Here is a 96,465-nt window from a genome sequence, read left to right as displayed (position 1 = left end):
CAAGATTTAGGCGTAGTCAAAGCCCTACGAAAACCAGTCTTCAAGCTGGATCTATCCCCTTTTCCTGCACCCTCTTGACAAATGTGCAATTACTTTAACCTCTCACGGATGACCATAAGGCATTGCGCCACCAATTAGCTCAATGAGCAATAGCACAGATCACATTTTCCACTATCTGTTGCAATCAGCCAGAGAGCGTACCCTCCAGCTTTCCTATTGCGTACATATAAAAGAACCAAGAATTTTCAACCTTCAACCCAATCGGGGTCAACAGAAATCCTGCTTACTACTGGGCATAATCGTACTTCATCAGGACTGCCTGTTGCTGGTAATCTTGCGGAACCTAGCAGCTTGAAGATATCCACTCAGTAGAGTTACCGAATTTTGCTGTGTTTGGTTACTTTCGCCACACTTTTTTCTTTTTGAGCATCTAATATTGGATGTATAAGTTCAATCCATAAGATGCTCTTTTAAGGAATTTTTTTATGAGTATTAGGGAAATTGAAATCCGTCAGCTAGAGTCAATAAAGGGGGGGATGGTTGAATTCTTTACTCCTCAAACAAGTCACGAAACTATGCTGGTGCAAATCGCGCCAAATACAATAGATGATTTGTTTGTTCATAAATCACAAACTGACCAATTATTGGTAGTTAAAGGGCAGGTTGTACTTGTGACTTTAATTAACAAGCAATACAAGTATATACCCTTAAGTGAAAACCATCCTATGGTAGTGACGATTCCTCCTGGGGTACTGCACGGTGCAATTAATTTAAGTTCGCAACCATGTTTAGTGGTGAATGCTGTATTGCGTCATCGACCTCCTCAAGAAAGGGACTATATTACTTGTTGTAGACCTTTTCCTTACGATTTGGATGCTGCAACTCTCGCCTTGAAGCAGTTGGAAGCGACAAAGAAAATAGAGGTTCTAGGTGCGACACCTACACAGGTTGTTTAGAAAATTCATCTTGTCACCATCCATTGGGGTCAACGATGAGCAAAGCTGAATCGTTGACTGTTGGCTAGGAACTTATACCTTTTCTTGAAAATGCACTTTATTCTTTACTGTAGAGACGTTGAATGCAACGTCTCTACATCATTTATTGGAGGCAACTTCAGAGAAAATTGGTAATAGCACTCTTTCACTCCTAATCAAGTAGAGTACTTACCGTTAATTTCCACATAACCTTCTGTCAAGTCGCAACCCCATACAGTAGCCACATCTGTACCGATATTCAAACTAACGTGAATATTGACTTTTTCTTTTGACATAATTTCTTTCAATTTCTCCAAATTTTCCGCTTGGAAGGTATTAGGATAAACTTGCACTTGATCAAATCTAATTACTACTTGATCTGGATTAATATCTCGTTCATCTTCACATTTACCTATTGCCATTGCTACTCTTCCCCAATTAGGATCTGCACCATATACAGCAGTCTTAACTAGTGGTGAATTAACAATGGCTTTAGCTACTCGTTTAGCTTGAGCATAGTTAGCGGCTAAATCTACAGTCACCTCAATTACCTTAGTTGCGCCTTCACCATCACGGGCAATCTTTAACACTAAATCATGGGCAATTTCTTGCAATGCAATAGCAAATTCTGTTTCGGAAACTTCACCCGCTAAACCATTCGCCAAAATTACAGCACTATCACTAGTAGAAGTATCTGTATCTATGCTTAAACAATTAAATGTTTTATCGATGGTAGAGCGAAAAATTTGACGCAGTGTATTGGCAGAAATTGCTGCATCAGTAAAAAAGAACGCTAACATCGTCGCCATATTCGGCTCAATCATCCCGACACCTTTAGCAATACCCACCAATTTGGCATTACCAACTTGTCGTGCAGCGATTTTAGATACGGTATCGGTGGTCATAATACCGCGCGCAGCTAAGTCAAAATCAGCCGATGTCAGTTTTTGACCCATTCCTACCAAGCCAGCGCGAATTTTTTCTATGGGGTAACGTCTACCAATTACCCCAGTGGATGCGATCGCCAAATTTCCGGCAGCAATCCCAGTTTCCTGCGCCACGAGTTGTATAATCTCCTGAGCATCAGCAATTCCCACTGCACCATTCGCAACGTTGGCATTTTTGGAAATGACAATAATCCCTTGTGCTTGCCCATCTTGTAAATTTTGACGACTAATAGTCACACTAGGCCCGGCGAAAAGGCTTTGAGTAAATACGCCATCAGCTACACATGGCACATCTGATCGGATAAATACAAAATCTTCCGTGGTATCACGTATGCCCAAATTGGTAATAAAGGTACTAAATCCTTGAGGTGTGGAAGATGCAGTTAGTGACATTTTGATCTGTGGGGAGTAAAGAATATGGGAAATTTTAGCGGTAGCGAGGCGTTAAGCAACTTGCTTGGTAAATAATACCAGTCCTAGCCTTCTCTGCGGGAGGCTAGGATTTGAACAAGGATATAAATCTTTCAAATCCCCACACCCCTAAACCCCTAAACCCTTACCCCCCTCAAATCAAAGGTTCATGCTTCCGGACAGCAGCTACTCCACAGTAAACATTTCCAAAACAAGCTGATGTCTAAAATTGCTGCTGTTTTATTTAGAAAGTTGCTGAATAAGTTAATGACTCTTCTGCCAGGGAGAGGGGTTATAAAATCATAAAACCTCTTGTTAGAGTGAAATAGCTAGCAGCTGATTTTACACACAGAGCTACAGAGGAACGCAATGCTGATTTTTGAAGAGCATTTTCAAGACAATCGCTGTAGCTGGGTAACACGAGATAGTGAAGAGTGTAGCCTTTGCATGGACGTGAGTCATTATGTATTTGACCATAAACGTGCAGGTGATACATATTGGCTATCGTGGAACTCAGCCGAGTTCTTTTATGAGAGAACGAATTTTCATATTCATATAGTTCTAGAAAAAGCTGCTGGTGTAGATGATCATGGTTATGGTTTTGTTTGGGGATTGTCAGACGTTAGCAATTTCTTTGAGTTCGTGATTTCGGGCAATGGTCACTATCGTATCACTGAGATCAAAGATGGTAACTTTATTAATTACACAGATTGGAAAGGGTGCGATCGCATTCACCGTGGTGACTCGGTTAATCTGTTGGAAATTGCCCGTGTGGGTAATATGGTAGAGTTCTATATCAACAGTACTTTAGTAGATAAATTTCCCGCCCATAAGTTAGTTGATGTCTCAGGGGAAAATTTTGGTTTTGTGATTCATGACAAAATCAAGATGAAAGTCCATAGTTTAATTGTCAGCGCTCCCGATACGGAAAAAGAGTCGGTTGATAGTCATAGTGATACTCGTGATTCTAAACAAGAGACAAAAGCCTCCTTTGTTGAGCATGACCCCCCAGAAAAGGATACTGTGGAGGCAGTGTTTGCAGACTTAAAGGCATTAATTGGACATGAGCAAACTAAGCGTCAACTTTTCTCCTTAGCCAACTACTTGAAAGTACAAACGGAACGGAAAAAACGAGGGCTAAAAATAGTAGACACTTCTCTACACCTGATGCTTTACGGCCCCCCAGGGACAGGTAAAACGACCATCGCCCGTTTAGTGGGGCGTTTATATAAACAAATGGGATTTTTTCCACGGGGACACGTCGTCGAAACCGATCGCGCCGGCATCATTGGCGGTTATATTGGACAAACTGCCTTACGAGTGGAAAGTGCTGTACATCAAGCCATTGGTGGTGTTTTGTTCATTGACGAAGCCCACGCCTTAGCGGCTGAAGATACCCCTAGCGATTTTGGCAAGGAAGCATTGCAGATATTAATTAAGCGTATGGAAGACTACCGCGATCGCATGGCTGTAGTTGTCGCCGGCTACACTGATGAGATGGATCGCTTATTAGAGTTAAACCCCGGTTTTAAATCACGGTTGAATCGGTTATTTTATCTTGATCACTACACTCCCAATCAGTTGCTATTGATTTTTAAGAAATTTTGTGACGACAACGGCTATATTTTAGACTCCTCAGCTATTATCGTGCTGCAAGCCACCTTTGAGATCGCCTACGCTAAACGTGACAAAAGCTTTGGTAATGGACGCTTTGCACGGGCGCTATTTGAACGCAGTGTTGAACAGCAAGCTAACCGCATTGTTACACATTTACAAGAATTAGATGATTACGAAATTAACCTGATTATTGCTGAAGATTTGTCTTTTATGTAATGAATTACACAAGTTTAGCGATCGCCACATTTCAAGGCGCGATCGCTAAAATTAAAAAATATCCTCATAGATATCTGTCATCGTGAGCGATAAATTGACCGAATTTAAGACTAATTTATCCTCAATGTCCAAAATCTCCTTTGTCCAATTCCCAGGTAAATCTTGACGATAAACTTCTACTTTCATCTCATCTTGGGAAACTAAAACATACTCCTGTAAACTACCAATGGTCTGATAATTTACCAATTTCTCGCGGCGATCGCTTACCTCGGTACTTGGTGATAAAACTTCAACAATTACACAAGGATAATTCACAAAATAGTTATCTTGATCTTGAGAGTTACAAGTAACCACCACATCAGGGTAATAAAATATCGTCTTATTTTGATTAGCAGCTTGTAACTTCACCTTCATATCCGACATAAAAACATTGCAAGCCCCACCCCGCAATTGAGAACGTAAGCGACTGGCAATATTTAAGGTAATGATATTGTGCGCCTTACTCCCCCCTGTCATCGCAAAAATTTGACCCCCCAAATACTCGTGGCGGAGTTCGCTTTTACTTTCTGCTGCTAAATATTCAGCAACAGAGAAAACGGGAATGGGCGATCGCATAACTTTAAAGCTGGTTTCTGGCTATCTCCTTTATTATACTTGCCCTTAATTTTTGGCATTCTTGACGTGATTTTATCCCCCTACTCCTTCATCCCAAAAATAACTTATAGGCTGGGTTCTGGCTTTCGTCCCAATACTGGTAGCCGAGGGAATCAAGAAATGCTTGCCATTCTTCCATTTCCTGCGGTGGAACCTGCATTCCTACCACGATGCGCCCGTAGTCTGAGCCATTGTTGCGGTAGTGGAACATACTGATATTCCAGTTGGGACTCATGGAAGCAACGAATTTCATCAACGCACCGGGACGTTCCGGAAACTCAAAACGGTAGAGTAATTCATTATGGGCTAGGGGAGAGTGTCCACCCACCATGTGGCGCAAGTGCAGTTTTGTTAGTTCATCATCTGTTAAATCGAGGATTTCAAAACCACATTCTGCAAAAGTCTCCACTATATGAACTTTATCAGCACGGTTTTGAATCTGCATTCCAATAAAAATATGAGCAATTTTTTCATCAGCAATGCGATAGTTAAACTCTGTCAAATTGCGTCTACCAATACATTCGCAGAACTTCCGTAAACTACCCGGTGTTTCCGGAATTGTCACTGCAAAGATAGCTTCTCGGCGTTCACCAAATTCCGCCCGTTCCGCAACAAAGCGCAGACGGTCAAAATTCATATTTGCACCGCAGGCGACAGCAACTAAAGTTTGCCCTTGGATTTGTTCCCGTTCTACATAAGCTTTAGCGCCAGCGATCGCCAATGCCCCCGCAGGTTCTAAAATAGATCGGGTATCTTCAAATACATCCTTAATGGCTGCACAAGTGTCATCTGTATCCACCAAAATAATCTCGTCCACATATTCCTGACACAGGCGGAAGGTCTCTTCCCCCACTTCCCGCACTGCTACCCCATCCGCAAATAAACCTACCTGTGACAATCGTACTCGTTTACCAGCTTGCAACGATTGGTGCATAGCATCAGCATCAACAGGTTCAACTCCAATAATCTTAATTTCTGGACGTAACCGTTTCACATAAGCCGCAATCCCCGAAATCAAACCGCCGCCGCCAATAGCCACAAAAATCGCCTGAATAGGTTGCTGATATTGGCGGAGAATTTCCATCCCAATAGTTCCCTGTCCCGCAATTACATGAGGATCATCAAAGGGATGAATGAATGTTAAACCTTTCTCTGCCTCCAATTGCCGCGCGTAGGCATAGGCATCATCATAAGCATCTCCGTGCAGTACCACCTCTCCGCCTCTTGCCCTCACTGCATCTACCTTCACCTGGGGAGTAGTGACCGGCATGACAATAATAGCTCTAGTCCCTAGTTGTTTTGCACCTAGCGCCACACCTTGGGCATGATTCCCCGCAGAAGCCGCAATTACACCCTGTGCCAGTAAATCAGGGGGTAGATTCACCATTTTGTTGTAAGCACCCCGCAGCTTAAAGGAAAACACAGACTGCATATCTTCACGCTTTAGCAGGAGTTTATTATTCAGTCTGGCTGAAAGATTGGGGGCATACTCCAGAGGAGATTCCTGGGCAACATCATACACACGGGCAGTCAGAATTTGTACCAGGTAGTCGCAAAGCATGGGGTAGATGGAGTGAGGAAGGGCTAGATAAAGATTAATTTTACGTCAAGTTTGTCCCGATACTTTGGCGATTATTAGCGATCGCTACAAATCAGCTTCAGATGACTAGAGTATACTTTTTCCAGTGATGGCGATCGCTGGCTTTAACGTTTTGCATGGGCGCTTGTGCGAGCAAGTCTATCTATCTTCGTAGCGTTAGGGTAACGTAAAATCTCTCCATAACATCCATAGGCACAAGTAATGTTGAAATCAATTATTATTTTTATCATTATTGGGCTGGTTATTGGTTTGATTTTCCTCAGTCCCATACTGAGAAACAAACGCAGATATCGTATTAAACAACGTCCATTTCCTCCACTTTGGAATGCCATTATTGAAAATAATCTGCCTATTTACCTGCGACTTTCTCCTGAAGAACGGCGACGGCTACAAGGACATATTCAAGTATTTTTAGCAGAGAAACAATTTATTGGCTGTAGAGGCTTGCAGGTGACCGAAGAAATGAAATTAACAATCGCGGCTGTAGCCTGTTTACTCCTACTTAATGAGCGAGGAGAATATTTTCCAAAACTGCGCTCAATTTTAATCTATCCCAGCACTTATTTTGTCACCCAAACCGTTGCCGTTGATAATTACATTGTCGAAGAAAGACGGGATGCCAGATTAGGAGAATCATGGACTCAAGACCAAGTAATATTATCTTGGGAGCAGATACAATATGATATTCACAACTGGCAAGATGGACATAATGTTGTCTTACATGAATTTGCCCATCAGTTAGATCAAGAAGATGGTAAAGCTGATGGTGTACCTATTCTGCCAAAAAAATCAGATTATCCGATTTGGTCTAAAGTGATGACCGCAGAATATCAACAACTCTGCAATGATGTTCAGGAAGAAAGAGAGATTATCATAAATACTTACGGCGCGACTAATCCCGCCGAGTTTTTTGCTGTGGCAACTGAAACATTTTTTGAAAAACCACAGCAATTATTGGAAAAGCACTCAGTACTTTATAAGTTACTGCAAAGTTATTATCAAATATATTTGAAAAAAATTCATTAAATATAAGAGCAATAATATCGCTTTTTCAAAAAATCAGTGCATCTCAAAATACAATTGCTTGGAAAAACAAGCTATCTGAAGAAAAATAAAAAGTCTAAAACTATCCTTTCCACCACTTCCTCCTTTAAAATATTTATATCTATCGTCATGAGTTTCTCCATTTGTTACTATTTATAGTGTAAGTTCTTAATAAGGTATAGCTGTAATTCTGTTCTCTCCGCTTAATTCCTCAGGATATTGACGAATAGAAACCGCAATATCAGGTTCTGGTTCTGAGTTACTATCAGGTAAGGTAATGGGTTTAGCTTGGCGGACTTTCGCCTTATTTCCTAACAGGTAAATTAAATATTCCCCCGCCTTATCACTACAATAAGCATTGGGTTCTCCCTCTGGGGCCATCTCTACAATCTCTCCATTGAGCAATTCAACCTGTCGCCCTGTCAATTATTTTGTTGCGTTTTACGCCTTAAAAGAAAGATAAAAACAACAGAAAGCACTCCTGTTGAGCAGATACAACTACCAGCTAAAGGAGATTTCCAAATAGCTATAATTGCACCAGATATCATTGATACCACACCAAGAGAAAAGGCGAAAATTTGTTCTAAACGTCTTTCATACCTTTCTTGTCTAATATCAGAGATTTGCACATCTATAAGCTTCTCCCTCATTTTGTGCCTGTGTTCTTGCTCTCTCTCAGCCATAGAAAGAATTCGGTCAGATGTATTGGGCAGAATACTGTTGTATTGTTGAAGAACTATTGGGGGCGGAAGTGTCTCCATGAAATCTCTTAGTTCGGCATTTATTTGTTGCAACTGACCGTTATCATCTTCAGCCTCAATGTTACTGTGTTTATTTTTTTCATCAAAATTTGATTCATTCATTTTTAGATAAATATGTTTATTTAGAGACTGAAAAAATTAAATTTGAGTCATATGAAAATAATTGCTATTACCTGGCAGTAAGGACTTGATTAATTATTACAGCACACTCCTACTCATCCTACCCATTCTTTGCTTGCGTAGCAGGGTTTCTTTGGAATACACAAATGTACTACAAATTGTAACTCCAAAATTCCAGCAATCAGCCATGCTCCAGTATAAGCATTTATACTTGTAAATGCTTTGATTTTTATCTTACGTAAATTTTATTAATCTCTAAGTAAAATCACGTCATTATTTTTTTGTAAACAAGCCCATATCAAAATATTTACAAAAACTATAAATAAAATTCTATATATTCGATAGTTATTTGGGGCAGCATAATAAATAACCTCTAATTGGTTTGTTTCTACTGGCTGGTGAATCAGGATAACAAGAATATCTGAGTAGCAATTTGCCAACTTTCAAACCCCACATTAGGATCTATGCAGTTAAATCAGAAGCTCTACTTATACTCAACTCTAGATAATTTTCGATTGCTCAAAAAAAATTACACCGCCAAAATTATGTTGGTGGCGTTTTTAGGAACTCACATTCCGCTTTTAACTTTACTCTTCAGTTTCGTCATTTCTAATTCTTATTCTTGGGAAATGACAATTAGAGTTTTGGTTATTGCTTTATTCGCTACGTTAATTGGCACGGTTGTTACTCTTTATGCACTTCACCATCTGCTGATTCCCGTCAATTTGACATCCGCCACCCTGCGAGACTACCTCAATAACAAAACTTTACCTAGTCTACCTACAGAATTTGCGGATGAAGCGGGTACTCTCATGGCAGATACATCACAAACTCTCTACAAATTAGACGAGTTAATTGACTATATCAGCAATTATGACAAACTCACAGGCTTGCCTAATCGGGAGCTATTGCGGGAACGTGTCCATCAGGCTATATCCCAGCAATACAGCCAAAAAATGGTAGCTGTAATGGTGTTGGGAATTGATGATTTTACTGGAATGAGTCATACCCTAGAACATGAGCTATCAAATTTACTATTAAGAGCGGTAGCCCAGCGCTTGACAAGTTGTTTAGCTCAGAAGGATACTTTAGCTTATTTGAGTGGCGATGAATTTGCGATCGTTCGCTTAGACATTCACTCAATTGAAAGTATCATCAAGCTTTCACAGCTCTTGCTGACTGCCTTAAGCAAACCTTTCTTCATTCAAGGCAATCATATTCATATCACGGCTAGCATCGGTATCACAATTAATCAACCGGATAATCTTTATGATGTAGACCAGTTGTTGCAGCAGGCTCATGTAGCTTTGTATCAAGCCAAGCAACAAGGACGTAGCCAACACCAGTTCTATTCGCCAGAGATTAACGCCCAACTGCAAGAACGATTAGCCTTAGAGAATGAACTATATGGAGCATTACAGCGAAATGAAATAGTCGTTTATTACCAACCCATTATCGATTTACAGACTAAGCAAATCACAGCAGTTGAAGCATTGGTACGCTGGCAACATCCTACACGAGGTTTAGTATCTCCTGCCAAGTTTATTCCTATTGCAGAAGCCAACGGCTTGATTGTGGAAATTGGCGAATGGGTACTACGAACTGCTTGCACACAAAACCGTGTTTGGCAACTTGCAGGATTTACCCCGATGCGAATGTCAGTAAATCTATCAGCCCGACAGTTTGAAGAATCAAATTTAGTAGACCTTGTCGGTGAAATCATACAGGGGAGTGGTTTGCATCCATCGTATCTGGAACTGGAAGTTACGGAAAGTTCTTTAATGACAGACATTCAGCGCTCAGTCACAATACTTAAACAATTGCGAGAATTGGGCATATGGCTAGCTTTAGATGACTTCGGTACTGGTTATTCTTCTCTTAACTATCTGAAGCGCTTTCCTGTAAATATGCTGAAAATTGATCGGTCATTTGTGCAGGATGTATGTTCTAATCCTGATAGTGCTGCCGTGACTAACGCTATTATTGCCCTAGCAAAAAGCTTACAATTGAAGATCACAGCTGAAGGAATAGAAACCCAACAACAGCTTAGTTATTTACAAAAACGTGGGTGTCAAGAAGGCCAGGGATATTACTTCGGTATCCCTGCACCTGCGGACGAAATCACGGAAATATTGCAGCAGAAAAAGGCTATGGTCTACGACAGACAAGAGGTAGCCGCAGTCTAATGTTTTGCCTCTATATTACATATATCTTCAGACTTTTTGCTAAACAGTTCTAATAAACCAACTGTACCCACAAAAAATGTATAGATGCCATATTGAATTGGCATCTTTTTTTTGCTAGGAGCATAAAAAGCCGCGATGATTCCTTCCAAAAAATGGCAGCTTACAGCAAAGCGCTCAACCCAGAAAATAGGATTTAAAATGCCGGGAATATTTATATTAGCGGCTACGGCATAAAGATTCCATAATTCCAAACCAATAGCAGTGCTGATGAGAATTGTGGAGATAACTTTAATAATAGATGTTAGTGTTTGCTTTATATTCATTACATTTGTAGAATTTTGCATATATTATCTCACAATCTATATTGGCGATCGCTCAAACACTACTCTTTAAAAGAGGGCATAAAAATGTATTTTCTCTACACCCCTATACACCTAAACTCTTTTGAAGACTTGAAATCAGCTTCTATCCCAACCACTCAGGATTTTTGGCTGTGCTATCAAATTGACTAGTGGTTTTAAATAGTTCATACTCACCTTTTAGCGCAGCTTGGCGAGTCCGATTCAGCAGCGCTCTAACTTGTTCCTGGCTCATGGGTGTAAAAGTGCGTACTGCTTGGAAAGCCTGCTCTAAAATAGGCATACTTTCAATGCCTGTAATCACCGTTGAAGTTGGCAGATTCATGGCGTAATGCAGACATTCAATTGGTTTAACCACATTACTTTTCAGAATGTTTTGGTCGCCCATTGATTTCATTCCCAGTACAGCAATCTTATCTTGCACCAGTCTAGGTAAAACTTGCCTCTCAAAACTGCGGAAATGGGCATCCATCACATTTAACGGCATCTGTACCGCATCAAAACGGAAGTTATTTTGATCTGCAACTTCCAACATTCTCAGGTGTACTAAAGGGTCTTTGTGTCCAGTAAAACCGATGTAGCGAATCTTGCCAGCCTTTTGTGCTTCCACAACTGCTTTCATCGCACCACCAGGAGCAAAAATCCGGTCTGGGTCTTGCATTTCATTAAGAAACGGTATCACAATAAAGGTTTTAACAAACTAGATATTCTCACAGCTAACTTAAACCAAAAAGATTTTTTCTCATAATCAGAAAAATTTACAGCCACAGCAGCCGCCAAATCAGCTTGTAACATTTCCTCCACACTTTTAACAAATTGAGAATCGGCAACAAAACCCATAACTTCAAAGTTGAGAAAGAATGAGCGATTATCGAGATTAACTGTTCCCACACCTGCTATTTCTTCATCGATGAGTATCACCTTTTGGTGCATAAATCCATGTTTATATCGATACAACTTAATATTCATTGCTTTCATCTCTGTGTAATAAGAGAAAGAACACAAATACACCAGTAAATGATCTGGTCGATTTGGTAAAATAATTCGCACATCTACACCACGCAATGCTGCCAATTTCAAAGCTGTTAAGGTGGAATCATCCGGTACAAAATAGGGAGTAGCAATCCAAAGACGAGTTTGTGCTTGATTGATAGTGTTGACGAAAAACAGTTTACAAGCTTTCAACTTATCTGCGGGGCCAGTAGGAAATACCAATGCTGTGTAGTCGCTTTCCAAATTGGGTTGCACTCGCCAGTTTACATCAATGACTTGACGAGTCGCCCAATACCAATCTTGTAAAAAACATCCTTGCAGACTTTGGACAGTGGGGCCTTGTAACATCATGTGGGTATCACGCCAAGGACTCAGGCGGGGATTTTTACCCAGATATTCATCACTAATATTCAATCCCCCAATAAACGCCGTTCTCCCATCAACTACTAAAATTTTGCGATGGTTGCGGAAATTTAGTTGAAAACGATTACCTCTGCCTTTGGTAGTATGAAATGCACTCACCTGAATACCAGATTTTTGCAGAGATTTAATATAAAGGCGAGAGATTTTATTAGAACCAATTTCATCGTAAATTAAGTAAACTCTTACTCCTTGCTTTGCCTTGGCAATTAGAGCATCTTTAAACTCATTCCCAGCTTTGTCATCAACAATAATGTAGGATTGCAGCAAAATATAACTATTGGCAGATGCGATCGCACTCAACATGGCTGCATAAGTTTGCTGACCATTAATTAGTAGTTTGGCATTATTACCAGATGTAAAAGGAAGACCAATACAGGCTTTAGCTAGTAGTTGTAATGGTTCCAATTTTGCCGGAACTGCCACATGAAATTTTGTAATTTCAACGTAAGTTTGACGAACAAATTGATAATGTTGGGTGTAAACCGAGCGGATAGCTTCAGAATATCCATGAAACTTAGTTCTGCCTAAAATCCAATATAAAGGAATAGCCAGCCAGGGAAAAGTTATTAACGAAATACTCCAAGCGATCGCCCCACGAGAAGAACGAACATTCATCACAGCATGGGCCGCATGGGCAATCCCCAAACCATGAACAACAACTGTAGCTGCACTAAAAAAAGCAAGGATGCTACTGTCTATCAGCATCTGAATTTCTTACGTATCTACATAAGTAAATTCTGCCAGTAAAGGTTTGTGATCGGATGAACAAATTTCATCTAAAACCTTAGCACTAGCTGGTTGTTCACTCAAACCACGATAAAAAATATAGTCTAGGGGGGGTGACAAAAGAAACCTTTTAATCTTCTTGTTTTCTTCAGGTGCAAAATGTGCTTCTCTTAAACCCAATCTAATTACGGTTTTCTCTAAAATTACTGCTCGTTTACGACTCCAGATATTGAAATCCCCAGCAAATATAATCGGGCCACTATGGGTGGATATAGCTAACTCTAATTCATGTAATTGAGCTTTAAATTTCTCCAAATCCACAAAATTAATCAGATGGCTATTAATAGTTAAAAGTGTCTGTTCTTGATGAGATAGAGAATATTCAGTGATCAGTGAAACCTTAGGAGTTTTAAATACAGGCTCATGGTGTTTTGTAATGATAACTTTTTTAGCGATCGCACTAATTTTAGCCGCAGTCAAAATACCTGAATAAGTTTGATGATGAGCATCGATAAAGTTAGGTGCATAAGCCCAATTCATGTTTGTAAAGCCCATAATCTGTTCCACATTCACACCCATCCGGACTTCTTGTAGAAATATGAGGTCTGGTTGGTACAGCCTGAGAATTTTAAAAAAGTCTTGAAACCAAAATTTCTCAAAGTTATTTTTAGCAATATTCCAATTTAAAACTTTAATAGAATTACTGTTTAGTTCTGTTTGTAATCCCTGATCACTATCAATAGTTGATTCTTGTGTACGCCTAAATCTGTAATAAGGCAGAAATTGTCTGGCAAGAATAACTGCGTGTTCTTTGATGTCAGGCATGACTAGTATTCAAGAAAATTTATCTAGCTTAACTTTATTACATACTATCCAGTAGCGCAGTAACTTTTACTCACAAGTGTTGATGACTTATCTGTATTACTCTGTTATTATCTGCACTTGGTTTATAAATGCTGTAAGAATACTCTCTATAAACAGATGTTTTTCATTTAAAAATGCCACATCATAACTATAGTCATCTCTGGATTTGATAATTAATAAGTGAGCCAGAACTCTTACCCATTACCCACATCTACTAATAAATCAATCAATTACATAGGAGTCTTATATGTCCGTTACCCAAGAAACTTGGAAACATGAATACATGATTACCAATGGGGTAAAACTACACTACGTTACCCAAGGAACAGGGACATTGATGCTGATGTTACATGGCTTCCCTGAGTGTTGGTATTCCTGGCGACATCAAATCCCAGAATTTGCCCAACATTATCAAGTTGTTGCGGTGGACTTACGTGGCTACAACGATAGTGATAAGCCACAAGAGCAATCAGCCTATGTTATGGATGAGCTTATCAAAGATGTGGCAGGACTGATTAAAGAATTAGGGCATGAGAAGTGTATCCTAGTAGGTCATGATTGGGGTGGTGCGATCGCTTGGTCATTTGCATACGCCTACCCCGATATGCTGGAGAAATTAATCATTCTCAACTTACCGCACCCAGCCAAATTTATTCAAGGTCTATACACTCCTCAACAGTTATTACGTAGTTGGTACATCTTCTTTTTTCAAATCCCTGCATTACCTGAATTACTACTCCAATCTACAGATTATCAAGCAATTCCCAACACTATTCAAACCACAGCAGTTAATAAAAATGCTTTTACTCCAGATGACCTCAATACTTATAGAAATGCAGCTGCAAAACCAGATGCGCTCACGGCTATGTTGAATTATTACCGTAACATTTTTTCTCACTCCTTTTTTAATAAAAGCTGGGGTGTTTTGAATGTGCCGACACTATTGATTTGGGGAGAGAATGATACTGCTCTTGGTAAAGAACTCACCTATGACACCTCAACCTATGTCAAAGACCTGCAAGTTAAGTATATTCCCGCTTGTGGACACTGGGTACAACAAGAAAAGCCAGAATTAGTTAATCAGTATATGCGGAATTTTCTGATGATATAAAGTACCAAACATTATTACTACTGTGTACCATTTAGTAATATTCACACACTGAAAAGTTTTAATAAGATAACTATACTAATTGGTACATTAACTTAAAAATATTTAACAGTAAATTAATCCAAGTATTTGTGCTTATTCCTTTAGATATAAATCTCTGAAAACCAGAGCCAATCTAATATCCAAGATCCCATCAAACATCTCTTACATTACAAACAAGTTGTGCTTTAAATCAACATTCTCCTGAATTTTAGTGAGATAATAGAAATGTGAGGTAAAGAACGGACGCAACCTACATAGAAAGGGGGATAATTATGAAACTTAAGCTATTCGCGGCGCTTGCCTTAGCAACTCCCCTATTTTTGGCTAACTCAGTAACAGCTGGGAATCCGCAAGACCTACAAAGGTTATTATCAACAGGGGAATGTAACGGGTGTAATCTAACAGGCATGAACCTCAGTGGCGCTCATTTAATTGGTGCTGACTTACGAGGAGCAAATTTGGCAGGTGCTAACCTCTCTGGCGCTAACCTCGAAGGTGCTGACTTAACTAACGCCAACTTAAAAAAAGCTAACTTAACTTCAGCCTACCTAACCAACGTCAATTTCAAAAAAGCTAACCTGAATGGGGCAAACTTGACTCGCGCCCATGTGATCGACTCTAATGTGTACGGTGCATCAATGGATAATCTCACCATCACCGATGCGGAAATTTATAATACTGCGATCGGTATTGGTGGTGAAGAAGCTCAAAATATTCCTGATTGGGATTAGGGTTGAACTAAGTAAGCTAGCTTTAAAAAACACAAAATGGGGTGGGTAGCTTTTGATTTGGGTGTTATCACCCACCCTTAAAAGAGAGTCGAGGCGAAAATTAATACGCACTTGCGTTTAAAAATATTTTTTGACAAAGCATACATAGCTGAAGGCGAGACGTAGTGATATTGTCACTGCGTCTTTGTTTTGAGCGTCCATTATTAATGACCAATTATTGATTAGGACTCACCCATGAAAACTTACCTACTCTCAAGACATTGAGATATCAAAAAATGTAAAGTAATATTTACAACCAATGTGAAACCTGACGGAAAAAAGTGGCATCTCAAAAATCCTTAATCTGGGGCAAAAAGTTTAAAACCTCACAACTGCAAATCCTGTTAGCTGATAGTCTGACTATCTTTTGGGGAGATTGGTTAGATTTACGGGTACGCATAGCCCAAGTAGCTGCATCTGGATTAATCTCGCCACTAATATATATTTTGGCTTTTGGTTTAGGGCTGGGTAGCTCAATTAGTCCAGGTTCCGCCATCAGTGGCAATTACAATAACTACTTAGAATTCATCTTGCCCGGTATGGTAGCCCTATCTTCCATGACCATCAGCTTTGGTGGGACAACATTCTCAATTTGTGGAGATAGATTATTTACCAAAACCTTTGAAGAACTATTACTTACACCCATACATCCCTTAGCACTGCAACTAGGTAAAATGCTGGCTGGAGTTGTGCGGGGTTTGATGACTTCTGGTTCAGTGCTATTGGTAGCCATAATCATCACTAGGAATTGGAATTTTCTTCATCCCCTGTTTTTGCTGTTGTTGATATTAAATTGTGCAGTATTTGCAGGTTTGGGTGTAATTGTGGGACTATCTGTGCGATCGCTCGAATCGGTAGGACTATACAACAACTTTGTTATTATCCCCATGTCCTTCTTGGGTGCAACCTTCTTCGACCCCAGTACCTTACCAACAGCATTCCAATTCGTCGTTTATCTATTCCCTTTAACTTATGCCAGTACGGGGTTACGTGCAGCCGCCAACTTGCCCTTATCTCAGTTCCCTTGGTACAGCATACCTGTCTTACTAGTCATAGCGATCGCCCTTTCTCTTTGGGGTGCTGCTAAATTTGCCCACCAACAAGACTAAATAAAACTCTTTCCCAAACAAAGTTTTTCAAAGTTTCTCTATTTACTAACCAACAAAACGCTAATCTTACTGGGTAACGGGATAAAAAGTAACCATGACCCAACCTTCCAACATTCGCAAGTTGTTGACCGATACCAAACTAGGACTACTACCTTATCTAAATCAACGCTTAAATGACATCGAAAAGACTCTGAAGCAACAGGAAAATCTGCAATTACAGCCTTACGATATCCAACTGGGAGATTGTAAAACTTTAGCCGCTAACGAACCCAGACCCGCAATTACTCAGTCAATCTCCCTCAAATTTGTCCTGACTGGCAACACAAAAGATAAATTAGAACTATTTTTGTTAGCCTCCGAATTGCAAAACGATTTAGACGCAGCAATTTATGAGTGGAGTAACCGCGAGTGGCATCAATTTGAGAAACCTCTGAAACGACCAGTCACCCAAATTACAGGTGGCTTAGATTATGAAGTTTTAACAGACTCAGATAACTCCTCTCAGATCACCCTTTACCGTGAATTTGACCTCATCTACCCAGTCAGTTTTTGAAAAGAGTCTGGAGTTTATCATCCGGTTAACATCCATTATCCTATCTTCTAGTACGCTGCAACGTAAATAAACCACCCATTAGCAATGTCTAGAACCCTCCGAAAAGCATAATGAGGAATGCACCTGTTCTTAGCCCGTAGACAATCTTAGAACCTATGCTGATTCGCCCTGCAACTCCAGCTGATGTCCCTGCTGTTTTACCAATGGTCGCCAATATCTGTGCTTTACATGAATCTTGGGATACTGACAAGTATGGTTTTTTACCACAGCCTGAAAAGCGTTATCAAAGATGGTTGACCAGATTAGCGAATCAAGAAGGCAGTGTATTTCTGGTAGCTGAAAACCAAGGACAACTAGTAGCTTTTGTTGCAGCGACAGTCGAGCAAGAAATACCCATTTATCGGACAAAAGAATTTGGATTTATTCACGATATTTGGGTTGAACCAGAATATCGCCAACAAGGCATCGCCAAGCAAATAGTAGAGCTAACCATTGAACGCTTTCGGCAAATGGGAGTAGAGCAAATTCGCCTAGATACCGCAGCCATAAACGAAGCAGCCAGAAAATTGTTTACATCCTGTGGTTTTCGTCTCAGTACAATGGAAATGCTGATAACTTTGTGAGTGCTGAGTACTGAGTCGTGAGGAAAAAACTATTCCTTATCCCCAGTCCTCAGCCCTCAGTCACCTAAACAGCTTGATAACTAGCAGAGAATGTATCTTTCAGCGCCTTCCAACGGAAAGAGCGATCGCCTCCTCTCTCAACAACTACCTTCACTCTTGGTTCCAGCTTTGGCAAATCGGTTAAAAATTCCACTTCTTGATCAGATAGAATATGCCCTTCAATGATCCACAACACCAAACCCTTAGACTTGGGTGGCAGGTGTTCTAGCTGAGAACCAACAATTGGTGGCAGATAATATACATTCCCTACTGCTGCACCATTACCAGAGCTTTTTTTGCCCAGATGGGGAGGTCTTACCCCGTGAACTCCTGTGAGATAGGCTGCTACGTCACCCAATCCCCTAGCAGTAAATTGCAGAGTTGTATAGCCAGCAGCACGCAACCGCCGCCGATATCGACCTTCAAAACCTCCTTCTAGAGGTACGTAAACACCTACAGATCCAAATTTCTCTAGATCCCGAATTAAACCGTTACCAGTGGTAATTAGTGCCATAGATTTTTTGAGGTTTTGTCATATCCCACTTCCATATCTCTATTATTTACTGTGAAGTGAGAGATTCAGTTAGATCAGGAAGCTTATACTTTAAATAAGCTATACTCAATCCTGCTCACTTGACTGTACATCCCAGCCAAAAAAATAATCTGTAAATTTCCTAGACAATTATTATTAAATAGTTTATATTATTAGATTGTGACCAATCTGAACTATCAGGGTATCACTTTGCGATCGCCCTTGGCTAGTGTTAGCCTCAAAAGCTAATTAAGTCTATTCTCAAAAAGAATAAACTAGCCGTAATGGATCAAAGACTGATAAACTAGAAAAGCTTTTAGGTCAAACCAAGAGTTGATGGCTAAATACTAAATTCCATCATCCCTAGACTACATTCACTCGTGTAGTCAAAGAACAAGCAAAACCTTAAGCTAAGGTTGAATTTGTTTAGTGAAGTAGAAACTGAGCAGTGATGTTGGCTTCATAGCATTACACAGTTTTCAGTTAAAGGATACTGAGCGGTAAAAACTGCTTAAGTCCACTACGACACGGCAGATGCCTCAAACTGGGAGATACCCTTCAGGTGCTGCCGCCAGAAAGTGCCTATGCAAACGCTTGGACGAAAGCGCTGCTGCACAAAGCGCAAAGCTGTAAGAGCTTGCCCTAATACCAGAAGCTATCCCTTCCTTAGAGAAGTCGCTTGTGGCTGTTCTGGTAATTAAATGAGTGTAACTAAATAGATTCAGCAAACAAAGACACCGCCTGATTGTGTCCGGCAGAATTTGCAGTGGCATCAACCCCATACAAGTTCACAATTTCGTCCGTTCATCACCGGAAACCACACAGTGTGTCTAGAAAACCCGATTTCGTAGAAAGGAGAGCCAGTTACTGTGTCAGTAGGGATTCTCGGCACCAAGCTGGGCATGACCCAAATATTTGACGAAGCAGGAGTCGCAATTCCTGTCACAGTCGTACAGGTGGGGCCATGCGTTGTTACCCAAGTTAAAAGTAAACAAACCGACGGTTACGCTGCCATCCAAGTTGGTTATGGTGAGGTCAAACCCAAGGCGTTGAATAGACCCTTACTAGGGCATTTAGCTAAATCATCTGCCCCAGCATTACGGCATTTGAAAGAGTATCACACAGATAGCTCTAGTGATTATGCTTTAGGTCAAGAAATTAAAGCAGATATTTTTAGTGCAGGTGAACTTGTAGACGTAATCGGTACAAGTATCGGTCGCGGCTTTGCAGGTAACCAAAAGCGGAATAACTTTGGACGCGGGCCAATGTCTCACGGTTCCAAAAACCATAGAGCGCCCGGTTCCATCGGTGCAGGTACAACCCCAGGACGCGTCTATCCAGGTAAGCGGATGGCCGGTCGTTTAGGTGGTACTCGTGTCACCATTCGCAAACTGACTGTGATCCGCGTTGATGCGGAACGCAATTTACTGCTAATTAAAGGAGCTGTTCCTGGTAAACCAGGCGCTTTACTAAGTATTGTACCTGCTAAAAAAGTTGGGAAGTAGTCACAAGTCAATATCCAAATGTTACTGACAACTGACAACTAAGCAACTGATAAAGGACAGAAAAATGGTAGAGAGTGTAGTAAAAAATTGGCAGGGAGAGCAAGTCGGACAGAAAACGTTCGAGTTGCGGGTTGCCAAAGAAACAACGGCGGCGCACATCGTACACCGCGCCCTAGTTAGACAACAAACCAACGCTCGTCAAGGAACAGCCAGCACCAAAACCCGTGCTGAAGTCCGAGGCGGTGGTCGTAAACCCTGGCGGCAAAAAGGCACAGGTCGCGCTCGTGCAGGTTCCATCCGTTCACCGTTATGGCGCGGTGGTGGCGTTATCTTTGGCCCCAAACCCAGAGATTTCGATTTAAAAATGAACCGTAAAGAGCGGCGTTTAGCACTGCGGACAGCACTTGTCAGCCGTATAGACGATTTGATTTTAGTAGAAGAATTTAGTAACGAGCTATCCCGCCCCAAAACCAAAGATTTGGTGGCAGCGTTCACTCGTTGGGGTGCAGAACCGGAAAGCAAAATATTGTTAATTTTGTCAGAATTCCCTGAAAACGTGTATTTGTCTGCTCGTAACATTGAGAACCTAAAACTCATTGCGGCTGACCAACTCAACGTTTATGACTTGCTGCACGCTGACAAAATTGTTGTCACCACATCAGCATTAGAAAAAATTCAGGAGGTCTACAATGGCTAAGTTTGACCCCCGCAACCTGCCAGATTTAGTGCGTCGCCCCATCTTGACAGAAAAAGCGACCATCATGATGGAGCAGGATAAATACACCTTTGAAGTGACTCCTAAGGCTAGCAAGCCACAAATCAGAGCGGCAATTGAAGACCTATTTCAGGTCAAAGTTGTCAAAGTCAATACTGCATTGCCACCACGGAGAAAGAAACGTGTAGGTAAATTTATTGGCTTTAAGCCCCAATATAAGAAAGCGATCGTCACTATCGCCCCTGGGGATGTAGAGAAAATCAGACAAGTTCTATTCCCAGAGGTATAAACTATCATGGGTACTCGTTCTTACCGCCCTTATACCCCCAGTACTCGCCAGGTTACAATTTCTGACTTCGCGGAAATTACCAAAACCGAGCCAGAAAAGTCACTAACGGTATATAAACACAGGGCAAAAGGCCGCAACAACCAAGGTCGGATTACTAGCCGTCGCCGTGGTGGTGGACACAAAAGACTGTATCGGATCATCGACTTTAAACGGGACAAACGTAGTATTCCTGCCACAGTCATAGCTATTGAATACGATCCCAACCGCAACGCTCGGATTGCCCTAGTTTCCTATGAAGATGGGGAAAAACGGTACATCCTGCATCCAAACAACTTAAAAGTTGGGACAGTAATTATTGCTGGGCCAGAATCTCCCATTGAAGATGGTAATGCTTTACCCTTGGCGAACATCCCCTTAGGTACAAGCGTTCACAACGTAGAGTTAAAAGCAGGCAAAGGCGGTCAAATTGTCCGCTCTGCTGGTGCTACAGCTCAAGTCGTAGCGAAAGAAGGCAATTACGTTACCCTCAAGCTACCTTCTGGAGAAGTCCGCTTGATTCGTCGGGAATGCTACGCCACCATTGGCCAAGTAGGTAACACCGACGCGAGAAACTTAAGCGCTGGTAAAGCTGGAAGAAATCGCTGGAAAGGTCGCCGTCCCAAAGTTAGAGGTAGCGTCATGAACCCAGTGGATCACCCACACGGTGGTGGTGAGGGTAGAGCGCCTATCGGTAGATCCGGCCCTGTAACTCCTTGGGGTAAACCTACCTTGGGTGCTAAAACACGCAAACCCAAGAAAGCCAGCAGCAAGTTGATTATACGCCGTCGTCGTAAATCTTCTAAACGCGGTCGTGGTGGTCGTGAGTCTTAATTAGTGCTGAAGCGCGGTAGCGGGGCGTTCAGCCAAAATTCCAAGTTAAAAACTCACAACATAAACTCAAAACTTTCGCAATTATGGGTCGTTCTCTTAAAAAAGGTCCTTTCATCGCCGATCATTTACTCAGCAAAATTGAAAAGCTCAATGACAGAAATGAAAAACAAGTCATTAAGACCTGGTCAAGAGCTTCCACAATTTTGCCCTTAATGGTAGGTCACACTATAGCCGTCCACAACGGTCGTCAACACGTTCCAGTTTTTATCAGCGAGCAGATGGTGGGACATAAGTTGGGAGAATTCGCTCCTACTCGTACCTACAGAGGCCATGGTAAATCTGACAAAAAAGCAGGTAGGTAAGTTGTCAATAGTCAGTAGTCGGCTGTCAGTAAATGAAAACAACTGACAACGCACAACTGACAACTGACAAAATTGGAGAAAATTATGGCTACTGATACTACTGAAGTAAAAGCGATCGCCCGCTTTATCAGAATGTCTCCCTACAAAGTACGTCGGGTACTTGACCAAATTCGGGGGCTTTCTTACCGGGAAGCGCTAATTATCCTAGAATTTATGCCCTATCGAGCCACTGAGCCAGTGTTAACACTGCTACGTAGTGCTGCTGCTAACGCTGAACATAATGCAGGGTTAGACCGCGCCGAGTTAGTGATTACCCAGGCTTACGCCGACCAAGGCCCAGTCCTGAAACGTTTCCAACCCAGAGCGCAAGGTAGAGCCTACCAAATTCGCAAGCCGACGTGTCATATCACCTTGGCTGTGGCTGCTAACGCCGGTGCTAAATAAGTCCTAGACACAAAAAATTGCGTTAAAGTCAGAAATTTTAGAGGAAGCATTTGTGGGACAAAAAATTCATCCAGTTGGCTTTCGCCTGGGAATTACCCAAGAACACCAATCGCGTTGGTTTGCCGAACCTAGCCGCTATCCAGAACTTCTACAAGAAGACCACAAACTACGTCAATATATAGAACAAAAACTGGGTAGACTCGCACAAAATAACGCAGGTATTTCCGAAGTGCGGATTGAGCGGAAAGCCGATCAAATCGATCTAGAAGTGCGTACAGCTCGCCCAGGCGTAGTTGTAGGTCGTGGTGGGCAAGGTATTGAAGCATTGCGTACCGGACTACAAACACTTTTGGGTGGTAATCGCCAAATTCGCATCAACGTAGTAGAAGTACAACGAGTTGATGCCGATGCTTACCTGATTGCCGAATTTATTGCTCAACAGTTGGAACGTCGTGTTTCCTTCCGTCGGGTAGTGCGTCAAGCAATTCAACGCGCTCAAAAAGCTGGCATTCAAGGTATCAAAGTTCAAGTTAGCGGTCGCCTCAACGGTGCAGAAATTGCCCGGACAGAGTGGACACGGGAAGGTAGAGTACCTCTACACACCTTAAGAGCTGATATTGACTACTCTTACTGCACAGCCAAAACCGTTTACGGCATTCTTGGCATCAAAGTTTGGGTATTCAAAGGCGAAATCATCCCCGGACAAGAAGTAGCAGCACCACCGCCTTCAACCCGTGACCGCGACCGTGACCGTGGCGATCGCGATCGTGAACCCCGCCGTCGTCAACAACAACGCCGCCGCCAGCAGTTTGAAGACCGCTCCAACGAAGGATAGTCAAAAGTCCACAGTCCATAGTCCAAATTGTTTGACTATTGACTATTGACTATTGACTATTGACCAATGACTATTGACTTTTGACAAACAATGTTAAGTCCAAGAAGAACTAAATTCCGCAAACAACAACGCGGGCGGATGGGAGGGTTAGCCCACCGGGGTAGCACCCTCAACTTTGGAGATTTCGCACTCCAAGCCCAAGAACCAGCTTGGATCACCTCTCGCCAAATCGAGGCTTCCCGTCGGGCAATGACTCGTTACATCCGCCGGGGTGGCAAAATCTGGATTCGCATCTTCCCAGATAAGCCAGTTACCATGCGTCCAGCAGAAACCCGGATGGGTTCCGGTAAAGGTAATCCAGAGTTTTGGGTAGCTGTAGTTAAGCCAGGTCGGATTTTATTTGAAATCGCTGGTGTTACAGAAGAAATTGCTCGTGAAGCGATGCGCCTAGCAGCTTATAAGCTACCGATTAAAACTAAGTTTATTGTGCGTTCTCAAGTTGTAGAGGAACAGGAGTAGGTTATGCCGCTTCCCAAAATTTCAGAAGCTAGAGAACTAAGTGACGAGAGACTGGTTGAGGAAATTACTGCTGTCAAAAAACAACTGTTTCAGTTGCGCTTGCAAAAAGCCACCAGACAACTAGACAAACCTCACCAATTCCGCCATGCCCGCCACCGTCTAGCCCAATTGTTAACGGTAGAAGGAGAGCGGAAACGGGCAGCCGCAACTCAATCGCCTCAAGAATAAAAGTAGGAGATTATGGCAATCAAAGAACGCGTTGGCTTAGTAGTAAGCGACAAAATGCAGAAAACTGTAGTAGTCGCCATCGAAAACCGCGCTCCCCACCCCAAGTACGGCAAAATTGTAGTCAAAACTCGCCGTTACAAAGCTCACGACGAAGAAAATAAATGTAAAGTGGGCGATCGCGTGCGGATTCAGGAAACCAGACCCTTGAGTAAAACCAAGCGCTGGCAAGTTGCAGAAATTCTCAACACCAAAGCTTAGTTGTTATAAAAATAACAACTTTATAAGGGAGACCAATTGTGATTCAACCCCAAACCTATCTTAATGTCGCAGACAATAGCGGCGCTCGTAAATTGATGTGTATCCGTGTCTTAGGTGCGGGTAACAGTCGTTACGGTTTCATTGGCGACAAGATTATTGCTGTGGTCAAAGATGCCACACCCAACATGGCTGTAAAAAAATCCGATGTTGTGGAAGCAGTAATCGTCCGTACACGCCATCACATCCGTCGTGATAGCGGTATGACCATTCGCTTTGACGATAACGCCGCCGTCATCATCAACAAAGATGGTAACCCTAGAGGCACACGGGTATTTGGCCCTGTAGCACGGGAACTGCGCGACAAAAACTTTACCAAAATAGTTTCTCTGGCTCCGGAGGTGCTGTAATGCCAAGTAAAAAGGACACAACACCCAAATTTCATAAACTGCACGTCAAGACTGGCGACACCGTGCAAGTAATTGCAGGTAAAGACAAAGGCAAAGTTGGTGAAGTAATTAAAGCACTGCCCCAACTGAGTAAAGTCATCGTCAAAGGCGTCAACATCAAAACTAAGCACGTCAAGCCCCAACAAGAAGGGGAATCGGGACGGATTGTCACTCAAGAAGCACCGATTCACAGTTCCAACGTCATGCTTTACTCCACCAAGCAAAACGTCGCTAGTCGTGTCTGCTACACTTTCACCGCCGAAGGTAAGAAAGTCAGGAAGCTCAAGAAAACTGGTGAAATTCTCGATAATTAGGGAATTAGCCGACTTGAGATTTTAGATATGGAATTAAATTTACAATCTAAAATCGGAAAATAAAATTTCCCTGACAAAGCCCAGGGAGAATCAGGACAAAAAACTATGGCGACAACAAGACTCAAAAGCTTATATCAAGAGACAATCGTCCCCAAATTAACCCAACAGTTCCAATACACTAATGTTCATCAAGTACCAAAATTGGTGAAAATTACTGTGAACCGGGGTTTGGGGGAAGCAGCTCAAAATGCTAAATCCCTAGAAGCATCATTAACCGAAATTGCTACTATTACTGGTCAAAAGCCAGTAGTCACACGGGCGAAAAAGGCGATCGCTGGCTTTAAAATTCGTCAGGGTATGCCTGTTGGCATCATGGTGACACTAAGAGGCGAACGGATGTATGCTTTCTTCGACAGACTGATTAGCCTATCACTACCTAGAATTAGAGACTTCCGTGGTATTAGCCCCAAAAGCTTCGACGGTCGTGGTAACTATACTCTAGGCGTACGAGAACAGTTAATCTTTCCAGAAATCGAATACGACAGCATCGATCAAATCCGTGGTCTGGATATTTCTATCATCACCACAGCGAAAAACGACGAAGAGGGCCGCGCCTTACTCAAAGAATTTGGAATGCCCTTTCGCGATCAATAAGTTCATCTAAAGAGGGAACGATGGCGGCTAACGACACAATTGCAGATATGCTGACGCGCATCCGCAATGCTAACATGGCAAGGCATCAAACTACACTAGTGCCAGCTACAAAAATGACTCGTAGCATTGCTAAAGTGCTACAGGAAGAAGGCTTTATTGCTGAAATTTCCGAAGAAGGAGACGAAGTAAAACGTAACTTGGTGATTGCCCTGAAATACAAGGGGAAAAATCGTCAACCACTAATTACCGCCCTTAAGCGTGTAAGTAAGCCTGGGTTACGTGTTTATTCCAACCGTAAAGAATTACCAAGAGTACTAGGTGGCATTGGTATTGCCATTATTTCCACATCCAGTGGGATCATGACCGACCGCGAAGCACGGCGGCAAAATTTGGGTGGTGAAGTACTCTGCTACGTCTGGTAGTCATTAGTCATCAGTCATTAGTCATTTATTACAAAACAACTGACAACTGACAACTGACACAAGGATAAAAAAATCATGTCTCGTATTGGTAAACGTCCAATTACTGTACCAGCCAAAGTGCAAGTCACTATTAATGGCACCAAGGTTGTGGTTAAAGGCCCTAAAGGCGAACTGTCAAGAGATCTACCTGTAAACGTTAGTGTTTCTCAGGAAGGAGAAACCTTACAAGTAACTCGACGGGATGAAACTCGGACTTCTAGACAACTACACGGTTTAAGCCGGACTTTAGTTGCCAACATGGTAGAAGGGGTTTCTCAAGGTTTCCAACGCCGTTTAGAAATTCAAGGCGTGGGTTATCGCGCTCAAGTTCAAGGGCGCAACCTGATTTTAAACATGGGTTATAGCCATCAAGTCCAAATTGAACCACCGGATGGGATTCAATTTGCTGTCGAAAATAATACCAATGTTATAGTCAGTGGCTATGACAAAGAAATTGTAGGTAACACAGCAGCGAAAATCCGTGCCGTTCGTCCACCAGAACCTTATAAAGGTAAAGGTATCCGCTACGCCGGTGAAGTGGTCAGACGTAAAGCTGGTAAGACTGGTAAGGGTGGTAAGAAGTAAACATGAAACTTACTCGTAGAGAATCAAAACAGCGTCGCCATAGACGCGTTCGTGGTAAAGTTCAAGGTTCTCCAGAACGTCCACGTCTGGCCGTCTTTCGCTCTAATGAGCATATTTATGCTCAAGTAATTGATGATACACAACATCACACACTGGTATCTGCATCAACTGTAGAGCCAGAAGTGAAATCTAATTTGGCTTCAGGTGCAAACTGCCAAGCATCGGCACAAATTGGCAAATTGATCGCAGTGCGATCGCTCGAAAAAGGTATTACTAAAGTCGTATTTGATCGCGGTGGAAACTTATACCACGGACGCATCAAAGCACTAGCCGAAGCAGCACGCGAAGCTGGTTTAGATTTCTAATTTGTCAGTAGTCAATGGTCAATAGTCAGTAGTAACTGACAACTGACAACTGACAACTGACAACTGACAACTGACAAAAAGAGAGCAAGATTATGGCAACAGGTCGTCGTAAAGCGAACCGCACAAAAAAAGAAGAAACCAACTGGCAAGAGCGCGTAATTCAGATCCGGCGGGTGAGCAAAGTTGTTAAAGGTGGTAAAAAACTCAGCTTCCGAGCGATCGTTGTTGTAGGTAACGAACGCGGTCAAGTTGGAGTTGGAGTAGGTAAAGCCTCGGACGTTATAGGCGCTGTGAAAAAAGGTGTAGCCGATGGCAAAAAACACCTGATTGATATCCCCATCACCAAATCTAACTCCATTCCCCATCCTATTGATGGTGTAGGTGGTGGTGCTAAAGTTATGATGCGCCCAGCCGCTCCTGGTACAGGTGTAATTGCTGGTGGCGCTGTCCGGACTGTATTGGAATTGGCAGGAGTTCGTAACGTTTTAGCCAAGCAACTCGGCTCTAACAATCCACTCAACAACGCCAGAGCAGCCGTTAACGCCTTATCCACACTACGCACTTTAGCTGAAGTCGCTGAAGACAGAGGCATTGCGATTGAAAAACTCTACATCTAAGTAGTCATTGTCCGTAGTTCCCAAGCAACTGACAACTGACAACTGACAACTGACAAACACAGAGTAAGATTATGAGACTCAACGATGTTAAGCCCCAAAAAGGCTCAAAAAAACGCCGTCGCCGTGTAGGTAGAGGTATCTCTGCTGGTCAGGGTGCTAGTGCGGGTTTAGGTATGAGAGGTCAAAAATCTCGTTCTGGTAGTAGTACCAGACCTGGTTTTGAAGGTGGTCAACAGCCATTGTACCGTCGGATACCCAAGCTGAAGGGTTTTCCTTTAGTTAATCGGAAAATTTACACTACGATTAATGTAGAGAAGCTAGCTGATCTCCCTGCAAATACAGAAGTAACTTTGGAATCTTTGAGAGCATCCGGTATTTTAACTGCTGTCAAAGGCCCATTGAAAGTTTTGGGTAATGGAGATTTAGGCGTAGCTCTCAACGTTAAGGCAGCAGCTTTCACAGGTCAAGCTCGTAGCAAAATTGAGGCTGCTGGAGGAAGTTGTGAAGTTTTAGGGTGATGCCCAACAGCGCACTTGAAAGCTAGCCAATTTGCTTCCAGCGCCTGGTTCACGATAAAGGTAGCACTCTATGATCAGTCGAGATAAAGCCCCAACGGCTCAAGAAACTTTTATGCAGATGGCACAAGCAGCTGGGCTGAGAGGCAGGCTGCTTGTAACTGTCGGTATTTTAATCCTGGTTCGCCTGGGTATCTTTTTACCTGTGCCAGGAATTGATAGAACTCGTTTTGCCGAAGCAATTTCGAGCAATAATGCCATATTCGGTTTATTGGATATATTTTCAGGGCGGGGACTTTCAACTTTGGGAGTCTTTGCTTTAGGGATTTTGCCTTTTATTAATGCGTCAATTATCATCCAATTACTGACTGCGGCAATACCATCTTTAGAAAATTTACAGAAAAATGAGGGTGAAGCGGGTCGGCGGAAAATTTCCCAAATCACCCGCTATGTGACTGTCGGTTGGGCAATTTTTCAGAGTCTGGCTTTCTCTGCTTTATTTCTCCAGCAGTTTGCTTTGCAACCAGGCCCAGTATTTGTAGCAGAAACAGCGATCGCCTTGACTGCTGGTTCTATGTTCGTTATGTGGGCATCGGAACTGATCACAGAACGTGGTATTGGTAATGGCGCATCTTTGTTGATTTTTGTCAATATTGTTGCATCATTGCCAAAATCCTTAGGTGACACCATTGACTTAGTGCAAGTTGGTGGTAGAGAAATTGTTGGTCGCGTGATTGTGCTAGTGTTAGTATTCCTGGCAACAATCGTTGGCATCGTATTTGTACAAGAGGGCATCCGGCGCATCCCGATCATCTCGGCTCGTCGCCAAGTTGGTCGTCGGGTACTCGCAGAACAGCGTAGCTACTTGCCCTTGCGTCTCATCTCTGGTGGTGTCATGCCAATCATTTTTGCAGCAGCCATCTTGAGCTTGCCACTTCTGATTGCTAATTTCACCAAGAATCCAGAATTGGCTAATATCGTCAATACTTATTTGAGTCCAGGGGGTTCTGGATCTTGGGTATACGCTCTGGTGTACTTGATTTCCATTGTTTTCTTTAGCTACTTCTACTCTTCTTTGATTGTTAACCCTGTTGACGTAGCTCAGAACCTCAAGAAAATGGGTTCTAGTATTCCGGGTATTCGTCCTGGCAAGGCAACTAGTGAATACATCGAACGGGTAATTAACAGACTAACTTTTTTGGGTGCAATCTTTTTGGGTTTAGTGGCAATTATCCCCACTGCTGTAGAGAGAGCTTTAGGTGTACCAACCTTTAGGGGATTAGGTGCAACCTCATTGCTAATTTTGGTTGGTGTGGCAATTGAGACAGCTAAACAAGTCCAAACTTACGTTATTTCTCAGCGTTATGAAGGAATGGTGAAACAATAGTGACGCGACTAATCTTCTTGGGGCCGCCGGGAGCAGGTAAAGGAACACAAGCTCAAATTTTGGCTGAACATTTACATATTCCGCATATTTCTACTGGGGATATATTGCGGCAAGCCATGAAAGAGCAAACTCCCTTAGGAATCAAAGCTCAAAGCTATGTGGATAGTGGCGAGTTAGTTCCTGATCAGTTAGTGCAAGACTTGGTAGAGGAGCGTCTTGAGCAAGCAGATGCTAAGTCTGGTTGGATATTGGATGGTTTTCCTCGCAAAGTCACTCAGGCGGCTTTTCTGGAAGAATTGCTGCAAAAAACTGGTCAAGGTGGCGAGAAAGTAGTCAACTTAGACGCGGCAGATGATGTTGTGGTAGCACGGTTGTTATCCAGAGGTAGGAAAGACGACACCGAAGAGGTAATTCGTCGCCGCCTGGAAATTTACCGCAACGATACTGCACCCTTGATTGATTATTACAGCGATCGCCAGAAACTTCTGACCATCAATGGCGACCAGTCCCAAGAAGAAGTCACTCACGAATTGAAAGAAACTTTAGGTTAGTAACTAGCCCAAATATTCTAGGGGATAGAGTTTAGGGACTATACTTAGTCCCCACTACCCAATCCCCTGTCAATGAAGATGTTGTCAAATTTAGCTAAGATATATTAATAAACGGTTGATATATTTGTTGAAATGTGTTCTCTTGCAGATGAGTGCTGCAAACGAACAAAAAGTTGTTGAATTGAGGGAAAAACTTGTCTAAACAAGATTTGATTGAAATGGAAGGTACTGTTACTGAGTCCTTGCCTAATGCCATGTTTCGCGTTGACCTAGATAACGGCTTCAACGTGCTGGCACACATCTCAGGTAAGATTCGCCGTAACTACATCAAGATTTTGCCTGGCGATCGCGTCAAGGTGGAACTAACTCCCTACGACCTCACCAAAGGTAGAATCACCTACCGATTACGTAAGAAGTAGATATATGTAAGGAAGTCTACCATAAAACAAATTATTTGGGTGTTACCCATTTACTTAATTGCATAAAGTTTCCTGAAAATGCTATAATTTAATATTTGGAGTCAATTTTTAAAGGCATGAAAGTCAGAGCCTCAGTCAAGAAAATTTGTGAAAAGTGTAACGTGATCCGCCGTCGTGGGCGCGTTATGGTGATCTGTATAAATCCTAAGCACAAGCAACGTCAAGGATAACATTCTGTGGGCGTTGGTACTTGACGCTTACTAACATCATCATTAGCAACTCAGACGCGTCATAACCGCGTCTTTCCATCAGCAACTGCGAAAAAATAGGGAGATATTCATCGTGGCACGTATTGCCGGAGTAGACCTTCCACGCGACAAACGCGTTGAAATCGGTCTGACCTATATCTACGGAATTGGACTATCAAGGTCGCAAGAAATTCTAGCGGCTACAGGGGTTAACCCAGATACCCGCGTTAAAGACCTCAGTGATGCCGATGTAACAGCCCTGCGAGGCGAAGTCGAAAGCAACTATCAAGTTGAAGGTGACTTGCGGCGCTTGGAAGCAATGAACATCAAGCGTTTAGTTGATATTGGTACATACAGAGGCCGCCGTCATCGGATGGGCTTACCAGTCAGAGGACAAAGAACTCGCACCAATGCTAGAACTCGTCGTGGGAGAAGGCAGACAGTGGCCGGTAAGAAGAAGGCTCCTGGTAAGTAATATTTCTCTGCTTGCTATCAATAGCAAGTTTTACCTTAGGTTAACTGAAATAATATGGCAAGACAACCAACAAAAAAATCCGGGAGTAAGAAGCAGAAACGGAACGTTCCCAACGGAATGGCTTATATCCAATCTACCTTCAACAATAGCATTGTCACCATCACTGATCAAAATGGAGATGTAATCTCCTGGGCTAGTGCGGGTTCTAGCGGTTTCAAAGGTGCTAAAAAAGGAACCCCCTTTGCAGCGCAAACCGCAGCAGAAAGTGCAGCCAGACGAGCCATCGACCAAGGAATGCGCCAAATTGAAGTGATGGTTAGTGGACCAGGAGCAGGTAGAGAAACTGCAATTCGGGCGCTTCAAGGAGCAGGGCTAGAAATTACCCTGATTCGAGACATAACCCCCATTCCTCATAATGGTTGCCGTCCGCCAAAGCGCCGTCGCGTGTAGGTCAAGACTTTTGTTCTCACCTGCAATTGCTTGACAATTGGGGTGAGTGTTCAAGAACTTCCGACGGCTGGGACGACGACAAGCGTGTCAGCTCTTCCACCAGGGAGGGCTGCTATACTCCCAATCAAGCAAAATATAGTGAATGCCTGCAAGCTTAATCAGTAGATCAAATTGTACCGCCACCAGATGTTGGCAGTTTGATACACCTAAGTTAGCCCAGGGCAATAAAGTAAATTCGAGAGGCAAAAAATTTGCCTGCTAGCAGCACCTTAATTAAGGGAGGCTACTCCGTGGCGCAGTTTCAAATTGAATGTGTAGAGTCTAATACAGAGGAAAGTCGGAATCATTACAGTAAATTTATTCTAGAACCTCTAGAACGTGGTCAGGGAACAACAGTCGGCAATGCGTTGCGGCGGGTTTTACTATCCAATCTAGAGGGAACAGCAGTCACAGCAGTGAGAATTGCAGGTGTTTCTCACGAATTTGCCACAGTTCCAGGTGTGCGAGAGGATGTCTTGGAAATCATCATGCGGATGAAGGAAGTTATCCTCAAAAGCTATTCTTCGCAAGCCCAGATTGGCAGATTACTAGTTAACGGCCCAACAACAATCACTGCATCACATTTTGACTTGCCCAGTGAGGTGGAAGTTATTGATCCTACCCAATATGTCGCCACTATTGCTGAGGGCGGCAAACTGGAAATGGAATTCCGCATCGAAAGAGGCAAAGGATATCGCACAGTAGAAAGAGGGCGTGAAGAAGCCACATCTCTAGACTTTCTGCAAATTGACTCCATCTTTATGCCGGTGCGGAAAGTTAACTACAGCGTTGAGGAAGTGCGTGCAGATGGCTCCATTCCTAAGGACAGGCTTCTGTTAGAAGTTTGGACAAATGGTAGCATTTCTCCGCAAGAAGCCTTATCTTCAGCAGCTGGAATTCTAGTTGATTTGTTCAATCCGTTGAAAGATATTTCCCTAGAACCAACGGATACAAACTCCGACATTCCAGACGACCCCACTGCCCAAATTCCTATCGAAGAATTGCAACTCTCTGTACGAGCTTACAACTGTCTCAAGCGGGCGCAAGTCAACTCTGTGGCTGACTTGTTGGATTACACCCAAGAAGACTTGTTAGAGATCAAAAACTTCGGTCAGAAGTCAGCAGAAGAAGTCGTGGAAGCTTTACAGCGACGCTTGGGCATTACCTTACCCCAAGAAAGAAGCTCTAAACACAGCTAGTCTTACAATCGTTCAAAGTTCACTGTAGTATTGTTATGCGTCACCGGAATCGGGTCAAAAAACTTGGTAAACCAGCTGATCAGCGCCGCGCCCTGTTACGAGCGTTGACTACTGAACTCATCCGTCATGGTCGGATTACTACTACTTTGGTGCGTGCAAAAGTGGTACGCAGTGAAGTAGACAAAATCATCACCCTAGCAAAAGATGGCTCATTAGCAGCACGTCGTCGAGCTTTGGGTTATATCTACGATAAACAGCTAGTTCATGCGCTGTTTGAGCAAGTTTCCTCTCGGTATGGTAATCGTCAAGGGGGATATACCCGTATTCTGCATACCGTACCTCGTCGGGGAGACAATGCTGAAATGGCGATTATTGAATTGGTGTAGAGAAGGCGGGAGGTAGAGGCTGGAGGCAGAAGGGTAAATCCTTTACTGAACACCTTGTACTTCAGTCTTCATGAAAAGACCCTATGTTAGATAGTCACCAGCCGAAACAAACACAAAGAGTAGCCTTGGTAGTGCAGTACCTTGGTACAGATTTTCACGGCTGGCAACGACAAAAACAACATCGGACAGTTCAGGAAGAAATCGAAACAGCGATCGCTAAAATTCTCGGACATCATGTAACACTGCATGGTGCTGGGCGTACTGATAGCGGAGTCCACGCTGCTGCTCAAGTAGCCCATTTTGATGCTACGGGGTTAATTCCTGCACACAAGTGGGCATCAGTTCTCAATAGTTACCTGCCCAAGGATATATTGATAAAGGCTTCAGCAGCTGTAGGCGATCGTTGGCACGCTCGTTTTAGCGCCGCATACAGGCGGTATCGTTACACGATTTATACTGAAGATCGACCGAACTTGTTCGTCACACCTTTCAGTTGGCATTATTATTATGCACCTCTAGATGAATCTCTGATGCAGGCTGCCCTTCAACCCCTGATGGGAAAGCATCACTTGGCAGCATTTCACCGTGCAGGCTCCAAGCGATCGCATTCTTGGGTAGAGGTACAAGCAGTAGAGTGTCATCGTAGTGGGCCGTTTATCCATATTGAAATTCAGGCTGATGGATTTTTATATGGCATGGTGCGACTGTTGGTAGGGATGTTAGTACAGGTAGGTTCCGGGCAACGAACTCTGGCTAACTTCACCGAACTCTGGAAAGAACAACGGCGGGAAGAAGTAAAACACGCCGCACCGTCACAGGGCTTATGCTTGTTACGAGTCGGCTATCCAGATTTTCCCTTTACCCCTGACGTTTGGTATGACACCATGCCAAAGTTAGTTATTAGTCAAGAGTCATTAGTCAAGAGTCATTAGTCAAAAGTTTTTGCTATGGACTATGGACTACTGACTATCAGACTCTGAAAAAAATGACAAAGGACAAATAAAAATGAGTAAAACCTATCTTCCTCCTCAAGAATCCCTTGAGCGTGATTGGTACGTAGTAGATGCTACGGACAAGCGCCTGGGTCGCCTTGCCAGTGAAATTGCCATGATTTTAAGAGGCAAAAATAAAGCACACTATACACCACACCTAGATACAGGTGACTTCGTAATTGTTGTAAATGCTGAAAAAGTAGCAGTTACAGGCAAGAAACGTACTCAGAAGCTTTACCGTCGTCACTCTGGTCGTCCTGGTGGGATGAAGACAGAAACCTTTGCTAAACTGCAACAGCGCTTACCAGAAAGAATTGTGGAACACGCTGTCAAAGGTATGCTACCTAAAAATAGCCTGGGTAAGCAGTTGTTTACCAAACTGAAAGTTTACGCTGGGCCGACTCATCCCCATGATGCCCAAAAACCTAAAGAACTCAACATTAATACAATCCCTGGAGCAGAAAATTAATGGTGGTAGCAGAAGCAAATAGCGGTCGCGCCGTGTACTGGGGTACTGGTCGCCGTAAGTCCGCAGTAGCACGGGTACGCCTGGTTCCCGGTACTGGTCAATTAATTGTGAATGGCAAGCCTGGAGACTTGTATTTTCAATTCAACGCCAATTATTTGGGCGTTATCAAAGCTCCTTTAGAAACCCTGGGATTAGAAAACGAATACGACATTTTGGTAAAGGCAGAAGGCGGTGGCTTAACTGGACAAGCTGACTCAGTGCGTTTAGGAGTTGCTCGTGCTTTATGCCAATTAGATCCTGAAAATCGTCCTCCTTTAAAAACCGAAGGTTACTTAACTCGTGATCCCAGGGCTAAAGAACGGAAAAAGTATGGTTTGCACAAAGCCCGGAAAGCTCCTCAGTACTCCAAACGATAAACTGGGGATTGGGTACTGGGGACTGGGGATTGGGTATCAAGTTGCTCATCTCTAGCCTCTAGCCCCTGAAAAGTTATAATTTATATAGATTCACCACAAAAGGAACAATGGCTAAATCTGATATTCATCCCAAGTGGTATCCAGAAGCAAAAGTCTACTGCAATGGTCAAGTTGTGATGACCGTTGGTTCTACCAAGCCCGAATTACACGTAGATGTTTGGTCTGGCAACCACCCATTTTATACTGGTACTCAGAAAATTATTGATACTGAAGGTCGCGTAGAACGCTTCCTGCGAAAGTATGGTATGAGCAGCACTCAAACTTCTGGCGAACAAAAGAAAAAGTAGCGGTTTGGCTCTGCTGTTAACGACGACCCTGCGTTTGCTGGGTCGATTGTCATTTTTTGCCGAGCCAAGTGGTTATTTTTTAAAGGAGCGATCGCACTCGTTATGGCTGAATCATACCTGCTGGAGAAACTAAAATCCGTTGAACAAACCTTCAATGAATTGACTCGTCGCCTGGGAGATCCTGACACGGCTAAAAACCCCGATGAGTATCAAAAGATTGCTAAGTCCCGTTCTTCTTTAGAAGAAGTTGTAGAGACTTATGATAATTGGAAAATCGCCCAAGAAGAATTAATTGGGGCGCGTCAGGTACTTAAAGAGGCAAACAGTGATCCAGATATGCACGAAATGGCAGCTCTGGAAGTAAAAGAATTAGAAGAAAAAATAGACTATTTAGAAACTCGTTTGAAGGTTTTGCTGCTACCCCGTGACCCCAACGATGATAAAAACATCATGTTGGAAATTCGCGCTGGTACTGGTGGCGATGAAGCGAGTATTTGGGCTGGTGATTTACTGCGGATGTATTCTCGCTATGCTGATACTCAAGGCTGGCGGGTGAAGTTGGTGAGTGAGTCCCTGGGTGAAATGGGTGGCTTCAAAGAAGTTATCCTGGAAATTCAAGGTGAGAGCGTTTACAGTAAGCTGAAATTTGAAGCAGGCGTTCATCGTGTGCAGCGTGTACCAGCAACCGAAGCTGGGGGAAGGGTGCATACTTCTACTGCAACCGTGGCAATTATGCCAGAAGTGGATGAGGTAGAAATCCATATTGACCCGAAAGATATTGAAATGACTACGGCTCGTTCTGGTGGTGCAGGTGGACAAAACGTCAACAAGGTGGAAACTGCTGTTGACTTGATGCACAAACCGACGGGAATACGAATTTTCTGTACAGAAGAACGTAGCCAGTTGCAAAATAAAGAACGGGCGATGCAGATTTTGCGGGCGAAGTTGTATGAGATTAAGCTGCGCGAACAACAAGAAGAAGTGACTTCCATGCGGCGATCGCAAGTTGGAACAGGATCGCGATCGGAGAAAATTCGCACTTATAATTATAAAGATAGCCGTGCGACTGACCACCGCTTAGGTCAAAACTTTTCGTTGAACCCTGTTTTGGAAGGCGATTTAGAGACGGTCATCCAATCTTGTATTTCTCAAGACCAGCAAGAACGGTTGGCGGAGTTAGCAACTTCCAGCTCTGCTGGTTAATCTCACAATTATCAATTTAGAACTAGGAAACGCCTATGTTTTGCAAATAACAAAACATAGGCGTTTCTTTCAAAATTAATTTTATGCAGAGGGAGAGTTTTCATGATTAATCAAGCTCTGAATAAAAATGGTAAATTCTTCTGAAGTAAAGTTTTTTTCTAATTCCTCTGGTTGACGAGCAGGATTAGGATTTTTTGTACTGGGTAACCTTGTAAAAATATAACTACACACTACATTTTCCAACCGAGTTAAATTTGTAATTTTTGAGTTTTGTAGGTAAGCACCTGTTAAAAAAGCGCCCGTCAAATCTGCTTGGTCTAAAATAGTATCAATTAACTTGGTTCGGGAAAGATCTGCGTTTCGCAAATTAGCTGCACGTAAATTTGTACCAATAAAGCTAGCATCAGCTAAATTTGCTCCATCTAGATTAATCCCTTGTAAGTCCAGATAATCAAATTTTTGATTATTTCCTATCTTATTAATAACTAATTGTCGGACTTGAGGATTTACTAAATAAGTTCCTTCTGTGGAGGCATAATCAAGTCTTTTAGTATGTACCCAGCAAGTTTGAGAAATATTTGCTCCTCTAAAATCTACACTTCTAACAATTGCTTGGGTAAAATCGGCATTTGCTAAGTCAGCGCCGTGAAAGCTAGTACCTGCTGTAGTTGGGAGTAGACTCACAAACTTGCCAATAGCAGTAAATCGAGTATTGCTATCAAGACTAAGTTGAACGATAATCATTGCTAGAACTGCAATGACGATGATTGTGATTATAATCATTGGTACATCTTCGATGACTTTGAATGGTGGATAAATCCGTAGACCACCTAAAATTAGAATCGAAGATAAAATCAAAATTCCCAATAAAAAGGCTGCTAAAATCCAGGCTCTGGCAAATATTCGATGCTCAATTTCAGCCGTTACTAGATTAACAGCCAAGGCCAAAGTAATAACACTAGCCCATGATAAAGCCAGAGCAATAATTCCAGCTAAGACGGCTGTTATCCAAGTTATATCTAAAGAGGATAGTAAATTAATTAACCACAAACTGGTTAATAAGAAGGTTGCTGCCACAGATCCCAGGGTGGCTCCATTTCTCATCCAAGCAGCACTCTTAACTATAGCTATGGCTCCAGAGCCGGCTATCACCAAATTTACAGCCAAAGTGGCCAAAGCAATTTGAATTGTAGGATTCTGCAATAACCAAAACCAAACGCTACTAATAATTCCTAACCCAGTCCCACCTGCTAACGCTATCAAAGTTATGGGTAAGGTTCGTATTTGCCAACGATCACTCATAGCAGATGAGGCTAACCCCAAGGCTATGGGAATAGCAAAGGCGATCGCCTGTAAAATTGGATTACCAGACCGGACAACTTCCGGTAAAACTGCATATAAACTCAAAAACTCAAAGCTGGCGATCGCTGTTGTTCCCATCACAGACAAGGCGAATGCTCCTGATCTGTTGTCTATGCCGCGACGAAAAGTAACCACAAATACAACTACCAGAGCTATCAAGCTAGCAATACCAATCGCCATAGCAGATCCGCCTGCGTTGAACTCCCATCCCCAGATCCAACCCGCAAACCCGGATGCCATACCTGATAAAGCTGATAGCAAGAAGGCACACAACATCAGCCCTACAGCCCAATAGCTTTGCAATCCTGCTTGGGCATACCGGAAGTTTGCGCCTGTAAGAATGGCATTACTAAAATCTACGCTGCGAATATCACTACGACTAAAGTTGGCTCGTGCCAGATTTTGACCTCTAAAGGAACGTCCGCGCAGATTCTGTCCTCGAAAATCAAGCCCTTCTGGGGGACTGGCATCGTCCAAATTTTCTTGAATTTTTTCCGGAATTGGGATGTCTACACCAGCAACCTGAATCTTGCCGGCTTCAGCAACCGTGCCAATTTGAGCCGTAGCTCCCTCTAGATCACCATGAGCAAACCGTGCCATCCCACGAGCATAAGTTACTAGCGGTGCTAACTGGGCTTCTGCCAAAGGTTCAGCGAATGTCTCTACTAGAGATGCCATACGTACCAATTCAGTATGGTTTAGGCGATCGCTTCGTACAGACAAAATTTCCAGATGGCGAAAAGTGAGAGCTATCTGCCGGGCGACTTCTGTGGGTTTAGTATATGCTAAGGCTGTCCATTGCAGAGTTTTGGCAAAGTTTTGTGTGTCGGGATCGTCACTTAATATCTGTTGCCGTACATACTCTAATAAAAAATCCGAGAGTTGATTAATTCGCTCTATGCCAAACTTTGGTTCGGCTTTGAGTTTTCGTAACAACTCATTGCGGACTGACATATTTATTTCGTAGAGTTCATGTCCCACTTCTTCACACAAACTCGACAGCAGAAAATCTCCTACAGCAACCCAGGGAATATTTAAAGATTGCCCATGAATGTCTCTTTGAAAGTTTGCCCATAAGCGATATATTAACTCTGGCGTTAAAGCCAGAGGAAAGGCAGCATGATAAGCCAAATATAAATGTGGTTTGCCAAAGTTTTTTTCAAACAACGCAATGCGCCGATCTACAATTTCCGGTTTCATCTGAGGCAGTACCCTGCTTAGTAAAATCCATAATAGTTAGAGTTGGGTTAAAGAATGGGCTGGTTTGCCACGTAAAACATTAATGGCTTCATGGAGGCTTCGACGATTAAACTCAAACATAGGAACAAGTTTGGCAATTTCCTCAGCAGTTGTATCATGCCAGCGCGATCGCGGTATGGGATTTAGCCACACAATGTAACGTACCCGTTGTTTCAATTTCTCTAAGAATATGGTAGTCATTTCTACTCGTTCTGGAGAAATACCTCGGCGAGCTACCCCCCCATCACTAAAGATCATCACGCTAGTATATTCATGGATGGAAGCCAGTACATCATTAACCGTTTCCGCTTCTTGGTGATGTGGGTCATGGTAAAGATGTTGGTGAGGACAGTTGCGGAAGTAGTAAACGCTGGTTTTAGCTAAACGACCACCATGTAAAGCTGTTTCTGCTAACTGCCGTGATAAGAAATGAAACGGAATCATCGAACCGTCTTGATCTATGAGCAATAGCAATTCCGTACGGTTTACTCGACGAGGGACTAAAACTGGTTTGAGCAGAAAACCATGACGACTTACTTCCTTGACCGTAGCTTCTATATCTAGCTCTGTGGGCAATCCTTGGCGAACAAACTGGCGCAGATAACGCCAACTTTGTTTCATTTGCCTGCGAGTCACTGGAAAATACTCATCACCAGCAGCAAAAGGGCGTTGAGTAAGTTCTGCACTATTACGAGCCGTATGTCTTACCGCCTGAGCCACCTGTAGCTCATCATCAGTTTCATTAGAGTAATCATTAGTTACAGGAGGAGTCGAACCGTCTGGAGGACTCCCAGATTGTAAAGATTCCTGATTGCGCCGTTCTAATAACCATTTGAACAGTACATAACTTCCCGACAGCCCCATGAGTAATACACTACTCCAAAGTAACCCGGCTGCTAGTAACCCTGAGAGGTTACTTGTATTTGCCCTCCCACCTGAGTCGGTAGTCGTTGTAATGGTAAACGATTGGGTAGATTTTTCACGCTTTGCCCCTGTAACTTGTAGTACTACCTTGTGACTATGGTCATAGGAGTTAGTTATTAAATGTTGTCCATCCGGGCTGAAGGTCATTTCCCCAGCCACTTGACCTGGATGAGATAACTCTGCCAACTGCCTACCTTTGAGATTCCACACCCGCGCAGTATGGTCTACCGTACTTATCAGATACTTGCCATCTTTACTAAAGATAATAGTTTTCACCCAATCTGGATGTTTTAACTCCGCTATAGATTTTCCTTGGAGATTCCAAAGCCGAGCCACATTATCCTGTGAATTAGTAGCAATGGTCTGGCCATCAAGACTAAAAACAATGCTAGAAATTTTGCCTCGATGCTTTAAGTCTATAGATTTTTGGTCGGATAAATTCCACAGTTGAACGATTTCATCTTGTGAAATAGTGAGCAAATTTTGCTGATTGGGGCTAAATTCTAAACGCTCGATTAACCCTCTATGTTTGAGTTCCGCCACCAGATTTCCCCGCAAATCCCAAATACGTCCAACTCCGTCTGCTGTCACAGTAAGCAGATTTTTTGCATCTAAGCTAAAGCGCACGGTTTCTACAGGACGTTGATGCCAGAAAACTTTAACTAAATTTCCCTGTATATCCCACAGGCGAACTGCACCATCTCCAGATGCAGTGGCAATATGAAGCCCATCAGGACTAAAATCTTTATCATTGAACTTACCTTGATAGGATAAATCTACTGCGGGTTGATTTCCTTTCAAACTCCACAACCGGGCAATTTTCTTGGTTTCATCACTTGCCGATGCGTCATTATCGGGCAATGTAATTAAGTGTTCGCCATTGGGGCTAAATTCATACTTTTCGCGCTCTGGATTAATCCGATTCTCAAATGGCAACTTTCCTAGCTGATTACCTTGAAAATCCCACAGGTGAGCATTGCTAATAATTGCATTGGTGGTCAAATTTCGTCCGTCTTGGCTCCATTCGACCGCATTCAGCCAACCTTGGTTGCGTAAAACTGCTAATTTGTTGCCTTGAAAATCCCATATTTCTACAGCTTTATCTTTGGATACTGTTGTGAAAAACTTGTTGTCAGGGCTAAACTTAACCTCACCTTCTGACTTTATTTCCGCTATTGGATTACCCTTTATATCCCATAAATAAACAGAATAACCTTGACTAAAATAGAAATAATTAGAATATACTGCTAAACTTTTACCATCTTTACTAAATCTTACTGCACCATAATAATTATAAGGAGATGGTATGTCAGCGATTTTTTCACCTTTAATACTCCATAGATTAATAACTTTTTCATCGTAATTAATCGTGGCTAGGTTTTTTCCATTGCGGCTAAATTCAATGCGGTTAATTTTTTTGTTCGGTTGTAATGCTCCTATTTTATTTCCTTTAAAATCCCATATCTCAATAGTATTGTTTTTTAAAGTAAAAATAATATACTTTTGAACATAACTAAATTCAACATTCTTAACTATTGCCGAAGGTGATATTTTCGCTAGCTGCTTTCCTGTGAAGTCCCAAAGATAGACTATCTTATCAGTTGTTATATTGACAAAATATTTTTTCTTTGCACCGAAATAATTAAGTTGGAATTTCTCTAGTTTGTTTGTTCTTAAATCCAAAAAACTAACATTATTAGAGTAGTAACTATCATCTAATATGAGGATTTTACTATCAGGACTAAAGGTTATGTCACGATAGGCTACATCTATTTTGAATTTTGTTATTACTTTTCCGTTAATATTCCATAAACTGATAGTTCTATCTTCTGAGATAGTTGCGATTTTTTGGCTATCAGGACTAAATTCTATATTAGTGATTGACTTAGATGAATTTAATGATGCTAATTTATTCCCTCTTTTGTCCCATAAAATAACCGAGCCATCTTCTAACCTAGTAGCTATCGTCTGACTATCAGGACTAAATTCTATGTTGTTGATTAACTTAGATGAATTTAAAGACGCTAATTTATTTCCTCTGACATCCCATAAACTAACAGAGCCATCTTCTAAACGGGCAGCCATTAGTTTATTATCTGGACTAAAAATTATTTTAACGATTAATTTAGATGATTTTAATGACGCAAGTTGAGTACCTTGATAATTCCATAGGCTAACACTACCATCTTTTGAATAAGTATTTATTATTTGATTATCTTGGTAAAAAATGATATTAAAGATTGGACTTTGTGACTTTAATATGGTTATCAGTTTACCTTGATTATTATACAATCGGGCAGAGCCATCTTTGGCAATATCGACAAAATAATTGCCATCTTGCCTGTAAAAGATATTATTTGTATTGTGTAATTCTAATTTTGCTAGTTGATTACCCTTAATATCCCAAGTCTGAGTTATCCTCGATTGTGAAACTGTATTTAAGTGCCTACCAAGTTTACTGAAGCGAACATAGTCAACCCTACCCTGATGCTGTATGGTAGCGATTTGCCTTCCCAGCAAATTAAAGAGTTTGACTACATTATCATTGGCGGTAGTTGTAATATATTGTCCATCAGGACTAATTTTTGCAGAACCTTGAGAGTTTAATGTTGACAGTAATTTACCGTTTAATAAATTCCATATATGAACTATGCCACTGTTAGTTACAGTAATAATATTTTTTTTATCATTACTGAAAGTAACATCATCTATAACTTCATTTTTGGATATAATATCTTTGATATACTTATTTATAAAATTTTTATCTTGTAAGAGACTATACCGAAAATCTCTATGTTTACGTAAATATTCATTTATGTACCTGGGGTTACTATATATATAATCAATGTCATTTAAAATGTCATTTAATAACCTTATTCTAAGTAAATAATCTTTCAAATTTTCGTTTTTTAATATTTCTGCTTGGGGTTTAATTTCTAAGAAATCATCTCCGTTTTTGTTCCATAGAGCAACAGAAGTCTTTAAGGGAAGAGTAGCTATATAATCAGCATTTCTGCTCAAGATTACATCACTAAATTGTTGATTAGATTTAATATTAGTGACTGAATTACCTTTAACATCCCATAAGTTAATAATTGTATTTGGTACAGATAAACTTCCATCCCGAATTTTAGGAAATGTGGCAAAGTAATTACCATCATTACTAAAAACCAATGGATTATCAGCTAAATCCCTCTGAGATGGTAGTTCAGCTATTTGTTCACCTCTAAGATTCCACAAGCGAAGGGTGGTATTTGATAATGTAGTAGCAAAATACTGACCGTTAGGGCTAATAGCATCGTTATTACTATAATAATTTTTACTTACTGCTTTTCGTTTAGTTAATTCTTTTTTATCAATATCCCATAAACTAAACTTGTGGACATAACTTTGGTTTTCATAATTATAAGAACTAGCTATAATATAGCGGTCATTATCAATAAAGTTGATATTATCAAACGATTGTTCCGGGCTAAATTCTGATATTTTATGACCTTGAAAATCCCATAATCGAACAGTCTTTTGCCGTGAGGTGTAGTCATAAGTGGCAAGATACTGGCGTTTTGATGCAAATACAGCTTTTAGACCTGGCCATTTGGCAATTTGTCTGCCGTCAAGATCCCGTAAAACAATAGTGTCTCTGTTTTTCCCTACAATTTCAACAAAGTAATCACCATCGGGACTAAATTGAGGTTCGGCTTGTAACTTTATTTGTTTGAGTAGATTACCTTGAAAATCGAATTGTCGAAGATACTCATTATCAGATGCGATCGCCAGCCTTTGGCTATCAGCACTAAAGGTATAATATGGGACTGAGCCTTCATTTTTGAATTCTGCTAGCTGTTCACCCTTTAAATTCCATATAATGATTTTGCCCTGGTAGAAATTAGCAAAGTATTTTCCATCGGGACTAAACTTTAATTGAGAGCTATCATTACCTATTTTTAGTTTCGCTAGCTGCTTTCCTTGAAAATTCCACAGGTAACTAAACTTAGCGTCTTCTGTGGTAGGTGTACCACTAAGAGTGGCTGTTCCATTACCGTTATCTCGCAGCTTTAACCAAGATGGTAGTTTTAAAGCTGAAAACATCAGTTGAGAGTTTTGTTGAGGTTGACAAACAGTAATTTTGTAGCGGTACTCTTTGTCTATTTTTGCCTCAGCTACCGGTAGGCTAGTAAAGTACGGACACTCTTTTCTTATGCCAAAAAACCAACCTCCATAACCCAGTAAGACTAAAGCCATTCCACCCAAAACTGCATAACGGATTTTTGGAGAAATTGTGAGTATTTTTTTGGTTAGCTGACTTCTTGATGTGTCGGTGGTGGAAGTCTCTAAACTTTTTGAAACAGAAGTATCTCGAAAATTTAAACTATCAATTGCCATCACTTGATCAAAGTGATAGTCAAACAACAACTTGTCTTCTGGCGATTTTACCCAGAGTGAACGGCACAGTCTTGCTAAGGCTTCTCTGTCAGGAATGCCAAAGCCTCCTTGTAATGCCCGCAATACAGCTTGGTATTCTTCAATTCCTAGCGGCAGGCCAGCATCATGTAATCTGGTAAAAAGTTCTAGTAAAGGTAATTCTGCGTCATGCACTGCTCATAACCTAACAAATCATCATTTTTCTGTCTCAAGCTTATTTTGTAAATCCAGTATCTTCTTCAAGAGGCTTTTAACTATTGGTGCTGGTATTAGCTAAAAAACGACGATGGTCGTCCCAGCTTTTTAGTAGTACGCCAGGGTAAGGAAGTTGACCATTCAGTTTCTCTAAAATCTCATCTTGAGGATAACGGCGTAAAACTCGAAACCAATCAATTAGTTCACTGGTACTAACTCTTTTACTGGCATCTCCTTTATCTTTTTTCATTTCATCACGCAATTCCATAAAGCGCTCAAGTGCTTTATTAACTACTGGTTCTGGTGACACAGGAAAATGGTTGTTAATAATTTCTACTAATCGCTTCATGCTGGGAAACTCAACATAATGAAATAGACACCGACGCAGAAAGGCATCAGGCAGATCTTTTTCATCATTACTCGTAATAAACACTAGTGATTCTGATTTAGCCTCAACTTGCTCACCTGTTTCTTCCACAATAAAACGCCGCTCGTCTAACTCTAGTAGCAGATCATTGGGAAAATCAATGTCTGCCTTATCAATTTCATCTATCAACACCACCGTCGGCTTTTCTTGTAGAAATGCCCTTCCCAATGGCCCCCAGCGCACATAGGCAGATGGTTCGTCAATTTTCTGTACTTTTTCTGGGCTGAGTAAACCAGATGCTGCAAGTTGGGCATCTCGCAGTCTGCCAACAGCGTCATAACTATACAAACCGTCCTTAGCCCGACTAGTCGATTTGACGTACCAAGCTTCTAGATTCAAACCTAGTTCGTAAGCTACAGCATTTGCTAGTTGAGTTTTCCCACAACCTGGTTCTCCCTTAAGTAACAAAGGTCGCTTGAGGTAAATTGCCAGATTTACGACTTCAATTAATTCAGGACTCGGTAGATAGGGGTATAAAAGTTGCCCATTTGCTCCCCTTTCTCCTAGCGTGGGTTGGATTTTACCTGTATATTCAGGTATGTGATTATTGCTTATAGCTTCAGCCATTTTCTCTCTTCTTCACACCATTCACAACCAGATAAACGGCAAATTTCTTCCATTACAGGTTCTGGAATTCCATTATCGCTATTTTGCATAATTATTTGAACTATTTGTTCTACATCTTCTGCTGTCAATGCAGAAGGTAGTTCTTCTGTTTCATATCCTTGCCAGAGCCAGTTTTCTAGTTCATCTTCCGAAAACTCAGTAATTACTGGTAGCTTAACCGGAGTATCTGGTTTCCATGTAGGAAGCAGCTTGTCTACAAAGGGCATATTCCAAGAATCTACGCAGCCATCATAATCAATGAGAAACATTAGTAACTTATACTGCTGATCTTGAGTAGCCGCGTTTTTAGCTTTGACAGCTAGCGGTAGCCAAAAATCTTGGAGTAAATTTTGTAGAAAAGCTTCAGGTAGGATATGCACATTATGAAAAACTAGCAAGACATTCTGTGTTTGCCACCATTTATAAACACGTTCGGTAATTTCTGAAACAGGGCTTTGTCTACCCAAGCCAACACGAGAACTAAGTTCACGCCACAAAGCCGTTATGTCACTCTGACGAGCAATACGACTGAGGTCTACGATGACGTTCTTGCTGGGAATGTTCTGCGGTACGTGTCTTCTTGCTAACCGATTTAATAGCCAGCGTTGCCCATAATACAAAGAGCCATGTATTAAAAAAGCACCGATGGATTGGGTGTCAATAAATTTTTTAAATGATCTGATTTGATTTTGATAACCTAACTTTAACAAAGCATAGTATAAACGCTCACTCTCGGAAGTTTTATCGATACTATCAAGATGTTTTGCCACTTCATCAAGTTCTGCTTCCAGTTGCTCAATTTGCTTGACTAACTTGAAACGAACGGAAACGTCCACTTCAATGGCATAGTTGCGCCTGAGTTCCAATAACTTCTCGCTAGAAATATCGTATTGTTCTTGTAAAGCCTCTCGTTTACGCTGTAGATGTTTTTCTGGCAACATCAGTGTTTTTGTCTTATTTCTTACTTGAGAAACTATGTATTTATTTATGAGTATTTTTATACTACGATATTTTGTTTAAGAGGAATTACCAGAATTTATACTCCTTAAATAATATTTATGCACGATTTTATACCCAAGAAAGAGTAAGGATATTGTTATTGGGAATCTTTTATTAGTCGGTGAGTCAGGCAAATTTACTTAAATGAATTGCCTGAGGCTACCTCTCCACCCATTTTCAAATCAGTATAGAAATCCGATTTGATTATTTAAAAAATCTCAGTATTTTTAGAGTGAGAATTACTCACAAAAACCAGGATATCGTGGGCAATTCCCAACGCCACTTAAATGAATGCCAAGAAAACAGGTAACAGCAGTCTCCTAACGCCCAAAGCGGTAATTAAACAAGATAAATTTAACCTTTCGTTTGGTAAGAGTTTCTTAAGACAAATTATTGGTTAATTTTTGTTAATATTGGACACAGTATTGGTACTTCGTCCGCAACTAACCATAATTCCTAACTGAGAGAAACTTGATGCTGCGATTAGAACATATTAGTAAAATTTATCCTACAGGCGAAGTTCTCAAAGATATCAACTGGGAAGTGAAACCAGGCGATCGCATTGGTTTAGTCGGTGTCAACGGTGCAGGAAAATCGACTCAGCTAAAAATTATCACTGGGGAGATAGAACCGACGGCTGGGGAAATTATTCGTCCTGCTAGCTTGCACATAGCCTATCTTAACCAAGAGTTTGAGGTAGATCCTAGCCGCACCGTCAGAGAAGAATTTTGGACTGTATTTAAGGAGGCCAACCAAGTACAGTTAGCTTTAACTCAAGTACAACATGATATGCAAACAGCGACTCCAGAGGAACTGGATAAGCTAATCGACAAATTGGATCGTTTGCAGCGTCAGTTTGAAGGTTTGGATGGCTATGGTTTAGAAGCGCGCATTGGAAAGATTCTCCCAGAAATGGGATTTGAGCAAGAAGATGGCGATCGCCTCGTCAGCGCTTTCTCTGGTGGTTGGCAGATGCGGATGAGTTTGGGTAAGATCCTTCTGCAAGCACCAGATATCTTACTGCTGGACGAGCCGACTAACCACTTAGACTTGGAAACTATTGAGTGGTTAGAAAATTACCTGAAAAAGCTAACTACACCGATGGTAATAGTCTCCCACGACCGGGAGTTTCTTGACCGCCTCTGCACTCAAATTGTGGAAACTGAACGCGGTGTTTCTAGTACTTATCTGGGTAACTACACATCTTATCTAGAACAAAAAGCCGAAAGCCAGTTAGCTCAAATGAGTGCTTACGAACGTCAGCAGAAAGAAATCGAGAAACAGCAAGCTTTTGTTGATAGATTCCGCGCCAGTGCTACCCGCAGTACTCAAGCCAAAAGCCGAGAAAAGCAACTAGATAAAATCGAACGCATCGAAGCGCCTGTGGCTGGTGTCAGAACCTTGCATTTCCGCTTTCCACCTGCACCCCGCAGTGGACGGGAGGTAGTGAAAATCAAGGATTTAACCCATACCTACGATGATAAAATTTTGTTCTTGGGTGCGAACCTCTTAATTGAAAGGGGCGATCGCATTGCTTTCTTAGGCCCTAACGGTGCAGGTAAATCTACGCTGTTGCGGATCATTATGGGTTTAGAACCACCCACCGAAGGTAGTGTCGGTATAGGGGAACACGGTGTTATTCCTGGTTACTTTGAACAAAATCAAGCCGAAGCTTTGGACTTGAAAAAAACAGTTATGGAAACTATCCATGATGAAGTTCCTGACTGGAAAAATGAAGAAGTCCGCACACTTTTAGGTAAGTTTTTGTTTACAGGCGACACCGTATTTAAGCAAGTAGAAGCATTGAGTGGAGGAGAAAAGGCACGTCTAGCATTGGCGAAAATGCTTTTACGTCCTGCCAACTTAATTATTCTCGATGAGCCTACTAACCACCTGGATATTCCCGCAAAAGAAATGTTGGAAGAAGCACTACGAAATTATGATGGTACGGCGATAGTAGTTTCTCACGACCGTTATTTTATTTCTCAAGTAGCCAACAAAATTGTTGAAATTCGGGATGGCGAATTCCGAGTTTATCTAGGTGATTACCACTATTATCTGGATAAAATCGCTGAGGAAAAAGAAACGGCAAGGTTAGAGGCGATCGCTGCTGAAAAAGCTGCGAAAAAAGCCGCTAAATCAGCTAAATCTTCTGCCAAAAAGAAGTGAAGCATCTAAACTACTGGTAATAGGTAATGGGTAATAGGTAAGCTTTCTTCTCAATTACCAACTACCTATTACCCATCCCCTTTTATCACGAAATATATTCAACAGTTACTAAGGTTAAAGAAAATCTAAAAAAAATAGATTTTTGTCATCAGAAAAGTTAATAAGCAGAAATTCACTTGCAGTGACGGGTAGCAGTGGTATCATTCGGGTATTACAAAAAGTAAAGGGCAATTTTATTATGACCAAAGCACCTGTTGCTCCTGTGGTGCTAGTCATTTTAGACGGATGGGGCTACTGCGAGGAGACGCGAGGAAATGCTATTGCTGCCGCCAAGACTCCAGTAATGGAAAGTTTATGGACGGCTTACCCGCATACCCTCATCCACACATCAGGGAAAGCCGTAGGATTGCCAGAAGGTCAAATGGGTAACTCAGAAGTTGGTCATTTGAACATTGGTGCTGGGCGAGTCGTGCCACAGGAATTGGTACGAATCTCCGATGCGGTGGAGGATGGTTCTATCCTCAGCAACTCAGCTCTTGTCAAAATTTGCCAGGAAGTTCGCAATCGGAATGGCAAGCTACATTTAGTAGGGCTTTGTTCTGAGGGGGGTGTACACTCGCATATCACCCATCTATTCGGACTACTTGACTTAGCCAAAGAACAGCGAATTTCTGAAGTTTGTATTCATGCCATTACCGATGGTCGTGACACTGCACCCACCGATGGTATAAACGCAATCTCAGCCTTGGAAGACTACATCAATCATGTAGGAATTGGGCGCATTGTCACGGTTAGCGGTCGTTACTACGCGATGGATCGCGATCGCCGTTGGGATCGGGTACAACGTGCATACGATGTGATGACCCAAGATGTTGCAGGTGATGGACGCAAGGCTGTTGATGTCTTGCAAGCATCCTATGCGGAAGGTGTGAATGATGAGTTTATCGTTCCCGTGCGAATTGCTCCTGGTGCTGTCGAGCCGGGAGATGGGGTGATATTCTTTAACTTCCGTCCAGACCGTTCTAGACAACTGACTCAAGCTTTTGTCAGCCCTGAATTTACAGGCTTTGCCAGAGAGCAAATCAAACCACTGTCTTTTGTCACATTTACCCAGTACGATTCTGATTTATCAGTATCTGTAGCCTTTGAGCCACAGAACTTGACCAATATTCTGGGTGAAGTCATCGCCAATCAGGGTTTAAATCAGTTTCGTACCGCCGAAACCGAAAAATATGCCCATGTCACCTATTTCTTCAACGGTGGCTTAGAAGAACCCTTTGCTGGGGAAGACAGGGAACTTGTCAGCAGTCCAATGGTAGCGACTTACGACAAAGCCCCAGCCATGTCAGCAGCAGCAGTTACCGATACAGCGATCGCCGCAATTCAAAAAGGTATCTACTCTCTAATTGTCATTAACTATGCCAACCCAGATATGGTAGGGCATACTGGTCAAATAGAACCCACAATACAGGCTATTGAAACAGTTGATCGCTGTTTGGGTCGTTTGTTAGAAGGTGTGAGCAAAGCCGGGGGAACAACAATTATTACCGCCGATCACGGCAACGCCGAGTATATGCTAGATGAAGCAGGTAATTCTTGGACAGCTCACACAACTAACCCAGTCCCCTTAATTTTAGTGGAAGGCGAAAAAGTTAAAATCCCTGGATATGGTACAAATGTCGAACTACGTAGCGACGGCAAACTAGCCGACATTGCACCCACAATCCTCGATATTTTACAGCTACCCCAACCACCAGAAATGACAGGGCGATCGCTCCTGCAACCAGCAGAATATGAGGTGGAACTCAGTCGCACCCCTATTCCTGTAGGTCTTAATTAAGCTATGAGAGAACAGTTAACAGTTAACCGTCAACTGTTCTCTCATTAGCAAACCCTTCTTTTTTGAAACTTGTTATAAAAGAGATTGCTACCATGACAGTTACTAGTATCGTGCAAGCTATTTGGGCGCTTTCCGCAGTTGGTTTAATAGTATTAGTATTACTCCATAGCCCCAAAGGTGACGGAATTGGAGCGATCGGCGGACAAGCCCAGCTATTTAGCAGCACCAAAAGCGCCGAAAATACCTTAAACCGTGTTACCTGGGCATTGACAGTAATTTTCCTCGGTTTAACAGTAGTTTTAAGCGCAGGTTGGCTACCTAAATAACATTAAAGGGAGATAGGTAAATGGGGAATAAAATTCAATACCCAAAACCTAACACCCTCAAGAATTTTCGATCAAAGCACTTACTAGCAGCCCTCGCCTTATTTATAGGTACAGGGCTGCTCATTATTTTCACTAGTCTCCAACTTAGTAACGCCAACCCTTCATCCCCATCATCTCTAAAACCCCATCCTCTACCGTCTACCCTCGCACAATGGCAAGACAGCACCAATAGCGGTGATTACTTTTCTCAAGTTACAACTACTGATGTCGGTTATTTAGTGTGGTCACAATTTCCCGTGCGAGTTCATATCAAAAGACCACAACTAATTAACGCACAACAGGCGCAAATATGGGTTGATAGTGTTTTCACAACTGTGCAGGAATGGGCTAATTATTTGCCTTTGGTAATTGTAGAACAGTCTGAAGTTGCCGATATTACCATTGAGCGCAAAACCCCACCGTTAGAAATAGGTAAAGATAAAATCCCCCGCGCGCGTTCTGCTCTCACCCGCTACGAATTATACACAAAGAATAACGTCTTATCACATCGCTTTACTATCCTATTGAGTCCTACCCAAACAGGTAACTATCTCCTAGCCGCCGCCCGCCACGAACTCGGTCACGCCTTGGGAATTTGGGGGCATAGTTCACTACCAAGCGATGCTTTATATTTTTCCCAAGTCCGCAACCCACCACCGATTTCTCCCAGAGATGTCAATACTTTGAAGCAAATTTATCAACAGCCAACGAGTTTGGGTTGGTCTTTATCACGGCATACCTGAATCACTATTACTTAATCATCAAGTAAATTCTCTTTAGCACTTTACAGGATTCATCAAGGCATGGTAGCGTCTAAAAGCTGACAGAATACTCATCATATAAACTGATCAAGCAACTAGGCTAAAGATGGCACCGTTAAATTTTGTCAAGCTACTAGAAAATTCTCCCAATGAACCAGGCTTGGGATGGAGTCTCTGTTTTATCGGTGAAGATCAATCGAATAAATTAGCAGAACTCACACAAGAATTGAGAGGTGAATTTTCTAGGACAGGTGATGGCAAAGAAATTTTATCTGGCTTTTCCTACTGGGGTATAGCGCCAACAATAGCTTGGGATTATGCTTGCAATGATAGATTCTATCTGGTGATGAAACAGAGTATAGAATCTTTTAGACCACGATGGAATCAAATATATTCTCACAACATAAAAGATCAGAAATATCACTATGTCAGCTTAGGTGTAGGTACAGGAGAAAAAGACCAATTCATTTTGAGTTTGCTACTTAAGACTCATCCTGATATATTCTATTTTCCAGTAGATATGAGTTCGGAGATGCTCCGGTTGGGTGTACAAAAGGCAACTCAAGGTTCACAAATGAAGGGTAGTCATGTCCTACCTATTCAAATTGATTTCTCTATTGATACAAATGTTAAAGAGTTGCGGAAACTGCTCGACCACGTTTTAGATGATAACCCAGTCCTGTTTTCTTTATTAGGGAATACACTAGCTAATTTCCAACAAGATGGAGATTTGTTGAAAACTCTCTCTCAACTTTTGCGTAATGGAGATAAGCTTCTCCTGGAAGTGGCAACTACTGAAGAATTAAGCGAAGAAGCATCACAAAAAGCAGCAATTGAGTACGCAAAAACGAAATCATTTAGAGAGTTTGTCACCAGTGCGTTACTGCAAAATACTGATTTACATATTGATTTAAATAGTGTTTTCTTTGAAGGTGAGGTAGAGTCAGATAAAGCACTGCTGGTCAAGGTTTTATACCGTAATTTAACTGGTAATAATATTAATGTTATGTTGCCAGACCGCTCACTCATAAACTTTGAACCAGAAGACACGATTCGCTTACTCTTAACTCGAAAATATGTCGCTTCTGGCATCACCAAAATCATATCAGATAGTAATTTGGTGTTAGTTGATAATCTCCATACAACCTTGGAACCACGCATCAAAAATGGATTTGGTATGGATTTACTTCTACTTGCACCTCATACTTCAAGAACTACTGTAAAAGATAGCTTATGGACTCCCAAAAGTTAAAATATACCCAATTTGAATAATATATAGTGCTTTTAATATGAAAAATTTAGTGACATTTGTCACATTTTTTCCTCTAATTCTGGGGTTTATTTTAGCTATTGTCTGGTGGTCTACAGAAAAAGATTTTGAACCCCTATTGACAACTTTAGGGCTGTTAGCAACAATTACGGGTATTTTTGGTGAAAGATGGGCAACAGCAAATGAAAAGAGAACAGAATTGTTACGTGCTTTATTAAATGAGCGCAGTTCAAATGCTGAAATATTAGCTGATAGTCGATTTCAGGCTAGCTACCATAGGCTAGGCCGCCCCCTAGTCTTCCCTAGATTAATTATGTCAGTTAACGAAACGGCGATCGCCTCTGGGGTGTTTGCAGAGGGTCAGGATAGTGAATTATTTTTGTTACTACATCAATGGCGGCATACTGTAAATGAATTTAATCGGAGATTAGATATTACTGAATTACGCACTTTTACGAATTTATCGTCGCCAGAAATCCTTTCATTATATGAGGCATTACAGGAGTCAAAAGAATTTCATGATGCAGTCACGTTAAACGAACACATCACAGATGTTTTAAAGTCAAAATATCCTAAAGCAACAGTTTTGCTGAGGCCTTAAATCTAAACTATGGGATTGGACTATGCTCCCCAACTGAGTTTTACAGGTTGCTGTGCTAAAACTTCACGATAAAGTTCTTCTAAATGAGTAATATTCTTCTCTAATGTGTAGCGTTCTTCCACGCGCTTTCTAGCTTTTTGTCCCAGCACTGTTGTTAACTCTGGATGGTCTTGGAATAGTGGTAAAAGGGTGCGTAATTGCGATCGCACAGTTTTGGTATTCATGACTACACCAGCACCTTTTTCCAACACTTCGCCGTCAGCGCCCACATCGGTTGCTAAACAAGCCAGTCCACAAGCCATACCCTCTAACAGAGATAAGGATAAACCCTCAACTAGGGAAGGTAAAATGAATACATCTGCACCCTGGAGAATCTGTATGCGTCGGTCTTCGTCAGCAACAAATCCCAACCAGATAATGCCATACTCAGAACCATAAAAGGGTTCTAAAGTAGCTCTCAAAGGCCCATCTCCAACCATTAATAACTTACTATCAGCACCCATGTTAGCTTGCTTCCAAGCTCTTAACAGGGATTCTACATTTTTCTCTGGGGCGATTCTTCCTTGGTAGACAAACAATCGTTCCGCTTGAAATTCTTTTTTCACAAGAGAAGACCCAGGAGAGTATTTGCTGGTATCCACACCATTGGGGATAACTGCGATATTTTTCTCCCGCACACCCATACTTGCTAATAGTTCTCGCTGAATTTGGGAAAAGACAATGACGCGATCGTAGTTACCCAAAAAAGGCGCGTATAGTTGATAAGCTAAAAGTTGTGTTCCTGATATCAGTTTTGCGCCTTTGCCTGCAAATGGAGTGTGAAATGTGGCAATTAGGGGCAAGTTCAGTTGGTCACAAATTTCTGGTAGAAAAAAGTCTAGAGGAGATAAAGTCAGAGACGCATGGACAATATCTGGCTTGATTTCTCGCAGTGAATCAGTTAAAAGCTTTGTCGCTTTGAACGTTGGAATTGTGTAGACCTGGGACTTATAAATGAAGGGTAGAGGCACTTCTTGGAATTTCGGCCAGTTGTCAGGTTCAGTTTCTTCTTGAGCAAAGTGGAGAAAACTGACTTCATGTCCCCTGTCTAGTAAGGCATTTGTAACTTCTCTACTGTAAGTGACATTGCCACAAAAGGGTGATTTTTTTCCAATCCAAGCTATACGCATTCTTTACCGGCTATCAGAAGAGCGTGATTGATTATTTCTTGTGATTTTTTGTTGTTGATCTTGTTGTACTTGCTGGATATCTTGAAAAAGTGCAGTTAGAGGTTGCAGTTTTTGAGCCGCGTACTGAGTAAAAAGATTAATCTTTAAACTCTCTTCTCTAAATACCTTTTCCATATCTTTTTCGGTTTAAGCAGTTGATAATGACTACTAAGTGTATATCTTCACTTTTAACCAGTTTAAAAGCTTAGTTTTAGGGTGGCTAAACCAGATAATCTATAAGCTTAATTTGTCTTTTGGTTGTAGATGTGTATCACATTCACAACCAATTATACTGGCTCATCTCCAATTGATTCCCAGCAAGGTTTTAATAAATTTTCTGCACTCAGTTTAGCATGAAAGCAAAATCTATAATTAACCCCAAAATTAGGGAATTAATCACGAGAGTTATACCAAGTTAAGATACCTCCTGAAAAGACGATCGCTGCTAATGCCAAAAAGACAGCTTGTAATCCCACAAAAGTTTCTGCCACACCTGCTAATGCCAAAGGTAGGGACAGAGCAATATTAATCACATTATTTTGCAGACCGAATACTTTACCACGCATTTCCGGCAAGGTTTCTGTTTGGATGGCTGTCTGCATAGGTATACCAATTAAAGAGCCAAAAACACCCATCAATGTTACTAAAAGTAACACCAGTCCTAGTTGTGTCGTGAAAATAGAAAGACCAACTAAGGACGCTGCCATACCTAAACAACCACACAGGCTCAGTTGAGTATAGGAGAAGCGTTGACCAAACTGACCCAAAATTGTCGCACCAGCCGCAATACCAACGCCGCCAGCCGCTAGTAAAAAACCGAATTGGGAAGCTTTGATATTAGGAATAATTTCTGCCATGCGTACTGCTAAAACAGTTAAGGCGGCAAAGACAGAAAATAAAATCATCAATTGCAATAGAGCGTTACGGACACGGTAATTTTCTTTGAGGTAGCGTAATCCATCCCGTAAGTCTGAAAATACGTGGGGAAATTCTGTTTCTGGTGCGTGGGTTTTTTCGTGAGTTACCAACAACAGCAAAATTATACTGGCGATCGCATAACTACCACCAACCAAAAGTTCTTTGCCAAAGCCATTATTACCCCCTAGTTGCGACCAAATACCATCGGCAACTGCCAGTAGTGGTTCTCCCACCGCAAAACCCACTATCACCGAAGCCATCATTGTGGTTGTGTATAGTGAATTAGCCGAAAGTAAATCCTGTTCTTTCACCACCAAGGGAATTGTGGCTTGTTCTGCTGGAGCAAAAAACTGTGTCAATGTGGACACCAAAAATGTCACACCCAAAATGATGAGAAAGCCTACGGGTAAAACTCCGATGGGTTGCCAATCATGAGTTAACCACAGCAACAAAGGGATAGCTAAAACCAAAATACCGCGCCAAGCATTTGTCGCTACTAACACAGCCTTTTTTGACCACCTATCCACAAATACGCCAGCCACAGAACCAAACAACACGGCTGGTATGGTAAAAGCCATCATCAATGCTGACACCCAACCACTAATACTTTGATTACTTGCCTGGAACTGAGTATTAATTAAGGCAATCATCAATACCAAATACACCTTATCTGCCAGTTGACAGAAGACTTGTCCACCCCAGAGCGCTAAGAAATTTGGGTTTTTGAATACGGCTAAAAACCCTTTATGTTCAATATCTCCAGAGTTGACTTCCCCGCCAGAACCGGAGTCATCTGTTATTGCTTCTGGAGTAGTAACTACTGGTACACTCTGCCCATGACCATTAAACTCCAATATCTTTAATGGCTCTGAGGATTGTTTATCTGTTTCATTGGGTAAATCGGCTTGGGGATTTTGCGAAATACCACTTTTCTCATTGGTAGGAACATCTTGGTCAGATGATTCCTGGCTATCTTTGTGATTGGTTACAGGATAGGGAACAGCACTTAAGTGAGCCTGTGCTGTAGGATCTGATGCCCTATTCTGTCTTTTGGTGTGGCTGGGCGGCAATGGCAGAATTTTTCTATCCAAATCAGACGGTTGCATCATGGTTGGCAGCAAAATAAGAGTCAATCAAAGTGGCGGAGCGAATAGGGCGACCTAAATGATACTGAGCATACTGACGCAAAATCTGCTCCACAGATAACCAGCTGGCATCACTGGTAGTGTTAATTTGCATTATCTCTGGTTGTGAGAGCTGTTGGAGCATCCCAAGTTCTACAGAATTTAACCGAGCAGAAATTACTGGTATTTCTTGCCGATGTACAACTGTTTGGTAAGCAGGAGTTACAGGATGAGGAAGTAACTTTTCTTTTGATTCTTTTCTCGCTTCTTGTCGCAAGCCTTCCCAAGCTTCTAAGCAAACTATCCCCCCAGCTGCAATGCTAAAACCTACCCGCCAGTTGGGATCTGCAAAATCAGGTATTAACGAGCGTTGAGTTAGACAACAAATTTGTACTTGTGGGGTAAGTCCAGCCAACGCTAAAAGGTGAAAAACTGCATGAGCTAGGTAAGCGAGGACACCAAACGACTCTCCTTTGGGCAATTCTTCCAAGCGATGGAGATGTTCATTTAGTAATTCGTATAGTTCCTCTTGTGGTTGTTCACTTAAAGCCTGACAAAGAACTATTTCTGCTAGATATTGACTAGCAGCTAATTTACCCAAATCTTTTGCCAGACCTGGATAAGTTTTGATGGTTTGAGCTTGAGTAATTTTATCAAGCGATCGCCCCTTAGCAATCAGTAGTTCATTGACGACAAACATCCCGCTCCTACCACCAAGGCTGGAGTTATGTTTTCTTGACCCTGGAGCGATCGCGCGAATCAAACCGAATTCTTGTGTCAAAATTGTCACTATTCTGTCTGATTCTCCCATTGCTTGGGCTTTCAGATTAATACCAGTTGCTTTATAAGTTTTATTCATTAGTCATTGGTCATTAGTCGTTGGTCATTAGTCGTTGGTCATCTCTTACAAAGTTCTGTTCGGAGGAAACCTCCGCTCAACGCCACTTGCTTTCCGACGCAGAGCGACAGGAACGCAGTGGCTCGACTTTGCGCTTAGTCATTGGTCGTTAGTGAAGACAAAGGACAAATGACTTAGGACAAAAACGAATGACTATTCAACTTTTTCCGGGTTATCTCGCTGGTGGATTAAATCGATACCACGAGACGTACCTAATCTAGTCGCACCCGCTAATATTAAGTCTAAGGCTTGATTGAGGGTGCGAATTCCACCAGATGCTTTTATACCCACTCTTTCCCGTGTGATGTCTTTTAAAAGCCGCACATCTGCCACTGTAGCACCGCCATTCCAACCTGTGTTGGTTTTTAAGAAGGTGGCTCCTGCATCCATTGCTATGTCGGCTGCGATTTTTTTTTCCGCATCCGTCAGTAAGTTTGTTTCCAAAATTACTTTAACTACTTGCCCAGTCTCTTCGCAAATTTCGGCAATTTCCCGGTGTACTGCTTCCGTATTACCAGATTTCAACCAGCCCAAATTGATGACTACATCTAGCTCTGTGGCTCCATTCTCCACCGCTTCCAGTGCCTCATACAATTTGACTGAGCGAGTCGTAGCCCCAGTAGGAAAACCAATTACCGTACAAACCTTAGGTTTTTTGCCGTGGAGAATTTCTGCTGCTTGCTTTACATAAGTAGGATACAAACAAACCGACGCAAAATTATATCTGTCTGCTTGTTCACACCATTGGTCAACCTGCTCTGGAGTAGCCGTTGGCGTTAACAGGGCGTGATCGATAAATGGCGCAATATCAATATTCGGATAGCCTGCTGCCATTGTTGCCTTTTGTTAGTGATTGATGATAAAGCTTTATAAAAAATTAATACCCTTTACATAAATTAAAGCACATCTGTTGCGAGTCTAGCTGGAAAAGTAGGTGTTTTGGAATTTTGTTTACCAAATCATAGAGTGTTAATAAAGCTACGCAAGTATTTTATTTAACTTGACAATGATTGGAGTTTCAGAATCATTCTAATTGTTTTTTGATACCAGTATTTAGGAAATCAAGAATAGACTCAGCCAACGCTTTGGATGCTAAATATGGCACACCATTACCAATAGTTTTAAACATATTAGTCAGTGACATATTTTCTGGTAGGGCAAACTTTGCAGGTAAAGACTGTATAGCCAAAGCTTCTGCTACAGAAATTCGCCGTATTTTGTAAGGGTGTAAATGCACTTCATTATTGCCATAGCAAGCTGTAGGAGAATAACGCCATCTATGTAGACGTTTGAAAGATTTCTTAGAATCATCTCCTTCTGCAACACTCGCAAATTTGAGAATACCTGCCCTTGGTTGAAAATAATGTTGAGAATTAGGATGGTTTATTACATCATTTTTCCTAAACCAGTATTCAACCGTCAGTTCTTGAGGAATATTATTAGGGCAAGAAACTAGAGAATTTTCTCTAAATGGTTCAATTTGAATCCAGGGATAAGCAAACACTTTTTCTTTAGGACATAAAACTTTACTTTTCCAAGGAAAAATAAATTCAACCCTTTTTTGATTATGGCTATTTATGTCCCACAAATCATTAAAAAGACTTTTAATAAAACCCAAAAGAATTATTCTTTCTCTATTTTGTGGTACACCATATTCAATAGTATTAATTACCCGTTCTGTTAATAGATAGCCTGAAGCCGTTAACTTTCTTTTCAAAGATTCAAAAAAATGACGATGTTTTTTAGTACGCCACAAACCTTTGACATTTTCAAATAAAAAGAAATCTGGCAAGTTTTGACAAATTAATTCTATATAAGCTGAAGAAAGTCTACCATTATCACCCAAATAACCCCTATTTTTGCCCCCAATAGAAAAGTCAGGACAGGGAGGCCCGCCAATAAAGCCCACAATATTATTAGATTTACGACAATCTTGAACCAACTCTAATAGACGTTTTGCTGGGGAACCTTCAAGCAATTTAGAGACATCTGCTGCGTCCCCTTGATCATATCCATATTCTGGTAAAGGTAAATTCAATATCTCCCTCGAATAGCGATATGCTGCCATAAAAGGGGGAAAAATTTCATTCACATAAACAATATTAAACCCGCTTGTTTCAAAACCTAAATCAAGCAATCCTGAACCAGCAAAAAATGAAAATATTTGCGGTTTAACACTCATTTATGAATTGAATAATTTAATAGTATTAGGTGATTGAGTAGCTTATTAAGCTAATGCGCGCCTAAATTGCATAACTACTAAGAAGGGCTGTTGACTGTTAACTGTTAACGGTCAACAGCCTTCACGATGGATTACGCAACTTAAAAGCAGAATAGCTTACAAGCAATTAACAGAACTTGAGATTACTTAACAGCACAAAGACGCAAGATTTCTCTTAGCGCCTCTGCACCTACTCTGCGATAACCTCTAGCGGGGAATGCGCGAAATTAACTCACAACTTCAACCTGCTGTACTTCTGGTAGCAAACGCTTCACACCTTGCTTGACAAAACCTTGCAGAAAAGCCACCTGCTGACTTTGTTGGAAGACATTTTGTAAGGTTTGGCGTAACTTGTCTACGTTCAAATTACTTCCAGAATCTAACGCGATTTCCTGTTGCTCAAAATAAGCTACTAGGCTTAAAGCCGCTACTCTGGTGAGATAAGCTGCACTTACGCCTTGAACTAAACCGCCAGCCACAAAGGTAACGGCGTTACTTTTGAGAACAATACCAATGGCTTTAGTAGAAAGTTCCACTAAACCCAATTTCAGCATCAAACTTCCCATTGTTCCGGCTACAGTTTGCGCCTGTTCCAGGGAAAACTTCTGCTGATAGATATTACCCAAATCCATGACCATTTGAGCATTAATCGCCGCAGTTGCCAAAATATCTAATGCTGGAACTGGGTTAGCAAAGGCCGCAGCCGCAGCTATCCACTGATATTGTTCAATAACTGGGGTAGCGCGATCGCATCTTACCCCATTCAAGTAGTTTTTCGCCTCAGATTTCAGTAAGAATGCCTGTCTTGCAGTGGTTGTCCACACCCATTGTTGACTTTGTTGTGCCAAAAGTTCGCTTAATTCCAGGGTTAACTGTTGAATATCAGGCGCTGGTTGTTCCATCCACTCTTGCACAACACCATCAGTTTCATGTTTCCGCACTTTGATAGGTAGAGGAGAAGCGGAAACAGCAACTACATAATCTTGGACTCGCTGTTGTAGTGACAGCAAAACACTAGCACGTTCATCTGGTAAGTACTGGTCTTGTTTGTTGAAAACCAGGATTTTTGGTTGATTCAGCGCCTTTATCTGCTGTAATGCTTGGAATTCTGAATCTGTCAAATCACCGTTAGTCAAAAACAGGACAGCATCCGATTTTGCCGCTTCTGCCAGAATATTAGTATCTGCATGACTACTCAATTCCTTAAGCAGTGGCGCTGTTTCTTGGAAACGGATTGTTTGCTGCTTTTCTGGTGTGTAATTAGACTCCAGCACTTGAATTAACGTGCTTTTACCAACCCCTTGTCCACCAGTTACAGCTAGCCGAATTTCCTGTCTGTCTAACTCCGCCGACAATTGGGCAAGTTGATTCCGTAATGTGCCTAAAGCTTGATGGTTTTCGGCTTCTTGGGCTAATTGATTGATTACGGCTTCAGTTTTAGCGATCGCACTTTCTGCCGTAGCTCTGTCAAAGAGCATACCATTTAGCTGTTCTGAACTATCTTTTGGTAGTTTGTGCTTGAACAACCACAAGCCACCACCAACCGCTAAGACACTCAATAAACTTAGTTCACCCAACTGCACTATTGAATGATGCCAACTTTGTAGCATCCACAAGGAAAAGGATAATCCTAATCCTCCTACTAAAATTGGTCGTTGCAACTTCACAACCATGATTCTCCGCGCTTTTTGGAAGATCCCAACTCAAGAATAGATCAAAATAAAACAAAACCCCATAATCTTCAAAGATTGTGAGGTTTTGCTGTTTATAAGTTGGTGGCGGGAAGTGGATTTGAACCACTGACCTTCGGGTTATGAGCCCGACGAGCTACCAGGCTGCTCTATCCCGCGTCGTTTTTCTTGACTTTTCAAGTATAACCCAAACTCAAAAGTTTGGCAACTATAAAAGCGATAATTCTCCAACAACCTCTAAACGCGTGTATTTGCCTGGGTTCATAAATTTTTCTGCCAAGCTTTCGGCAATGCTGGGAGTAATCCAACCCATCTGCTGGAGGAGGTGAATAGCAACGGCATATTTTGCCCGTTTAGCGCCGTCCATGACCTTAATCGTCAATCCCATCCCTTCACCAAGTCTGCCAATGCACTGTACGCCTTCTGCACCAGACTTACTCACTAGTTCCCCAGGAGTTAAGCGCATCAGTTCCGTATCAAATTCTCCATCTCCTGCTACCATTGACGGGTGATGAGTCATGGCTCGGACAATGCGTTCCATATCTAGGTTGTTACTGGCAGCTAAAAGCGCATATAAAGAAGAAATTTGACCTAATTGCAGTAGATAAGTAGGTACGCCACAGTCATCGTGGGCGCTGATAAATTCTGCTGCTGGCATTCGCAATAACTCTGCAACCTTAGTCAGAACTAACTGCTGTACTGGGTGTTTGCGATCCATGTAGTTATTTAAAGGCCAATGGCGTTGTTGACAAATAGCCAACATTCCTGCGTGCTTACCAGAGCAATTATATTCAAGAGGGCTGCGTTTTCCTTGCGGAATTGGACACTGGAGTACAGAAGGGTCAAGGTCAGCACGCCACAGGATGTTAAATGCCTGCCTCACTTGCTCGATTGTACCCTTGTGGGAACTGGTAATAATTGCTAGGTCGCGATCGCTCAAATCGTAGCGTTCCAGTGTCCCTGTAGTAGTGACTGCAAGTGCCTGAAATGGTTTGAGTGCTGAACGGACGAATGTAGCTGTTTCCGAGTTACCGGCAACACTAAGCACTCGTCCCCGTTCATCGCAAACAACAGCTTGGACTATATGCTTCGATTCGATAATACCTTCACGCAGCAACCGGACTTCCAGTGCTGGGGCTTGAGTGCGCTTTCCCATTGTCATGGGTTAATATTTATCTCTTTTTTTGTAAGTTGCCAGTTGTGAGTCGTCAGTTGATTACTGACTACTGACTCATGACTATTTAAAACAAATGCCAAACTATAGTACCAATAAGAAAGAGTCCCGCCAAGCCAGTGAAAGTAAATTGTAACCGTTGGAGAATGGGTTTGATTTCGTAGGTGACAATCAAGCGATCGCGGGTGAGAACTTCTTGGGGCTTGATCCAAGTTTGGCCATCGTACCAGCCTGATTCTTCGTAGAAGACAGTCATACTGTAGAGGCGATCGCGCACATACAGCCAGCCCAAGTATAGTCTTACCAAGCTTAGGACTACTCCGACGCTAGCCCCGGCTGCCCCACACAACAGAAAATGAACCAGTTGTTTATTTGGGGGAAAGCTGGCTGCTGCTACTGGCCCAGCCACCAGCCAAGATAAACTCCAAATCCAAATTAATTTTGTGGCATACTCCCGCCAATTTAAGGCGCAATCACGAAACAGCCAGGAGGTTTTTAACTCTTCGTACTCATTCAGTGGTTGTTGGTCTACGGGAACCGGACAATTTGCCAGCGACGACTTCATCATGTTGGCTTACCCTCATCCTCATCAGATTTTGGTAGGGGAATGCGTTCTGCATGAACCCAGAATGCTTCTAAATTATAAAACTCCCGTTCCTTTGGCATCATGATATGCACAATGATATCGCCGTAGTCTTGTAGTACCCAACTGCCCTCCACTTTGCCTTCTGTCCGCAATGGCCGTCGTTGCCATTTGGTTTCTACTTCATGTTGAATTGCATCGGCGATCGCTCTCACTTGCACCTTAGAATAGCCAGTCAACATCACAAAGTAATCTGCTAAGTAAGAGACATCTGCTACTCTCAGCACTAGAATATCGCCTGCTTTGCGGTCTGATGCTGCTTCGGCGATGGTTAGAGCTAATTCTCCACTAGACTCAGTTTCAGCCTGTGGACTCCTAATAGCGCTCTTGGCTACCGAGACGGATTGTAATGGTAAATTTCCTTGGAAATAATCAGACATTAAACCTCAGGTGCTTTATCCTTTTTGTTACGGTTTTTGAGAATTACTTACAAACAACAATTGAGCAGTAAATCTATCTATTGGTTTCTTTGAATACTAACAAAAAAACAGGTATCTATGAGAAAGGCTGAGAAACTAGCTGACCTATTACCATATCAGCAAAGCACTGTTGCAGCTTATTCTTCTGTAGCGATAACTCCGACAGTTGCTGCATTTGATACAAATTTGCTGAATTTACGTACTAGTCATGTAACTTTATTCTTGTATCTTGACTTATGTACATTATCCACGAGAAAGTTTAGAGATATCATTGTTTCTTGACTCTAAGCTGTTCGCCTACTAAGAGTATAAAGCATAAGCAATTTAAGCTCTTCTTCCTCAAGCCTTATTTCTCTGAAATATTGAATATCTTTCTCATTAAAGACGGCAAAATTGTAAGTTTGATATAGGACTATGATTTGATTTCTGAAAAAACTCCGTACATCTGGAGTGTCTACGGCAGTCTACGCCTACTCCTTGGCTTATAGAGTCATGGAATGGATCGGCGATCGCTTTCTGTAAGAATATCTGCTAAATGGCGATCGCTTCCCACTAATAACCTTTCGTATGAGTTATGGCGATCGTAATTAAAGTATTGCTGACAAATATTATTCTATTCGCTGTACAGTAGTGTTTGTCTGCTGGCGCTGGGCAATCTCTATTAGTAATCTTAATGCTTTATTCACTGCTTCATCGTTGGGAAAAGCTTCGGCAACATCGGGATCTAAACGCACTAAGTTTGTTTGTGTACGATATCTCTCAACTTATTTACCCCTAACGCCTACCTGCATTTGAGCGAAGTCTTACTCAGGACGTAATTCATCTTCCATTTCGTTCTAAATTTCCTTCTTCATAAAACTTCCTCTATTTGCTGATAGCTTTTCGGGCGCTGATAATTCTAATTTTTCCCGCTCTATTAGTATGAGCAATAGGCTAATAATAACGTAGCGACTTTCTCCTAGTGGTCAGGATCAGGGAAAGTTACAGATAGGGGATCATTAAATACGGTTGCAAACTTTGTTAGAGCCAGAACTGCTAATCTATTATTAAATAATGGAATAGATGTGGAAGATTCATTAATTCAGTTAGAGTTGAAAAAATATGGTAGCAATAGTTGATATTGGAACCCTAATTGTGAAAACACCTCAAGTTGCTGGAGGTCGTCCTTGCATTGCTGGTACGCGGATGACGGTTCAAAATATTGTGATGGATTCTCAAGCAGACTTATCTCCTCAAGATATTGTGACAGAATATCCATATTTATCTCTAGCGCAAGTTTACGCGGCACTTGCTTATTACTATGCTAATCAGGAAGCAATGGATAGAGAAATTGCTTCATATAAAGCAGAATGTAATGCACTGGAAACGAAGTGGATGTCAGGGAATTTTGCATGAGTCAAATTTGTTTCTATTTAGATGAAGATGCTGGCAAAAAATCTTTAACTAATGGTTTACGCAATGCAGGGATTGACGTAATGACAACGGCTGAAGCAGATAGATTAGGATCATCTGATGATAGCCAATTAATCTGGGCAACGGAACAGAGACGCGTTATTTATAGTTTCAATGTTGGTGATTTTTGTCGATTGCATAAAGCTTATCTCGAACAGCAACAAGAGCATTCAGGTATTGTACTCGCTGCGAAGCAGAGCTATGCAATTGGAGAACAGTTGCGAGGCTTGTTGAAGTTAGTAGAAAGTTTAGAAGCCGAGAAGATGGCAAATCAATTAGTGTTTCTGAGAAAATACATTGATAATTTTTAACCTGCGATCGCTTTCTGTAATCATATCTGCTAAATGGCGATCGCTCCCCACTAATAACCTTTCGTATGAGTTATGGCGATCGCCATCAAACTACCTTTGAGTAACTTCACTGATGGCTTTATACTCAATAACTTGAACAGTCTTAGCTCCTACTGATGAATTTTATTCTGTTCGCTGTACAGTAATGTTTGTCTGCTGGCGCTGGGCAATCTCTATTAGTAATCTTAATGCGTTATTCACTGCTTCATCGTTGGGAAAAGCTTCGGCAACATCGGGATCTAAACGCACTAAGTTTGTTTGTGTACGATATCTCTCAACATATTTACCCCTAACCCCTTCCTGCATTTGAGTAAAGTCGTACTCAGGACGTAATTCATCTTCCATTTCGTTCTCAACTTCCTTCTTCATAAAACTTCCTCTCTTTGCGGGTCGCTTTTCGTGCGCTGATAATTCTAATTTTTCCCTCTCTATCAGTGTGAGCAATAACTAAGATTTGCCCAAAGCCAGATAGGCCAATAATAACGTAGCGACTTTCTCCTATGGAGTGGTCAGGATCAGGGAAAGTTACAGATAGCGGATCATTAAATACGGTTGCGGCTTCCTGAAAAGAAACGCCATGCTTCTCAAGGTTGAGTATCGCTTTGTCTGGATTCCATTCAAATTCCATGTACAAATCTTTCAGCTTTTCCCTCAATAGTTTAAAGGTCTGCGGAAGGATACTGATAACTAGTATTTATGTTGCAGTAACTACTAGTGGTTATGCTGTTGTAAAGGTTTTGAAGTCTCAGTAGCCTTCTCTTGAAGTAACACAATACGTGAATCTTCAGGGCGAAACATCCACTGTGAATTTCGTATAATTTGTTCACAGGCCTCTCTGATTAACTTCTTCGGTGAATCTGCAATATGAACTCCAGCAAATATAGGTGGCTCACCATTTTCAAGCTTCCAGGTCACTAACCAAGGCTCTATCGCCATCAAGCGAAAATAACCTTCAGGGCAATCGTCGGTAGTCCAGCCAAAAACGTCGAGTGTTAGTACCTGATTTAGAGTAATAATACATTGATGCAAGCAAGCACCAACTTCATGATTTTGAGCCTTATCAAAAATACTTTGAGCTTCGTAGGGCATCAACTTATCTATATGTGCTGATAATTGATCTCGAATACCTCGAATCGCACTTGTCTTATCAAGTGGAACGACTCTCGAAAACTCACTCAGCAGTTTATTTATCTCTGCTTTCTCCTTCTCATTAAATCGGCTTTTCATTTCAGTCCCAGAATTTAAGTAGTTTAAGAGATCACGTATAGCTAAACAGAGTGAGTAAAGAGAAGTAATAAGAATTTTGACACGTCTGCGATATTCGTCTTCACTACTGAGGATACTGCTCCCCTGTAGCAAGTTCTTAATATCTTGTAAAGCTTCAAAGCATCGCCAAAGGTTTTGAGCAGGAGTGTTTGATGGATGCCAATCTGTAACATCGATCTTCTTCGCAGCTAAGTCAGCAAATTTACGCTTGGTTTGATCGAGATATACCGGAATGCCTTTGCTTTCGTTCACAGGGTGTTTTGCAAATTTTTAATTTTCTGCTCTATCCTAGCTTAACAGTTTAAAAAGGACTGGAAAGAGTGCAAGAGCTTTGATATTGTAGGTATCTAAGTAACACAAGGCAAATATCAAACTAAAAAGCCCGCATATGCGGGCTTTCTAAATTAATTAAACGATAGCTTTACTTACCGTTTCGCCAATTTCTTCGACATCTTCCGTAGGCGAATTGATTGGGGTGTAACTTCCACCAACTCATCGGGGCCGATGTACTCTAACGCCCGTTCTAAACTCATGTCGATTGGTGCTTGCAACTGAACCAATTCATCACCACCGGCGGCGCGGTGGTTGGTTAACTGCTTGGTTTTGCAGACATTCAATTCTAAATCTTGAGGGCGATTGTGTTCACCGACAATCATGCCTCTGTAAACTTTAGTACCAGGAGTAATGAAGAATGAGCCTCTATCTTCTGCGTTCTTCATAGCGTAGAAGGTAGAAACGCCTTCTTCAAAGGAGATGAGAACGCCTTTGTTACGGGCTTCAATATCACCACTGAGTTGACGGTAGTCTAAGAAACTGTGGTTCATGATGCCTTCACCACGGGTCATCCGCATAAATTCACCACGGAAACCAATCAAACCACGGGCGGGAATGACGAACTCTAGCTGGGTGCGATCGCCACTTCCGGGCTGCATATCTTGCATTTCGCCTTTGCGTTGTCCCAAACGCTCAATACAGCTACCAACTGCATCAGCAGGAACGTCTAAAACCAACAATTCATAAGGTTCGCAAGGTTGACCGTTGATTTCGCGGTAAATTACTTGTGGCTGGGATACTTGAAACTCAAAACCTTCGCGGCGCATGGTTTCGATGAGGATACCCAGGTGCAGTTCTCCACGACCGGAAACTAGGAATTTGTCGGGGGAGTCGGTTTCTTCAACGCGTAAAGCAACGTTTGTTTCCAGTTCGCGGAATAGGCGATCGCGTACTTGTCTGGATGTCACCAATTTACCTTCTTGACCAGCAAAGGGTGAATCGTTTACCCAGAAGGTCATCTGTAAGGTAGGCTCATCCACTTTAATTAGTGGTAAAGCTTGGGGTTCGGTTGGATCAGTAATTGTTTCACCGATGTAAGCATCAGCAAAACCAGCCACCGCAACAATATAACCTGCGGTTGCTTCTTCCATCTCTACCCGCTTCAGCCCTTCAAATCCCATCAACTTGGTGATTTTTCCCTTGACAATAGAGCCACTTTCTGTAACCAGAGCCGCTTGCTGACCAGCGCGGATAGTACCGTTGTGGATTCTGCCAATGACAATCCGTCCCAAATATTCAGAATAATCTAGGGTTGTGACTTGCAATTGTAGGGGCTTGTTGATGTCGCCTACTGGTGGTGGAACGTGTTGCAGAATCGCATTAAACAGGGGCTGCATATCTACAGCTTCTGCTTCCATGCTTTCCTTGGCATAACCGCCCATACCGGAAGCAAACAGATAGGTAAAATCACATTGGTCTTCGTCTGCACCTAATTCTAAGAACAGATCCAACACCTTATCTACAGCTACGTGGGGGTCAGCTTTAGCGCGGTCAATCTTATTGATGACAACGATGGGGCGCAAGCCTTTTTCTAAAGCTTTTTTCAACACAAACCGTGTCTGAGGCATGGGGCCTTCGTTGGCATCAACAATCAGCAGACATCCGTCAACCATGCCGAGTACCCGTTCCACTTCACCACCAAAATCGGCGTGTCCAGGGGTATCAACAATATTGATTAGTGTTTCTTTGTAGCGAACGGCTGTATTTTTCGACAAAATGGTAATCCCCCGCTCTCGCTCCAAAGCGTTGGAGTCCATGACGCAATCCGGAACGTCTTCGCCTTCGCGGAAAATGCCGGATTGTTTGAGGAGAGCATCAACCAGGGTTGTTTTGCCGTGGTCAACGTGGGCGATAATGGCGACGTTACGAATTGGGAGCGTCATAGAGGGTTTTTAGTGAAGTCTAGGGGAAATTTTACAATTTACATTTTGGTCTAGGCTGTTTTAACAGAATTGGGGATGATCTGCGAATTCTGTAAAGAAGCTTTAATAATTCTAGCGTAATTGTCACAATTCTAGGGGTCTTTGTAAATGTGACGGCAATGGAGAAATAAGGCAGTTTATTGAACTCAGTGGATTTTGAGTTTACACAAGATATATAGTCAATCCTTCTCAGGACATTTATGTAAGAACAGTGCCAAAATTGACATCGATTTTATTGGCTTGTAAACAATGGCTTGGGTTTCAGGGCAGCAATTGCAAGGTGGTAAGTATACTATTGAACAAGAATTAGGCGAAGGTGGATTTGGTATCACTTATCGCGCTAGAGATAATTATGGGCGCTCGGTTGTTATCAAAACGCTGAATGATTCAAGTGCAACGCCTCTGGCTTTGCACCAATAGAGCAATACGAGGTACGAGCAAAACGGGGTGCTTACATAGATGTTTATGCCTTGGCAGCAACATTATATTCTTTAGTAACAGGTAAAGTTCCTACAACTACTCCACTCAGAGCTATCGGTACATCATTGGAAGAACCCAAAAATATTAGTTCTCGATTTAATTATTTAACTTTCAACCAACTAAAAATATCTGCTGCTTTTACCTGCCAATTTCCTAATACATCAAGGACAGATAAAATATCATTATCATACTTTACTTCTGGTAGTCTATTTGGTTGAAATACCATTACAGATTTATCATTAAGGTCAATAAACCAACCTAATTTAGTTCCTTGGTTGATACAAAAAATAATCTTATTAATGACTCGGTTAGGCGATTGATCAGGTGATAAAATCTCAATAATCCAATCTGGGTAACTTTCAACCCTATTGGCAATCTCTCCATCTTCATCAGTTGGGATACGTGACCACTCAAACACAGCAACATCGGGAACTAAGGAACGTCCCTCAAATGTGCAGCGTAACTCGGTTAAGGCTAAAGCTATTTTTTGTGGTTTACCAAGTTGATTAATTGTAGATGATAGCTCAGTTTGAAGAATACTATGTTTTCCTTGGGGCATTGGTTTTTGATAGATGCGTCCATCAATATATTCACTAGCTGGTTTGGTTTCTGTTAGTTGGAGAAACTCATCCAAAGACGAGTGAAAAGATACTTGAGTTGATAGCGTCATCAGCAGTAATTTCCTTACAATAATTTTGCTAAAGCCAATGTAAACCCAGGTACAACATCTTCACCACTCAAGATTGCTGTGGCTGGATATTGGGTAATTGAACCATCTTGGCGATAAACTAAAGCTTGCTGATTTTTACTATCAATTAACCACCCCAACTTAACGCCATTAGCAATATATTCTTCCATCTTGGCTTTGAGTTTTGTCAAGCTGTCATTTTTGGAGCGAATTTCAATTACAAAATCTGGTGCTAAGTTGATAAACTTGTCTTCTTGCTGATCCCAACTTTCTGGTAAGCGTCCTTTCTCAACAAAAGCAGCATCAGGCGATCGCACAGCAGAATTAGCTAATCCAAAACCAGTACTTGGCCCAAAAACTTCACCTAAATCCTGACTTTCCACCCAATTAAAAAGATAAGCCCCTGCTTTTATCTCTCGATTACCAGAAATTCCCCCTGTTGGTGGCATAGTTTCTAAAATTCCATCAGCATTACGTTCAAACCTCAGTTCTGGGTTTTGTGAACTCATCAACATTAGTTCTTCATCAGTGACAGTGTACAAAGACTGCACCGTTATTGGTTTGCTGTTCATGATGATGGTATGACAAGCGGGAGAGGTATTTCTATTGTAGGTTGAGGGCGAGAGCGCTATGATCTTTCAACTAAACTAACTGTGGCTCGATACAGCAGTCTTTCGCCTTGAACATAGCCAATGTGCGTTACTTTGACTGTTTCCCCCGGTTGTGCTGTTCCCGCTTTTAATTGGTGCAATTGAGGATCATAAGGTATTTGTGATCCTACAGGTGCGATCGCCTCTATCCCCCACACCTGCAATAATTTTTCTAAAGGTTTTTCTACTAAAGGCACGATTTTCACAGCCGCTAATTCGGGATTCTCTCGCGCTTTCTGGGCGGCTGTCGGCCATTGTAATAACAAAGGTTCCAGTAGTTGTAAACTCGACTGCTGGAACTGTTGCTGTAATATTTCTCGCTGCTGTTCTAGTTGTAGCTGCGATCGCTCGTACTCTTTTTTTAAATCTGCAATTTCTTGGGGATTGGGGACTGGGGAGTGTTCAATATCTGATTCTAGAAAAGCCGATAATAATTCACTCAAAGGTATTTGCAACGCTTTTGATAGCTTCAGTAATATATCCAAGCGCATCTGTTCTAGCTTGCCTTGGCGTAAGCGCAGCACTTGATACTCGGAAACGCCAGCCTGACGACTCAAGGCTTTGAAACTAGATATACTTGCCTGTTGCATTAAATTGTGCAACTTTTGCGTAAAATCAGACATTGGCTATTAGGGATTGGGGACTGGGGACTGGGGACTGGGGACTAGGGACTGGGAATTTCTCCCCCTGCCGCCCCCTGCCCCCCTGCTTCCCATGCTCCCTGCCCCCCTGCCTCTTATTCTTCCAGTAAACTTCTCAACATCCAAGCAGTTTTTTCATGTACCTGCATCCGTTGTGTGAGTAAATCGGCTGTGGGTTCGTCGTTGACTTCATCTACTACAGGGAAAATAGAACGTGCTGTTCTAACTACGGCTTCTTGTCCTTCCACCAGTAAACGAATCATTTCCTTCGCTTTGGGAACCCCTGGAGTTTCGGGAATCGAACTTAGTTTGGCATATTCGCTGTAAGTTCCTGGTGCTGGATAACCAAGCGCCCTGATTCTTTCTGCCACTAAATCTACCGCTAGGGCTAATTCTGTATACTGTGTCTCGAACATCAGGTGCAGTGTTTGGAACATCGGCCCTGTAACGTTCCAATGAAAATTATGTGTTTTCAAATAAAGTGTATAGGTGTCAGCCAGCAGACGAGACAGCCCTTCGGCGATTTTAGCCCGGTTGGCTTCATCAATGCCGATATTTACATTGTTAATTGTTTCTTGAGATGCCATGTGTGTCTCCAAATTGAGTAATTATTATTAATTGGGGATTGGGGACTGGGAAAAAGGGAAATTTTTCTAAGTTTCTCTTTCTTACACCCTGCTCTCCTGCCTGTTCCTATTCTCTACGCTAAGTGCATCTTCAAAACACTACGCGGAGCTTTGCGAACTCTAGCTAAAATGGTTTCTTTACCTAAACGTTGGCAGGCTTCATACCGATGGCAACCAGAAAAGCCATAATATTGTCCATCTACCTCTAAAACGTCGATGGGTTCTTGTTGTCCAATTGCGGCTATCGATTCCATTAGGGCTTGTACTTTCTGGGGATCGTTGCCACGGGGCAATGGCCGTCGAATTTGATTTAATTGAATTTCCTGTACCCTAACCATGAGGAGTAAACCCAACTAGTTCCTTTTCGTATCTCTATATAAATCATAGTCGTTATGACTTCGTTTTGCAACTTTTTCTAGAGCAAAACCGGTAAGGGTATTATTGGAGCGTTCATGCGACAAAACCACCACTTTATAAAGCAATTGCCACAAGCCGAGCGCCAAAGCACAGAGGGGAAGAATCAGATAGCGGTGAGACATCCGTTCTGGCGTTTTTCTTACACAGTAATGATGACATTTTGTTTATTGGGATTGACAGGCGCATCGGCTACTGAAGATAAAATTAAGGATTTAGAACTGAAAATTGGGATTGTGCAGCGATTTGGCGAAGAGTCCACAGCCAAGCTGCAATTAGAACCAACAACAGGCGATCGCTTAAAACTCAAGTTTGCCGAAGGGAACAAAGAGCAAGTTATCCTAACAGATAAACCTGTCAAGCTAGAAACAGTGATGCAAGCTTTACCCAAACCAGCAATTGAAGAGGTTGTGGTTTTAGGTACATATCGCACCTACGAAACGGCGGAATATAGCGCTGAGAATTGGCGTAAGCAAGGAATAGAGGTAGAAATAGCCCAGCCGGATCGTTGGCAAGTTTGGGCAAAACGGGATGTGTATAATACCCCCTTACTACGTCGCTTGTTATTCCAGAACGTAAAAGCCACGAGTAAGGATTTGGCTTATATTGACACAAAAGTTTTGCCAAAAGTACCAAAAATAAGTTGGACTGTGAACGGTACACGCTACATCCCAAACCATGTAGAAGTTAGCACAGTTAAAAACTTAATTCGGTTGAAAAAAGGCGAAAAATTAAACACTTCTCGACTTTATTCTGGGCGAATTAATTTTCAGCCAAATGCTTATGGTACTTACACCCTTGTGAACCGAGTATCATTGGAAACTTATTTGCGTGGTGTTGTACCGCATGAAATTGGCACTAATGCACCAACTGCTGCTGTTGAAGCACAAGCAATTTTGGCTCGGACTTATGCTTTGAGAAATTTACGTAGATTTGCCATTGATAATTACCAACTATGTGCCAATACTCACTGCCAAGTTTATTATGGGCTGGGTGGCACAGATGCCAGGATAGACAAAGCGATCGCCGCAACCAGAGGTATGGTGCTTACCTATAACAATGAGCTAATAGATGCTCTTTATTCTTCTACCACTGGTGGAATTACTGCCTCTTTTAGTGATGTTTGGAATGGAAAGGATCGGCCTTACTTACGGCCTGTAGTAGATGCACCTAAGAGTATTTGGGACTTTTCTAAGCAAAATTTAAAAGATGAAAGGAACTTTCAGAGATTTATTACCTTGCAACAAGGATTCAACGAAAGTAGCTGGGATGTATTTCGTTGGTATAAAGAAACACCTGTCAATGAAATAGTCAAAGACTTGCAAAAGTTTCTCCGGGCAAAAAATAGCCCTTATGCTAAATTCAAAACCATGCAGGCGATGGCTATTACCAATCGCAGTGAAAGTGGAAGGATACTGGAACTAGCAGTAAAGACAGATATCGGCATTTTTACCCTGCACAAAGATGAAGTGCGTAGTGCCTTTGCTGCGCCAAGAAGCACGCTTTTTTACATAGTACCCCTCAACAAAGGTAAAGAAGAGTTGTGGGGATACGCTTTTATTGGTGGTGGCTTAGGACACGGAGTTGGCTTAAGTCAAACCGGCGCTCAAACTTTAGCCAAACTAGGTTGGTCTAGCAGCAAAATTCTTCAATTTTATTATCCTGGTACACAACTTCAAAGCCTGAATGAAGAAATCAAGTTTTAAGAAACTTCCAGATAAAAAAAGAGAAAGGCTAGGGACTAGTTTGTAGCTGCTAGCCTCTAGCCTATATTGTCCAAGCTAACTTGACTCTTAGTACAGGTCTTCTTCTTTGTGGGTTTGGATGACTACATCAGAAGTTGGATAAGCAACACAGGTTAATACGTATCCAGCTTCGATTTGATCGTCATCCAAGAATGATTGGTCAGACTGGTCAACAGTACCAGATACTAGTTTACCGGCGCAGGTTGAGCAAGCACCAGCCCGACAGGAAAAGGGTAGGTCATAACCCTGTTCTTCGGCAGCGTCTAAAATATACTCATCATCAGGAACTTCAATTTCGTGCTTTGTTCCTTCAGCTTCGTTGATCAATGTAACTTTAAAGGTTGCCATTTCCGTAATCCTCTCTTTTGTGATCGGCAGTATAAGTTATGCTAAAGCAAAACTGTGCGGCTATTCTCAGGGGATTAGCCACAGAATTAAATTTAGTTCAATTCTGATACTACGAGAAAAATCCAAGTATATAACTTGAAATCCACCACGATTAGTAATGAAATTTAGTTAACAGATAACAATAAGTTTTTTTTATACTTTGAGTGCGTTAAACTCACAGTTATTAGAAAAATTTATGGTTTGAATCAAGAATGTGATAGAGTGATCTGCTTTTAAGTTGCACAATCCATCGTGAGGGGTGTTGACCGTTGACAGTTAACAGTTAACAGTTAACATTTAACAGCCTTTATTATTAGTTATGGAATTTAGACGCGCGTTAACTGAAAAAATTTCTGGAGCAGAGACAACCTTCAGTTAGGCGGGTGCTGCATGAACCTAGCTTTTTTCAGAAATGATAATTGATCACTGTGGTTGGTAGCAGGACTGGTGAGGATTATATTAAGAGTCGGAGGCAGCTTTGGCAGAAGCAAAAATACGTGTGGGTATAGTTGGGACTGGGTATGCAGCCAAACTACGGGCAGAAGCCTTTTTAGATGATGAGCGATCGCACCTAGTCGCCATAGCTGGTAGTACACTGGAGAGAACCCAGACTTTCGCGCAAGATTACCAAACTGAAGTGATAACTGGATGGCAACAGTTAGTAGAGCGCGAAGATATAGATTTAGTAGTCATTTGTACAATCAATCGTGATCATGGAGCGATCGCCCGTGCTGCCCTCACTGCTGGCAAACACGTAATTGTAGAATATCCCTTATCTGTAGACTTGACGGAAGCAGAAGAACTAGTAGCCTTAGCCAAAGCACAGCAAAAATTACTCCATGTCGAACATATTGAACTTTTAGGTGGCTTACATCAAGCCTTAAAGCAAAATCTAGATAAAGTAGGTCATCTTTTTTACGTACGCTACAGCACCATCAATCCTCAAAACCCTGCACCCCGCAAGTGGACTTATAACCATGAAATGTTTGGCTTTCCCTTAATTGGCGCACTTTCCCGGTTACATCGGCTGATAGATTTATTTGGTCAAGTCTTTACAGTTAACTGCCATCAACGGTATTGGGAAATAGAACCAGAATACTACCAGACCTGTTTTTGCATGACTCAACTATGCTTTACTAGTGGATTATTAGCCCAAGTGATTTACGGTAAAGGTGAAAGTTTGTGGCAATCAGAACGCAAGTTTGAAGTTCATGGTGACAATGGTGCTTTAATTTTTGACGGGGACACAGGATTTTTCATCCAATCAGGGGAAAGCACACCTGTAGAACTGGGTACTCGTCGGGGATTATTTGCCAAAGACACAAGTATGGTGTTAGACCATATCTTTGATGGCGCTCCTTTGTACGTCACCCCGGAAGAAAGCTTGTATACCCTAAGAGTTGCTGATGCTGCTCAAAGAGCCGCACAGATGGGAATAACTATATTTTTGACAGATAAGCTAAATTAAATTTCATGAAAACCGAGTTCATCGTTATCTTATCCCAAAGAGAAATAGAAAAAATGCGGCAAGCGGGACGCTTGGCGGCTAAACTTCTGCAACATCTTGAGCCATTGGTGAAGCCAGGGGTGAGTACTCTGGAACTGAATGATGAAGCTGAACGCTGGACACAAGCACATGGAGCTAAAAGCGCTCCTCTGGGTTATAAGGGTTTCCCCAAGTCAATTTGTACCAGCGTCAATGAAGTGATCTGTCACGGTATTCCCAACGCCAAGCAGATTCTTAAAGATGGTGACATCATTAACATCGATGTGACACCAATTGTTGATGGCTACCACGGCGACACATCCAAAACCTTTATTGTAGGTAATGCTGCTCCCAAAACCAAGAAACTGGTGGAAGTAACGCAAGAGTGTTTACATTTAGGGATTGCAGAAGTAAAACCAGGGGCAAAGATAGGTGATATCGGGGCGGCGATTCAAGAGTATGCTGAGGCTGAGGGCTTCTCTGTGGTGCGCGACTTTGTGGGACATGGTATTAGTAATATTTTCCACACTGCACCAGATGTACCCCACTACGGTATACGAGGAAAAGGCAAACGCTTGCGTCCAGGGATGGTATTTACCATTGAGCCAATGATTAATGAAGGGACTTACGAAGTTGAAATGCTCGGTGATGGGTGGACAGCCGTAACACGTGATCGCAAGCTATCAGCCCAGTTTGAACACACCATCGTAGTTACAGATGATGGCGTAGAAATTCTTACTTTACCTGAAAGTGAGTAAATAAAGGTTTTTTACTATGCAATCTCCAGAGAAAATAGATCCAACATGGGAAGATAGCGTCATTGATAGCTTTATTAGCTTTGTCAGATCATACGATGGCGATTTCACCTGCATTTACAAACTGGCTGATACCGTAAGTGATGAGTACAGTTTGCAAAAGATAATTGACTTTCTCTCTAGCACCCCTCAGGGAAAACAAGCTTTCCAAAAACGTCCACAATTAGGTGTAGTGGATTTACCAAAACTCCATCAATTGCCAACTGACACTTTGGGATATGTCTATGCTGACCAGATGCTGCAAAATAATTTGCAGCCTTTACAGTCCCACGAAATAGACAATGATTATCAATTTTTCAAAACGCATATTACCGAGACACACGACCTCTGGCATATAGTTACTGGAGCCGATACCAGCATTTTGGGAGAAATCTAATTAGAAGCTTTTTATGTGTCGCAATTGTACGCTAGTCGTTTTTGGTTGGCATTACTAGCAAAAAACTTGCTCAAAGCCGTAATTTACGATATAGAGCTTTCCACGCCATACATGGATGCGATCGCCACAGGCTGGGTAATGGCAAAGCAAGCCAAGCCTTTGTTTGGTCTGGAATGGAATCTATTGTGGGAAAAGCCTCTAGCAGATGTGCGTACTTCTTTAAATATTATTCTCCCTGCGAATTAACGACCTAGTAGGTTAGGAATACCTTCACAGCCACCAGGAATAGTGGCTCTAGTTTTTTCCCCACCCCAAGCACAGCAATAATAACGGTTAGCTTCTGACATCCGTTGTACATTGCTGAAGTTGGCATTTTCGATCACAGCGCCAGTATGTTCCCCTGTTCTGTAGTCTGGTGGTTCGGTGCGGCTGCGGGGTGATGCTTTTTCTACTGAGCCATAAAATAGACGAACCCCATTTAAGTCAGCACCAGTGAGGTCAGCATCATAGAGAATAGTTCGGGAAAGGTTGGCTTTGACCAAATCACAACCGCTTAGATTCGCACGGACAAGATTGGCTTCACTAAGGTCAGTCCAACGTAAATCTGTTTGAGATAGGTCAGACCCCGCCAACATCACACCTAAATCGATGACGCGCACCCCTTCTAGTCGGTCTTCAGCATAACCGCCAACACCGTTGAGAATTGCTCTACCCAAACGGCGATCGCGTTTTAGGGGTGTGAGTAACTTGGAACGGGAGAGGAAACGGAGAATTTTGGCTTTACCACTACCATCGACACTACTAAAAATAGCCGCCGTGCGCCCTTCGGCGATCGCTCTTTCTTGCGGCCAATCTTCGAGTAATCCCTCTTCATCTAGAACCAAATCGGAAACGCCTTGGAAATAGGAATCGATGGTCTGTTGTTGGGTGATGATATTTTGTTGGACGGTTAACAAGTTTTGTTGAATTGTCAAGTCCTTAGAAATGACGTATTGTCGCCACGCCACGTAAACTGCAATAATAGCGATCGCAATTTGTCCCAAAGCACCAAACCATTCCGCCAGAGTACCGGAAGCTTCCCAGTTGACCTTTCGTCCCCACTGTAGCAGGCGATCGCCTACACCACTAAACCTCAAGCAGCCAACGAACGCTACGATTAGCCCCACAAAAGCCACAAACAAATTTTTATCCTGGGATGTAAACCACTCATCAATGACATACAACACCCAAGGCAAAAGCATCGCCAACGATAGCAGCAATGTCAGTAGCGTACCCACAACACCAATAATCCAGCTATTGAGTGCAATGCCAATAATAGTAATGGTCATTCCCACTACAGTAATTAACAACGCCCTTGGTTTGACTATAACTGGAGGCTGAGGACGTGGCTGAAAACCAGAACGGGCTTGTTTCAATATGGCTGTGTTTTGCGGTGATTGTAGGGAAGAAATAGCAGCTAGAGCTTGTTGTGCTGCTAATGCTTCTGAGGTTAAGTGATTTTCACCTGCACCACCATCAAAGTCATCGGGTTGCAAGTCGTGTTCAGGTGTAGAATCTGGGGTTGGTGAATTTGAGGAATTAGATTCAATCGTCATGTTTTCTATTTTGCCCCAGTAGACTTGATTTCACAAAGGCAGACAGGGCATAAAACTCACAGCACAATCTGATAAGTATTACACCAAGTACAAGTAAAACTTGGTTTTACTGAACATGTTTTTAACTCAATTATGAGTTCAACGTCTATGGTTAAGAATTTGTTAGCGAGTGTTGTTATTGGCGCAGCCTCTCGTGGCCAACAGAAAGGTCAACCGTCAACCCTCAACAGCTATAGATGAGCGCCTGATTGTAAAACAATCCAATTTATATGAAACTGATGTAGAAGCGTTGATCGAAAGAACACCAAACAATAAATTATTCCAAATTGACAGTTAGTAGGGTGCATCAGTATGAATATTTTTTATCTGGAAGTCCCTGATCAGATAATTTACAGTCATCTTAGTTAACTTTTATTGCTGGCTTGATATGGCCAAGGCTACCAAAATTTTTGATTCAGAAGGGGATGTAAGTGATATGAGCGAATACAATTTTACAGATAATTTGCGCTGGACATCAGAAGCCAAGACAAAGTTAAAAAATATTCCCTTTTTTGCGCGCTCTCAAGCCAAAGCAAGAATTGAGCAGTTGGCACGTCAAGCACAACAGGAGATAGTCACACCAGAGTTAGTAGAACAAGCCAGATTAGAGTTTGGACAGTAAAGACAAAAAGTAGTGTGGATGTTATTTCCGCTTAGTTGCCGTTTTATGATAGCTTTCCTATCACGCATCGCCGCATAACACGGGGCATTAGGCACTAAGCGGAGATTATCTTTTGTGTGACCAATCATCTCAGAATGTGCGTCCAACACTACAAAAATTTGATTTTTGTTTTATGAATAACCTGTTGATAATTAACTATTATTAACTGCCCACATTCATCGCCGCTAACATGGCCTTCTGTCCAACTTCTTTGTACAAGGTTGCTAAATATTTCATGACTACATCGCTAGAATTTAAATTTGTTGAACTTTCTTCATCTTTTACTAGAGGAACTGCTCCCAATACATCTAACACTGTTTCACCAGTTGAGGGAGCAATCACAACTAATGATGATTCGAGTGGTTCGTTATATTGCCAGCAAGAATCTAATTTAATATTCGATTGAGTCCGAAGAATTTGCTGTTGAGGCTCAGATTCTTCTGTTATTTCAGGTTCAATTTTTGCATTACGTAATTGTCTTAAATCGCGGATAATTTTTTCTTTATTTCGTCCACGTAATTGAAACAATACAAATGGATCTTCACTGAATCTGTCTCCTAATTGATAGTAGACTGCACCAATGTGTTTACAAGGGTTGGCTTTATCAGGGCAGGAGCATTTACTATGGACATCAGACAAAGTGAAAGGAAATAATGAAAGCCCATTACTTGTAAATACTTCCTCAATATTTTGGGGCATTTCTCCAGCTAATAGCTTGGCAGCGAAAACAGCTTTTTGGGACATAGTTTCAATCACATAACCCCACTGCTCATCACTAAATGGATCAAGTGATAGGGATACTTTATACGGCTCCTCTTCACTACCCTGCACTTTAGCTAATACTTTTGCACCTTTGAACTCGATACTCAAAACATTACCTTGACGAGAATATATCCGCGCTCGTTCTAAGCGTTTTTTAAAGCGATAAGAATCTAGTAAATCAAGCCATCTTTGTGACCACCATTCGCGGCTCGCTTGTAAAGTGTAAGTCGTCATTATTAAATATATGTAGTAGCGTGGCAAAACTAAAATGTTGCAAAGTTATAAGTTGGGTTGATGTTAGTAAATTCCACTTTGGTTGTGGTGTTAGGTTTCGCAAAGCCTCAATCCAACCTACCCCTAATTCACAATTTAAGGCTTAACACGCCAATAGTTTACTTTCTATAGGGTATTACGAATTATTCTATATTTGCTTTGCACCTTAACACCTCAGCCAAGGAACTTACAGATAAGAAAATATCTACAGTGTAGGTGCGTCAGTAAGATAAAACCTAACTATACTCAAATCTTATTCATACTGAGGCACCCTACCAAACCAACAATTTCGGATAATTTATTTTTTGTTGTTCACCAAGTGCTTAGTCTCATTCACTCTCCCATTACGCAAGTACTCTAGGATGTCCGCATCTAGTGCTAATGGTCGCAACGTTGAATAGTATCCTTGTATTGCTGTGAAATGTCTCATAGAATACATAGATAAAAATCTATGTATTTTATTAATTTCTCCAACATATAAGAATTAATTAGAGTAGATATCGTTGATTTATTTTAATTGGTAATTCCTTTTTGATACAGATAACGGTAAGCTAAGAAGAATATTAAGCAAAGATAAATTTGCCTTATTTACGATAGTTGTATTAATTCGGATTTACACAAGTTAACTCCGAAATACTTTAATTTTTTGTGACAAATCTAGAGGTAAGTTCATGGCTCAGTTTCTCCTTGAGACTGTTTGGCTAGTCCCTTTGTATGCTCTAATTGGCGGCTTGTTAGCCGTACCTTGGTCGCCTGGGATCATTCGCAAAACAGGGCCAAGACCGGCTGGTTATGTAAATTTAATAATGACATTTTTGGCCTTGGTTCATAGTGCGATCGCCTTACAAGCAACTTGGAATCATCCGCCCAAAGAAGTATTTATTCCTTGGCTATCTACTGCTGGTTTAGACCTCACCATTGCCATAGAAATTTCTTCTATAAGTGTAGGCGCAATGGTAGTAATTGCGGGCTTAAATTTCCTTGCCCAAATTTTTGCTATCGGCTACATGGAGATGGATTGGGGTTGGGGACGCTTTTATTCATTGCTGGGATTATTTGAAGCAGGGCTATGTGCCTTAGCCTTATGCAACAATCTGTTTTTCAGTTATGTAATTCTGGAAATCCTCACATTAGGAACCTACCTACTAGTTGGCTTATGGTTCAGTCAACCATTAGTAGTCAGTGGCGCGAGGGATGCGTTCTTAACCAAGCGGGTAGGAGACTTGTTCTTACTGATGGGTGTATTGGGATTATGGCCGCTAGCGGGAACTTGGAATTATCCAGAACTAGCCCAATGGGCGGAGACAGCCAACGTTGACCCCACAATTATTACACTAGTGGGTTTAGCTTTAGTTGCCGGGCCAATGGGTAAGTGCGCCCAATTTCCTTTGCATTTATGGTTAGATGAAGCGATGGAGGGCCCAATTCCCAGTACGATTTTGCGGAACTCGGTGGTAGTTGCTAGTGGTGCATGGATACTGATTAAACTCCAACCAGTGTTAACTCTATCGCCTGTAGTTTCCTCATTTATTGTAGGGATTGGTGCAGTCACAGCCATTGGTGGTTCTTTAATTGCGATCGCCCAGATTGATGTTAAACGCTGCTTGTCTTATTCTGTCAGCGCTTACATGGGTTTGGTGTTTATTGCTGTAGGCGCACGCCAAGATGAAGCTGCGCTGTTATTAGTACTCACCCACGCAGTATCGGCAGCGTTATTGGTCATGAGTACCGGCGGTATTATTTGGAATAGCATTACCCAAGATGTGACTCAACTTGGTGGACTGTGGTCACGTCGCCCTATTTCTGGGTTAGCCTTCATTGTTGGGACATTGGGCTTAATTGGATTTCCCCCCTTGGGTAGCTTTTGGGCATTATTGAAATTAGCCGATGGCTTGTGGGGAACTCACCCTTGGTTAGTGGGAATTGTCATAGCTGTCAATGCTTTAACGTCCTTCAGTTTAGTCAGAGAATTTGGCTTAATTTTTGGTGGTAAACCTAAACAGATGACCGAGCGATCGCCAGAAGTTCATTGGCCGATGGTGCTACCAATGATGATTTTATTTGGCTTTGTTTTACATCTGCCTGTAATTTTGCAAAGCTTATCACTTTTACCTGATTGGGCAAATCTCAATAAAGATGTCGCCCTACTGTTAATCTGGTCAAGCATTTTTGGTTGCAGTATTAGCAGTGTCATCTATCTAAGCAACATTGTTCCTAAACCAATTCGCCTACCTTGGAAAGGTTTGCAAGACCTACTAGCGTACGATTTTTATACGCCCAATTTGTATCGGATAACCATTATTTTCAGCGTTGCCCAAGTTTCCAAATTTGCCGATATGATTGATCGCTTCGTAGTCGATGGCATTGTGAATTTGGTAGGTTTGTTTTCGTTGTTGGGTGGTGAGGGTCTGAAATATAGTACGTCTGGGCAAACTCAATTTTATGCCTTCACCGTTTTGTTAGGCGTAGGTGTTTTGGGCGCATGGGTAACTTGGCCTTTCTGGGGAGTCCAGTTTTTAGACTTAATTTTTTAAGTAATTAGTCAGTAGTTAGTTGTCAGTTGTTCAGTGGCGAAAATTGACAACTGACACAACCAAGGCAATAAAATATTCTACTTACAAAAGTATTATGCTTAGTGTACTAATTTGGATACCAATTTTAAGTGCTATAGTTATCGGATTTTGGCCTAGTAATCCCAATCAAGCTAGCCGTGTTCGCTTAGTAGCTTTAACCGTTGCAGGCATCGTATTATTCTGGAACTTGTTTATTCTGTTGAAATTTGATATCAGCAATCCAGGAATGCAGTTTCAAGAATATCTACCTTGGAATAAGACGTTAGGTTTGAGTTATCAATTAGGTGTTGATGGTTTATCAATTTTGATGTTGGTATTAAATAGCCTTCTCACCTGGATTGCTATTTACAGTAGCAGCAAACAAACAGAGCGCCCCCGTCTTTTTTACTCAATGATTCTGCTAGTCAGTGGTGGAGTTGCAGGTGCTTTCTTAGCTGAAAACTTACTACTGTTTTTCCTTTTCTACGAACTAGAATTAATCCCCTTTTATCTATTAATTTCGATTTGGGGAGGAGAAAAACGTGCTTACGCTGGGATTAAGTTTTTAATTTACACTGCCGTTTCTGGGGCTTTAATTTTAGCTACATTTTTGGGTATGGTTTGGCTCACTGGTTCTTCCAGTTTCGCCTTTGATGCTGTCTCTACCCAAAACCTCTCTGGCGGAATGCAATTGATTCTACTTATAGGCATCATCTTAGGCTTTGGTATCAAAATTCCCTTGGTTCCCTTTCATACCTGGCTACCTGATGCTTATGTAGAAGCTTCTGCACCAATTGCCATTCTTTTGGGTGGTGTGTTGGCAAAATTAGGAACATATGGACTATTGCGATTTGGACTAGGTATGTTTCCCCAAACTTGGAGTACCGTTGCGCCAACCTTGGCAATTTGGGGAGCAGTCAGTGCAATTTATGGGGCAGTAATTGCGATCGCCCAAAAAGACATCAAGCGCATGGTAGCATACAGTTCCATTGGTCACATGGGCTATGTCCTATTAGCTAGCGCTGCCAGCACTTCCTTAGCCCTAGTCGGTGCTGTATCTCAAATGTTCAGCCACGGTTTGATTCTGGCCATACTCTTCCATTTGGTGGGAGTCATAGAAGACAAAGTTGGCACAAGGGAGTTAGACAAACTCAACGGTTTAATGAGTCCAATTCGCGGTTTACCCCTTATTAGTGCCTTACTAGTTCTCAGTGGCATGGCTAGCGCCGGTATTCCCGGTTTAACAGGATTCATTGCCGAATTTATCGTTTTCCAAGGCAGTTTTACCGCCTTCCCTTTATCTACTTTGTTGTGCGTCGCATCTAGCGGTTTAACGGCAGTTTATTTCGTTATCCTCCTCAACCGCACCTGTTTTGGCAAACTCGATAACAACCAAGCCTACTACGCTAAAGTCCTTTGGTCAGAGAAAACACCAGCCTTAATTCTGGCAGCATTAATCATCTTTCTAGGAGTACAACCAACTTGGTTAGTGCGGTGGAGTGAACCCACAACTACAGCAATGGTCGCTGCGATTCCTCCTGTGGAAAAAACCGTGATATCTCAAGTTGCTTTGAAGTAGTCAACCAGAGAATTACTCACAACCCAAATCTGAACTAAGCAACCTTCTTGAAGATGAGGAAATGACAATGGTACAAACTCCAGAAAAACCCACAACAAAAATCCCTCCATCTCAGCACGAATTTGCTGACATAATTTATCGCCTAGAAGCAGGCGGTTCCATGTTGCCAGATACACCAGAGAATCTGATGCAAATCATCGGTATATATAAGGCTTATGCTGTACCGATGGATTTTTACTGGCGTGACCTACTTTATATCGCTGAACAGGTATTTTTAAACCCATTTCCCTTTTTTAAATACTTCATCTCCCAAGAATATTTAGACCTACATAATCATTACGCTGGTGATGATGCTGATTTACGCATTTGGCGCGGTGTAGCTACAGCCCATCCAGAACTTTTGGCATTTATGGAGAGGGGTGAAACCTTCAAAATGCCAAAATTATTGCATCATTTGTTACACGATCGCATTAACATGGAGTTTGCCGAAGCTTGTATGCAGGCTATGCTTTGGCACCGTAAGATGTATGCGCCAGTTAACCAATTTGACGCTTATTTAGACTCAGAAGAATATAAAGTTAATGCCGATAGGGCAATTAAAGCTTATTTTCAAGGCAATCCAGTCATGTTGGGGCTTTATAAGCTGTTCCCTGATATGTTCTTAGAACAGTGCCGCCAGATGTCCTACTACTCTAACTTGGGCTTATTCTGGGAAGTCATGGCCCCGGTATTCTTTGAAATGTCGGATATCTATGATGAAGGTGGCTTCAAGGGTGTCCCAGATGCGATGAACTTTTTGGTAAATGGCATATTTGCGATCGCAGGTCGTCCAATTTACCATCATGTATATGTTCGTGGTGAATGCTACGAAATAATTCCTAAATCCAAAGGTTTTACCTGGCTATACGAAGCTGCATTGCCCTATGTAGAAGCCGTTTTCTATCGCACAGCCCCATTCCGTGGAACTAAATCCTACAATGCCCAAGCCGGTCAAGTACCTGCTGACCAAAAAGACTTCCACTACGGTATTCTCTACGCTGACGTATTTCCTGTAGGAACTGCGGGTATTCCTCCCACATTACTCATGCAAGATATGTTGCACTTCTTGCCACAATATCTTGTTGATTACTACAAAAAATATTGTCGTGGGGAAGAAGATATGTTAATTCAGTTAGGAATTACTTTCCAACGTTCAATGTACAACGTTACCTCTGCCGTAATTCAAGCATTAAGAACTGCACTTTTATATCCTTTAGACGACCCCAATCCCAAACACTTGCAAGCCAACCGTGATTTTTTTGAAGCACAGCTAAATCGTTTTACTCGCTCAGAATATGGTATGCGTGACGCTGCTCGTCTGCGGAGTATTCAAGATCAAGATTATCGATAGAATATTAACCCAGCAACTACAATTTAATCATCCAAATCCCTGGCTTTTCTATGTTGTAGAGACGTTGTATACAACGTCTCTACAGTATTTATGGAGTGCAGATCATAACTCTACATCTGCAATTTCCCTTAGATAATTTTTTGTCTATTTGAATGCTAAGTTCAGAAAAAAATAAATAGTAGATTTAATTATAATTATGCTGCCAAAATACATATTCTTTTTGATGTTCACACAGTCTTGAACTTATGGTAACTAAATCATTGTTATTAAGAGAAGACTTGCAATAAAATGGGTGCTTTGGTTGTCTAGTGGTGTAGTCAAAAAATATTGACAATCTATCAGAGGCTAGCGGTAACTTTCCTCTATGAAAAATATTAGCAGTATCAGCAAAAATCACTGTTCCAGAGTTCCCTGTGCAGGGCTGCCAATAAGATGAAGATACAACCTGCTCCATAGTCTCATCCTTTATATAAGTATCATCATATTTCAAAGACTTAGAAATATGTGAAGTCAAAAACTTGGGGATATATTCAAAAGGCCCACCATCTTCATTTACATCATTAAGATAAATAATAATTTTTAGCATCTTCCTATCTTCTTTATCTAGATGCCATAATCTAGATTTTTTTTGTACTTGATTATTAATATCTCGGCGAAAATAAGCACCATGATAAGCTACTGATAAACCAAGATAGTTTTCTACAATATTAAGCAATCTCTCCTGAATTCCCCAGAGGAAAATACTAGAATGCTCCCTAATTTGCTCAGAGGTAGCATGAACAGTAAATTCATTTTGATTCCCAGCAATATTTCTCGGTATTTTTGCCCCCAAAAGTTTTGCAGATTGGAGCATTTCCATCGTAGAGGGAATTGATAATTGCTTTAATGAAGTTATCGCAATCCCTTTTTCTTGAATATTTTCAACCAAAGATAAATCATTTTCCGCAAGATATGGTAGATGATCAATATGTTTAGTAATCGCCATCTGATAAGCAATATCAGCCGTATTACTGAGCAATGGTATTCGATATATTTTTCTAATTATTTCGTTGCGAAGTTTTTTAACGATTGTTATCATAATGGCTCTGATACTATTTATTATTTTCAAATGAAATCTGTAGCGATTCTCATACCAAGGAGTTAGAGGGAGAAAAAATAACTACAGATGAATGCAGATAAATTTTTAATCCAGTATTTCTGGAAAGTTTACGAATATTGTTTGAGTTGTGATATTCCCGCAAATACTAATTAATAATATCGCCTTCCATGTTTTGCAATAAGCCATCTTGGCATTAATTTCACTAAAATAAAAACATACTCAAATACGGCAAAATTATTTTTAATAAAAAATAAAAATCCCTGATGTTTTAATCAAGGATTCTTGGTAATTTTACAAAATGATTGTATTTAGTTAATGGTAGCAATGGATTTTGTATGTCACCCAATCAATATTAATCTGCTAGTAAGCACCGCTATTTCTATTAAACAGAATGGTAACAGTTTTGAAAATTAGTTTCAAATCATACATCAAGCTCCAGTTTTTTTGATATAGCAAATCTAGACGGATTACATCTTCAAAACTACGAACTTTAGACCTACCATTCACTTGCCATTCCCCAGTCATACCGGGTTTAACATCCAAACGTTGCCATTCTGGTACTTCATAGCGTTCTACTTCATCAGGTGTAGGTGGTCTAGTCCCTACTAAACTCATATCCCCTTTCAAAACATTCCAAAATTGGGGAAATTCATCCAGACTAGTACGCCGTAAAAATCTGCCAACTCTTGTAATCCTGGGATCGTTTTCATTCTTGAAAAAAGCACCCTGTACTTGGTTTTCGACTTGGGATTTTTTCGCTTCCGCATCCACACACATGGAGCGAAATTTCCAAATTTTGAAGCGTTTACCCATCCAACCGCAACGGATTTGTCCAAAGAAAATGGGGCCTGGGTCATCGATTTGAATTGCAATCACAATGGGAATACACAAAATTCCCGTGATTACCAAACCCACTAAAGCACCAAAAATATCCAGAAATCGTTTAGTCCAGGATGCAACAGAGGGATGAGTGGTAGGTAGTTGCTCTATTTTACGAGTAGAAGCTTTCTGATTATCTAAAGCATTCTCAGCTTCTGTCGGGGAGATATTGCTACTGGGTTCAATAGAAAAAACTTTATCTAGTCCGGTGAGGTTTAATACTGCCATGACCTGGGGAGTGACATTCCGCAGTATCATAACAATTCCTTTTTCTTTAGTAGTTTTAAAGTTACTAACTAATGCTCCCAAGCCACTACTATCCATAAAGGTGGTTTGTTGAAAATCGATAATGATTTCCTGGGGATGGGAGTTTCCTTTGGTTAATTCTTGGCAGGTTTGCTTAAAGCCTACTGCTTCCAGCACGCTTAATCGGACAGGAACCTGCACTATTACTGTTTCATTTAGGGTGGTAACTAGAAAATTTACCTCTGTGGGTTGGCTAGTCATGAAGCTCTGCACTTTGGTTGCCATGTACATTTAATCTGCCACACATTATTTTGTTCTAGAAAATTACCTAACCTTATGTTAATCAGTAGGAATAATGACTCATAGTTAGTTACTCAGGATCAGATTAGAGATTGCCTACAAAGATTCACAATAGAACAAGAAGCTAAAAAACATACTTGTTGTTGCATCGACGTAGTGCGATCGCATATTACACCCATGACTGCTAAAACTACAGCCGAACCTACTGCACGCCTGGTTGAGGTCTTTTCTGCTATTCAAGGGGAAGGACTGAATGTCGGGACACGTCAAATTTTTATTCGCTTTGCTTTTTGTGACTTGCGCTGTCACTTTTGCGATAGCGCCCACACATGGAATGCACCTGCTAGTTGTAGGATAGAACGATCGCCAGGACTGCGAGATTTTGAAAGTCACCCAAATCCTGTCCCTCTAACCACTCTTATCGAATGGGTTGAAAGGCAAAATTTACCTTGTCTACACGATAGCATTAGCTTGACCGGTGGAGAACCGCTTCTTCATGCTCCTTTTTTACAGGAATTTTTGCCCAAAGTGCGTTCGCTCACCGATTTACCAATATACTTAGAGACTGGCGGACATCGCCCAGAACAATTGGCTACGATCTTACCCTATCTAGACTTTGTGGGTATGGATTTGAAACTCCCTAGTGTCAGTGGTGAATCTCATTGGCAAGCACATTCCCAATTCCTTCAACTTTGTCATCCACAATCAGAGACTTTTGTCAAGATAATTATCTCTCATCGTACCGACTTAGCTGAGTTGGAACGCGCGGCTTTACTTGTGGCAGATGTCAGTCCGGAAATCCCTGTATTTTTGCAGCCTGTCACGCCCTTGGCCGAGTCTGAGCAATTCAGCCAAACACCTGCGCTTGCTCCTGCTCCAGAAGATGTTTTGACCTGGCAAGCTTCGATGAAACGGTTTTTAAAATACGTTCGCGTTGTGCCGCAGACTCATAAAATGTTAAATCAGTTATGAAGCAGAGACCAACAAATTTCTGTAAATTTCTCTGATGAAATTAAAAACTTTGTAAGGGTGAGACTATATAGCGTTTTTTCGTTGTATACAATACACTCTGCAAACTCTGAGCTTATAGGCTTTTACATTTGTGCCTCTGCGGTTCAAAATCTTTCAACCACAGAGGCACAAAAATAGAGAGATTTAGGCGGTTATTACCCACTTCATGTATTTTTTCTTAATCCTCATCAGTGGCTTTAGATTTAGCTTTTGCCTTGTTGGCGCTGCGTTTGAGTGCCGATAGTCTGGCTTCATAGCGGGAGCGTTGGCGTTTACTGGGAGTAGTGTCAATGAGAGTTTTTAAAGCGCTACCAAGACTTTTGTAGGCATTGGGAAGACTATAACCGAAGCGAGTTGCTAGTGCGATCGCTTTTTCATCCGCATCCAGCACTTCTCTAATTTGTTTTTCCCCATTATTCTTTTGATAAAGTCGCCAGCCAGAAACACCGCACAGCGCTAAAGCCAACACTAACAATAATCCATCCTGTACCCATAACTCACCTACAGCACCGCCCAAACCAATAGCTAATGCTGCCATTTCCCAACCATCTTTGGGAATTGTGTCATTTTGAATACGGGCTACTTCATGCCAAAATAGCAGATTACGCTGATCCATTGCCAGAGCATCCCATTTAACCAAGTCAATTTGAATTTCTACCTGGTCTTTACCAATTTCTTCGCTACGGATCAGGGGTGGATTGACCTCAGTTGTACCTTCAACCGTGACCCAGCTCTGCAATTCTGGCGGTAGTAGGCCTTTCAACCGCCGAAGTTCACTCATTTCCGCTTTAGCAGAGGAGGTTGCATAGGATGTCATAAAATCCAGCCCTAGAAAATTTCAGTATATTGTGAGGGTATCACTTTGGAGTATAGCTGACTTGGAAGCGTATTGAGTGCTGAGTTCTGGGTAGAAAATTTGAACATCCGGCCTTTATCCTCAGCGCCCCTTGCCATTCATCGTGGTGTATACAGTTAATGATAACTATTTAAGTGATGACGCGTCTCACTCTGTAGGAAAACTACCCCGCTTCTTCCGCGCTTCCATTGCTTTTTCTAAAATTTCTAATAATCCAGGAGCTTCTTCCTGAATACTCAATAATATTCTTTCACCAAGTTCTATATTCCCAGGATCATGACCTGTTTTCATCACTTCTATCAATCGGGGTATAGCTATATTGTCCACAATCTGAATTAATCCACTCAGGCACCTATGAAATTGCCTCTCGGTGAGAATCGAGTCTTCCAAGGGAAACTCAATAATTGCCCTAATTTCACCGTCTGACGGATCATATTCCCATTGCAGCATTTTCGTTTCCCAAGAAATTGCTAGCATCGTCTGTAAGATAGCTCCCTTATAAGGATGGTCTTGTACTCCAGCCAGAACTTGGGGCGCAAATACTCTAAAAAATTTTCCTTCTTCGTCTAGTTGGACAACTATAAGAAAATCTTCCAGGTTGTCAGCGTCCACACCTGTGATAATGCGGTCTTCTTCTTCCTCAAGACGGTAGTCCCAACCTAGTTTGTCTAAGTAATTAGCAATTTGTTTGAGGTTAGCTCCCATAAAACCCTCTCGAAAAAATGGTGGAGCATTTGTCACCAGCACTAGTGTAACCTTTTAGGGGCATCTGGATTAATTGACATAATTGCTTCTCTAGTTTTTGTCAGGATATAGAAAGTCTGACTAAACTAGATAAATCTGTTGGTGGAGATATCCAGATTTCTCATATTACAGAAATTTGGCTAATTCTTAGGTACTCAACTTCTCAAATTAGTAGCCTATCTGGTTTCTCAATTAATGAAAGATGCGATATTTTATTTGATATTCATCAGGCATTGAATACAAATATCTAAAAATAAAATTTAATATATGTCTAACCAATGATAAGCCTGCATACTATTTTTGTTGTACTACCCATTATTAGCTTCTATGAGCAATTTCATGAATTAAATAGAATGGTGATCAGTACCCAAAAAGCCTTATATTACAAACATCAATTTGTTGCCATCACTTTATTGTATTCAGCAACACTTTTGGAGGGTCATTAACTTAGATGTTTATGAATAAATTAGTTATTATCCTGGGAGCATCGTTAATTTTTACTACTACTGCTTGTGGAGGAGATTCAGCGCCAACAACCGACGCATCTACTAATCCAGGAAGTACATTAGTAGCAAATCGCTGGAACACGATCAAAAACCGTGGTCAGTTAATTTGCGGTGTCAGTGGCGAAGTTCCAGGATTCAGCTTTGTGGGAACTGATGGGGAGTATAGCGGTATCGATGTAGATGTTTGTCGAGCGATCGCCGCAGCTTTGTTTGACAACCCAGATGCAGTAGAATTTCGTAACCTCAGCGCTAAAGAACGATTTACAGCGCTGCAAACTGGCGAAGTAGATATTCTCAGCCGTAACACTACTTGGACACTCAGCCGCGCTACCTCAGTTGGTCTAGAATTTGCACCTGTAGTCTTTTACGACGGTCAAGCAATCATGGTTCGCAAAAATAGCGCCATCAAATCTCTCGCAGACCTGAAAGACAAAGCTATATGTGTGCAAACAGGTACTACAACTGAGCAGAACTTAGCAGACCAAATGCGGAAGCGCAACATCACCTATAAGCCAGTTGTGTTTGAAGACGTTAACGTTACCTTCGCCACCTATGCTGAGGGACGTTGCGATGCAATCACCGCCGACCGTTCAGCCTTAGTATCCAGACGCACAACCCTACCCACACCGGAAGATAATGTGATTTTGGATGAAGTTATTTCTTCAGAACCACTTGCACCAGCCGTTGCTCAAGGTGATGCTAAATGGAGTGATACTGTGAATTGGGTAGTTTATGCCCTAATTAAAGGTGAAGAATTAGGAATTAATTCTCAAAATTTAGGTCAATTTACGACCAGTAACGACCCAGATGTGAAACGCTTTTTAGGAACCGAGGGTGATTTAGGTCAAGGACTTGGTTTAACTAACGACTTCGCCGCCAGAATCATCAAACACGTAGGGAACTACGCCGAAGTTTACGATCGCAACCTCGGCTCCAAGACAAAGCTTAATTTAGCACGAGGTCAAAATCAACTGTGGTCAAAAGGCGGGTTATTATACTCTCCACCATTCCGGTAAAAGAGTAGGGAAAAATGACTATTGACTATGTATGTACAGAAATTGCATCGCAACTTCTCAATGACCAATGACCAACAAAAAACCTCCTTTTTGGCGTGATAATCGCTTCTGGTATATTGCTGGGCAATTGACTGCTTTATTTTTAGCTGCGTTTGTAGTGGCTATCCTGTTAGGTAATCTCAGCCGCAACTTGCAACGATTGGGCATTCAATTTGGCTTTGATTTTCTCAAGCAGCAAGCATCTTTTGATATCGGCGAAACGCTGATTGCTTATAAACCAACTGATACTTATAGTCTTGCTTTATGGGTAGGACTAATTAACTCATTACGAATAGCATTTGTCGGCATCGTTCTGACAACAATTGTTGGTATCATTGCGGGAATTGCCAGATTATCTGATAACTGGTTAGTGCGGAATATTTCACTAATTTATGTAGAGATATTTCGCAATACACCATTACTTTTACAATTGTTGTTTTGGTACTTTGCAGTTTTTTTAGGACTTCCCAGAGCAGATAACAAAATTTCTCTTGGGGGATTTATTAGCCTGAGTCAAAACGGATTAGAACTACCTTGGTTCACCTTTTCACCAGAGTTTTCTGCTTTATTGCTGGGGCTAATTTTTTACACTGGAGCTTTTATTGCAGAAATTGTTCGGGGCGGGATTCAGTCAGTATCTAAAGGACAATGGGAAGCAGGGCGATCGCTAGGATTAAACCCAAGCTTAATCATGCGCCTAGTTATTTTCCCTCAAGCCTTGCGAGTCATCATCCCCCCGCTCACAAGCCAGTATCTTAATCTCACCAAAAATTCCAGTTTAGCGATCGCCATCGGCTACCCCGACATTTATTTTGTTGCCTCTACCACCTTTAATCAAACAGGAAAAGCAGTAGAAGTCATGTTACTCCTAATGCTTACCTATCTCTCTCTCAGTTTGACTATCTCCCTCATTATGAATGCCTTTAATCGCACCGTACAGATTAAAGAAAGGTAAAAGGGAGTCTTAAGAGGTAGAGAGAGAAGCAGGGGAAGCAAAGAAGAGTAACTATGGACTATGGACTATGGACTATGGACTATTGACCAATGACAAAACTAACTTGGTTACGCAAAAATCTATTTAGTACTTGGTATAACAGCCTATTAACTGTTATCTGCTCGGCGTTATTGTTGTGGCTAGTACAAGGAATTTTTGTTTGGGCAACTACCAAAGCACAATGGGCAGTTATTCAAGTAAATTTACGCTTATTTTTAGTTGGCAGATTTCCCCAAACTGAATACTGGCGAGTTTGGATTGTTTTAGCGATCGCTTCTAGTTTAGGTGCTATTACTGCGGGTGTTTTCTTTAATCAGCAAAAGTTGACATGGCGGAAAGTAGGCTTATTTGCTTTTATTATCGGCTTGCTATTAGTTCTTTTCCCCCTAGACTTGTCATCGCGCCTGTGGTTGCTGTTAACTGCGATTTTATTTATACCTGGTTTCTTACTTGGATCAAGATTGACAAATTTAGTCGCCCCGTGGCTTTCCTTGATCTGGTTGTTGTCCTTCCCCATCATTCTGTGGTTGATTGGTGGTGGCTTTGGTCTGCGTCCTTTATCCAGCAACTTATGGAACGGTTTACTACTCACCTTATTGATGGCAGCCATTAGTATAGTTCTTTCTTTTCCCATCGGAGTTTTACTGGCCTTGGGACGTACTAGCAATTTACCTGTAGTACGTTGGTTTTCTATTCTTTACATTGAAATTATTCGGGGAGTTCCATTAATTGGAATTTTATTTCTCGCACAAGTGATGTTGCCTTTATTTTTTCCAGCCGATGTCCGTTTAGATAGAGTGTTGAGAGCGATCGCTGGTTTAGTACTATTTAGTGCAGCTTACATGGCAGAGAATGTGCGCGGTGGTCTTCAAGCCGTCTCCCGTGGACAGGTTGAAGCCGCAAAAGCACTAGGGTTAAATACATTTTTCGTAGTATTGTTAATTGTCTTGCCCCAAGCTTTGCGCGCAGTTATTCCCGCCGTCGTTGGACAATTTATTGGTTTATTTAAAGACACTTCTTTATTATCGCTTGTAGGCTTAGTAGAACTTACAGGTATAGCCCGTTCGATTTTGGCGCAACCTCGGTTTATTGGTCGTTATGCAGAAGTATATTTATTTATTGGCTTGATTTATTGGTTATTTTGTTACTCAATGTCCCTTGCTTCTCGGCGGTTAGAGAGACAACTAAATAATTAAGTGAACTTAAGGTTGATTTATATGACAGAACCAACATCAATAATTATTGCTGAAGATGTTCACAAATGGTATGGCAAATTCCATGTTCTCCAAGGTGTTAGTTTAACAGTGAATCGTGGAGAAGTTGTCGTTTTAATGGGGCCTTCTGGCTCAGGAAAATCCACATTTATCCGGACATTTAATGCTTTAGAAGCATACCAGCAAGGCAGAATTACCATTGATGGCATCACTCTCAGCCACGACTTGCGAAATATTGACGCAATTCGCCGAGAAGTAGGGATGGTATTTCAGCAATTTAATTTATTTCCCCATTTAACAGTTTTGCAAAACATCACCCTGGCACCAATTTGGGTACGGCGATCAAAAAAAGCCCAAGCTGAAGAATTA

Annotated in this window: 103 protein-coding genes, 1 tRNA gene and 2 pseudogenes (1 of these 106 cut by a window edge); 64 read left to right on the top strand and 42 right to left on the bottom strand. The window is 41.7% G+C overall.

The window, feature by feature from the left end; all coding sequences use genetic code 11:
• The first annotated feature begins 485 nt into the window (after positions 1 to 485).
• Complete coding sequence (locus tag H6G14_RS11195; protein WP_190567485.1) at positions 486 to 956, top strand: dTDP-4-dehydrorhamnose 3,5-epimerase; 471 nt, start codon at positions 486 to 488, stop codon at positions 954 to 956.
• Between the two features lie 194 nt (positions 957 to 1,150).
• Here the strand turns inward: H6G14_RS11195 and argJ are convergent, their stop codons facing one another.
• Positions 1,151 to 2,314, bottom strand: a complete 1,164-nt coding sequence (argJ, locus tag H6G14_RS11190; RefSeq protein WP_190567484.1) for a bifunctional glutamate N-acetyltransferase/amino-acid acetyltransferase ArgJ — start codon at positions 2,312 to 2,314, stop codon at positions 1,151 to 1,153.
• Between the two features lie 387 nt (positions 2,315 to 2,701).
• Here argJ and H6G14_RS11185 point away from each other — a divergent pair, with 387 nt between their 5' ends.
• Positions 2,702 to 4,165: an AAA family ATPase gene (locus tag H6G14_RS11185; protein WP_190567483.1), complete on the top strand. Its 1,464-nt coding sequence runs from the start codon at positions 2,702 to 2,704 to the stop codon at positions 4,163 to 4,165.
• A 51-nt stretch (positions 4,166 to 4,216) separates the two neighbouring features.
• Here H6G14_RS11185 and H6G14_RS11180 read toward each other — a convergent pair whose 3' ends face one another.
• The gene (locus H6G14_RS11180) at positions 4,217 to 4,780 is read right to left on the bottom strand and encodes a Uma2 family endonuclease (protein ID WP_190567482.1); all 564 of its coding nucleotides are present in this window, start codon (positions 4,778 to 4,780) and stop codon (positions 4,217 to 4,219) included.
• 88 nt (positions 4,781 to 4,868) lie between these two features.
• Complete coding sequence (ilvA, locus tag H6G14_RS11175; RefSeq protein WP_190567481.1) at positions 4,869 to 6,380, bottom strand: threonine ammonia-lyase, biosynthetic; 1,512 nt, start codon at positions 6,378 to 6,380, stop codon at positions 4,869 to 4,871.
• A gap of 240 nt (positions 6,381 to 6,620) precedes the next feature.
• On the opposite strand from ilvA, the gene H6G14_RS11170 reads away from it, so the two are divergent.
• Positions 6,621 to 7,445 (top strand): M90 family metallopeptidase, encoded by an 825-nt coding sequence (locus H6G14_RS11170; protein ID WP_190567480.1) that lies wholly within the window; start codon positions 6,621 to 6,623, stop codon positions 7,443 to 7,445.
• 222 nt (positions 7,446 to 7,667) lie between these two features.
• On the opposite strand, the pseudogene H6G14_RS11165 reads toward H6G14_RS11170, so the two are convergent.
• Positions 7,668 to 7,889: pseudogene (locus H6G14_RS11165) on the bottom strand (Uma2 family endonuclease); the annotation flags it as partial.
• A complete protein-coding gene (locus tag H6G14_RS11160; RefSeq protein WP_190567479.1) occupies positions 7,886 to 8,326 on the bottom strand; it encodes a DUF2335 domain-containing protein in 441 nt (146 codons plus the stop codon). The pseudogene H6G14_RS11165 and the gene H6G14_RS11160, both read right to left, overlap by 4 nt.
• 482 nt (positions 8,327 to 8,808) lie before the next feature.
• On the opposite strand from H6G14_RS11160, the gene H6G14_RS11155 reads away from it, so the two are divergent.
• Positions 8,809 to 10,530 carry a putative bifunctional diguanylate cyclase/phosphodiesterase gene (locus H6G14_RS11155; protein ID WP_190567478.1) on the top strand — a complete coding sequence of 574 codons (1,722 nt, stop codon included), beginning with the start codon at positions 8,809 to 8,811 and terminating at the stop codon, positions 10,528 to 10,530.
• Here the strand turns inward: H6G14_RS11155 and H6G14_RS11150 are convergent.
• The 4 genes and pseudogenes from H6G14_RS11150 to H6G14_RS11135 all read right to left on the bottom strand — a co-directional run bounded on the left by H6G14_RS11150 (position 10,527) and on the right by H6G14_RS11135 (position 13,856).
• Complete coding sequence (locus H6G14_RS11150; RefSeq protein WP_190567490.1) at positions 10,527 to 10,853, bottom strand: hypothetical protein; 327 nt, start codon at positions 10,851 to 10,853, stop codon at positions 10,527 to 10,529. The genes H6G14_RS11155 and H6G14_RS11150 overlap by 4 nt on opposite strands.
• Positions 10,854 to 10,995: 142 nt before the next feature.
• Positions 10,996 to 11,550: pseudogene (locus H6G14_RS11145) on the bottom strand (aldo-keto reductase family protein); the annotation flags it as partial.
• Positions 11,551 to 11,567: 17 nt separating this feature from the next.
• Positions 11,568 to 13,010 (bottom strand): cardiolipin synthase, encoded by a 1,443-nt coding sequence (cls, locus tag H6G14_RS11140; protein WP_190567477.1) that lies wholly within the window; start codon positions 13,008 to 13,010, stop codon positions 11,568 to 11,570.
• A 9-nt stretch (positions 13,011 to 13,019) separates the two neighbouring features.
• Complete coding sequence (locus tag H6G14_RS11135) at positions 13,020 to 13,856, bottom strand: endonuclease/exonuclease/phosphatase family protein (protein WP_190567476.1); 837 nt, start codon at positions 13,854 to 13,856, stop codon at positions 13,020 to 13,022.
• Between the two features lie 286 nt (positions 13,857 to 14,142).
• Here H6G14_RS11135 and H6G14_RS11130 point away from each other — a divergent pair, with 286 nt between their 5' ends.
• The 5 genes from H6G14_RS11130 (at position 14,143) to H6G14_RS11110 (ending at position 18,100) form a co-directional block, all read left to right on the top strand.
• Positions 14,143 to 15,006: an alpha/beta fold hydrolase gene (locus tag H6G14_RS11130; RefSeq protein ID WP_190567475.1), complete on the top strand. Its 864-nt coding sequence runs from the start codon at positions 14,143 to 14,145 to the stop codon at positions 15,004 to 15,006.
• A gap of 311 nt (positions 15,007 to 15,317) precedes the next feature.
• Positions 15,318 to 15,776 (top strand): pentapeptide repeat-containing protein, encoded by a 459-nt coding sequence (locus tag H6G14_RS11125; RefSeq protein ID WP_190567474.1) that lies wholly within the window; start codon positions 15,318 to 15,320, stop codon positions 15,774 to 15,776.
• Positions 15,777 to 16,096: 320 nt separating this feature from the next.
• A complete protein-coding gene (locus H6G14_RS11120; RefSeq protein WP_190567473.1) occupies positions 16,097 to 16,924 on the top strand; it encodes an ABC transporter permease in 828 nt (275 codons plus the stop codon).
• A gap of 94 nt (positions 16,925 to 17,018) precedes the next feature.
• Positions 17,019 to 17,477, top strand: coding sequence for a hypothetical protein (locus tag H6G14_RS11115; RefSeq protein ID WP_190567472.1), 459 nt, complete (start codon positions 17,019 to 17,021; stop codon positions 17,475 to 17,477).
• Between the two features lie 155 nt (positions 17,478 to 17,632).
• A complete protein-coding gene (locus H6G14_RS11110) occupies positions 17,633 to 18,100 on the top strand; it encodes a GNAT family N-acetyltransferase (protein ID WP_190567471.1) in 468 nt (155 codons plus the stop codon).
• A gap of 64 nt (positions 18,101 to 18,164) precedes the next feature.
• Here H6G14_RS11110 and ndhN read toward each other — a convergent pair whose 3' ends face one another.
• On the bottom strand, positions 18,165 to 18,653 hold the full coding sequence (gene ndhN, locus H6G14_RS11105; protein WP_190567470.1) for an NAD(P)H-quinone oxidoreductase subunit N: 489 nt from the start codon (positions 18,651 to 18,653) through the stop codon (positions 18,165 to 18,167).
• An 887-nt stretch (positions 18,654 to 19,540) separates the two neighbouring features.
• On the opposite strand from ndhN, the gene rplC reads away from it, so the two are divergent.
• The 31 genes from rplC (at position 19,541) to prfA (ending at position 37,234) form a co-directional block, all read left to right on the top strand.
• On the top strand, positions 19,541 to 20,176 hold the full coding sequence (gene rplC, locus H6G14_RS11100; protein WP_190567469.1) for a 50S ribosomal protein L3: 636 nt from the start codon (positions 19,541 to 19,543) through the stop codon (positions 20,174 to 20,176).
• A gap of 64 nt (positions 20,177 to 20,240) precedes the next feature.
• Positions 20,241 to 20,873, top strand: a complete 633-nt coding sequence (rplD, locus tag H6G14_RS11095) for a 50S ribosomal protein L4 (protein WP_011317563.1) — start codon at positions 20,241 to 20,243, stop codon at positions 20,871 to 20,873.
• Complete coding sequence (locus tag H6G14_RS11090) at positions 20,866 to 21,180, top strand: 50S ribosomal protein L23 (protein WP_190567468.1); 315 nt, start codon at positions 20,866 to 20,868, stop codon at positions 21,178 to 21,180. Before rplD ends, H6G14_RS11090 begins: the two co-directional genes overlap by 8 nt.
• 6 nt (positions 21,181 to 21,186) lie before the next feature.
• Positions 21,187 to 22,050, top strand: a complete 864-nt coding sequence (rplB, locus tag H6G14_RS11085) for a 50S ribosomal protein L2 (protein ID WP_010998350.1) — start codon at positions 21,187 to 21,189, stop codon at positions 22,048 to 22,050.
• Between the two features lie 83 nt (positions 22,051 to 22,133).
• A complete protein-coding gene (gene rpsS, locus H6G14_RS11080; RefSeq protein ID WP_010998349.1) occupies positions 22,134 to 22,412 on the top strand; it encodes a 30S ribosomal protein S19 in 279 nt (92 codons plus the stop codon).
• A gap of 84 nt (positions 22,413 to 22,496) precedes the next feature.
• The gene (rplV, locus tag H6G14_RS11075; RefSeq protein WP_010998348.1) at positions 22,497 to 22,856 is read left to right on the top strand and encodes a 50S ribosomal protein L22; all 360 of its coding nucleotides are present in this window, start codon (positions 22,497 to 22,499) and stop codon (positions 22,854 to 22,856) included.
• Between the two features lie 52 nt (positions 22,857 to 22,908).
• On the top strand, positions 22,909 to 23,691 hold the full coding sequence (gene rpsC, locus H6G14_RS11070; protein WP_011317566.1) for a 30S ribosomal protein S3: 783 nt from the start codon (positions 22,909 to 22,911) through the stop codon (positions 23,689 to 23,691).
• A gap of 90 nt (positions 23,692 to 23,781) precedes the next feature.
• Complete coding sequence (gene rplP / locus H6G14_RS11065) at positions 23,782 to 24,210, top strand: 50S ribosomal protein L16 (protein WP_010998346.1); 429 nt, start codon at positions 23,782 to 23,784, stop codon at positions 24,208 to 24,210.
• Positions 24,211 to 24,213: 3 nt separating this feature from the next.
• Positions 24,214 to 24,438, top strand: coding sequence for a 50S ribosomal protein L29 (rpmC, locus tag H6G14_RS11060; protein ID WP_010998345.1), 225 nt, complete (start codon positions 24,214 to 24,216; stop codon positions 24,436 to 24,438).
• Positions 24,439 to 24,450: 12 nt separating this feature from the next.
• Complete coding sequence (rpsQ, locus tag H6G14_RS11055) at positions 24,451 to 24,696, top strand: 30S ribosomal protein S17 (protein WP_190408718.1); 246 nt, start codon at positions 24,451 to 24,453, stop codon at positions 24,694 to 24,696.
• Between the two features lie 38 nt (positions 24,697 to 24,734).
• Positions 24,735 to 25,103, top strand: a complete 369-nt coding sequence (gene rplN, locus H6G14_RS11050; RefSeq protein ID WP_010998343.1) for a 50S ribosomal protein L14 — start codon at positions 24,735 to 24,737, stop codon at positions 25,101 to 25,103.
• Positions 25,103 to 25,456 (top strand): 50S ribosomal protein L24, encoded by a 354-nt coding sequence (gene rplX, locus H6G14_RS11045; RefSeq protein ID WP_011317567.1) that lies wholly within the window; start codon positions 25,103 to 25,105, stop codon positions 25,454 to 25,456. The genes rplN and rplX overlap by 1 nt, the downstream gene beginning before the upstream one ends.
• Positions 25,457 to 25,561: 105 nt before the next feature.
• On the top strand, positions 25,562 to 26,110 hold the full coding sequence (rplE, locus tag H6G14_RS11040) for a 50S ribosomal protein L5 (protein ID WP_190567467.1): 549 nt from the start codon (positions 25,562 to 25,564) through the stop codon (positions 26,108 to 26,110).
• Positions 26,111 to 26,130: 20 nt separating this feature from the next.
• Positions 26,131 to 26,532: a 30S ribosomal protein S8 gene (rpsH, locus tag H6G14_RS11035; protein ID WP_011317569.1), complete on the top strand. Its 402-nt coding sequence runs from the start codon at positions 26,131 to 26,133 to the stop codon at positions 26,530 to 26,532.
• A gap of 75 nt (positions 26,533 to 26,607) precedes the next feature.
• Positions 26,608 to 27,156: a 50S ribosomal protein L6 gene (gene rplF, locus H6G14_RS11030; RefSeq protein ID WP_190567466.1), complete on the top strand. Its 549-nt coding sequence runs from the start codon at positions 26,608 to 26,610 to the stop codon at positions 27,154 to 27,156.
• A 2-nt stretch (positions 27,157 to 27,158) separates the two neighbouring features.
• Positions 27,159 to 27,521, top strand: coding sequence for a 50S ribosomal protein L18 (gene rplR / locus H6G14_RS11025; protein WP_190567465.1), 363 nt, complete (start codon positions 27,159 to 27,161; stop codon positions 27,519 to 27,521).
• Positions 27,522 to 27,613: 92 nt separating this feature from the next.
• Positions 27,614 to 28,138 carry a 30S ribosomal protein S5 gene (gene rpsE / locus H6G14_RS11020; protein ID WP_010998337.1) on the top strand — a complete coding sequence of 175 codons (525 nt, stop codon included), beginning with the start codon at positions 27,614 to 27,616 and terminating at the stop codon, positions 28,136 to 28,138.
• A 71-nt stretch (positions 28,139 to 28,209) separates the two neighbouring features.
• Complete coding sequence (rplO, locus tag H6G14_RS11015) at positions 28,210 to 28,656, top strand: 50S ribosomal protein L15 (protein ID WP_190567464.1); 447 nt, start codon at positions 28,210 to 28,212, stop codon at positions 28,654 to 28,656.
• Between the two features lie 70 nt (positions 28,657 to 28,726).
• Positions 28,727 to 30,040, top strand: coding sequence for a preprotein translocase subunit SecY (gene secY / locus H6G14_RS11010; RefSeq protein ID WP_011317573.1), 1,314 nt, complete (start codon positions 28,727 to 28,729; stop codon positions 30,038 to 30,040).
• Positions 30,040 to 30,591 (top strand): adenylate kinase, encoded by a 552-nt coding sequence (locus tag H6G14_RS11005; protein WP_190567463.1) that lies wholly within the window; start codon positions 30,040 to 30,042, stop codon positions 30,589 to 30,591. Before secY ends, H6G14_RS11005 begins: the two co-directional genes overlap by 1 nt.
• 194 nt (positions 30,592 to 30,785) lie before the next feature.
• Positions 30,786 to 31,010 carry a translation initiation factor IF-1 gene (gene infA, locus H6G14_RS11000; RefSeq protein ID WP_006276978.1) on the top strand — a complete coding sequence of 75 codons (225 nt, stop codon included), beginning with the start codon at positions 30,786 to 30,788 and terminating at the stop codon, positions 31,008 to 31,010.
• A gap of 116 nt (positions 31,011 to 31,126) precedes the next feature.
• Positions 31,127 to 31,240 carry a 50S ribosomal protein L36 gene (gene rpmJ, locus H6G14_RS10995; RefSeq protein ID WP_190567462.1) on the top strand — a complete coding sequence of 38 codons (114 nt, stop codon included), beginning with the start codon at positions 31,127 to 31,129 and terminating at the stop codon, positions 31,238 to 31,240.
• Positions 31,241 to 31,352: 112 nt separating this feature from the next.
• Complete coding sequence (rpsM, locus tag H6G14_RS10990; protein ID WP_190567461.1) at positions 31,353 to 31,733, top strand: 30S ribosomal protein S13; 381 nt, start codon at positions 31,353 to 31,355, stop codon at positions 31,731 to 31,733.
• A gap of 54 nt (positions 31,734 to 31,787) precedes the next feature.
• Positions 31,788 to 32,183 (top strand): 30S ribosomal protein S11, encoded by a 396-nt coding sequence (gene rpsK, locus H6G14_RS10985; protein WP_010998331.1) that lies wholly within the window; start codon positions 31,788 to 31,790, stop codon positions 32,181 to 32,183.
• 290 nt (positions 32,184 to 32,473) lie between these two features.
• Entirely contained in the window at positions 32,474 to 33,421 is a 948-nt protein-coding gene (locus H6G14_RS10980) for a DNA-directed RNA polymerase subunit alpha (protein ID WP_011317576.1), read from the top strand.
• Between the two features lie 35 nt (positions 33,422 to 33,456).
• Complete coding sequence (gene rplQ, locus H6G14_RS10975) at positions 33,457 to 33,807, top strand: 50S ribosomal protein L17 (RefSeq protein ID WP_010998329.1); 351 nt, start codon at positions 33,457 to 33,459, stop codon at positions 33,805 to 33,807.
• Between the two features lie 83 nt (positions 33,808 to 33,890).
• On the top strand, positions 33,891 to 34,739 hold the full coding sequence (gene truA / locus H6G14_RS10970; RefSeq protein ID WP_190567460.1) for a tRNA pseudouridine(38-40) synthase TruA: 849 nt from the start codon (positions 33,891 to 33,893) through the stop codon (positions 34,737 to 34,739).
• Between the two features lie 73 nt (positions 34,740 to 34,812).
• Positions 34,813 to 35,268 (top strand): 50S ribosomal protein L13, encoded by a 456-nt coding sequence (rplM, locus tag H6G14_RS10965; protein ID WP_190567459.1) that lies wholly within the window; start codon positions 34,813 to 34,815, stop codon positions 35,266 to 35,268.
• Positions 35,268 to 35,684 (top strand): 30S ribosomal protein S9, encoded by a 417-nt coding sequence (gene rpsI, locus H6G14_RS10960; RefSeq protein WP_010998326.1) that lies wholly within the window; start codon positions 35,268 to 35,270, stop codon positions 35,682 to 35,684. The genes rplM and rpsI overlap by 1 nt, the downstream gene beginning before the upstream one ends.
• Before the next feature lie 107 nt (positions 35,685 to 35,791).
• Positions 35,792 to 36,031, top strand: coding sequence for a 50S ribosomal protein L31 (gene rpmE, locus H6G14_RS10955; protein WP_190567458.1), 240 nt, complete (start codon positions 35,792 to 35,794; stop codon positions 36,029 to 36,031).
• 102 nt (positions 36,032 to 36,133) lie between these two features.
• Positions 36,134 to 37,234 (top strand): peptide chain release factor 1, encoded by a 1,101-nt coding sequence (prfA, locus tag H6G14_RS10950; protein WP_190567457.1) that lies wholly within the window; start codon positions 36,134 to 36,136, stop codon positions 37,232 to 37,234.
• 81 nt (positions 37,235 to 37,315) lie between these two features.
• Here the strand turns inward: prfA and H6G14_RS10945 are convergent, their stop codons facing one another.
• The 4 genes from H6G14_RS10945 to H6G14_RS10930 form a co-directional block, all read right to left on the bottom strand.
• A complete protein-coding gene (locus H6G14_RS10945; protein ID WP_190567456.1) occupies positions 37,316 to 39,796 on the bottom strand; it encodes a pentapeptide repeat-containing protein in 2,481 nt (826 codons plus the stop codon).
• A gap of 36 nt (positions 39,797 to 39,832) precedes the next feature.
• Complete coding sequence (locus H6G14_RS34210) at positions 39,833 to 45,355, bottom strand: beta-propeller domain-containing protein (protein ID WP_190567455.1); 5,523 nt, start codon at positions 45,353 to 45,355, stop codon at positions 39,833 to 39,835.
• 76 nt (positions 45,356 to 45,431) lie between these two features.
• Positions 45,432 to 46,370, bottom strand: coding sequence for an AAA family ATPase (locus H6G14_RS10935; RefSeq protein ID WP_190567454.1), 939 nt, complete (start codon positions 46,368 to 46,370; stop codon positions 45,432 to 45,434).
• A complete protein-coding gene (locus H6G14_RS10930) occupies positions 46,355 to 47,350 on the bottom strand; it encodes a hypothetical protein (protein ID WP_190567453.1) in 996 nt (331 codons plus the stop codon). The genes H6G14_RS10935 and H6G14_RS10930 overlap by 16 nt, the downstream gene beginning before the upstream one ends.
• Positions 47,351 to 47,882: 532 nt before the next feature.
• Between H6G14_RS10930 and H6G14_RS10925 the strand changes: the two genes are divergently transcribed.
• The 6 genes from H6G14_RS10925 to H6G14_RS10900 all read left to right on the top strand — a co-directional run bounded on the left by H6G14_RS10925 (position 47,883) and on the right by H6G14_RS10900 (position 54,414).
• The gene (locus H6G14_RS10925; RefSeq protein WP_190567452.1) at positions 47,883 to 49,577 is read left to right on the top strand and encodes an ABC-F family ATP-binding cassette domain-containing protein; all 1,695 of its coding nucleotides are present in this window, start codon (positions 47,883 to 47,885) and stop codon (positions 49,575 to 49,577) included.
• A gap of 238 nt (positions 49,578 to 49,815) precedes the next feature.
• Entirely contained in the window at positions 49,816 to 51,417 is a 1,602-nt protein-coding gene (gene gpmI, locus H6G14_RS10920) for a 2,3-bisphosphoglycerate-independent phosphoglycerate mutase (protein WP_190567451.1), read from the top strand.
• 92 nt (positions 51,418 to 51,509) lie between these two features.
• Complete coding sequence (gene secG / locus H6G14_RS10915) at positions 51,510 to 51,743, top strand: preprotein translocase subunit SecG (protein ID WP_010998320.1); 234 nt, start codon at positions 51,510 to 51,512, stop codon at positions 51,741 to 51,743.
• Positions 51,744 to 51,763: 20 nt separating this feature from the next.
• A complete protein-coding gene (locus H6G14_RS10910; protein ID WP_190567450.1) occupies positions 51,764 to 52,525 on the top strand; it encodes a peptidase in 762 nt (253 codons plus the stop codon).
• A gap of 124 nt (positions 52,526 to 52,649) precedes the next feature.
• The gene (locus H6G14_RS10905) at positions 52,650 to 53,795 is read left to right on the top strand and encodes an L-histidine N(alpha)-methyltransferase (RefSeq protein WP_190567449.1); all 1,146 of its coding nucleotides are present in this window, start codon (positions 52,650 to 52,652) and stop codon (positions 53,793 to 53,795) included.
• A gap of 37 nt (positions 53,796 to 53,832) precedes the next feature.
• On the top strand, positions 53,833 to 54,414 hold the full coding sequence (locus tag H6G14_RS10900; protein ID WP_190567448.1) for a hypothetical protein: 582 nt from the start codon (positions 53,833 to 53,835) through the stop codon (positions 54,412 to 54,414).
• Between the two features lie 20 nt (positions 54,415 to 54,434).
• On the opposite strand, the gene H6G14_RS10895 is transcribed toward H6G14_RS10900, so the two are convergent.
• From H6G14_RS10895 to rsfS, 11 genes are all read right to left on the bottom strand, one after another.
• On the bottom strand, positions 54,435 to 55,583 hold the full coding sequence (locus tag H6G14_RS10895; protein ID WP_190567447.1) for a glycosyltransferase family 4 protein: 1,149 nt from the start codon (positions 55,581 to 55,583) through the stop codon (positions 54,435 to 54,437).
• Positions 55,584 to 55,586: 3 nt separating this feature from the next.
• Positions 55,587 to 55,757, bottom strand: a complete 171-nt coding sequence (locus H6G14_RS10890) for a hypothetical protein (RefSeq protein WP_190567446.1) — start codon at positions 55,755 to 55,757, stop codon at positions 55,587 to 55,589.
• 257 nt (positions 55,758 to 56,014) lie between these two features.
• Positions 56,015 to 57,646, bottom strand: coding sequence for an MFS transporter (locus tag H6G14_RS10885; protein ID WP_190567489.1), 1,632 nt, complete (start codon positions 57,644 to 57,646; stop codon positions 56,015 to 56,017).
• On the bottom strand, positions 57,633 to 58,523 hold the full coding sequence (gene recO, locus H6G14_RS10880; RefSeq protein ID WP_190567445.1) for a DNA repair protein RecO: 891 nt from the start codon (positions 58,521 to 58,523) through the stop codon (positions 57,633 to 57,635). The genes H6G14_RS10885 and recO overlap by 14 nt, the downstream gene beginning before the upstream one ends.
• A gap of 192 nt (positions 58,524 to 58,715) precedes the next feature.
• Complete coding sequence (gene deoC / locus H6G14_RS10875; protein ID WP_190567444.1) at positions 58,716 to 59,396, bottom strand: deoxyribose-phosphate aldolase; 681 nt, start codon at positions 59,394 to 59,396, stop codon at positions 58,716 to 58,718.
• Positions 59,397 to 59,586: 190 nt separating this feature from the next.
• Positions 59,587 to 60,744 carry a DNA cytosine methyltransferase gene (locus H6G14_RS10870; RefSeq protein WP_190567443.1) on the bottom strand — a complete coding sequence of 386 codons (1,158 nt, stop codon included), beginning with the start codon at positions 60,742 to 60,744 and terminating at the stop codon, positions 59,587 to 59,589.
• A gap of 266 nt (positions 60,745 to 61,010) precedes the next feature.
• A complete protein-coding gene (locus H6G14_RS10865) occupies positions 61,011 to 62,456 on the bottom strand; it encodes a YcjF family protein (RefSeq protein ID WP_190567442.1) in 1,446 nt (481 codons plus the stop codon).
• A gap of 100 nt (positions 62,457 to 62,556) precedes the next feature.
• Positions 62,557 to 62,633, bottom strand: a tRNA-Met gene (locus H6G14_RS10860).
• A gap of 49 nt (positions 62,634 to 62,682) precedes the next feature.
• Positions 62,683 to 63,636: an asparaginase gene (locus H6G14_RS10855; RefSeq protein WP_190567441.1), complete on the bottom strand. Its 954-nt coding sequence runs from the start codon at positions 63,634 to 63,636 to the stop codon at positions 62,683 to 62,685.
• A 79-nt stretch (positions 63,637 to 63,715) separates the two neighbouring features.
• Positions 63,716 to 64,216: a CGLD27 family protein gene (locus H6G14_RS10850; RefSeq protein ID WP_190567440.1), complete on the bottom strand. Its 501-nt coding sequence runs from the start codon at positions 64,214 to 64,216 to the stop codon at positions 63,716 to 63,718.
• A complete protein-coding gene (rsfS, locus tag H6G14_RS10845; RefSeq protein ID WP_190567439.1) occupies positions 64,213 to 64,671 on the bottom strand; it encodes a ribosome silencing factor in 459 nt (152 codons plus the stop codon). Before rsfS ends, H6G14_RS10850 begins: the two co-directional genes overlap by 4 nt.
• A 117-nt stretch (positions 64,672 to 64,788) precedes the next feature.
• Between rsfS and H6G14_RS10840 the strand changes: the two genes are divergently transcribed.
• Positions 64,789 to 64,992: a hypothetical protein gene (locus H6G14_RS10840; RefSeq protein WP_190567438.1), complete on the top strand. Its 204-nt coding sequence runs from the start codon at positions 64,789 to 64,791 to the stop codon at positions 64,990 to 64,992.
• Positions 64,993 to 65,318: 326 nt separating this feature from the next.
• Here H6G14_RS10840 and H6G14_RS34205 read toward each other — a convergent pair whose 3' ends face one another.
• A complete protein-coding gene (locus H6G14_RS34205; protein ID WP_338421189.1) occupies positions 65,319 to 65,444 on the bottom strand; it encodes a hypothetical protein in 126 nt (41 codons plus the stop codon).
• A 367-nt stretch (positions 65,445 to 65,811) separates the two neighbouring features.
• Between H6G14_RS34205 and H6G14_RS10830 the strand changes: the two genes are divergently transcribed.
• Both H6G14_RS10830 and H6G14_RS10825 read left to right on the top strand, forming a co-directional pair.
• Positions 65,812 to 66,105: a DUF433 domain-containing protein gene (locus H6G14_RS10830; protein WP_190567437.1), complete on the top strand. Its 294-nt coding sequence runs from the start codon at positions 65,812 to 65,814 to the stop codon at positions 66,103 to 66,105.
• Complete coding sequence (locus tag H6G14_RS10825; protein ID WP_190567436.1) at positions 66,102 to 66,473, top strand: DUF5615 family PIN-like protein; 372 nt, start codon at positions 66,102 to 66,104, stop codon at positions 66,471 to 66,473. Before H6G14_RS10830 ends, H6G14_RS10825 begins: the two co-directional genes overlap by 4 nt.
• A 162-nt stretch (positions 66,474 to 66,635) precedes the next feature.
• Here H6G14_RS10825 and H6G14_RS10820 read toward each other — a convergent pair whose 3' ends face one another.
• From H6G14_RS10820 to typA, 4 genes are all read right to left on the bottom strand, one after another.
• Positions 66,636 to 66,881, bottom strand: coding sequence for a hypothetical protein (locus H6G14_RS10820; protein ID WP_190567435.1), 246 nt, complete (start codon positions 66,879 to 66,881; stop codon positions 66,636 to 66,638).
• Positions 66,865 to 67,140, bottom strand: a complete 276-nt coding sequence (locus tag H6G14_RS10815; protein WP_190567434.1) for a BrnT family toxin — start codon at positions 67,138 to 67,140, stop codon at positions 66,865 to 66,867. The genes H6G14_RS10820 and H6G14_RS10815 overlap by 17 nt, the downstream gene beginning before the upstream one ends.
• An 83-nt stretch (positions 67,141 to 67,223) precedes the next feature.
• A complete protein-coding gene (locus tag H6G14_RS10810) occupies positions 67,224 to 68,030 on the bottom strand; it encodes a hypothetical protein (protein ID WP_190567433.1) in 807 nt (268 codons plus the stop codon).
• Between the two features lie 173 nt (positions 68,031 to 68,203).
• Positions 68,204 to 69,994 (bottom strand): translational GTPase TypA, encoded by a 1,791-nt coding sequence (gene typA, locus H6G14_RS10805; protein WP_190567432.1) that lies wholly within the window; start codon positions 69,992 to 69,994, stop codon positions 68,204 to 68,206.
• A 288-nt stretch (positions 69,995 to 70,282) separates the two neighbouring features.
• On the opposite strand from typA, the gene H6G14_RS33560 reads away from it, so the two are divergent.
• Positions 70,283 to 70,453, top strand: coding sequence for a hypothetical protein (locus H6G14_RS33560; RefSeq protein WP_242053405.1), 171 nt, complete (start codon positions 70,283 to 70,285; stop codon positions 70,451 to 70,453).
• A gap of 160 nt (positions 70,454 to 70,613) precedes the next feature.
• Here H6G14_RS33560 and H6G14_RS10795 read toward each other — a convergent pair whose 3' ends face one another.
• From H6G14_RS10795 to H6G14_RS10775, 5 genes are all read right to left on the bottom strand, one after another.
• Positions 70,614 to 71,183, bottom strand: a complete 570-nt coding sequence (locus H6G14_RS10795) for a Uma2 family endonuclease (RefSeq protein WP_190567431.1) — start codon at positions 71,181 to 71,183, stop codon at positions 70,614 to 70,616.
• A 14-nt stretch (positions 71,184 to 71,197) separates the two neighbouring features.
• Positions 71,198 to 71,773 (bottom strand): Uma2 family endonuclease, encoded by a 576-nt coding sequence (locus H6G14_RS10790; RefSeq protein ID WP_190567430.1) that lies wholly within the window; start codon positions 71,771 to 71,773, stop codon positions 71,198 to 71,200.
• A gap of 56 nt (positions 71,774 to 71,829) precedes the next feature.
• The gene (gene grpE / locus H6G14_RS10785; RefSeq protein WP_190567429.1) at positions 71,830 to 72,474 is read right to left on the bottom strand and encodes a nucleotide exchange factor GrpE; all 645 of its coding nucleotides are present in this window, start codon (positions 72,472 to 72,474) and stop codon (positions 71,830 to 71,832) included.
• A 113-nt stretch (positions 72,475 to 72,587) separates the two neighbouring features.
• Positions 72,588 to 73,079 (bottom strand): Dps family protein, encoded by a 492-nt coding sequence (locus H6G14_RS10780; protein WP_190567428.1) that lies wholly within the window; start codon positions 73,077 to 73,079, stop codon positions 72,588 to 72,590.
• A gap of 113 nt (positions 73,080 to 73,192) precedes the next feature.
• Positions 73,193 to 73,456 carry a ParB N-terminal domain-containing protein gene (locus H6G14_RS10775; RefSeq protein WP_190567427.1) on the bottom strand — a complete coding sequence of 88 codons (264 nt, stop codon included), beginning with the start codon at positions 73,454 to 73,456 and terminating at the stop codon, positions 73,193 to 73,195.
• A 114-nt stretch (positions 73,457 to 73,570) separates the two neighbouring features.
• On the opposite strand from H6G14_RS10775, the gene H6G14_RS10770 reads away from it, so the two are divergent.
• Complete coding sequence (locus tag H6G14_RS10770; protein ID WP_190567426.1) at positions 73,571 to 75,238, top strand: SpoIID/LytB domain-containing protein; 1,668 nt, start codon at positions 73,571 to 73,573, stop codon at positions 75,236 to 75,238.
• Between the two features lie 87 nt (positions 75,239 to 75,325).
• On the opposite strand, the gene petF1 is transcribed toward H6G14_RS10770, so the two are convergent.
• On the bottom strand, positions 75,326 to 75,625 hold the full coding sequence (gene petF1 / locus H6G14_RS10765) for a ferredoxin PetF1 (protein WP_010998287.1): 300 nt from the start codon (positions 75,623 to 75,625) through the stop codon (positions 75,326 to 75,328).
• 517 nt (positions 75,626 to 76,142) lie between these two features.
• On the opposite strand from petF1, the gene H6G14_RS10760 reads away from it, so the two are divergent.
• Genes H6G14_RS10760 through H6G14_RS34195 form a run of 4 tightly spaced genes read left to right on the top strand, consistent with a single transcriptional unit; the run spans position 76,143 to position 78,587 of the window.
• Positions 76,143 to 77,132 carry a Gfo/Idh/MocA family protein gene (locus H6G14_RS10760; RefSeq protein ID WP_190567425.1) on the top strand — a complete coding sequence of 330 codons (990 nt, stop codon included), beginning with the start codon at positions 76,143 to 76,145 and terminating at the stop codon, positions 77,130 to 77,132.
• Positions 77,133 to 77,137: 5 nt separating this feature from the next.
• Positions 77,138 to 77,908: a type I methionyl aminopeptidase gene (gene map, locus H6G14_RS10755; protein ID WP_190567424.1), complete on the top strand. Its 771-nt coding sequence runs from the start codon at positions 77,138 to 77,140 to the stop codon at positions 77,906 to 77,908.
• Between the two features lie 16 nt (positions 77,909 to 77,924).
• Positions 77,925 to 78,341: a Coq4 family protein gene (locus H6G14_RS34200; RefSeq protein ID WP_338421188.1), complete on the top strand. Its 417-nt coding sequence runs from the start codon at positions 77,925 to 77,927 to the stop codon at positions 78,339 to 78,341.
• A 15-nt stretch (positions 78,342 to 78,356) separates the two neighbouring features.
• The gene (locus H6G14_RS34195; RefSeq protein ID WP_338421187.1) at positions 78,357 to 78,587 is read left to right on the top strand and encodes a hypothetical protein; all 231 of its coding nucleotides are present in this window, start codon (positions 78,357 to 78,359) and stop codon (positions 78,585 to 78,587) included.
• Here the strand turns inward: H6G14_RS34195 and H6G14_RS10745 are convergent.
• Positions 78,584 to 79,936, bottom strand: coding sequence for a pentapeptide repeat-containing protein (locus H6G14_RS10745; protein WP_190567423.1), 1,353 nt, complete (start codon positions 79,934 to 79,936; stop codon positions 78,584 to 78,586). The genes H6G14_RS34195 and H6G14_RS10745 overlap by 4 nt on opposite strands.
• A gap of 475 nt (positions 79,937 to 80,411) precedes the next feature.
• Here H6G14_RS10745 and H6G14_RS10740 point away from each other — a divergent pair, with 475 nt between their 5' ends.
• The gene (locus H6G14_RS10740) at positions 80,412 to 80,597 is read left to right on the top strand and encodes a PCP reductase family protein (RefSeq protein WP_190567422.1); all 186 of its coding nucleotides are present in this window, start codon (positions 80,412 to 80,414) and stop codon (positions 80,595 to 80,597) included.
• 201 nt (positions 80,598 to 80,798) lie between these two features.
• On the opposite strand, the gene H6G14_RS10735 is transcribed toward H6G14_RS10740, so the two are convergent.
• Positions 80,799 to 81,632: an SWIM zinc finger family protein gene (locus tag H6G14_RS10735; protein WP_190567421.1), complete on the bottom strand. Its 834-nt coding sequence runs from the start codon at positions 81,630 to 81,632 to the stop codon at positions 80,799 to 80,801.
• A 710-nt stretch (positions 81,633 to 82,342) separates the two neighbouring features.
• On the opposite strand from H6G14_RS10735, the gene H6G14_RS10730 reads away from it, so the two are divergent.
• From H6G14_RS10730 to H6G14_RS10720, 3 genes are all read left to right on the top strand, one after another.
• A complete protein-coding gene (locus tag H6G14_RS10730; protein WP_190567420.1) occupies positions 82,343 to 84,205 on the top strand; it encodes an NAD(P)H-quinone oxidoreductase subunit F in 1,863 nt (620 codons plus the stop codon).
• Positions 84,206 to 84,299: 94 nt separating this feature from the next.
• On the top strand, positions 84,300 to 85,802 hold the full coding sequence (locus H6G14_RS10725) for an NADH-quinone oxidoreductase subunit M (protein WP_190567419.1): 1,503 nt from the start codon (positions 84,300 to 84,302) through the stop codon (positions 85,800 to 85,802).
• A gap of 67 nt (positions 85,803 to 85,869) precedes the next feature.
• Entirely contained in the window at positions 85,870 to 87,192 is a 1,323-nt protein-coding gene (locus tag H6G14_RS10720; protein WP_190567418.1) for a CO2 hydration protein, read from the top strand.
• A gap of 184 nt (positions 87,193 to 87,376) precedes the next feature.
• Here H6G14_RS10720 and H6G14_RS10715 read toward each other — a convergent pair whose 3' ends face one another.
• Both H6G14_RS10715 and H6G14_RS10710 read right to left on the bottom strand, forming a co-directional pair.
• Positions 87,377 to 88,270 (bottom strand): phytanoyl-CoA dioxygenase family protein, encoded by an 894-nt coding sequence (locus H6G14_RS10715; protein ID WP_190567417.1) that lies wholly within the window; start codon positions 88,268 to 88,270, stop codon positions 87,377 to 87,379.
• Positions 88,271 to 88,651: 381 nt separating this feature from the next.
• Complete coding sequence (locus tag H6G14_RS10710) at positions 88,652 to 89,701, bottom strand: anti-sigma factor antagonist (RefSeq protein ID WP_190567416.1); 1,050 nt, start codon at positions 89,699 to 89,701, stop codon at positions 88,652 to 88,654.
• 192 nt (positions 89,702 to 89,893) lie between these two features.
• On the opposite strand from H6G14_RS10710, the gene H6G14_RS10705 reads away from it, so the two are divergent.
• Positions 89,894 to 90,688: a 7-carboxy-7-deazaguanine synthase QueE gene (locus tag H6G14_RS10705; RefSeq protein ID WP_190567415.1), complete on the top strand. Its 795-nt coding sequence runs from the start codon at positions 89,894 to 89,896 to the stop codon at positions 90,686 to 90,688.
• A gap of 217 nt (positions 90,689 to 90,905) precedes the next feature.
• Here the strand turns inward: H6G14_RS10705 and H6G14_RS10700 are convergent, their stop codons facing one another.
• Both H6G14_RS10700 and H6G14_RS10695 read right to left on the bottom strand, forming a co-directional pair.
• On the bottom strand, positions 90,906 to 91,544 hold the full coding sequence (locus tag H6G14_RS10700) for a DUF3318 domain-containing protein (RefSeq protein ID WP_011317601.1): 639 nt from the start codon (positions 91,542 to 91,544) through the stop codon (positions 90,906 to 90,908).
• A gap of 186 nt (positions 91,545 to 91,730) precedes the next feature.
• A complete protein-coding gene (locus H6G14_RS10695) occupies positions 91,731 to 92,288 on the bottom strand; it encodes a hypothetical protein (RefSeq protein ID WP_190567488.1) in 558 nt (185 codons plus the stop codon).
• A gap of 490 nt (positions 92,289 to 92,778) precedes the next feature.
• Between H6G14_RS10695 and H6G14_RS10690 the strand changes: the two genes are divergently transcribed.
• From H6G14_RS10690 to H6G14_RS10675, 4 genes are all read left to right on the top strand, one after another.
• A complete protein-coding gene (locus H6G14_RS10690; protein ID WP_422394069.1) occupies positions 92,779 to 93,849 on the top strand; it encodes an amino acid ABC transporter substrate-binding protein in 1,071 nt (356 codons plus the stop codon).
• A 67-nt stretch (positions 93,850 to 93,916) separates the two neighbouring features.
• On the top strand, positions 93,917 to 94,843 hold the full coding sequence (locus H6G14_RS10685) for an amino acid ABC transporter permease (protein ID WP_190567413.1): 927 nt from the start codon (positions 93,917 to 93,919) through the stop codon (positions 94,841 to 94,843).
• Between the two features lie 89 nt (positions 94,844 to 94,932).
• Positions 94,933 to 96,078 (top strand): amino acid ABC transporter permease, encoded by a 1,146-nt coding sequence (locus tag H6G14_RS10680; RefSeq protein WP_190567412.1) that lies wholly within the window; start codon positions 94,933 to 94,935, stop codon positions 96,076 to 96,078.
• 21 nt (positions 96,079 to 96,099) lie between these two features.
• Positions 96,100 to 96,465 carry the 5' end (the start) of an amino acid ABC transporter ATP-binding protein gene (locus H6G14_RS10675; RefSeq protein WP_190567411.1) on the top strand. 375 nt of this gene lie beyond the right edge of the window, so 366 of the gene's 741 nt are visible here — the first part of the coding sequence; its start codon is at positions 96,100 to 96,102; its stop codon lies off the right edge, out of view.

This window comes from Nostoc parmelioides FACHB-3921, assembly GCF_014696625.1.
GTDB lineage: Bacteria > Cyanobacteriota > Cyanobacteriia > Cyanobacteriales > Nostocaceae > Trichormus > Trichormus parmelioides.
This window is presented reverse-complemented; position numbering and strand designations above follow the sequence as displayed.

Coding starts and splice junctions, on each gene's coding strand:
- H6G14_RS11195 (WP_190567485.1), top strand. CDS start 486: ATGAGTATTAGGGAAATTGAAATCCGTCAGCTAGAGTCAATAAAGGGG.
- argJ (WP_190567484.1), bottom strand. CDS start 2,314: ATGTCACTAACTGCATCTTCCACACCTCAAGGATTTAGTACCTTTATT.
- H6G14_RS11185 (WP_190567483.1), top strand. CDS start 2,702: ATGCTGATTTTTGAAGAGCATTTTCAAGACAATCGCTGTAGCTGGGTA.
- H6G14_RS11180 (WP_190567482.1), bottom strand. CDS start 4,780: ATGCGATCGCCCATTCCCGTTTTCTCTGTTGCTGAATATTTAGCAGCA.
- ilvA (WP_190567481.1), bottom strand. CDS start 6,380: ATGCTTTGCGACTACCTGGTACAAATTCTGACTGCCCGTGTGTATGAT.
- H6G14_RS11170 (WP_190567480.1), top strand. CDS start 6,621: ATGTTGAAATCAATTATTATTTTTATCATTATTGGGCTGGTTATTGGT.
- H6G14_RS11160 (WP_190567479.1), bottom strand. CDS start 8,326: ATGAATGAATCAAATTTTGATGAAAAAAATAAACACAGTAACATTGAG.
- H6G14_RS11155 (WP_190567478.1), top strand. CDS start 8,809: ATGCAGTTAAATCAGAAGCTCTACTTATACTCAACTCTAGATAATTTT.
- H6G14_RS11150 (WP_190567490.1), bottom strand. CDS start 10,853: ATGAATATAAAGCAAACACTAACATCTATTATTAAAGTTATCTCCACA.
- cls (WP_190567477.1), bottom strand. CDS start 13,010: ATGCTGATAGACAGTAGCATCCTTGCTTTTTTTAGTGCAGCTACAGTT.
- H6G14_RS11135 (WP_190567476.1), bottom strand. CDS start 13,856: ATGCCTGACATCAAAGAACACGCAGTTATTCTTGCCAGACAATTTCTG.
- H6G14_RS11130 (WP_190567475.1), top strand. CDS start 14,143: ATGTCCGTTACCCAAGAAACTTGGAAACATGAATACATGATTACCAAT.
- H6G14_RS11125 (WP_190567474.1), top strand. CDS start 15,318: ATGAAACTTAAGCTATTCGCGGCGCTTGCCTTAGCAACTCCCCTATTT.
- H6G14_RS11115 (WP_190567472.1), top strand. CDS start 17,019: ATGACCCAACCTTCCAACATTCGCAAGTTGTTGACCGATACCAAACTA.
- H6G14_RS11110 (WP_190567471.1), top strand. CDS start 17,633: ATGCTGATTCGCCCTGCAACTCCAGCTGATGTCCCTGCTGTTTTACCA.
- ndhN (WP_190567470.1), bottom strand. CDS start 18,653: ATGGCACTAATTACCACTGGTAACGGTTTAATTCGGGATCTAGAGAAA.
- rplD (WP_011317563.1), top strand. CDS start 20,241: ATGGTAGAGAGTGTAGTAAAAAATTGGCAGGGAGAGCAAGTCGGACAG.
- H6G14_RS11090 (WP_190567468.1), top strand. CDS start 20,866: ATGGCTAAGTTTGACCCCCGCAACCTGCCAGATTTAGTGCGTCGCCCC.
- rplB (WP_010998350.1), top strand. CDS start 21,187: ATGGGTACTCGTTCTTACCGCCCTTATACCCCCAGTACTCGCCAGGTT.
- rpsS (WP_010998349.1), top strand. CDS start 22,134: ATGGGTCGTTCTCTTAAAAAAGGTCCTTTCATCGCCGATCATTTACTC.
- rplV (WP_010998348.1), top strand. CDS start 22,497: ATGGCTACTGATACTACTGAAGTAAAAGCGATCGCCCGCTTTATCAGA.
- rplP (WP_010998346.1), top strand. CDS start 23,782: ATGTTAAGTCCAAGAAGAACTAAATTCCGCAAACAACAACGCGGGCGG.
- rpmC (WP_010998345.1), top strand. CDS start 24,214: ATGCCGCTTCCCAAAATTTCAGAAGCTAGAGAACTAAGTGACGAGAGA.
- rpsQ (WP_190408718.1), top strand. CDS start 24,451: ATGGCAATCAAAGAACGCGTTGGCTTAGTAGTAAGCGACAAAATGCAG.
- rplX (WP_011317567.1), top strand. CDS start 25,103: ATGCCAAGTAAAAAGGACACAACACCCAAATTTCATAAACTGCACGTC.
- rplE (WP_190567467.1), top strand. CDS start 25,562: ATGGCGACAACAAGACTCAAAAGCTTATATCAAGAGACAATCGTCCCC.
- rpsH (WP_011317569.1), top strand. CDS start 26,131: ATGGCGGCTAACGACACAATTGCAGATATGCTGACGCGCATCCGCAAT.
- rplF (WP_190567466.1), top strand. CDS start 26,608: ATGTCTCGTATTGGTAAACGTCCAATTACTGTACCAGCCAAAGTGCAA.
- rplR (WP_190567465.1), top strand. CDS start 27,159: ATGAAACTTACTCGTAGAGAATCAAAACAGCGTCGCCATAGACGCGTT.
- rpsE (WP_010998337.1), top strand. CDS start 27,614: ATGGCAACAGGTCGTCGTAAAGCGAACCGCACAAAAAAAGAAGAAACC.
- rplO (WP_190567464.1), top strand. CDS start 28,210: ATGAGACTCAACGATGTTAAGCCCCAAAAAGGCTCAAAAAAACGCCGT.
- secY (WP_011317573.1), top strand. CDS start 28,727: ATGATCAGTCGAGATAAAGCCCCAACGGCTCAAGAAACTTTTATGCAG.
- rpmJ (WP_190567462.1), top strand. CDS start 31,127: ATGAAAGTCAGAGCCTCAGTCAAGAAAATTTGTGAAAAGTGTAACGTG.
- rpsK (WP_010998331.1), top strand. CDS start 31,788: ATGGCAAGACAACCAACAAAAAAATCCGGGAGTAAGAAGCAGAAACGG.
- rplQ (WP_010998329.1), top strand. CDS start 33,457: ATGCGTCACCGGAATCGGGTCAAAAAACTTGGTAAACCAGCTGATCAG.
- truA (WP_190567460.1), top strand. CDS start 33,891: ATGTTAGATAGTCACCAGCCGAAACAAACACAAAGAGTAGCCTTGGTA.
- rplM (WP_190567459.1), top strand. CDS start 34,813: ATGAGTAAAACCTATCTTCCTCCTCAAGAATCCCTTGAGCGTGATTGG.
- rpsI (WP_010998326.1), top strand. CDS start 35,268: ATGGTGGTAGCAGAAGCAAATAGCGGTCGCGCCGTGTACTGGGGTACT.
- rpmE (WP_190567458.1), top strand. CDS start 35,792: ATGGCTAAATCTGATATTCATCCCAAGTGGTATCCAGAAGCAAAAGTC.
- prfA (WP_190567457.1), top strand. CDS start 36,134: ATGGCTGAATCATACCTGCTGGAGAAACTAAAATCCGTTGAACAAACC.
- H6G14_RS10945 (WP_190567456.1), bottom strand. CDS start 39,796: ATGAAACCGGAAATTGTAGATCGGCGCATTGCGTTGTTTGAAAAAAAC.
- H6G14_RS10935 (WP_190567454.1), bottom strand. CDS start 46,370: ATGGCTGAAGCTATAAGCAATAATCACATACCTGAATATACAGGTAAA.
- H6G14_RS10930 (WP_190567453.1), bottom strand. CDS start 47,350: ATGTTGCCAGAAAAACATCTACAGCGTAAACGAGAGGCTTTACAAGAA.
- H6G14_RS10925 (WP_190567452.1), top strand. CDS start 47,883: ATGCTGCGATTAGAACATATTAGTAAAATTTATCCTACAGGCGAAGTT.
- gpmI (WP_190567451.1), top strand. CDS start 49,816: ATGACCAAAGCACCTGTTGCTCCTGTGGTGCTAGTCATTTTAGACGGA.
- secG (WP_010998320.1), top strand. CDS start 51,510: ATGACAGTTACTAGTATCGTGCAAGCTATTTGGGCGCTTTCCGCAGTT.
- H6G14_RS10910 (WP_190567450.1), top strand. CDS start 51,764: ATGGGGAATAAAATTCAATACCCAAAACCTAACACCCTCAAGAATTTT.
- H6G14_RS10905 (WP_190567449.1), top strand. CDS start 52,650: ATGGCACCGTTAAATTTTGTCAAGCTACTAGAAAATTCTCCCAATGAA.
- H6G14_RS10900 (WP_190567448.1), top strand. CDS start 53,833: ATGAAAAATTTAGTGACATTTGTCACATTTTTTCCTCTAATTCTGGGG.
- H6G14_RS10895 (WP_190567447.1), bottom strand. CDS start 55,583: ATGCGTATAGCTTGGATTGGAAAAAAATCACCCTTTTGTGGCAATGTC.
- H6G14_RS10890 (WP_190567446.1), bottom strand. CDS start 55,757: ATGGAAAAGGTATTTAGAGAAGAGAGTTTAAAGATTAATCTTTTTACT.
- H6G14_RS10885 (WP_190567489.1), bottom strand. CDS start 57,646: ATGCAACCGTCTGATTTGGATAGAAAAATTCTGCCATTGCCGCCCAGC.
- recO (WP_190567445.1), bottom strand. CDS start 58,523: ATGAATAAAACTTATAAAGCAACTGGTATTAATCTGAAAGCCCAAGCA.
- deoC (WP_190567444.1), bottom strand. CDS start 59,396: ATGGCAGCAGGCTATCCGAATATTGATATTGCGCCATTTATCGATCAC.
- H6G14_RS10870 (WP_190567443.1), bottom strand. CDS start 60,744: ATGAGTGTTAAACCGCAAATATTTTCATTTTTTGCTGGTTCAGGATTG.
- H6G14_RS10865 (WP_190567442.1), bottom strand. CDS start 62,456: ATGGTTGTGAAGTTGCAACGACCAATTTTAGTAGGAGGATTAGGATTA.
- H6G14_RS10855 (WP_190567441.1), bottom strand. CDS start 63,636: ATGACAATGGGAAAGCGCACTCAAGCCCCAGCACTGGAAGTCCGGTTG.
- H6G14_RS10850 (WP_190567440.1), bottom strand. CDS start 64,216: ATGATGAAGTCGTCGCTGGCAAATTGTCCGGTTCCCGTAGACCAACAA.
- rsfS (WP_190567439.1), bottom strand. CDS start 64,671: ATGTCTGATTATTTCCAAGGAAATTTACCATTACAATCCGTCTCGGTA.
- H6G14_RS10840 (WP_190567438.1), top strand. CDS start 64,789: ATGAGAAAGGCTGAGAAACTAGCTGACCTATTACCATATCAGCAAAGC.
- H6G14_RS10830 (WP_190567437.1), top strand. CDS start 65,812: ATGGTAGCAATAGTTGATATTGGAACCCTAATTGTGAAAACACCTCAA.
- H6G14_RS10825 (WP_190567436.1), top strand. CDS start 66,102: ATGAGTCAAATTTGTTTCTATTTAGATGAAGATGCTGGCAAAAAATCT.
- H6G14_RS10820 (WP_190567435.1), bottom strand. CDS start 66,881: ATGAAGAAGGAAGTTGAGAACGAAATGGAAGATGAATTACGTCCTGAG.
- H6G14_RS10815 (WP_190567434.1), bottom strand. CDS start 67,140: ATGGAATTTGAATGGAATCCAGACAAAGCGATACTCAACCTTGAGAAG.
- typA (WP_190567432.1), bottom strand. CDS start 69,994: ATGACGCTCCCAATTCGTAACGTCGCCATTATCGCCCACGTTGACCAC.
- H6G14_RS33560 (WP_242053405.1), top strand. CDS start 70,283: ATGGCTTGGGTTTCAGGGCAGCAATTGCAAGGTGGTAAGTATACTATT.
- H6G14_RS10795 (WP_190567431.1), bottom strand. CDS start 71,183: ATGACGCTATCAACTCAAGTATCTTTTCACTCGTCTTTGGATGAGTTT.
- H6G14_RS10790 (WP_190567430.1), bottom strand. CDS start 71,773: ATGAACAGCAAACCAATAACGGTGCAGTCTTTGTACACTGTCACTGAT.
- grpE (WP_190567429.1), bottom strand. CDS start 72,474: ATGTCTGATTTTACGCAAAAGTTGCACAATTTAATGCAACAGGCAAGT.
- H6G14_RS10780 (WP_190567428.1), bottom strand. CDS start 73,079: ATGGCATCTCAAGAAACAATTAACAATGTAAATATCGGCATTGATGAA.
- H6G14_RS10775 (WP_190567427.1), bottom strand. CDS start 73,456: ATGGTTAGGGTACAGGAAATTCAATTAAATCAAATTCGACGGCCATTG.
- H6G14_RS10770 (WP_190567426.1), top strand. CDS start 73,571: ATGCGACAAAACCACCACTTTATAAAGCAATTGCCACAAGCCGAGCGC.
- petF1 (WP_010998287.1), bottom strand. CDS start 75,625: ATGGCAACCTTTAAAGTTACATTGATCAACGAAGCTGAAGGAACAAAG.
- map (WP_190567424.1), top strand. CDS start 77,138: ATGAAAACCGAGTTCATCGTTATCTTATCCCAAAGAGAAATAGAAAAA.
- H6G14_RS34200 (WP_338421188.1), top strand. CDS start 77,925: ATGCAATCTCCAGAGAAAATAGATCCAACATGGGAAGATAGCGTCATT.
- H6G14_RS10745 (WP_190567423.1), bottom strand. CDS start 79,936: ATGACGATTGAATCTAATTCCTCAAATTCACCAACCCCAGATTCTACA.
- H6G14_RS10740 (WP_190567422.1), top strand. CDS start 80,412: ATGAGCGAATACAATTTTACAGATAATTTGCGCTGGACATCAGAAGCC.
- H6G14_RS10735 (WP_190567421.1), bottom strand. CDS start 81,632: ATGACGACTTACACTTTACAAGCGAGCCGCGAATGGTGGTCACAAAGA.
- H6G14_RS10730 (WP_190567420.1), top strand. CDS start 82,343: ATGGCTCAGTTTCTCCTTGAGACTGTTTGGCTAGTCCCTTTGTATGCT.
- H6G14_RS10725 (WP_190567419.1), top strand. CDS start 84,300: ATGCTTAGTGTACTAATTTGGATACCAATTTTAAGTGCTATAGTTATC.
- H6G14_RS10720 (WP_190567418.1), top strand. CDS start 85,870: ATGGTACAAACTCCAGAAAAACCCACAACAAAAATCCCTCCATCTCAG.
- H6G14_RS10715 (WP_190567417.1), bottom strand. CDS start 88,270: ATGATAACAATCGTTAAAAAACTTCGCAACGAAATAATTAGAAAAATA.
- H6G14_RS10710 (WP_190567416.1), bottom strand. CDS start 89,701: ATGGCAACCAAAGTGCAGAGCTTCATGACTAGCCAACCCACAGAGGTA.
- H6G14_RS10705 (WP_190567415.1), top strand. CDS start 89,894: ATGACTGCTAAAACTACAGCCGAACCTACTGCACGCCTGGTTGAGGTC.
- H6G14_RS10700 (WP_011317601.1), bottom strand. CDS start 91,544: ATGACATCCTATGCAACCTCCTCTGCTAAAGCGGAAATGAGTGAACTT.
- H6G14_RS10695 (WP_190567488.1), bottom strand. CDS start 92,288: ATGGGAGCTAACCTCAAACAAATTGCTAATTACTTAGACAAACTAGGT.
- H6G14_RS10690 (WP_422394069.1), top strand. CDS start 92,779: ATGTTTATGAATAAATTAGTTATTATCCTGGGAGCATCGTTAATTTTT.
- H6G14_RS10685 (WP_190567413.1), top strand. CDS start 93,917: ATGACCAACAAAAAACCTCCTTTTTGGCGTGATAATCGCTTCTGGTAT.
- H6G14_RS10680 (WP_190567412.1), top strand. CDS start 94,933: ATGACAAAACTAACTTGGTTACGCAAAAATCTATTTAGTACTTGGTAT.